We start from the raw sequence: 115,343 nt of genomic DNA on the forward strand, positions 1-115,343 counted from the left end.
TTTAAAAAATTAAAATGGCCGACAGTAAAAAATACAATGTTGAAGTTCGTGTTTGGATTGAGGAAGCTGAAGGCGCATTTCTTGGCATTGGCAAAATCTGGCTTCTTGAAAACATCAAGAAAACGGGATCGATTACCAATGCTGCAAAAGAAATGAAAATGGCATATCGTCAAGCTTGGCAATTGGTCGAAGAAATGAATCAGCGTGCCGAAAGTCCATTAGTTGAAAAACTTCTTGGAGGAAAAGGTGGCGGAGGTGCGCGATTAACAGAAGCTGGAGAAACAGCTATTGCTGTTTTTTATGAAGTTGAAAAACGTATTAAAGAGTTTGCTCAAAAAGAAACTCAGAATTTGAAGTTTTAAAAACAAATATTTAACCACATAGAAACATAGCTTTAGCAATCGTAAAAAGGCGTTTCACTTAATTCAAATACACATAGCAAATCTATGTTTTAGAATCTAGTTTCTTTTTTTACAATCTTTTGAGGATAAAAAAACCTATGTTTCTATGTGTTTAAAAAAATAACCAACCAAACCGACTTTTTTTTTAACCATCAGTATTCATTTTAAAACATACTGAATTTAACAGCCAAAACCCATGAACCAAAAACTGTATTTATTCTTTGTTTTTATAAGCCTGAAAAGTTTTTCTCAAGTCCAAAATTCGAAAACACAAGACAGCATTAAAAAAGAAGAACTAAATGAAATCGTGATTACAGCATCTCGTCGTTCTGAAAAATTAATGCATTCGCCAATTAGTATTGAGCAATTGAAATCGGCGGAAGCCAAAGCAATGGGATCGCCAAGTATTTACGAAGCACTAGAAAATGTAAAAGGCGTTCAAATTATTACGCCAAGTTTGGGTTTTAAAGTCATTAATACAAGAGGTTTTGCCAATTCTACCAATGTAAGATTTGCTCAATTGGTAGACGGAATCGACAATCAGGCTCCGCATTTGGGCGCTCCAATTGCAAACGCTTTGGGCGCAAATGATTTGGATATTGATAAAATCGAAATCATCCCCGGAACTGCAGCCGCTTTGTATGGAATGAATGCGATTAATGGTTTAGCCAATATTCAGACCAAAAATCCTTCTGAATATCAGGGAATCGCCATTCAACAATTAACTGGCGTAAATCATGTAGGGAATATTGATCGGTTTTCACCGAAAGTATATTCGCAGTTTAATTTAAGATTGGCTAAAGCTTTCAATGAAAAATTAGCGTTTAAAATCAATGCATCAACTACAGGCGGAACAGACTGGGTTGCAGATGACAGAACTGATTTGGCTCCAAATGCTAATGCTTCGACAGGTTTATTTGGTGCAGATAATCCAGCGTATGATGAAGTAAACGGCTACGGAAACGAATCCGCCAATCGAAAAACGTTGAATTTAAATGGCAAAAATTATGTTGTTGCCAGAACAGGTTATCGCGAAACGGATATTTCAGACTACGAAATCAAAAATTACAAAGCTGATTTCGGATTGTATTTTAGACCAAAAAAAGATCACGAACTTTCTCTGACTTACAAAACAGCTTTAATCAATACTATTTATCAGCGTTCCAACCGATTTAGATTAGACAATTATACTTTAAATCAATTTTCTGCCGATTATCATACTCCCGTTTTTCAGGTAAAAGCTTATGCAACAACCGAAAATACTGGCGATTCATACAACATGCGTTCGCTGGCAGAAAATATGGATCGCGCTTATAAATCGGATGATAGATGGTTTGCCGATTACAGCACAGCTTATAAAAATGCTTTTACAGGCGGAGCAAGCGTTGCTGACGCACACAGGATTGCCAGAACGCAATCTGATGCAGGAAGATTTTTGCCCGGAACGGAAACTTACGAACAAAAGAAAAACGAATTGATTAATATTAATAATTGGGATATTGGTGCCGCTCTGAGAGTTAAATCGACTTTGGTTCATGGCGAAGGATTGATAAATTGGGATAAAACTTTTGTTTCTTTTTTCGAAAAAATTGATGCGAAACTTTTGAGCGGTGTCGATTACAGAAATTACATTATTGTTCCCGACGGAAACTATTTTATTAATCCCGTTCATGCTGACGAAAATCTGACGTATCAAAAAACTGGTGCTTTCACGCAATTAACCAAAGATTTTTTCTCAGATAAATTAAGATTGGGTGCAACTATTAGAATGGACAAAGCGGATTATTTTGAAGCGAAATTTACGCCTCAGTTCACAGCAGTTTATTCACCAAAAGAAAGTTTAAACTTTAGAGCTTCGTATCAAAACGGGTATCGTTTTCCGAGTATTTTTGAAGGGTTTTCGAATGTAAATTCAGGCGGCGTAAAACGTGTGGGCGGACTTCGAATTATGTCTGACGGAATTTTCGAAAACTCTTATACCAAAGCTTCAATTGATAAATTTCAGGCGCAGGTAAATACAGATGTTAACACAAATGGCTTGACTCAAGTGCAGGCTATCGAAAAAAATAAAAATACGATTCAAAAAAATCCATACACCTATTTAGAACCCGAATTTGTCAAATCGTTTGAAGTTGGTTTTAGAGGAATAACTTTAAATAGAAACCTTTTTATTGATGCCGATTTCTATTATAACTCTTATAAAAATTTCATCGCACAAGTTGAAGCCAGCATTCCGAATACAACAGATCCAAACTTGATTCCGACTGCTTTATATTCAAAAAACACTCAAAATCGCTACAGACTTTGGACCAATTCTAAAAGTAAAATTTACAATTATGGCGGAAGTTTAGGTTTGAAATACCGTTTTGACAACACTTTTAGTGCACTTACCAATTTAACTTATACCAAATTGGATAGAACCGATGATAAAGATGGCTTGGAAGACGGTTTCAATACACCCGAATTTAATGTAAACGGAACTTTGATTGCCCAAAATATCTGGAAAAATCTCGGAGCGAGTGTTACTGCACGTTATCAAAATAATTTTGATTATGTTTCTTTTCTAGTCAGCGGAACCGTTCCTGCATATTGGACAATGGACGCTCAGGTAAATTATGCTTTCAAAAAAGGAATTTCGGCAAAATTGGGCGAAACAAATATTCTTAACAAACCCTACACTTCAATTCTCGGCGGACCATCAATTGGCGGATTATATTATTTGTCACTTGTTTGGGAAAGCAGTAAAATTTAAATCACAACTCTTATGAAAACACAAAATTACATTCTCGTTCTTTTTATTGCATTTTCATGCTCCATGTGCAATTCATCTAAAAAAGAAGAAAAAATTTCAACTGAAAAAACTTCTGAAACTAAAAAACATGAACATGGAACGCTTACGGCAGAAGACAGCTTGAAATTAGTCAATCGTCAAATTGACGTAAAAGGCGAGGTTGAATTTCCGCTACAATTAACAGTCGATTCTCTTAAAAAAATGAAAGTTGTTACCCTTGACAATTTTAAAATTACTGGAAAAAATGGAGAAGTAAAAAGAGTAATTAAAGCTTGTAAAGGCGTTCTTTTGAAAGATATTCTCGAAAAAGCCAAAATCAAGCAGGAAGATCATAAAGACCGAAACTTCTATATCGTAGCAAGAGCTTCAGATGATTACAAAGCTACTTTTTCATGGGCAGAACTTTTCAATAATCCGACGGGAGAAAATGCTTATATCCTTTTTGAAGAAAATGGAAAACCAGTTAAAAACGGAGAGATAATTGCGATTTGCAGCAATGATTTCAGAACTGGACCACGCCACGTATATTGGTTAAAAAGCATTGAAGTTTATAAGGTTAAGTAAAGGCTCTGAGATTCTGAGTTACTAAGATTTTTAACCGCAAAGCACGCTAAGTTTTTAACCAAAAGATATATTTACAAACGCAAAGTTCGCAAGGCTTCATCAATACAAAGCTTTGCGAACTTTGCGTTGTTATAAAGTCAAATATTAAAAAATCTTAGCGTGCTTTGCGGTTAAACACAAATTTATTCAAGATTTAAATTGTACTTTTAAGTATAAAAGTTTGTTATTAACTTTAAATAAAGAAATTCTTTATTATTTTTACCACATAATTTAAGCAAACTATGAGTTCTAACTTTGATAAATTTCAAAAACGCAGGTTAATTTCCTCTTATTTTTCGGTAGTATTAAGTGTATTCTTGGTTTTATTCCTTTTGGGAGTACTAGGATTATTCATTATTAATTCTAAACAGCTGGCGGACGATTTTAAAGAAAAAATCGCTATGACGGTTTTCTTTAAAAACGAAGCAAACGACAGTGTTATCAAAGCATTTAATACAGAACTTAAAAGAGCTCCTTTTGCGAGATCTTTTGTTTATGTAACCAAAGAAAAAGCGGCAAAAGACCATACTGACATCATTGGAGAAGACTTTTTAACCTTTTTGGGAGAAAATCCATTATTGAATTCATACGATATTCACTTAAAAGCAGATTACGTAGAAAGAGACAGCATCGTTAAGATCGAAAGTAACTTCCGCAAAAATACTATGATTTCAGATATTGTTTACGACAAACAATTGGTAAATCTGGTAAATGACAACATCAGAAAAGTAAGTATGTGGATTTTGATTATCAGCGGTTTCTTGACTGTAATTGCTGTTTTATTAATCAACAGTTCGCTACGTTTATCTATACATTCAAATCGTTTTATTATCAAAACCATGCAAATGGTTGGAGCGACAAAAGCGTTTATCCGTAAACCTTTTGTAATGCGAAGTGTAAAACTTGGAATGCTGGGCGCAGGTTTGGCCATTATTGCTTTAATAGCATTGTTGCTTTACGTAGATACTAATTTCCCTGGTTTAGGAATTCTAGAAGACAAAGCTTTAACTGGTTTAGTCTTGGTTGCCGTTTTCGGATTAGGAGTTTTAATTACTTGGGTTAGCACGCATTTTGCAACACAACGTTTCTTGAATTTAAGAACCGACGATCTTTATTAATTTTTGATTGCAGATTTTAGATTGCAGATTTTAGATTTAAAAAAAATGCCTTCGACTTCGCTCAGGCTGACAAACATATAAAAATGAAAAACAACAATAATAAAGAAGAACAACAAGTTCAAAAACAAGAATTCCTTTTTGACAGCATCAATTATAAAATTTTATTGATTGGTATTGCTGTAATTGCGCTAGGATTTATTTTAATGTCTGGCGGAGGAAGTAAAGATCCAAATGTTTTTAACGAAGATATTTTTAACTTTAGACGTATTCGTTTAGCACCGACAACTGTTTTAATCGGTTTCGGAATCACGATTTATTCTATATTCAAAAAATCTAAATAATAAAGATTTATAGATTTCCAATTGAAACGCCCTTCGACTTCGCTCAGGGTGACAATCTGAAATCTAAAATCTGAAATCTAAAATTCTAAATGAATACACTACAAGCTATTGTTCTTGCTATTATTGAAGGAATTACAGAGTTTTTGCCTGTTTCTTCTACAGGTCACATGATTATTGCCTCTTCTTTTTTTGGAATCGCTCATGACGATTTCACTAAACTTTTTACTATTGTAATTCAGCTTGGCGCAATACTTTCTGTTGTTATTTTATACTTCAAACGTTTCTTTCAAACTTTTGATTTTTACTTTAAACTTCTTGTTGCTTTTATTCCAGCAGTTGTTTTAGGATTATTATTAAGCGATTTTATTGATGGCTTATTAGAAAATCCGGTAACTGTCGCAATTTCACTTTTAATCGGTGGAATTATTTTATTGAAAGTTGACGAATGGTTTAACAATCCAAATACAGCTGAAACCTCTCAAGAAATCAGTTATTTACAAGCTTTCAAAATCGGATTGTTTCAATGTATTGCTATGATTCCTGGAGTTTCTCGAAGCGGAGCTAGTATCGTTGGGGGAATGTCTCAAAAATTATCAAGAACTACAGCTGCAGAATTTTCATTTTTCTTAGCCGTTCCTACTATGTTGGGAGCAACAGCCAAAAAATGCTACGATTATTACAAAGCTGGTTTTGAATTATCTCACGACCAAGTAAACATGTTGGTTATTGGGAATATTGTTGCTTTTGCTGTAGCGCTTTTAGCGATTAAAACTTTCATCGGATTTTTGACTAAAAACGGATTCAAAGTTTTTGGTTACTATCGAATTATTGCCGGAATCATTTTATTATTGATTCACTTTTTTATTCATCCGCTTACGATTATATAATGACACCTGAAGAATATCTAGAAGGACAGGTTTTATTGATAGATAAACCTTTAAAATGGAGCTCATTTCAAGCTGTCAATAAATTAAAATACCTTTTAATTAATAAAGTTGGACTTCCAAAAAAGTTCAAAATTGGTCACGCAGGAACTTTAGATCCTTTAGCAACTGGACTTTTATTAATCTGTACAGGAAAATTCACTAAAAGAATTTCAGAACTTCAAGGTCAGGCAAAAGAATATACGGGTACGTTTTATATAGGTGCCACTACTCCATCTTATGATTTGGAAACCGAAATCGATCAGACTTTTCCAACCGATCATATCGATGAAGCTTTGATTCATGAAACGGTAAAACAATTTTTAGGCGAAATCGATCAGAAACCGCCTATTTTCTCGGCTATTAAAAAAGACGGCGTTCGTTTGTACGAACACGCTCGTGCTGGAGAATCTATCGAAATCGAAAGCAGAAAAACTACGATTCACGAATTTGAAATTACAAGAATTGCATTGCCTGAAATAGATTTTAGAGTAGTTTGCTCTAAAGGAACTTACATTCGCTCTCTGGCTTATGATTTTGGAAAAGCAATGAATTCAGGTTCGCATTTAACTGTTTTACGCCGAACTAAAATTGGCGATTATGATGTGAAAAATGCTATTGATATTACTTTATTTGAGGAAGAACTCCTGAAAAAATAAAACTGTAAATGAAGAGAATTTTACTGACTATTGCATTTATTACTTTTTTTAATTCATTTATACATAGTCAGGCAACTAAATTCACATACGCACAATTTGACTTTGCTGTTTCTATAACTGGAAACCCTAATAACACAAACGATTCATATTCAGAATCAGAATCAACATCCTCAAATGCTTTTCTTGTCCCAAATGGTTTAGGTTCAAAAATCGGTTATGGAGTTCACTACAAAAAATGGCTAACATTAGGTATTCACAGTGGTATTGACTGGAAGTGGGATGACAAACTTGTTGCTGTTCCAGTGTTTTTAAATCTTGGTTTAAGCCCAAAAGTAGGACCCGAAACGCGAATTATGCTACAGGTTGGTTACGGAAAAGGGTTTGCCATAGGACGTGGCAATTTGAATGGAGAATACAAAAAATTAAAACTCGGAATTGGCTCAGATGATTTTATTCTTTTTGCAGAAATCTGTGATTATGATTTTCCACTTCACAATGAAAAAAGTATTGGCATGATTTCTTTTGGAATAACTCTTCAAGATTTCTTTTATTACACATCAGAAGCAAACTAAATATTTGGTGCAAAAAAAAGCACATTACAATTTGAAAAGTAATGTGCCAAGCTCCTAAAAATAAGTAAAATTATTTCATACTTATTTCTGTTTAATAGTGAGGCACATTCTTCCCTCCAAATAGAAATTTAGAAAAGAAATCATAAAACCTTTCGAATAACTTTTTCATAATAGTGTATTTTAATTGTTGGACAATAAATAAAACACCAATAAAAAGAGTAAATCTAAAAGTTATAATAGAAGTGGGTTACTTTCACTAAGTTACAAAAATCTATTGAAGTCAAAAAGACTTTAAGATAATTTTATTAACTAAATCATCTGCTTATCAACACATTAATCCGATTAAAGGCGATTATATTTGATGTTTTCCATAATTTCAACCAATTCATCCTGAACTGAAATTCCTTTATCTGCTAAATACCATAACTGCAAATCGGTTTTAATTTTTTCATCAATAGCGCCAACTTCTCTTTTATGTTTGGCCATTAACTCGGTCGCTCCTTTTGGTCTTGGTCCCCAATCTGCACGTACGATTCCGGCTTCTTTACAAATAACGATTACTTTAGGAATTGCTCTTCCGCCATTGGTCAGATAATGGCTCATCAAATCGTCATTTTCATCGCGAAATGCAATTCTTAAATCGATTTTCTTATGAGAAACTAAAGCCATTTTATTTAAAATTGGAAGAATCTGGGCTGCATCTCCGCACCAACCTTCTGAAAGAACCAGCCAAATATAATGATTGTCTAAATTTTGAAGTTTCTCTGCAATCGAATCTGAAATAGTAATCGTTTTGTCTAGCCTATTCATTCTGGCTTCATTCAATTTGGAATAATTGGTAAGACTTTCAGATTGTTCATTTCCTGTAGATTTTCCTTCAGTCAATAAGTCGGTTACTATTTTTCTATATTCAACATAAGAATGACTATTGAATAATGCTTTGGCTACGATGCTTTTCATATTTTTTTTATTTTTAGGTTACAATAAAAATACGAAATTTAGGAAGACGTAGAAAATGACATTTGTCACATTTCAAATTAAGTAACTGTATGGCCTTTTTAAACCTAAAATTGTAACACGAATTAATTTTTTGCAAACATTATTTTTAAAAATCAGAATATGTCTATATTTGCACAAATTAACGCAACACACACATGAAATATAAAAGAATTCTTCTTAAACTTAGCGGCGAGGCCTTAATGGGTGATTTACAATACGGTATAGACCCGAAAAGATTAGCCGAATATGCAGATGAAATTAAGCAGATTCACGCAAAAGGGGTAGAAATTGCTATTGTTATTGGAGGAGGAAATATTTTTAGAGGCGTTGCCGGAGCAAGCTCAGGAATGGACAGAGTGCAAGGAGATTATATGGGAATGCTTGCAACTGTTATTAACGGAATGGCTTTGCAGGGCGCTCTTGAAGATAAAGGAATGAAAACGCGTTTGCAGACCGCCTTGAAAATGGAATCTATTGCAGAACCTTATATTAAAAGAAGAGCAGATCGTCACCTTGAAAAAGGCAGAATTGTAATTTTTGGTGCCGGAACTGGAAATCCATATTTTACAACTGATACAGCTGCTGTTTTAAGAGGTATCGAAATCAATGCTGATGTTATCCTTAAAGGTACTCGTGTTGATGGTGTTTACGATTCTGATCCAGAAAAAAATGCTTCTGCAGTAAAATTTGATTTTATCTCATTTGATGATGTAATCAAAAAAGGATTAAATGTAATGGACACAACTGCATTTACATTAAGCCAAGAAAACAAACTTCCAATCGTTGTTTTTGATATGAATAAAATCGGAAACCTATTGAAAATTTGCGAAGGCGAAAACATTGGAACTGTAGTAAATATATAGTCATCAGTAACAGTTTTACAGTCGCGCAAGACTTTAACTGAAAACTGAGAATGAAAACTGAAAACAAAAAAAAAATGACTGAAGAAATAGACTTTATTTTAGAAAGTACTGAAGAATCAATGAACGGTACTATTGCACACTTAGAGAAAGAATTTCTTAATATTCGTGCAGGGAAAGCTTCTCCAGCTATGCTTGGAGGTGTTTTTGTAGATTATTACGGATCTGCAACTCCGCTTTCTCAAGTATCTAAAATCAGTGTTCCAGATGCTAGAACAATTACATTACAGCCATTTGAAAAAAATATGCTGCAAGCAATTGAAAAAGCAATCTTGATCGCTAACATTGGTTTCAACCCAATGAATAATGGAGATATGATAATCATTAGCGTACCGCCATTAACAGAAGAGCGTCGTCGCGATTTAGCGAAACAAGCAAAATCTGAAGCGGAAGATGCTAAAATTGGTATTCGTAACTCTCGTAAAGATGCTAATACTGATATCAAAAAATTAGAAAAGGAAGGAACTTCTGAAGACATCTGCAAATCTGCCGAGGAAGAAGTACAGAACTTAACAAACGCTTACATCAAAAAAATTGATGAGTTATTGGCTGTAAAAGAAGCCGAAATCATGAAGGTGTAATCTTGAGATTGAGATAAAATAAAAAATCCGTTTGGTTTATTGTACCAGACGGATTTTTTTATTGCTATTTTTGCATACGAAAATTATTTTTTTTTCGTTTTTGAAACTATATCATTCTGTATGAAGCTATTTTGTTTTTTGACTTTGTTTTTTACGCTTACTCTTCAAGCGCAAATTCAAATAAACGGAATCGTAACCGATTCAAACAACAAACCTCTTCCGTTTGCCACCATTACCACCTCAGAAAGCAATAACACTATTACAGATGTTGATGGAAAATTTATTTTTAAAATCAGCAGTTCTGCTACATCACTTTCAATTTCTTATGTAGGTTTTCAAACTAAGACTATTGCATTAATCAATAACAAAACCTTTTATTCGGTAGCGCTTTTACAGCAGACAGACGATCTAAAAGAAGTTGTTGTTTCTAATGAAAACCCTGCTCTTACCATAATTAGAAAAGTTATTGCCAATAAAGCGACAAACGATCCGCAGAAAAAACTCAATAATTTTGAGTATAAAACCTATAACAAACTTATTGTTACTGCTAATCCCGATTCGATTGATGGACGTATCGATACTTCGGCCGCATATAAAGATTTAAGCAAAAAAGTTATCAATATCGATTCTTCCGATTATAAGTTTAAAGAAATTGTAAGCAAACAGCATTTGTTTCAGACCGAGAAAGTTTCTCAATATCAGTTTGGAGATCACAAGCTAAAAGAAACCGTTTTGGGAACCAAAATTGCAGGTTTCAAACAGCCTATTTATGAAGTGCTGGCTTTCAATCTTCAATCTATTTCGATTTATGATTCTAAGTACGAATTATTCGAAACCAAATACGAAAATCCGATTTCGAAAAATGCGTCTTCTAACTACAATTACAAACTCTTAGACACTGTTAGCATCAGAGGTCGGGACGCGTATATGATCTATTTTAAAAATAAATCAAAACACAGAACCTCTGGATTAGAAGGGGTTTTATATATCGATAAAGAAAATTACGCTGTCGCGAAAGCTGTAATGCGCATAAAGGGCGTTTTGGATATTAGTGGAATCCACGAATTTGAATATATTCCGAAAGAGAAAATATGGTTTCAAAGCAACACCACTTTTAAAATCGTAAAAGGTAAAAATGATGATGATATTCGAATTTTGGGAGGTACAATTCAATTTGACGGAGATGTTGAAGAGAATTTCGAAACCAGAAAAAAAGTGGCTTCAGATTTTACCTATCTCCTTTCTGAAAGCAATAGTTTCGATATTCGTGTAAACACCGACAGTCCAATAAAAAACCCTTCGCTTTATATCGAAATTAAAGATGATGCAGCCAAAAAACCTGAAAGTTTCTGGGAAGCCTACCGAAAGGAAAATCTTGATTTAAAAAGCCAAAAAACTTATTTGCTATTAGATAGCCTTTCAATTCGAAATCGAATCGAAAAACGCTTAGGAATTGGCCGAAAAATCATTAATGGCTTCTACCCGATTGGCCCTGTCGATTTAGATTTGAAAAAAATCATAAGTTATAACAATTACGAAGGTTTTCGTCTTGGTGTAGGCGGAATTACAAACGATCGTTTATCTAAAAACTTCCGTCTAGAAGGCTACGGCGCTTATGGAACAAAAGATGGTGTTTTTAAATACAGTGTTGGAGGCGGAGTTTTATTAGACAAATACACCAATACTTGGTTTAATGGTTATTATACTGATGATGTGCGAGAAATTGCAAGTACCGTTTTTTCTGTTGATAAACGTGTTTTTAAAATTTACGATCCGCGTCCGATAAACATTAGTACATTCTATGAGTATATAGGATGGCGCGCCAATGTTCAAACCAAATTTATTCCGAAAACCGAAGCCGTTTTGGAACTATCGCGAAATTATATCGAGCCAAAATTTGATTATCTTTTTAATCTAAACGGGAATTTATATTCGAATTATATCATGACTACAGCAATGCTTTCTATTGTGTGGGCCCCTTTCAGCAATTATATGCAGACTCCAACAGGAAGAACTGAAAGCGATAAAAAGTTTCCAAGATTTACTTTTCAATACACACAGTCATTACCGAATGTTTTTGATAATGATTTTACTTTTAGCAAAATAGATTTTAAAGCCGAATACGAAAAACAGTATTTAAACCGCCAAAAAACAAGTTTGCTTTTACAGGCTGGTTATGCAATGGGAGATGTTCCTATTACACATTTATACAACACATCTCCGAATAACTTAACGAAGGAAACCGTTATTCAGCGTATCACTTTTGCCGGAAGAAATGCTTTTGAAACCATGTATTTTAACGAGTTCTTCTCAAGCCAATATTTGATGTTTCAAATTAAGCACGGTTTTGACCGAATTAGAATTATGAGAAAAGTTCGCCCATCGTTGGTTTTAGTTACTAGAATGGCATGGGGAAGTATGGAAAATCCAGAACAGCATGTTGGTCCAGAATATAAAACTTTGGATAAAGGTTATTTTGAATCAGGAATCGAATTGAACAGAATCTTTAAAGGTTTTGGTTTAGGCGGATTCTATAGATATGGACCAAATCAGTTATTAAAGTTTGAAGACAATATCGCGGTTAAGATTTCTTATGTTCTTGATTTGGGACTATAAAAAGTTAAATTCCAAATCTTTTTTAAATTCCAACTTACATTCTTTGAACATAAAAACTTTGTCAAGGTTTGACAAAGTTCTGCGCCCTCTAAAAAATCCCAAACTCCAATAGTCGATTGGAATTTGGGATTTTGTTTATTTAAATTCCCTACTTTGGAATTTTTAAATTGGAATTTTAAAACTATTTAAGGTTTAAGAATTAAAACCGATGGCGAATTATTCAGCCAAATACTTTGAGATTCTATTAGTTTTTTCCAGCTATCTAAACTGATAATCATTAAATTTTGGCTTTCTAAAAATTCTTTTTTTAGCGTTCTATCATTCATTATCATGATATGATTTGGCGCAATCTGCTCGATAGAACGAATTGTTTCCTGAATTTCTCTCGTGTTTTTCACTTCTCCACCAGCATCTAAAACGGTAATCTGAGAACCGTTATTATTGATTAGCTTTTTAGCATAATCAATTAAAAAAGCATCTTCTTTACTAAAAACGGGCATAAAAATCTGGTTTACTTCTTCTAGATTCTTATCGATAAAAATACCAACTGGCATTTTCGCTTTAGTAATAATATGTCGTGTTCTCTCATCGAACGGATTGTTTTCAAACAAACCTTCTTTTCCTGTGAACTTATCGATCAAACGATCTGGATTTACAATTCTGGTTGTGAATCCGAGAATTTTCCCCAATAAAGTTCCATCAAAAATAGATTGTCCTAAACCAACCAATAATAAATCATATTCTCCATGGTTTGCCGTATCAATAATATCTGAATCAATATCACTCGAAACTTTAAACAAGCTCTCTAAATTTTGATCTAACAATTGCGATTCTTCCACCACTGGCCCGATCATTTTACGTTCATGTTCTTTAACATCAAAAGAATGTATTTCTGTACTTAAAGAAATATGCATTGCAGTTACAACCGAATTATCCGTTTGCTTTTTAACAAGGCTGTTGGCAATTTTGAGTAATTTTTTCCCTTTTTCTGGAGTAGCAAACGAAAGTAAAATCTTGTACTTACTTTTAGTGCCAATTTCCTCTGGAACTGCTGTGATTTTATCTTTAAAAATGAATCCAATAAAATCTAAAGCCGGGCCCGTCATAAAAGTAGTCACCAATGCCATAATTACCATCATAGTAAAGATTTCTGTTGATAGTACCCCTAGATCGTAACCAATGTTTAAAACAACCAGCTCCATTAAACCTCTTGTATTCATCAGGGCTCCAATGGCTAAACTGTCTTTCCAGTTCTGTCCCATAAATTTCGCTGCCAAAGCACTCCCAAAGAATTTACCAACTACAGCAACCAAAATGATCAAACCGGTAAGTTTCCATAATTCAGGATCATTCAACAATCCGATTTGTGTACGCAAACCTGTGAACACGAAAAACAATGGCAATAAAACAATGATGGCAACATCTTCAACTTTTTCGATAAATATGTTTCTAAACTTATTGTTTTCTGGCATAATCGCTCCAGCCAAAAAAGCACCGAACAAAGCATGAATTCCAATTAACTCAGACGCATAAGCCGAAATTAAAAGTGTTATAAAGAAAATGGCAACAACTGGTTTATTTAAACTTTCTCTCGTTGCATTTAAATCTCCTACTCTTTTTAAGAACGGACGAACGATTTTTAGCATGATAATTACATACAAAATCGCCATTCCGATTACATAAAGTGAACTCGAAAGCGAACCCGCTTTTACAATCGCAATAACAACTGCCAAAATACACCAAGCCGTAATATCGTCTGCAGCCGCGCAAGTAATAGCAATCGTTCCTAATCTTGTTTTCTGCATGCCACGCTCTTGAACTATTCTAGCCAAAACCGGGAAAGCTGTAATACTCATGGCAATTCCCATAAATAAACCGAAAGAAGAAAACTCAACTCCCAATGGAGCATAGGTTTCATAAATAAAAAATGCCAATGATAAACCTAAAGCAAACGGAATTACAATACTGGCGTGACTGATTACAACTGCATCATGCGCTTTGTTTTTTAGCACTTTTAAATCCAGTTCCATTCCGATAACAAACATAAAAAGGATTAAACCGATTTGGCTTAAAAACTGTAGATTACCTAAAGATTCTTTTGGAAATAAAGCTGCCGAAAACTCTGGAAAATACATTCCGACCAAAGATGGCCCTAACACAATTCCCGCAATCATTTCACCAATTACCGACGGCTGTCCTATTTTTCTAAAAAACCATCCAAACAAACGAGCAACTAAAATGATGGTTACGATTTGTGCTAATAAAATAGCCAAAGGATGCTGTAGATTTTCGACCATCGAATGAAGAAAGTCTTTCCAATGATTGCTTTCAACACTTTTCTTTACAATATTGCGCCCAACTTCCAATGAAGCTCCTTTTGAAATTACCCAATATATTAGCGCTGTAAAACCACCAATAACTGTTATGTAGAATAGAGAGTTCTTAACGTTATTCATAAACTCGTTCTTTAGATTTAATTAACGCAAATATCAGCACTGTGAATTTAGTGAAAAAGTAATTCACTTGTTAATTTCAATCACATGTAACAAGTCAGGAAAAAATTGTAATAAGTTTTAGAAATGATAGTCAGCCTAACAGAAATAAATTTATTGCAAATGGCTATAATTTCACCTTTTTCAAAAAATCAGCTCTATAGGTTTCGCTTAAGATTAGCGTCGTGTTTTTGCCGTTTTCTTCAACATGGTGCAGCACAATTTCGTTATGATTAAAAAACTTAATTGCTTTTACCGCCACGATTTCTTTTTTATTAACTCGACAGAAATCAGCATCTGGCAATTCGTTTAAAAGGGTATCGAATTTTACATTTTTCAAATTCAAAAAACTTCCATCGGTAAGCAGTACCGTTTTGTCTCGACTATCACTTGCGGCCGTTTTTATGTACTGAATTTTATTAAAATACAACAGCGTTTTCCCTTTGTCTGTATTCAGCTGAATGAATTTTTTATCTGAATTTGATTTTTCAAAACGCTCCAAAGCTTTTGCGACTGCTTTTTGCAAACGTTCCAATTTTACAGGCTTTGTAATATAATCTACGGCATCGATATTAAATGCCTCGGCCGCATATTCTTTATACGCCGTACAAAAAATCACCAATTTATCTTGCAGTTTTTCAGCCAGATGCAACCCATCAATTCCGGGCATTTCGATATCCGAAATTAACAGATCAAAATCAAGATTCGAAAAATCAGACAGGAGTTTCTCTGGATCATTACATGTTTTTACGATCTCCAATTCCGGAATTTGTTCGCAAAGCATTTTTAGGTAAGTCAATCCTGGAAGTTCATCGTCCAGAAGCAAGCATTTCAGTTTTGTATTCAAGTAAATCAATTTTTAGATGGGCAATATAAACATCGTTTTCTATAAACCTATCGAGTTTAAAATTATTCTTATAAATAATGCGAAGACGGTGTTCGAGCGTTGTATGGCCAAAACCGCTTCGTTCTTTTTTCAGTACTTTTTTATCTGATATTTTATTCGAAACCGTCATAAAAAAAGCATTGTTTTTAAATTCAAAAACTACCGAAATAAAAGCATCTGCACTTTGAAGATCGGCATGTTTGAATGCATTTTCAATTAGATCAATCGAAATTAAAGGCGCTAACAAAGGCTGATCGTACAATTTGTCTTCTTGATTGATATTGGTTTTAACCTTAAGCTCAAAAAGCGGACTAATTTTGATTTTGTTGATTTCGATTAAATTCAATGCAAAATCTATTTCTTCTTTGGCCGTTACAAATTTCTTTTTGCTTTCGTACAAAATATAATCCAGAACATTGGCCAATTTATCCAGAGCAAAATAAGTTTGATAAGCATGCGACTGAATTGAATTTAAGATATTCTTAAACAAATGCGGATTTAGTTTGGATTCTAAATTCTCCAACTGCAAATCGTTTACCTTAGATTCTAAAGCATAAAAACTTTTTTCAGCATCTTCTTTTGCTTTTTTGGTTTGCATTAATTGATAAATCATAAAGCAAATAATAACAATTAAAAGCAAAAGAATGGTTAGAAAAATGAAAGTTGTAGTATTATTTTGTTGCATTGTTGCTGATCTATTTTTTAGTGCAAAATTACAATAACAGTATTTTTTACTGTAAAACGAATTGCAAATATGGCAAAAGCTAACGACTAATTTGTAAAAAGCATGTAAATTATCCCATTTTTAAAAATCTTGCATTTTGTGTTAACATAAAGTAAAATAGAATCGAATATTTATGATTTCGAGCACTTTTCACTACATTTGCATCCATTTTTAAAGATTTTATGAAAAACGCTATCCAAGTTGGATTTTGGGAAAAGTTAGCCCGAATCATACTTAAAAACCGAATTACGATTCTGGTTATACTTTCTGCTTTAACTATTTTCTTTGGTTATCAGTGGAAGAATCTTTCTATGACTTATACCGAAGCTAACCTGCTTCCAAAAGATCATATTGCAAATAAAGATTATCAAAAATTCCTTGATAAGTTTGGTGAAGAAGGAAACCTAATCGTTATTGGTTTCAAAGATTCTAAATTCTTTACACCAAAAAATTATGCGGCTTGGACCGAATTAATGAACGGTTTAAAAAAAGCCAAAGAAGTTGATTTAGTAATTTCTTTAAATGACCTAAAGAAACTTGAAAAAGATACCGTAAACCAAAAATTTGTTCTAGCGCCATTTATTGACGAAAGTAAAATCTTGGATGCTAATTATTTAAAAAGCGTACAATATGATTTGTTTCACAATCTGCCTTTTTACGAAGGCTTGTTGTTTAACAAAGAAAGCGGAAGCGTTCGTTCTGCCATTTACATGAATAAAGCGCTGGTAAATACAGCCGAAAGAAAGGTTTTTATCTTAAAAGATTTAGTTCCGAAAATCGATAAATTCGAAAAAGAAACTGGAATCGATCTTAAAGTTTCAGGAATGCCGTACATCCGTACGATCAATGCGGACAATATGAAAGGCGAAATTGGACTTTTCATTGGAGCGTCTTTATTGACCGTTTCTTTAATTTTCTTTTTCTTTTTCCGTTCGTTCAGAGCAACTTTTATTTCTATTTGCATTTTAATTGTCGGTGTAACTTGGTCTTTTGGAACGCTTGGATTATTTGGTTATAAAATCACGATTTTAACAGCAATTATTCCACCATTGATTATCGTAATCGGAATTACCAACTGTATTTTCCTGATTAACAAATACCAGCAAGAAATTAAGCTGCATAACAATCAGGCAAAAGCTTTACAGCGTGTGATTTCAAAAATTGGATCTTCGACTTTGATGACCAATTTAACCGCTGCAATTGGTTTTGCAACCTTGATGATTACTGGAAACGAACTTCTTTTTGAGTTCGGATTGGTCACTTCTATCAACGTACTTTCTGTTTATACGCTGACACTTTTTATCGTGCCGATTATTTACAGTTTTATGCCGTTGCCAAAAGCAAAACACTTATATCATTTAGACAAAACTTATATTTCGACGCTTTTAAACACAGTTACAACTATTGTAAAAGGTAAAAAAACAATTGTTTATTGCATTTACGCTGTTCTATTTATTGTGAGTTTGAATGGGGTTAGACAAATGAAAGTTTCGGGAAGTTTGATTGGCGAAATGCCCAAAACAGCCTCTTTCTTTAAAGATATTTTATTTTACGAAAAAGAATTCAACGGTGTAATGCCTCTGGAAATCATGATTGACACCAAAAAGAAAAAGGGTGTTATGAAACCGGCGACAATTCGTAAAATGGATGAATTACAAAATACCATTTCTGAAATTCCTGAACTGGCAAAACCAGTTTCTGTTGTAAACTTGGTTAAATATGCAAAACAGGCTTTTTATAACGGAAATCCTGAATATTACCAATTGCCAACTTCTCAGGAACAGACTTTTATTTTGGGTTATGCTAAAAATGCAACCAAAAACAGTAAAGAAAACCTAATGAAAGCCTATGTTGATTCGACTGGACAATATGCCAGAATCACTACTTTCATGAAAGATATTGGAACAGATGAAATGGCAAAAGTAGAAGGAAAACTACGCAAAAAAATTGATGAAATTTTCCCTAAAGACCGATACGAAGTTACGATTACAGGAAAAGCTTTAGTATTCCAAAAAGGAACAACTTATTTAGCGCACAACTTAATCGAGTCGTTATTGTTTGCGATTTTGACTATTGCAATCTTGATGCTGTATTTATTCCGTTCGTTCAAAATGGTAGCAGCTTCTTTGATTACAAATATTTTACCGCTTTGCATTACCTCTGGATTAATGGGTTATTTCGGAATTCCGTTAAAACCTTCAACGATTCTGGTATTTAGTATCGCTTTCGGAATCTCGGTTGATAATGCGATTCAGTTTATGGCGAAATACAAACATGATCTACTTCAAAATAAAGGAAAAGTAAAAAAATCTGTTTTCAGCGCCTTGAGAGAAACAGGAGTAAGTACTTTCTATACTTCTGTGGTTTTGATTTTAGGTTTTGCGACTTTCACACTATCAAGCTTCAGCGGAACAATTGCTTTAGGAGGATTAATTTCTTGTACTTTGGTTTTTGCGATGTTTGCTAATTTAGTTGTATTGCCTTCATTGGTTTTAACTTTTGAGAAGAAGAAAACTAAGAAAGAGGAATTGGAGGGATTGGAGAAGTAAAACACTAATTTCACTAATTGGCACGAATTAAAAATAAATGGAGAGAATAGAAATTTATTCAAGTAGAAAAAAGACGTCTTTATTGTTAATTATTGGTGCACTGTTCACTGCTTTAGGTTTCGAATTATTTATTAATGCTGAACATTATCTTTCCTATAAATTTAAAAGTCTAATGTTTATAAAAGGAATAGGAATTATTTTGATCCTATTTTGTGGCTTAGGTGTTTACATAGCTATTAGGCAATTAATAAAAAACAAACTTTTTCTTATTATTGATAAAAGTGGAATCAATGTTAATCCGGAAAAGAATTCATCAGAATTTATAAAATGGAACAATATTGAAGGATTTTCAGAACTAAAAATTCAAAGCCAAAAAATGGTTCTTATTAAAATTAATAATCCCGATTATTGGATTGAAAATAAAAAGAATCTAATACTGAAAAAATTAACGCAATTTAATTTTACCAATTACGGTTCGCCATTTTGCCTTTCAGCAGTTTCAATGCAAATAAATCATGCTGAACTTATGAAAGTATTAAATCAAAATTTGAAGAAATACAAGAATTAAACTAGGAAGTCAAACATAGTTTGTCATTCCGAGGAACGAGGAATCTCAGCAAGAAACTCCGCTCCAAGGATCGCTAATCTTTGTAGAGCTACTTACGGAGATTCCTCGTTCCTCGAAATGACAAAAGCAAGAGAAATTGATTCTTTTGAAACCAAATGCCCTAGCCCCGATCGAAGCGGCATCCTTTCTATTTTTCCTTTAAAAATAGAAAGATATAGCGAAGAGCGGGAAACAGCTTCAAAAATTAATTATTATCGATTATATTTGCAGTTGTTCAAAACGAATATTATTTAATATCAATTATATATAAAAATGAAACACACAAAAGTTAGAGACTTATTAAACAGTACGACGACGTTACAGGAAGTGAATGCAAAAGGTTGGGTGAGAACTTTTAGAAATAATCAGTTCATCGCTTTAAATGACGGTTCTACCATTAATAATATTCAATGTGTTGTTGATTTTGAAAATACACCAGAAGAAACTTTAAAAAGAATCACTACTGGAGCTGCGGTTTCTGTAATTGGAACTTTGGTTGAAAGTAAAGGTGCTGGTCAGAAATATGAAATTCAGGTGAACAAACTTGAAATCCTTGGAGATTCTGATGCGGAGAAATTCCCAATGCAGCCTAAAAAACACTCTTTAGAATTTTTACGTGAAAACGCTCACTTGCGTGTACGTACAAATGCTTTTGGTGCGATTATGCGTGTGCGTTCGGTATTGTCTTATGCTGTTCACAGCTATTTCCAGCAAAAAGGTTTTGTTTACGTAAACACACCAATCATTACTGGAGCTGATGCTGAAGGTGCTGGAGAAATGTTCCAAGTTACTTCTTTGCCTTTGGATAATCTTCCAAAAAATGAAGAGGGAAACATTGATTTCAAAAAAGATTTCTTCGGAAAACATACCAACTTGACGGTTTCTGGACAATTAGAAGGTGAAACGTTCGCAATGGCTTTGGGTCAGATTTATACTTTTGGACCAACTTTTAGAGCAGAAAATTCAAATACTTCTCGTCACTTGGCAGAATTCTGGATGATCGAACCAGAAGTTGCCTTCAACGACCTTGATGACAACATGGATTTGGCTGAAGATTTTATTCAGTATGTAATTAAATATGCTTTAGATAACTGTAAAGATGATTTAGCATTTTTAGAAGGAAGACTTCTTGAAGAAGAAAAATCTAAACCACAGGCAGAAAGAAGCGAAATGCCTTTATTAGAGAAATTAAACTTTGTTTTAGAAAACAACTTCAAACGTGTTTCTTACACTGAGGCAATTGACATTTTAAGAGATTCAACTCCAAATAAAAAGAAGAAATTCCAATATTTAATCAACGAATGGGGAGCTGATTTACAGTCAGAACACGAGCGTTTCTTGGTTGAAAAACACTTTAAATGTCCAGTAATTTTATACGATTACCCAGCAAACATTAAAGCGTTTTACATGCGTCTAAACGACAACACTGAACCAGGAAGAGAAACAGTTCGTGCTATGGATATCCTTTTCCCTGGAATTGGAGAAATCGTTGGTGGTTCTGAAAGAGAAGAGCGTTACGATGTTTTGGTTGAGAAAATGGAAAAACTTGGAATTGATAAAGAAGAATTATACTGGTATTTAGACACTAGAAGATTCGGATCGGCAACTCACGCAGGTTTTGGTTTAGGTTTTGAGCGTTTGGTATTGTTTGTAACTGGAATGACAAACATTAGAGACGTAATTCCTTTCCCAAGAACTCCTGGAAGCGCGGAGTTTTAATCGATTTAGTTTAAAAAAGTTTCAGGTTTCATGTTTCAAGTTATTTGGAGCGTGAACTAAAATAATAATATTTGTTTCAGGTTTCAAGTTTCAAGTTGCGGCACGTTCTCAACCTGAAACTTGAAACTTGAAACTTTTAACAAAATCAAATGCTAAAGCAATTTTTAAATTTAAAATTATCCCAAAAATTATCTCCACAGCAAATTCAGCTGATGAAGTTAATTCAATTGCCTACGCAAGCTTTTGAACAGCGTTTATTAGAAGAAATGAACGAAAATCCGGCTCTTGAAGCTGGAAAAGAAGACGATTACGAAGCTGATGAATACGCTAATGAAGACTACGACGATTATGATGATGCAGAATCTGACAGAATCGAAGCAGACGACATTAACATTGACGAATATCTAAGCGACGACGATATGCCTGATTACAAAACTCAGGTAAACAATTACAGTGACGACGAAGAACGCGAAACGCCTTTTGCAGCTCCAATTAGTTTTCATCAAGACTTAATCAATCAGTTGAATACTTTTATTTTGAATGATGAAGAGCGCGAAATCGCTGAATTCCTTGTTGGAAGTATTGATGATATGGGTTATATCCGTAGAAGTATTCCGGATATTGTAGACGATATGGCTTTTACTCAGGGAATTTATACTGATGAAGCAATGGTCGAAAAAATGATGACAGTGATTCATGAGCTTGAACCTTCGGGAGTTGGCGCGCGTGATTTACAAGAATGTTTATTGCTTCAGCTAAAACATAAAACTCCAACTGAATATGTTGATTTAGCAATTGACATTATCGAAAATCAGTTTGATGCTTTTACGAAGAAACATTACGATAAATTATTACAGAAATACAGCATTTCTAACGAACAGCTTAAAAAAGCAATTCACGAAATTGAACGTTTGAACCCAAAACCAGGCGGTTCTTTTACCGGAAACAATAAAGTTACAGAAAATATTGTTCCAGATTTTGCCATAAGAATTGTAGATGGCGAATTAGAACTGACCCTAAACGGAAGAAATGCTCCTTCTTTGCACGTTTCTAAAGATTATCAGGAAATGATGCAGACATACAAAGAATCCCGTGATAAATCGACTGCACAGAAAGATGCCGTTCAGTTTATCAAACAAAAACTGGATTCTGCTAAATGGTTTATCGATGCCATCAGACAACGTCAGGAAACTCTTTTTGTAACCATGAATGCCATTATGCATTATCAGGAAGAATATTTCTTAGACGGCGATGAAACGAAACTAAAACCAATGATCTTAAAAGATATTGCAGATATGGTTGGTTTGGATATTTCGACAATTTCGCGTGTGGCGAACAGCAAATATGTAGAAACGCCATATGGAACGAAACTTATTAAAGAATTTTTCTCTGAAGCCATGAAAAATGATCAAGGAGAAGACGTTTCGACTTTAGAAATCAAAAAAATTCTTCAAAACACAATTGAGGAAGAAGATAAGAGAAAACCGCTTCCAGACGATCAACTGGCAGAAATCTTAAAAGAAAAAGGGTATCCGATTGCGAGAAGAACTATTGCAAAATACCGTGAACAGTTGGATATTCCAGTGGCGAGAATGAGAAAGAAGATTTAATTTTTTCTTTTTTACCATATAAGAAATATAAGTTCATTTAAATAGCAAACCCGACAGATTTTTAAAATCTGTCGGGTTTTATTTTTATCAATTAGTTAGAATAAATAATATTCCGTAGGAATATCTCGTCGGTAGAAAAAAATATTTGCGGAATTTAGGTTGTGTCCTGTAGGGAGAATTATTCTAACGATTGAATATTTTGAATCGCAATCAGACGTTCCTACGTAACGTGTATCTGGTGAATCAAATTAAAAACATCTACCAACCAAACATTCCTACGGAATGAATAAATATATTTTTAAAACAACAAACCCAACAGGTTTCAAAAAACCTGTCGGGTTTAACGACATCTACGAAGATGTTAAATTATTTATACTCGTCTGGCAATATTTTTACATCAAACAAAAAAGATCTCTTTTTATCAGAGTAACTATAGACCAAAGTATAATCGTTTTCTCTAAAAACCTGCAGTCCAGGATTTGCTTTCGCAGTGCTTAAAAGACTTTTTCTAATTTCTTCCTGAATTACACCGATCTCTGCAGTTTCTTTAACCACCTTTATCAAGGTTAAATTATATTGAACTGTTCTTTCTTGAGGCAAAGTGACACTGTCTAAACGAATTCCTTCTTGAATATTTAGCGGACAGCTTTTATTGTATTTCACAACTAGTTCTTTAACTTCAGCATTTACTTCATCTTCCTTTTCGCCAAGATAAAATTGAAAATAAGCTACAAAAGCAACTGCAATTCCAATTAATAATAACAATAAACCAGTCGATTTTCTCATATTTTATATTGTTTTGTTAAGGCTTGTACAAGGAAAACAGATCTATTTTTCCTGATTTTTTTTCATGGCGTTAAAATACGCTGCACGGCTAAGTGGCTCATATTCTTCTGTTTCACCCAACATTACCAATTTATCATTAGCCGTTTTTCTAAAACTATAATTTGCTAAGTTACCAGTTCTCGTGCAAACAGCATGAACTTTCGTTACATATTCTGCAGTTGCCATAAGTCCTGGCATTGGTCCAAACGGATTTCCTTTAAAATCCATATCCAATCCAGCCACAATTACACGAATTCCTTGATTTGCCAAATCGTTACAAACGGTAATAATTTCGTCATCAAAAAACTGAGCTTCATCAATACCGATCACATCGCATCCTTGGGCCAAAATTAAAATATTAGCCGCCGCAGGAACTGGCGTAGAACGAATTTCGTTGGCATCATGCGACACAACCATTTCGTCATGATATCGGGTATCAATAGCGGGTTTAAAAATTTCGACTCTTTGTTTGGCAAATTGGGCGCGCTTTAATCTTCGGATCAGCTCTTCGGTTTTACCCGAAAACATTGATCCACAAATAACTTCAATCCAACCAAATTGTTCTTTGTGATTTACTGTATTTTCGAGAAACATTTTGTATTTTTCTACCTTTAAAAATGAATAGTTTTTATTACTTTGTACTGGCAATAAATTGATGTAAAAATGTACTGTTTTACATTTTTTCAAAAGTAGAAAATTTTTATCAAACCTTAAATTCGCGACAGCGTATTAACAGAAATAAAAAATTATCTTTTGAATTTCCTTGAGAATAGAAACATTCAGACATCAAATACACTAAAATACCTTATTCACTATAATTTTCAACAGTTATGAAAAAAAAATTGGAAGCTGATTTAATTAGCATTGCACATCGAATTTTAAAACTTAAAAATAAATCCGATATCAATCAATTGTACCTTGAAACTCAGAAATTATACGAAAAATTAGCGGTATTAAAATTTGTAGAAGAGAATTTCGATGCTGCAAAACCAACAATCGGGCAAAGCGATATTACTTCTGAATTGGAAACTATTTTCGAAAAAGAAGATGCAGTTCCAACAATAATTGAACTTGAAGCTCCTGCTGAAGAAAAAGTTATTGCGCTAGAGGAATCTTATGAACCTGAAATTTCGGAAGAAGAACCAGTAGAAATTACCGAAGCCATTGAATCAGTGGTTGAAGTTGAAGAACCTGTAATTGAAGAAACTGTTGAACCAATTGCTGCCGAAATTGAAGAAGCAGTTATTGAAGAGCCAATTGTCGAAGAAATTGTTGAGCCAATTGCTGAAAAAGTAGAAGAAACTGAAAAACCTATCGATGATCTTTCTTTTACGACTGTTAATGAGTTAAAGCCTATTCCTGATTTCAAACCTGCTTTTGAATTAGAAACCGAGCCGATTAAGGAAGAAATCAAAGAAGAAATCAAAGAAGAAATTAAAGAAGAAATTAAAGAAGAGCCAAAAGCAGAAACTCCTGCACAGCCAACTATTCAATTTGAAGATTTTGGCATTAATTACGCCGATGCACAATTTGTAAAAGTGGAAAGCTTTGAAACTGTTCCGTCAACGCAAGCTCCTTCAATCAGTGATTTTAAGGAACCTAAAAAAGTGGAAACGGCTATACTTGAAACTCCTGCACAGCTAAAATCGGTAAGTTTGAACGAAAAACTGGCAAGAGGTTTTCATATTGATTTGAATGACAGAATTGCTTTTACTAAAAATCTTTTCGGAAACAGCACAGAAGATTACAGCCGTGTTTTAAATCAGCTTTTAACTTTTGATTCCTATGCAGAAGCAAACGAGTTTATCGAAAACATGGTAAAACCAGATTATAACAACTGGGAAGGAAAAGACGATTACGCAGAGCGTTTTATGGGAATTATCGAGAAAAAATTCTCTTAAAGACATTTCGCATCTCACATTTTACATTTCACGAATAAACAATTATGTCAAAATTATATATCGTTCCAACGCCAATTGGCAATCTTGAAGACATGACTTTTAGAGCCATTCGGGTTTTAAAAGAAGTCGATTTGATTTTGGCGGAAGATACCCGTACAAGCGGAAAACTCCTGAAGCATTTTGAAATTGGCACGCACATGCACAGCCATCATATGCACAACGAACACAAAACTACCGAAAACTTAATTGCACGTTTGAAAGCTGGCGAAACTATCGCTTTGATTTCAGACGCTGGAACTCCCGCCATTTCAGATCCTGGGTTTTTATTGACACGCGCTTGCGTAGAAAATAAAATCGAAGTAGAATGTCTTCCTGGAGCAACAGCTTTTGTTCCTGCATTGGTAAACAGCGGACTTCCAAATGATAAATTTGTTTTTGAAGGTTTCCTACCTGATAAAAAAGGACGTCAGACTCGTTTTTTGGCTTTAGCCGAAGAAACTCGAACGATGATCTTATACGTTTCTCCGCATAAACTCGTTAAAACTTTAGCCGAATTTGTACAATATTTTGGAGAAGACCGACAAGTTTGTGTTTCGAGAGAATTATCAAAATTACACGAAGAAAATGTACGCGGAACTGCAAAAGAAGTTTTAGCGCATTTTGAAAAAACAGCACCACGCGGCGAAATTGTAGTTGTCGTTGCTGGAAAAACAATAGAAAAAGAAGCGAAGAAAAGTAAATATTCTAAGGACGAAGAAGAATAAAAAATAATGTTAGTTCAATTCCATTTGTCAGTTCGAGCGGAGTCGAGATGCACGTTTGGTTCTCGACTCCGCTCGATGTGACAAATATGAACCAAAAAATATAAATAAAGAATAAATCATGAGCATTCAAGCCTTTTTAGAAAAAGTAAAACAAACTCCAACACAAATCACATTTCCTGAAACGATTGCAGTAATCGAAGAAAATTACAACTTTACTCCAACCGCTTTTCAAAACGGAACACAACATAATGCAGCTGGCGAAAATTCAGGTTCTTGCAAATTGTTTTCTTTCGCGAAATTGCAGAATCTAAGTAAAGAAGAAACATTAGCGTGTTTTGGAGCATTTTATTTTGAAGAAGTTTTAGGCGATCCAAACGGAACAAATCACCAAAACATTAGAAATTTCATCAATTTAGGTTGGGACGGAATTCAATTTGAAGGAAATGCTTTGGAATTGAAATAAAAATATTTTTAAATTCTTAATTATCTATGAAGGAAAAATTAAAAGAAATTGCGGTTATACTCTTTCTGTTTATAATTGGAATTCCTTTGTTTATATTATTTCTTCCCTTAATTATAGTCTTTTCGGTTTTTGAATTCTTTCAAAAAAAACGGTTCAAAAAAAGATATAGTAATTATTTAGTATCGATTGAAGGAAAGAAATTCTTCTGTTATAATAATCGAAAAAATAATCATCATTATATAGAAAAAAATATTATTCCAAATCTTAAAGATGATATTGAACTGGTTTTTCTTGAAGGTAGAAGCATTAAAAATGAATACAATCGAGAATATATTTCTCATATGCTATTTAATGTTTCCGATCAAAAAGGATTTCCTTATTTAATCAAAATCTGTAACGGAAAAGCAGTGGACGAATCAATAAATAATCAATTTCACAACTTAAAAAGTCAAAATAAAAATCCTGAAGATTTGGTAATCTTAATAAACAATAGCTTCGACAATCTAAAATCAACAATCTAAAATCTAAAATCGACAATGCGTTGGACCTTAAAACCAAAACCTTCTGAAGAAAAAGTCAAACATTTGGCACAAGCCTTAAATGTAGAAGATTTTGTAGCAACGCTTTTGATTCAGCGTGGCATTGAAACTTTTGATGAGGCGAAGAATTTCTTTCGTCCTTCTTTAGAACATTTACATGATCCGTATTTGATGAAGGATATGGATAAAGCTGTTGCCCGAATTGAACAAGCCATTCAGAACGAAGAAAACATCTTAGTTTTTGGCGATTACGACGTTGACGGAACAACAGCCGTTTCTTTGGTTTCTTCGTATCTAAAATCGCATTATCCCAACATTGCCACTTACATTCCCGATCGCTATGCCGAAGGTTATGGCGTTTCTTATAAAGGAATTGATTACGCAGATGACAATGGAATTTCTTTAATTATCGCTCTAGACTGCGGAATCAAATCGATTGATCATATCGCCTACGCGAAAGCAAAAAACATTGACTTTATTGTTTGCGATCACCACCGCCCCGGAGAATTTCTTCCAGATGCCATTGCTGTTCTAGATCCAAAAAGAGAAGACTGTTCTTATCCTTACGATGAATTGTGCGGTTGCGGAGTTGGTTTTAAATTGATTCAGGCTTTAGGACAAAATCGAAATGAAACGATTGAAGATTTAGTTCCTTATCTAGATTTAGTAGCTACAGCAATTGCTGCAGATATTGTTCCTATTACGGGAGAAAATCGTGTTTTAGCACATTTCGGATTGAAAGTTATTAATAGCGAACCAAGACCCGGAATTAAAGCTTTAACACATCAGGTAAAAAAGAAAGTTCTCGATATTACCGATGTTGTTTTTATTATTTCACCAAGAATTAACGCTGCCGGAAGAATCAAACACGGAAATCACGCTGTTGAATTGTTAACTGAATTCAATTTTGAACAAGCACAACAATTTGCTTCGGAAATTGAGCAATACAACGCAGATCGAAAAGATTTAGATAAAAAAATCACCAAAGAAGCTTTTCAGCAGATTATAGAAAACAACGAAGAAAAACGTTTTTCAACAGTCGTTTTTCAAGAAGACTGGCACAAAGGCGTAATCGGAATTGTAGCTTCAAGATTGATTGAAACGTATTATCGCCCGACGTTGGTTTTTACTAAAAGCGGCGACAAATATGCAGCCTCTGCCCGATCTGTAAAAGGTTTTGATGTTTATAATGCTTTAGACGCCTGCGCCGAACATCTGGAACAATTTGGAGGCCACATGTACGCTGCAGGAATGACTTTAAAAGCAGAAAACTATCAAACTTTTAAAGATGCTTTTGAAAAACAGGTTTCTGAAACTATTTTACCCGAAATGCTTACTCCAGAAATTGAGATCGATGCCGAAATCAATTTCTCCGATATAACACCCAAATTAATTCGAATTCTAAAACAATTCGAACCTTTCGGCCCTCAGAATATGACGCCTGTTTTTATGACTGAAAATGCTTTTGATACAGGTTACGCTAAAACTTTAGGTGCAGAAGAAGAACATTTAAGGCTTTTTGCCAAACAAAACAACTCAGACGGAATCGCCGCAATTGGTTTCGGATTAGGAAAAAAACTAAATATTGTAAAAAATCAAAATCCGTTTCAGTTGGCATATTGCATTGCCGAAAACGAATGGAACGGAACTGTTTCAACACAGCTTATGCTGAAAGACATTAGAACAAATGGAAGAAATTAAATCCAACAAACCCGATCCTTATCAGGCGCTTCGATATAAAGAATTCAACGTATTTTTATTATTGCGTTTTGCAATGGTTTTTGCCTGGTCTATGCAATTTATTGTTATTGAATGGGAAGTGTATAGTTTAACCAAAAACCCGCTTTCTTTAGGAATTATTGGTTTAATGGAAATTATTCCTGCCGTTTCAATGTCTTTGTTTGCAGGACACATTGTTGACCAAAGAGAAAAGAAAGGCTTATTGGTGAAGTGTATTTTAGGATTTTCAGTAATTAGTTTTGGACTTTTCTTATTGACTTGGCCAAAAGTTGTTGGAGGCTGGTCTACACATGTTATTTTGTATTCGATTTACGCTTTAGTATTTTTTGGCGGAATCGTTCGTTCTTTTATGGGACCAACAATTTTCTCTCTTCTTTCATTAATCATTCCTAAAAAAGTATATCCAAATGCGGCAACTTGGAGTAGTTCGGTTTGGCAGATTGGAGCCGTTATGGGACCTGCACTAGCGGGATTCTCTATCAATTGGATTGGTGTTCACTGGTCCATGTGTTTGGTTTTTGGATTTTCAATTCTATCATTAATCGCCTTATCGCAAATCAGTCAAAAACCTATTGTAAACCCAAAAATGGGAGAATCTATAAAAGATAGTCTTATGGAAGGCTTGACATTTGTATTCAGAAACAAAATTGTTCTTGGCGCATTATCACTCGATATGATTGCGGTCCTTTTTGGAGGTGCCGTTGCATTATTGCCTGTGTTTGCACAAGACATCTTGAAAGTGGGTTCTGAAGGTTTCGGAATTTTAAGAGCCGCTCCTGCTGTAGGTGCTTTTATCACGATGCTTATTTCGGCTTATGTGCCGTTGTATGAAAATGCAGGAAAAAAACTTTTAATTGCCATTTTTGTTTTTGGTTTATCCATCATCTTGTTTGGATTATCGACTTATTTCTGGCTTTCTGTTTTCGCTTTATTTTTAAGCGGATTGGCTGATGGAATTTCAGTGGTAATCCGTCAGACTATTCTACAGCTTAAAACTCCAGATCACATGCGCGGACGTGTGGGTGCCGTAAACTCGATTTTTGTTGGATCTTCAAATGAATTAGGTGCTTTTGAAAGTGGTGCAACTGCCAAATTGATGGGGGCAGTTACCTCTGTTGTTTTTGGAGGAAGTGTTACACTCTTAACTGTAGTTTTTACTGCATTGAAATCACCTACATTTAGAAATTTAGATTTGAAAAAAGATATGGATGAACACCATAAATTGGAGTAAATGAAATCCTTTTTAGTCTCTTTCTTTTTAATCTTTTCCCTTTTCTCCAAAGGGCAAAATCTTTATATCAAAACCTACGGAAACGAAAAGAATAAAACCATCATTTTTATTCATGGAGGGCCAAGTGGCAATGCTACTTTATTTGAAGGAACAACAGCTCAAAAACTGGCCGATCAAGGTTTTTATGTTATTGCTTACGATCGAAGAGGCGAAGGAAGATCTGCAGACCCAAATGCGAAATTCACGTACGAAGAAGCTTTTCAGGATTTAAATTCGATTTATAAAAAATACCATTTAAAAAAAGCAATTCTTTTAGGACATAGTTTTGGCGGTTTAGTTGCAACACTTTATACCAATAAATACCCTAAAAATGTAAGCGCTTTGGTTTTGGCTGGCGCTTTATTTTCTCAACAGGAAACCTACGATCACATATTAAATACGCTGAAGAAAAAATACAGCAACGATTCTGAACAATTAAAGCGAATCGATGTTGTAGAAAACTTAGATAAAAATTCAGCCGAATATAGAAAAGGATGTTTTGAACTTGCTGGTGAAAATGGCTTTTTTAAAATGCCAAATCCGACAGCAGAATCTAAAAAGCTTTATTCTGATTATGAAGCTGGAGAATTTTATAAAACGAATATTCGAAATAAAAATGCTCCACTTCTTTTTTATCAAAATGAAAAACAAAATAACATCGATACGCGCGCGATTTTAAAGAAAATCAAATCTGCTGGAGTTCCTATTTATGGAATCTATGGAAAAGATGACGGTATTTTTTCATCGGCACAAATTAATTCTCTTAAGGCAATTACTGGAGAAAATCACTTTGCTTTCCTTAATAATTGCTCGCATTATTTATTTGTTGACCAACAGGCAGCATTTATTTCTAAGCTAAAAAATTGGCTGAAATAATCTTATTATGAGATAGGATTTCATAAAAAAGAAAAACCACAAACACTACATAAATAACTAAAAATCAAATAGTCATATTGGTTTTTTAGCTTTTTTTTATGCTTTTCTTAGTCAAGTATTAATACAAAGAGTGCGTATCTTTGTGGCCTAAAAAAATTGCCATGAAAGATATCGAACAGATATACCGAAACGATTTTGGAATTTCATTTTATTGGAAAGAAGGCAACGAAATTATATCAGATAAAATCCAACTGCTTTTTAAACAAATGGGATTTTATTTTTCGGTTCAAGAATTAAATGAATTTCACAATTTAATTGAAGACTGCGTAACAGACCATAATGATTATGATACACGTGGTGTAGAACGCGCCTTCGATAAATTTTTATTGAAGACTCCTTATGTTGCGTTGGATTTAGAAATATCTCCAATTGAATTAAATTCTATAAAAGACTTAGTTGATGGTTCTTTATTTCGACTTAATCTTAATAAATACATTTACGGTTCGGGTATGAACTAAAGTTTTCTCAACAAATATTCTTTTTCAAACTTTTATGATTTTTTTATTTAGAATTAATATAAATAATATTTATATTTGTTGAAATAAAAGGATTTACGATGAGAGAAATTGAGCAGATATATCATAACAACTTTGGAATAGCTTTTTACTGGAAAGATCACAATACTACGATTTCCGACAAAGTGCAATTGGTTTTTAAAGAAACTGGCTTTTATTTTACAGTTCAGGAATTAAATCATTTTTGCGATTTGATTGAAGATAGCATGATAGAAAATGCTTGTTGCGAAGCATGCGAAATGAAATATTCTTGTCATAAGTTTTTATTGAAAACACCTTGCAATTCTATAGATTTAGCTGTAAACATGACCGAATTAAAATCGATTAAAGATTTGGTTGAAGGTTCTTTGTTCAAAATCGAATTAGATGAATATGTCTACGGAGTTGGCATGAATTAAGAAGCATTCTAAATATTTTAACAGCATTTTTTCATTATTGAAATATATTTTGATTCAATTCAAAAAAAAGTATATTTACAGCAATGAAAAAAGCTGTATTTCGACTAACTCTAATACTTCTGGCAATTCTCATTGTCGGTTGCAATAACAAATCTGAAGAATATATTGATCCGCGCGGAACCGATTATGCGGGTTCAGAAAGCTGTATACAATGTCATAAAGTAGAATCTGAAATGGCATTCAAAAGTTCGCACTTTAAAGCAACCTCTCCAGCTATTTTAGGAAACGTTTCAGGCGATTTCGATTCTAAAAATCACACCTTCATTTACGATAAAGACACCAAACTAGTCATGGAAAAACGTGGCGACAGTTTGTACCAAGTTGTTTATAAAAACGGTAAAGAAACGGCTAAATATAAATTCGAAATTGTATTTGGAACCAAACACGCGCAGACTTCTGTTTACTGGAAAGACAATAATACGTATGAGCTGCCAGTTTCTTTTTATCATTCTATAAACAATTGGGCAACAAGTCCAGGTTTTCCTGCAGACAAACCGTATTTTGACCGTATGGTAGTAAAAGATTGCTATTCATGTCACGCCTCAAATGCCAGCAGTCGAAGCGTGAATCAAAATTCTGAAGAAAGAAATATGATGTCTATGGATGTTGAAGATATCATCAGAAAAGAAACAATTGTTTACGGAATTGACTGTGAACGCTGCCATGGTCCTGCGAAAAAGCATGTTGAATTTCATCTAAAAAACCCAAACGTAAAAGTTGCCAATAGTATTACGAGTTTTAAAACTCTAAACAGACAGCAAAAGTTAGATGCGTGCGCATTATGCCATGCCGGAAATGACGGAATGAAACTAAAATCTCGTTTTGAGTTTAAACCTGGAGATAATTTATCAGAATACTTTCGTGAGACTAAAAGCATTAATGACACAGCAAATTTTGATGTTCATGGCAATCAATATCGATTGATGGCGCAGAGTAAATGTTTTATAAAAAGTGATAAAATGGATTGCATTACCTGCCATAATCCGCATGAAAATGCTTCTAAAAACTTGGCTTCCTACTCTAAAATCTGTATGAGCTGTCATCAAGGCTTAAAGCACAAAGAAAGTACTTTAAAAACAATGCCAGAGAAATTATTAGCGAGCAATTGTGTAGAATGCCACATGCCGAAAAAAGCATCTGGAGCAATTAAATTTCAGCTTTCAAACAGCAAACAGCTTTCAGAATATATTTTACGAACACATAAAATCGGAATTTATCCGAATAAGAAGTAATTATTTTTCGAATTTTTTAAGCTCGAATTTTTCGCCGTCAAAAACACCGTAAGTAAAATACCCGATCCAATCGCCAAGATTAACATATTCGGAGTTTTCTCCAACTGGAATAATCATGGGTAAATGGCGGTGTCCGAAAATGAAATAATTATAATGTTTGGTTTCTAGTTTTCGTTTGGCATACAAAACCAGCCATTCGTTTTCTTCTCCTAAAAACTTCACGTCTTCGTCACCAGAAATAAGTTTATTTTTGACCGACAAGTATTGCGCCAAACTTACGCCAACATCTGGATGCAACCAACGGAAAAGCCATTTTGAAAACGGATTCGTAAATACCTTTTTCATTCTTTTATAACCTTTATCACCAGGACCTTTTCCGTCTCCATGACCAATTAAAAAGGTTTTTCCGTTAAAGGTAAATTCTTTATTATCGTGATAAACCGGAATATTCAATTCGGTTTCAAAATAATCATTCATCCAAAGGTCATGATTACCGACAAAAAAATAAATCGGAATGCCGCTGTCGCGAATTTCAGCCAGTTTGCCCAAAATTCGAACAAAACCTTTTGGAACAACTGTTTTATATTCAAACCAAAAATCAAATAAATCTCCCAATAGAAAAATTGCTTCTGCATCTTCTTTAACCTCATCAAGCCAAGCCACGAATTTCTTTTCACGCGGCAAACTCAATTCTGGGGTTGGCGCACCAAAATGCTGATCTGAAGCAAAATATATTTTTTTCATTTAGAGTTTTAGATTACTAGACTTCTTAGAATTTTAGACTTTTGTCTCTCTGAGCGAAGTCGAAGAGTTTGGAATTTAAAAAAATTGGAGTTTTAGATATTATCCGATGCGTACCATTCTGCAAAAGACGATTCTGTTTCCTGAAGTTTTAATGAGAAAAGAGAAATTCCTTCTGGAAGTCTTGCCACGATTCTCTCTGCAAAATCGACCACCATATTTTCGCTTGTTGGCTGATAATCTACCAAAATAACGTGATGTCCACGGTTTTTCAATTCATTTGCCAATTCGATATGTGGAGTTGTCTGATTAAAAACAGTTGCATGATCAAATTGATCGACGATTTCTTCTTTTACAATTTTCTTTAGATCAGAAAAGTCAATCACCATTCCGTACTTCACATTCGATCGATCTGTAATTGGCGAACCAATAACGGTTACCGATAATTTATAACTGTGTCCGTGAACGTTCTTGCATTTTCCGTCGTAACCGTACAAAGCGTGACCGGTTTCGAAACTAAATTGTTTTGTAATTCTGATATTACTCATCGATTTTTAATTTTAAGCTTGCAAATTTACAAATTAATTGCCGTTTTTAGCTCTTTTTTTAGCACGAGTATACATCCACAAAGCAATTCCGCCCAAAACTAGAAACGGAATGAAAGATCCAATGACAACGCCAATTTGATAACCGCTGTCTGGAGCATCTTTAATTTTCTCTGCAATGTCAACTTTTTGCATTAACGAAATAATAGTCATGTTCAATAATTTATATAGTGAAAATTTGATTTTAAAATATTTTTCAAAGCTATGCCCCTATTTTTCTAAAATCAATGACTTATATCATACCTATTTTTTAAACTGCAACAAAGCGTTTTTAGTAAAATCAGACAAAACGAGTTTACCTGTAATGGCAGCACGTTCAAACAAAAGAGATTCCCATTGTTCTGTTCCTTCCCAAATAATCTTTTTCATTTCGTACAAAGCTTCAGGATTATATGAACTTAGCTTTTTCGCAAAACTTTCTACCTCAGCATCCAAATTTTCGGGTTCGCTCAAAACCGAAAAAAGTCCTTTTTCAAAAGCCCAATCTGCCGATTTCCATTCATGAGCTGCTAATGTCATTTGTGTCATTGCTGTTTTTCCTATTTTTCTAGAAACCGCTGGTTCAATTACAAATGGTCCAATTCCGATTGCTAATTCTGATAGTTTAATATCACTTTGAAAAGTTGCAAATACATAATCGCAGGCCGAAATAATTCCGACACCGCCTCCAACAGCTTTTCCTTGTACGCGTCCAATTATAATTTTGTTGCAATTTCGCATCGCATTCAGCAAATGAGCAAAACCTGAAAAGAATTCAATTCCTTGTTCTTCATTTTCAACTTTTAAAAGTTCATCAAAAGAAGCTCCTGAACAAAACGTTTTTTCTCCTTCGCTTTTTAAAATAATAACCGAAACTTCTTCATTTCGACTTAAAGAATTAATTTCAGCTGTAAGTCTATTTAATAATTCACGCGGAAAAGAATTACTTGCAGGATGACCAAATTGCACAGTTGCAATATTATTTTGAAAAGAAGTTTCTAAGCTTCCATTTGTATTTTCTAGGCTCATAAAAATTACATTTAAAGGTAAAGTTACGCTTTTGAAAAATAATTCTTTTGAAACTTCTGGAAATTTGTTTTTTGAGAATTAATTGACTTTATTTGTTAGCACTTTGGGGGATTAGCTCATTTGGCTAGAATATCCCCATTAGGAATCGGGAGGGTGACAGTTCAAATCTAGTATTCTTCACAAATAAACGGGGGATTAGCTCATTTGGCTAGAGTACTTGCCTGGCAGGCAAGGGGTGACCGGTTCGAATCCGGTATTCTCCACAAATAATTTAAAAATACCCAAGCAGATACTGATTCTGTTTGGGTATTTTTTTTAGTACACATTTTATGTTTTATATCTACATCATATATTCAAAAACCTTAGACAAATACTATGTTGGTTCCTGCCAAAATATTGAACAGCGTTTAAAAGATCATTTAAATAGCAGAAGTAAATTCACAAAAGTTGTCAAAGATTGGGTATTAAAATATTCAGAAACATTTGCTACCAGAAGTGAAGCTTATCAAAGAGAATTACAAATAAAAAAAATGAAAAGTCGGAAATACATTGAAACCCTAATAGAAACAAAAGGCTAGAGTATCCCGATGCATCGGGAAGGTGACCGGTTCGAATCCGGTATTCTCCACAAATAAAAACCCCTTGTAAATTTAATTTTACAAGGGGTTCATTTTTAGATTTTCTAATTTATTTCTCATTCGCAGCATCATCTGCATCAACTCTATCTTTCTCAGCTTTTTTAAAATCGTTGTTCAGCAAATTTTCCAATTTCTTTTTCTCCCACTGATTTTTTCTGATTGTTAGCACAACAAGAATAACTACCAATATTGCTACAATCGCTATTATGTTCCAATTGACATCCATAATTAAATTTTTAATTAAAAGTAAATAATTAAAAATATCTTTCATGTTATCAAACAGTTAAGTGTTTTATTTTTTAATAGAACCTATTTTGATGCAATTATATTCTTTGAAAGATATTTCTTTAAAAAACTGTTTTCTATTTTTGCATGAGACAAAATTCAAAACACGCTATTTTTAATAGTTTATCAAACATTTCCAAATGGAGCAAACCTTAAAACACAAAATATTCTCATTCATAAAGAAACCTCTTATAATTGCAGTTTTACTTTTCGTTTTTACTTTAATTGAAATATATTGGGCAATGGGAAGCTTTTCTGATAAAATATCAAGTGGCTGTTTAGATTGTTCTTTTTTTGACGATGCTTATTTAATGACTTTATTTTCTACTGTTTTCTTATCCATAGTTTTTCTGGCTCTTTCATTTATTAAAAACAGTAATCTAAAAATTATACTTCAATTACTAATCTTAATTACTGTTTGGTTTTTCTGGAATTACACCATTTTTGTAGATCGAGAATCTGCTTGGAGCACTTATCTATTTAAAGAAGAAATAAGGTATACTTTTAAATTTTCCTTCCTTCCTATTTCAATTTTATCTATTGTTACAGTATTTACTTTAAACTATATCTCAAGAAAATTATGAGTTCTGGCAAAAAAATACTTTTACGAATCTATTTCATTATCTGGGCACTTTTTTTGCTGGACTGCCTTTTATATTACTTTAAAGAAATTAGTCTTCGCGGTTATTATAGCGATGTAGTTTTATCATGGCTCTGGCTGATAAGCAACTTTGTAATAATTATTGTTTTTTGGAAAAAACTCTTGGCAAAACTTCTTTTGGCAGCAATAATTGTAACATTTGCTATTAGCATTATTGCTATGATGCTTCCTTTTTTCGCCTTATTGCTTTCAAGCACATCTTTAGGTTTGTATCAAAATAAAGATCTAAATGAAAATTACAGAGCGCAAATTGTGGGTTACAGTGCGATGGGCCATCCGTGGCTGGAAGTAATTGAGAAGAAAGGATTATTCGAAAAACGAATTATCAAATGCACCGACTCTCAACTTATGAATGATAATTTGAACATCAAAATCAGAACGGCAAAAGATATCATTTTTAGAAGTGAAAATACCACGACAATAACGCTCACTTTATTTTACGGAGGACCAAACAAAACCGTTACTTTTGATAAAAACACAGGAAAAATTACTGCAGTAAAAAACAATTAATTTTATAATTACTTAAAAAACTAACTATATGCGTCACTTAAAATTTCTATTTCTTGCATTTTTGCTAATACTTTCTTTTAAAGGCATTTGCCAAGACAAAATTTCACAACAAGTACTCGAACGTTTAAAAGCACAGCAAACCTCTTGGAACAATGGCGATCTCGAAGGTTACCTCGACTTTTATGCTCCCGTAGATTCTGTTCGAATGATTTACAGTGCTGGTGTGGTATACGGAAAAAACAATATTGCCGATTTCTTCAAAAAACACTGGCCGAAAGAGAGAATGGGGAAATTAACTATGACCGATTTTGTTGTTGAACCACTTTCTAAAAAAGATGCTTTTGTAAGCGCAAAATTTAATGTCGAAGCTCCAAATGGCAAAAACAGTTCTGGTAACTTTTCAGGAATAATGCGAAAAATAAATGGCGTTTGGTACTTGTATGTTGACCATTCTGGATAAAATAATAAAGCCGCTCAGTTGAGCGGCTTTATTATTTATTCTTTTTGCATGGGCTGTATAATCAGTTTTCCTTTCATTACTGTTACCGCAACAGGTTCATCTATTAAAAATCCAGCTTCTTTGAGCCAATTACCGCACAAACGTATCTGCGGTACAATTACAGGCTGAGTTTTATACATGCCTATAGAGCGCGAAAGCCTATAAAATGCATAAGTTTTCATTCGCCTAATTGATAATACTTTTGAGGTTTTTTCGATTTTAGAAGTTGTAGTTCCTACCTCTTTACTGCTTGTTTTTTCTGTGTAAGTCATTTCAGAAATTTTTTAGCCGGCCAAAAAAATACGGTTTCAGCCTTTCCCGTTGACTTACACCTTTAGAGGGCAGTGGGCGCATTAACGCACCACACGGGGGTACCGAAACCGCGTATTTATTAGGGCAGATAAAAAATCCGCCTTATTGTGGCAAAGTAATCGCCCTATAAAAGATGTAAGTCGCAACAAATGTAACGAAAAAGCTTCCTTTTATTTGTAAGAAAAAAGATAAAAATAAGTTTTAAAACTTATCCAAGCGTTAAACTTTTGATTTTCAAATTCAAACAAATTAAAGTACTTTCGTACATAGCGAAATCCAAAATCAAATTTAAATAATGACAACAAGATCGTTTTTTTTATCAACCACTTTTTTAATTCTATTATCTGCCTGCAATAAAAAAGAAAATACCACAACAACTGCACTTCCTGAAGTGACAGAACACGCAGAAACTGAAACCGATACTCTTCAAACCGAAGATGCTACAAGAAAAGAAAGCATCAATTTATTTACAATTACTCCAAAAGACAGCAGCGATGTTGCTTTTGTTTCTCTTTCGGATATTTATCCTGTAAACGACGAAAAAGATACTCTTGCTTTACCAAACATCCAAAAAATAGGAAAGTACAATGCTGTGTATTTCACTTTTGATAAAAACTACAGAAAAAGATTTTTGTCTAAAACAAACATATCAGAAACCGATTCTGTTTTCATAATCGATTATGCTAAAAACAAACACGTTTCTTTTGCTGTAAAAAACCTAAAAACTGCCGCAATGTTAAATGGTTATTCTTCTGAAGAAGATTGGCCCTACCAAAATTATGATTTTATGATTGGGTTTGAAATCAGCAAAAAATATTTAAGCGGATTCAGCGAGTATTATAGAGATGCTTTGGTATATGTAGGTAAAGAAAATCCGTTTTCGAAGGAACGTTTGAAGCCTATTACCTGGAAAACAATTGCAAAAAAGGATTATCCAAACAAAGCATTGAAAAACAACGACCGTACTTTGCTAAAGAACACAGTAACAGGCAATACGTATTTTTACAAAACAGAAAGCTATGAGTATTTTTTACAGGACTACCTAGATAGTAATAAAATAATTTATGGCAGACGTCTTTTGGTTGTTTATTCTAAAACGAAAAATATTATAATCGAAAAACTTTTCAGCCAAAGCGAAGGCACATCTCCTGCTCCACTAAATTATGAAAATGGAGAAGATTCTATTGACCAATGGACAGGGAAACTTTTTAAAAATAAACCTGAAGTTGTTTTTGGTTTCGAATATATGTCTTTTGGTTGCCCAAATATTTCAATTATTGACAAATCTAATGAGGAGATTTTTCTGCAATGCGATAATCGTCATTAATAATCATTTGCAACAACATCAATTCTAAGACAACCATGGAACAAATAAAAACACGCATCGCCGAGTGTGAACTTGAATACGATGAAATAAAAGAGTCGTCTCCAGCTTCAGACGAAGAAATACAAGAATTGACTTCTTATTTTTCTCTGCCTTTACCCGAAGAATTAATAAACTTTTATAAAACCATTGGCGGTATCGAATCTGATGAAATTTTTTGTATTTCTTCTGCTGAAAATCTAACCCGATACATGAAGCAAAGAGCCGATTTTGCCCATAATTCTACAGGTATTATCGATATGATTATTGCTTATTGGGGAAATGACAGACCAGAACTTCAGAAATACAAATTGCTTACTCCAGAAGAAACTGAAAAAATAAATTCAAACTTTCAATGTATTGGCTGGATGACATCTGAAGAAGATATAGAGGAGAGCAGCGAATATGTTATTTTTGATCGAAACGGAAACTTTACCAACATTTATTGTGATCAGGATAATATTAAAGCTACTACAGATCAATTACTGGATTTTTTAGAATCTGGTCTTCCCGAAAGATCTCTGGAAAATGTTTTGGAAGAATTATTTGAACGTGCCGAAGGAAATTTGAGCCGTTGGGATTAAAAGCCAATCTATTCATTATAACAAAAAGCCATTTCTGGAAACAGAAGTGGCTTTTTGTTCTAGTTTACATTATGCCCTATTGTGTCATAAATAAAACTTTTAAGATCCAAATTCTATATTTAGGCATCCAATATTTGCATTTCAAATCATCACCTTTCTGCTTAAAATTCATCAAATGTAATTACAAAAGAGAAAAACATGCCACAATCATTATACAAAGTATATGTGCATCTAGTCTTTAGCACAAAAAAGCGTTATCCATTTATTGATGACAATCTGAAAGAAAAATTATGGGCCTATCTTGGAGGGATTTGCAAAGGTTTGGAATGCAACCCTATTCAAATAGGAGGACATGATGACCATGTTCATATTTTATGTCTGCTGTCTAAAAAATTACGCAAATGAAATTGGTTGAAGAAGTAAAAAAACAATCATCAAAATGGGTAAAAACAGTAGATTCGCGTTATGCAAACTTTTACTGGCAGGACGGTTATGGTATTTTTTCTGTTAATCCTTCTCAATTAGATATAGTGATAAAGTACATTAAAAACCAAGAAGAACATCATAGAAAAAAGACATTCAAAAAAGAACTTTTAGCCTTTCTAAACAAATATAATGTTGAATATGACGAACGTTATCTTTGGGATTAGACTTTCGCCCTTTCAGGGCTAACTCTCTATATTCATATCAGGTTGGGTTGGGCCTATTGTTAATAGTTAATAGCGCGTTGCGCTATTCTATTGGTTTCGCTCTTTCAGAGCTATTTTTAGTTATAGGCTGAAAGCCTAAAAGACATCAAAATAGTGCAACGCACTATTTCATAGCACTACCCCACATAACTATCTCATAGCGCTATGAGATATCGTTATCTCAATAAAAACCCCATCCTTATCGAACCATAAAAATATCCCGAATTAGTATCAATTCCAGGATCATTCAATTCTCTTCCTCGATAAAGAAAACAATACGAAATATTGAAATTGTTGTGTCGGTATTTTAAACCCGCTTCGGCATTAAAACGAAGTGGCTCCAACTCAAAAGTAATCGGACTTGTGTCATTAAACATGCTTCCTTCGATTGTAGCATCATAAAACTGATAGTTGACACTTGGCGCTGCGTAGAAATAAAATTCTCTAATGTTTGGTTGAGTTTGTGTACTTATCGAAGCATCGTGCATATTAGAGTCATAAATTGGCAATAATTTTTTAAATCCGAATCTTGCCATAAATCCTGTTGAAACTCCTGAGAATATAGTTCCCAGATTGCCTTCTGACTGCCAATGGAGATCTATAAAATCATTATGTTTTGAAGGAAACATTTTTTTAGAATAAATAGCGTGAGCCTGAACCCCTAAAGCATTATGAATCTGATTTTCCCAGCCATATACTTTTTTGTAGCCAATTATTTTATGAAAACCTTCCTGTAATTCCTCACCCAAAGCATTCGGGCCAAGAAAACCAATTTGAAAATCGGTCTTTAAAACCGATTCGCTCTGATAAAAAAAGCTTTTTCCTACTTCAGCAAAAAGATAACCTGCAAAAGGACGATCGTTTACCGTAACGGCTTCTTTGTTTAAAAATCTTGGATTGTAAAGATATTGCCCAATTCTAAATTCGGTAATTTCTTTATTGATTTTTGGATTGTCATTTTTTGATAAAAAACGATAAAAAAGCTCTAGACCATTGGTATAATACATATCATATTTAGACGATGTATATAAATCGTTATCAGATATAAAGCCTATTTCTGCAGTTTTTCCTTGTCCAAAAGTGAGCGTTACGGTCAATATTAGAAAAGCAACAAGCGATTTTTTACTTCTTCTTTTCTTCTTTTCCATTATAATTGATTTTTCCGACGTAACGCATCTCACGTACAATTCGTTCTTTTCTTCTATTGATATAACTTGAAGATCCTGTAGCTTTAAATTTTCTTGGATTTGGAAGAATCGCTGCAATTCCTGCTGCCTGCATTGGCGTTAAACTCGAAGCATCTCTGCGGTACCAATGTTCTGTTGCTGCGTAAGCACCATAAACTCCATCTCCCATTTCGATACTGTTCAAATAAACTTCCATGATGCGTTCTTTGCCCCAAATAATTTCAATTAAAATTGTAAAATACGCTTCTAAACCTTTACGGAAATAACTTTTTCCTTGCCATAAAAAGACATTTTTGGCCGTTTGCTGCGAAATGGTGCTTCCGCCCCGAATTCGGCGTCCGCGTTCGTTGCTTTTATACGCTTTTTGCAATGCTTTAAAATCGAAACCATTGTGAGTTAAAAAAGTTCCGTCTTCACTGGCAATAACTGCTTTTTGCAAATTCATTGAGATTTTTTCAATCGGTTCCCAGTCGTGGTCAAAGTAAACTTCTTTTCCTCCCATTTTATTTTCGATTGCACGAATCAGCATTAATGGCGTAAACGGCACAGGAACATATTTAAAAAACACAACCGACCCTATTGAAATTCCAAAAAACCATAAAGCGGCTTTGATAAAAAACCATTTTACTTTTTCTCCAAAAGAACGATTCGATTTTTTTGAAGAAGCTGTCTTTGGTTTTGGTTTGTTTGTAGTTGTTTTTGGTGCCGGTTTTTTGGTTACTTTCATTCTATTAAATCTGCTAATTCTGTTCCTATTAAACTTCCTATCGCCACTCCCATTCCGCCTAAACGCACTCCACAGAATACATTCTCAGAAAGTTGGGATACGACAGGATTCTTACTATTTCCGATTCCCATGATACCGCTCCATCGGTGCGCAATCTGAAAATCCTGATTTGGTAAAATTACATTTTTCAGTAAATCTTCCAATCTATTTTGAATAATTTTCGTCTGTCCACATTCAGTAGTTGTTTCTCCTTCAAAATCAAGATTTCTTCCTCCGCCTAATAGAATACGGTCATTAATATTTCTGAAATAATAATAACCTCGGTCTAAATGAAACGTTCCTTTGATGTCTAAATTGCGAATGGGCTCTGTAATAAGCACTTGCGCTCTCGCCGGTTTTACAGCACCTTTTGTTAGTTCGCCAGCAAAGCCGTTGGTCGCAAAAAGCAGTTTTTGGGTTTTAAAACTAAAATCGTTTACTACAACTTCAACCTGATTTCCTGCATCGATATACGATTTTACCGTTTGCTGATTTAAAATTAAAATATCTGCTGCAATAGCTTGCTTCAGCAATTCTTGCATCATATTTCCAGTATCGATCTGTCCTTCAAATGGATTAAAAATTAAATACTCGTTACTATTTCCAAATCCAAAACGGTCTACTTCTTTCGAAAAAACATCAGCTTTAAAAAGTGGCTTTAGAATTTCATTGATAAACGGAATTTTCGAAATACATTCATTAAACCCAAATTCATCTTCTTTCAAAAATAATTCATATCCTCCGTGAGGTTTAAAATCGATTGCCATGTCTCCTAATCTTTTTCGGAGCAATTGCAAACCTTTCCATCGTTTTTCTATAAGTGCCACGACATCTTCTTCTGAATTTGTTTTTAAGTCATCCATAATTTCAGACAGACTTCCGAAACAGGCAAAACCAGCATTTTTGGTACTTGCTCCTTGAGGCAGCATTCCGCGTTCAAGAACCAGAATTTTTGCAACAGGAAATCTTTCGCGCAAGCGTAACGCGGAATGTAAACCCACGATTCCGCTACCTACAATAGTATAATCTATATTCGTAAACCAATTTTTGAGTTCCCAATAGCTTAGTTCCATAAATTTTTTATTTTAAAAAATAAATTTCAAATTTTAAACTCCAAATTCCAATCTTGGGTTAAATTACAATTTTTTAAAATCCAAAACTAAATGAAATTCCAAATTCCAAAAACTTCATTAATTACAATTTTACTCGAACTGTAAGGCTGAGCGAAGTCGAAGCCACATCTCGATAAGCCCTTCGACTTCGCTCAGAATTACAAAATAGGAATTTCTTCACATTGGAATTTTAACATTTTTTGGGATTTGGATTTTAACAACTTGGCCTTTAAATGTTGTATTTTTAGCACCACAAAAAAAAGAATAATTTGATTATGAAAAAAGTAGTAGTAACAACCTTAATAATGATGAGTTTAAATGCTATCGGACAGAATGTAATGTCTCCGGAATTGTTATGGAAATTAGGACGAGTAACTCCACTCGGACTTTCGAAAGATGAAAAAAATATTGTTTACAAGGTTTCGACACCTTCTGTAGCCGATAACAAATCGACTTCTAAACTTTATATTATTCCAGTAAACGGAGGTAATGCGACTGAAATTAAAGACACTAAAGACGTTTTAAAAGACAAAAATATTTCTCCTGACGGAAAATTTGTTGTTTATAATGATGAAGTAAAAATCGACAAAGTTCTAGGTAAAGATTTCTACCCAAGTCTTGACAAATCTGATGCTCAAATCTATGATGGATTGGATTACCGTCATTGGGACACTTGGAACGAAGGAAAGTTTAATCACGTTTTTTATAAAGAAAACAAAGGCGGAGCAAAAGGAACCGACATCATGAAAGGTGAAACTTTTGATTCTCCGCAAAAGCCTTTTGGTGGTGACGAAGATTACATCTGGTCTCCAGACAGCAAAAGCATTTTTTATGTGAGCAAGAAAAAAGCAGGAACTGCTTACGCGATTTCTACCAACACAGATATTTATGAGTACAATTTAGAAACTCAAAAAACAACTAATAAAACCGACGGTAATTTAGGTTATGATACAGCGCCACAATTTTCACCAACAGGAAATTTGTCTTGGCTACAAATGAAACGCGACGGTTATGAGTCTGATAAAAACGATATTATTGTCGAGTTTAAGGGAATCAAAACTAATTTAACTGCAAACTGGGACGGAACTGTAGATAATTTTATCTGGAGTAAAGATGGAAAAACGGTATTTTTTGTGGCTCCGGTTGATGGAACTAAACAACTTTTCTCGGTTAATTTTCCTGGTTTAACTAAAATCGCGATCAATGTTCGTCAATTGACTAATGGAGATTTTGACGTAAATGATTTAGTTGGTTTTGCTGGCGATGAGATCATTGTTACAAGAACGGATATGAATCACGCAGGCGAGATTTATTCTTTCAACTTAAAGAAAAATACTTGGAAACAAATCTCAAATGTAAATACAGATACTTATAAAACTTTAGCATTAAGCAAAACAGAAAAACGTTACGTTACCACAACCGACGGTAAAAAGATGTTGGTTTGGGTGATTCTTCCTCCAAATTTTGATGCTTCAAAAAAATATCCAACTTTATTATTCTGCCAAGGAGGACCGCAAAGCCCGTTAACACAATCATATTCTTTCCGTTGGAATTTCTCTCTAATGGCTGCTAAAGGTTATGTAGTTGTTGCTCCAAACCGTCGTGGAATGCCAGGACACGGTGTTGAGTGGAACGAACAAATTAGTAAAGATTGGGGCGGACAAGTTATGGACGATTACCTTTCTGCAATCGATGATGTGGCAAAAGAAAGCTATGTTGACAAAAGCCGTTTAGGTTGCGTTGGAGCTAGTTATGGAGGATATTCTGTATTTTATTTAGCTGGAATTCACAAAAACCGTTTCAAAACATTTATTGCTCATGACGGAGTTTTCAACATCGTTTCTATGTTAGGAACTACTGAGGAAGTTTTCTTTAACAATTGGGATTTTGGTGGGCCATATTGGGAAAAAGATAATGCTGTAGCACAAAAGGCTTATACAACTTTTAATCCTGCAACTCTGGTTCAGAATTGGAACAAACCAATTTTGATTTTCCAAGGAGGAAAAGATTTCCGTGTGCCAATCGGGCAAGGACAGGAAGCTTTCCAAGCAGCTCAATTAAGAGGAATCAAAAGTAGATTTGTTTATTTCCCAGATGAAAATCACTGGGTTTTAAAACCTCAGAATGCTCAGGTTTGGCAAGGCGAATTCTTCAAATGGTTAGATGAAACTTTGTAATTCATAAAAAGAATATTTTGACAGCCGTAGATTTACACAATCTACGGCTGTTTTTCTTTGTAAACCTTACAATTATGTAACATATTGGGTAGATTTACGCTTCGTAAAACAGATTTTTTTAGATAAATTGCAATGTTTTAATAATACCCCATTCCCTCAAATCTTTCAAGCAAAATATGGAAACAAAAAGAAGCTACACCGCAATTAAAGTTTTATTCAGCTATGTTGCATTATTAGCTTTGGTTGTTACAGTTGGATGGTTTCTTTATTCTGAAAATGTAGTTTATAACAAACTGGAAGACAAGATTGCTTTAGAAAAAAACAAAATCATCAGAGTCAGCAGATTGTATTCTAATGTTTATAAAACCGAAAGTTTAGCAAGGCAAACAATTCAGAACAACTCCGAAAAAGATTTTAAAAATTATCTTATCGAAACCGATTCTCTTCGCAAACGTATCGATACTTTAAAACAAGTTGTTACTACCGAATATCAGAAAACACTTCTAGATAGCGTAACATATTTTTTGTCTGAAAAGACAGAAAACATTAAACAGTTAAGAGAAATCAAGAATAAAGCAGACGATGAAACTTCTGTAAATAATGCTATTGATGAAATCACGAAAATGGAGTTTAATTTGAGAAAACTCGAACTTCAGGATTTCACTAAAAACCCAAATCAGTTGGGGAGTTATCAGCGAAGTGTTTTACAGCAATATGTTGATTATTTAAATTCGAATATTCCAGACGACAGCACCAATACACTTAGCAAAAAAGCTTCCGATTCTATTTTGGCCAATTCTAAAAAGCTTTTGAGTTCTGTAAAAATAAAAGCCGAAAAGAAAAAAGAATCTTTAAATTTTGAAGAAAATAAACTGCTTCAGAATGAAATTGCAATTTCAGATCAGCTTAGAAAAATACTTCGAATTATTGAGCGAGAAATCATTATCAATTCGATCAAAAACAATTCATTAAAAGAAAAATCATTAAAAAGAGTCAACGAAATTGTAACGGCTTCGGCAGTTATCGGTTTATTGCTGACGGTTTTTTTCTCGATTCTAATTGTAAGCGATTATTCAAAATCTCAATTGTATAAAAAACAGCTCGAAATCGCGAATTTCAAAACCAAAAATCTGCTAAAAAGCCGTGAACAATTAATCTCGACAGTGAGTCACGATTTAAAAACGCCTTTGAGCACCATTGTTGGTTATTCTGAACTTTTAGGAAATTCAGACATCAATACGAAGCAATCCTATTTTATTAAAAACATTAAAAACTCGTCTGAATATATTACACAATTGGTTCAGGATTTACTCGATTTTTCGCAGATCGAAGCAGGGAAAATTTCTATAGAAAAAGTTCCATTTTCGTTGCCAGAAATCATTGAAGATGTTGCCAGAAATATTCAAACGGTTTACAAGCAAAAAGACATTGATCTTATTATAAATGTAGACGAACAATTTCAGAAACGTATTGTTGGCGATCCATTTCGTTTAAAACAAATCTTGACTAACATTATCGGAAATGCTTATAAATTTACTGAGGAAGGCCATATTCGAATTGCAGCTTACATAAATGACGATCAGTTTTTTACCATTTCAATTCAAGATACTGGAATTGGAATTGAAAAAGCAAATCAGAAATTGGTTTTTGAAGAATTTGCCCAAGCGAATGAAAACATTGAAAAGAAATATGGCGGAACTGGTTTAGGGTTATCAATTTGTCAGAAGATCATTTCTATTCTGGGCGGTAATTTAACTTTAGATAGTATTTTTGGAAAAGGAAGCACATTCATTATTAAACTGCCTTTATTATTCGATAATAGCCAAAACTTTACTGCAACCGAACTAAAACCTAAGACGGCAAAAAGCAGTAAAACACAAACTTTTATTGTTGTTGATGACGACATTAATCTTTTGAATCTAACAAGCGGGGTTTTAAAACAAGAACAACATAGGGTTTATTCTTTTACTAATCCAGCAAAAGCTTTAGCAACCATTCAAACCACGCCTTTTGATTTTGTTATTACTGATATTCAAATGCCGGAAATCGACGGATTTCTGTTTTTAGAAAAACTTCGTGAACTTCCGGATACCATTTTCAAAAATCAGCCTGTAATCGCATTGACTGGCCGCACCGATTTGGATCTTTCAGTTTATAAAAATGCTGGTTTTACTACCGTTATAAAGAAACCTTACTCGCCAAAAATTTTGCTCGAAACGATTCAGCATATTTTGGATCATGAAGAAATTCCTGTAACTGAATCTACGGAGAATACAAACGAAAATGCCTCTCAAATATATTCTTTAGAAACTTTGAAAGATTTTCTGGGTCAGGATGAATTGGCTTTGAAAGAAGTTCTAAAGTCTTTTATAGAAACATCGATCGAAAATTTAGGCTTTTTGAAAGTTGCGGTTCAAGAGCAAAATCATGAGGAAATAAAATCTATTGCGCATCGTATTGCTCCCATGTTCAAGCAAATTCAGGCAAATGAGATTGGCGAAATTTTAAAAAATTTAGAAAGAGAAGATTTAAATACAATCGATATAAAAGCAACGTACGCAGATTTATCTGAAAAAGTAGAAGTCCTTTTTAAGGAATTGAAACAGGAGATTTAATGGAGTAATAAAAAAAAGCAGTCTAATTCAGACTGCTTTTTTTTATTCAATATTATATTGTTTCAATTTATTGTAAAGTGTTTTTCTGGTAATCTTCAGCAGTTTTGCTGCTTCAGATTTATTATTTTGCGTTTTTGACAAGGCACTAATAATAGTTTCTTTTTCGTTTTCAGACAATGAGAAAACTTCGGCAGTTGCGGCAGGCTGATTTTGGATCTGAAAAAATTCTGCTGGAAGCACATCACTTTCGATAAAATCACCACGAGTTAAAAGAGTGGCACGTTTTACACAGTTTTGCAATTCTCGTAAATTTCCTGGCCAAGAGTAGTTCTGAAAAATAGAAACCACTTCTGGAGAAAACCCAATCACATCTTTATGCAATTGCTGATTGGCTTTTTCTAAGAAATAATCTGCAAAAACCATTAAATCTTCGCCTCGATCTTTTAAAGATGGTGACTGAATTGAAAATTCATTGATTCTATGGTATAAATCTTCTCTAAAATCGCCGTTTTTTACTGCCTCACGTAAATCTTCATTCGTTGCCGTAATAATGCGTATATCGACGTTTATTTCTTTATTGCTTCCTACCGGTTTAATTTTTCTTTCTTGAAGCGCTCTTAACAACTGGATTTGATTTTCGTACGAAAGATTTCCTATTTCATCCAAAAATAAAGTTCCGCCATTGGCAGCTTCAAAATATCCTTTTTTATCATTTATTGCTCCAGTAAAAGATCCTTTTAGATGTCCAAAAAATTCGCTTGCTGCCAGTTCTTTTGGAATCGCTCCGCAATCCACTGCAATAAAATTATTGTCTTTTCTTCTGCTTTGCTGATGAATACTTTTTGCAATGATTTCTTTTCCTGTACCGCTTTCACCAATTATTAAAACTGACATATCTGTCGGGCTTACTAATTGAATGTGATCTAGAAGTTTTTTGGATGCAACAGAAATTCCTTTCACGAATTCATTTTCTCCTGATGAAGACTGTTTTTTTACTGTCTTTTTTTCTTTTACAGGAGCTTGCTCTTCTTCCTCTTTTGGAGCTTGTAGTGCATTAGTAATTACAAGAAGAACTTCGTCTGGATTAAATGGTTTAGAAATATAATCTGCCGCTCCATTTTTTATGGCTTTAACAGCAGTGTTTACATCAGAATATCCTGTCATTAAAATAACTGGAATATGTGGGTGAGAATTTTTAAATTCAGACATAAGTCCGATACCATCAGAATCAGGCAAGCGAAGGTCGGTCAAAATCAAATCGAACGATTCGTTTTTAACTGCTTCACGCGCTTCTGTTGCTGAGAAAGTAGTGGTTACCTCATACGCTTTTTTGATTAGAAATTTCTCTAATAATTTACAGAACGCAATATCATCTTCTATCAGTAATATCTTCGGCATTTGTTTGTAGGGTCTTTTTGCTAAAATAATATTATTAAACTTGTTATTTCATAAAATTATGCAAAATATGTAAAAAAAAAGAGATTGCACAATGCAATCTCTTTTTCACCAAAAACATAAATCTAAATTCACCTAATTATATCTTCAACCAGTTACCATTGACATCTGAGTAAACAGTAGCCTTTTGGTCTCCAACTGATATTTCTAGTTTGTACTCTTTTTTGTCATTGACAAATGCTTTATCCAGTTTTGCACCTGGATAAGCTGTCTGCAAAGCTGTTTTCACAGGTGCAGGCACAGCATCTACTGTAACTTCTGTATATTCTGACTGAATAGCTACAGTTGCTTTAGTGCTTAGAGAAACAGGCAATACATTTGCATGCATTGACAGAGTTCCTAGAACCACTATTGCTGATAAGATTAGTTTTTTCATGATGCTGATTTTAATTATTTCTTAATGATATTTCCAGAAGCATCTGTAAAAATAGTATACTTCTTTTCTCCACTTGAAATCTCAAGTTTGTATTCATTTTTCTCGTTTTTATAAGCTTTTTCTAGCTTAGTATTCGGGAAAGATTTTTCAAGTGTAGACTTTACAGCGGCCGGAACGGCATCTATAGCTACTTCAGTAAATTCACTTTGAACGAATACTGATTGAGAAATCGAAACTGCTGGAAGAACCGCAGCATTTACTGTAAAACTTCCTAATACAATCGCTGCTGATAAGATTAACTTTTTCATAATATTTAGTGGTTTAATTATTTTTTAAGAATGTTACCAGAAGCGTCTGTATAAACGATCGATTTTTCACCTCGAACGGTTATCTCAATTTTGTACTCCTTTTTATCATTTACCCATGCTTTCTCAAGCACTACACCAGGATAAGCTTCATCTAAGCCTTTTTTTACGGCTGCGGGAACTCCATCTACTTCTTTGTATCCATCCTGATCATTTACTGTCTGCACCATTAAATTGGTTGCAACAGGGGTTTCTGCGTTCATCGACAAACTGCCTAAAACAATTGCTGCCGATAAGATTAACTTTTTCATAGTAATAGTTTTTAAGGGTTAGACTTAATTATTTTTTAATCCAAGTTCCATCTGCGTTAGCAAAAAGATTTCCTGATTTATCTCCAACAGTTACTTCAAGCTTGTATTCAGATTTTGTATTTTTAAATGCTTTAGAAAGCACAGCATCTGGATACGCTTTTTTAAGAGCATCTGTAATTGCTGCTGGAACTTCTTCCAATTTAATTTCTGTATAATCATCTTGGATAGAGATTGTTTTTACGATTGTATTTGAAATTGGCGAAGTTGAAGCAAATGATGTTAAACCTCCCAAAACGATTGCGGCTGATAAAAATAAATTTTTCATGATAGTTGTTTTTTAATATAGTTAATTTGATCTTAGTATTCTTGATCCGGATTTTCACAAGACTTCATTTTCAGATTATTGTGTAATCCAAGTTCCGTCTGCATTAGCAAATAAGTTTCCTACTTTGTCGCCAACAGTTACATCAAGTTTATACTGTGCTTTTTCGTTTTTATATGCTTTAGTAATTACTGCTTCTGGATATGCTTTTTTCAAAGACTCTTTAATCGCAGCTGGTAATTCTTCTAATTTGATTTCTGTATAATCGTCTGCGATAGATACTACTTTTACATTTGTATGAGTAATTGGAGTAGTTGAAGCAAATGAAGTTAAACTTCCTAAAACAATTGCGGCTGATAAAAATAAATTTTTCATAACGTATATATTTAAATTAATAGTTGTTTACGCTTTAAGTAATGAAATTATTATGCCGTAAAAGAAAAGAGCCATGCCAAAGATCGTAAAAACCTGTATTAAAAGACTTTACATCAAATATAACAAAAAAAGACAAAACGCGAAAGGTGTGTAAATGAGAAAAAAGGTGTGTAATAAGTAAACACTTTTAGTGTAACCTTTCGAAAGAAATTCCAAATTTTAAAATCACAAATTCCAAGATTGAGGAGTAGAAGTTCTAAAATTGGGAATTTATTCTGAAGCTTTAGGATTGGAATTTTATAAAAACTTTACAAAATAAAAAAGGCTTCCAAATTTGGAAGCCTTTATAATTATTCTGGACTATTCATTTTAAATGTATCCATAAATGCAGTTGTATAATCACCTGCAATATATTTTGGATCATCCATTAATTGTCTGTGGAAAGGTATTGTAGTTTTCACACCCTCGATTACGAATTCATCCAAAGCTCTACGCATTTTGCTGATAGCTTCTTCACGAGACTGCGCAGTTGTAATTAACTTAGCAATCATAGAATCGTAGTTTGGCGGAATGCTATATCCTGAATACACGTGAGTATCTAAACGAACTCCGTGTCCTCCTGGCATATGAAGTGTAGTAATTTTTCCTGGTGAAGGACGAAAATCGTTGTAAGGATCTTCAGCATTAATACGAACTTCGATAGCATGTAATTGTGGAAGGTAGTTTTTACCAGAAATTGGAATTCCAGCAGCAACCATAATTTGCTCACGGATCAAATCATAATCAATAACTTGTTCTGTGATTGGGTGCTCAACCTGAATACGAGTATTCATTTCCATGAAATAGAAGTTTCTGTGTTTGTCCACTAAAAACTCTACAGTTCCAGCTCCTTCATATTTAATGAATTCAGCAGCCTTTACAGCAGCTTCTCCCATTCTAGCACGAAGGTCGTCTGTCATGAAAGGCGAAGGTGTTTCTTCAGTTAGTTTTTGGTGACGACGTTGTACTGAACAGTCTCTTTCAGAAAGGTGACATGCTTTTCCATAAGAATCTCCAACAACTTGAATTTCGATATGACGTGGCTCTTCAATAAGTTTCTCCATGTACATTCCGTCATTTCCAAATGCCGCAGCAGCTTCTTGACGCGCACTTTCCCAAGCTTTTAAAAGCTCTTCTTCTTTCCAGATTGCACGCATTCCTTTTCCACCACCACCAGCAGTAGCTTTCATCATAACTGGGTAACCAATTTCTTTAGCTACTTTTTGTGCATGTTCGTAAGACTCTAACAATCCGTCTGAACCTGGTACACAAGGTACTCCTGCTGCTTTCATTGTAGCTTTAGCAGAAGCTTTATCTCCCATTCGGTCGATCATTTCTGGAGCAGCACCAATAAATTTAATTCCGTGCTCTTGACAGATTTTTGAGAATTTAGCATTCTCAGAAAGAAATCCATAACCTGGATGTATTGCGTCTGCATTTGTAATTTCTGCAGCAGCAATGATATTTGACATTTTCAAATACGATAAGTTACTCGGAGGAGGGCCAATACAAACCGCTTCATCAGCAAATTTAACATGTAAACTTTCTGCATCGGCTGTAGAGTAAACTGCAACAGTTTTGATTCCCATTTCCTTACATGTACGAATTACACGTAGTGCAATTTCTCCTCTATTCGCAATTAATATTTTTTTAAACATCTTATTTTAATTAGATAATTAGACAATTTGATAATTAGATAATTTTAGATGCCTGATGTATTAATTCTGCCAGATCAATCTAAAATCTAAAATCTAAAATCTAAATTTATTTATGATGGATCTACTAAGAATAAAGGTTGATCAAATTCTACTGGAGACATATCGTCAACAAGAATTTTTACAATTTTACCAGAAACTTCAGATTCGATTTCGTTGAATAATTTCATTGCTTCAATTACACAAAGAACATCACCTTTAGAAACAGTGCTTCCAACTTCTGTGAAAACTGGTTTATCTGGAGATGGTTTTCTATAGAATGTACCAATGATTGGAGATTTTATAGTAATATATTTAGAATCGTTAGCAGCTGGTGCTTCTGGAGTTACACTTACAACTGTTGGAGCCGTAACTTGTGGAACTGCCGCTTGAGGTAAAGCTGCCTGAGCAGGTAATTGCTGTACGTAAGTTGCTTCAGTTACATTTGTTTCTAAAGTTGTTCTGATCGTGATTTTTACATCATCCATTTCTAACTTCACTTCTGCAACGCCCGAATTTGCAACAAATTTGATTAGGTTTTGAATTTCTTTTAAATCCATAATGATTCGTTTTTAGTTTTAATTTATTTTTTATCGTAAGCCCATTTTAAATAGATAGATCCCCAAGTGAATCCACCACCAAAAGCGGCAAAGATAATGTTATCTCCCTTTTTAAGCTTATTTTCAAAATCAGCCAATACTAATGGTAAAGTTCCAGAAGTAGTATTTCCGTATTTCTCGATATTTACTAGAACTTTAGAATCTTCCAATTCTAATCTCCCAGCAGTAGCATCAATAATACGTTTATTAGCTTGGTGTGGCACTAACCAGTCAACATCTTGATTTGTCAAATTATTTCTTTGTAAAATCAATTCACTGGCATCTGCCATATTAGTTACAGCATATTTGAAAACAGTTTTACCGTCTTGCATAATATTGTGCTGTCTGTTTTTTACAGTATCTTCAGAAGGCGGAATCAAAGAACCTCCTGCTGGTATTTTAAGGAAGTCACGCCCTACACCATCACTTCTTAAATATTCATCCTGTAAACCTAAACCTTCATAATTTGGTTCGAAAAGAACTGCTCCAGCTCCATCTCCAAAAATAATACAAGTTGCTCTATCAGTATAATCTACAATAGATGACATTTTATCGGCACCAATTAAAAGTACTTTTTTGTAACGTCCAGACTGAACATATGCTGCAGCTGTAGACATTCCGTATAAGAAACTTGAACATGCCGCTTGCAAATCGTATGCAAATGCATTTGTTGCTCCAATTTCTGTTGCAACAAATACTCCTGTAGAAGCGACCATCATATCTGGTGTCGCAGTTGCCATTATAATCATATCAATCTCAAGCGGATCAATATTTGCTTTTGCAATTAAATCCTTTGCTGCTTGTATAGCAAGGTAAGATGTACCTTTATCAGCATCTTTAAGAATTCTTCTTTCTTTAATTCCTGTTCGAGCGGTAATCCACTCATCATTGGTATCAACCATTGTTTCTAATACTTGGTTCGAAAGAACGAAGTCAGGAACATAAGCTCCAACAGCGGTAATGGCGGCTGTGATTGTATTCATTATATTCTATTATTTATTTTCAAATTATGATTAATTTGAAAAATTTTTAAAAGACCCGAAAATTACAAAAAAAAACGTAACGAATTTGTCTATATTTTCCTAAAAAACGAAAATTATAATCAACAAAAAAAACTCTCACTATGTGAGAGTTCTAGTATAATTTACAAAAACGTATTAAGCAACCGCTTCAGATTTATCGATAACAACTTGCCCTCTGTAGTACATTTTACCTTCATGCCAGTAAGCTCTGTGGTACAAATGCGCCTCACCTGTAATAGGACATGTAGCGATTTGAGCTACAGTAGCTTTGTAATGTGTTCTTCTCTTATCTCTTCTTGTTTTCGAGGTTTTTCTCTTAGGATGTGCCATTTTACTATATTATTTATCCGTTAATAGTTTCTTTAATTTTTCCCAACGCGGGTCAATATCTTCTTCTTTGTTACTCTCTTCCTTTTGTTCTTTTACACTCAACTCATTCAGTTTCATCAAAGCCTCTGTTTGTAGACTTCCGTCTTTAACACCTGGATGAATTCTTTTGTGAGGTACAGAAAGCGCGATCATTTCATAAATATATTGCGCTACATCTACCTCATGTTCACCATGTGGCAAAATCAACAATTCTTCATTATCATCATTAAATTCGTCTCCAAAGCGAACAATTAACTTCATTTTTCCTTTTATAGGTAAATCAAAATCTTCGCCTGTTAGATCACAAGGCACATTTACTGCTCCTTTGTGTTTGAATTCTAACTCTAACATGGTACTTTTCTTTTCGAAAAGTAAATTAACTTTAATATCCGAACTTTGAAACTCATCGTATTCAAAATTCTTAAAGAACTCGTTATTTATTTGATACTCAAAATGGTGTTTTCCTAGTTTTAATCCTACGAAAGGAATTAAAAATTCTTTTGTTTTGCTCATTTCAACATCAATTTGATCCATTCAGTTCTAAAACTAGATATCTGAATTGGGGTGCAAAGATATAAAATTATTACAAATCTAATAATCTTATTGACCTTTTTTTGTTTATAACTGTTTTTCTTTTATTTTAAGAGGTTTTTGGCTAATCTCCTCATACTGATTACGCGAGCGAAAAATATCAATCGCAAGATAGACTGCTTCTTTAAAAGAATTGTAATCTGCCATATCTTTTCCAGCAATATCATAAGCTGTACCATGGTCCGGAGAGGTTCTAACCTTATTTAAACCTGCTGTATAATTCACGCCTTTTCCAAAAGACAATGTCTTAAACGGAATTAATCCTTGATCGTGATACATTGCTACGATAGCATCATATTTTTCATATTGACTGCTTCCAAAAAAACCATCTGCAGGAAATGGACCAAAAACCATTGTTCCCGAATCGAAGATTTTCTTTAAAGTTGGCTTCAAAATCAAATCATCTTCTTTTCCAATCACACCGCCATCACCAGCATGTGGATTTAGTCCTAAAACTGCAATTTTTGGTTTCACTATACTAAAATCCTGAATCAAAGATTTTCTAATAGTTTCTATTTTTTTAATTATCAATTCTTCTGTCAAATGAGAAGCGACTTCGTTTAAGGGCACATGATCTGTAATTAAGCCTACTCGTAAATTATCTTGAACCATCATCATTAGCGCATCGCCTTCTAATTCCTGATTCAAATAATCGGTATGCCCAGGAAATTTAAAATCCTCAGACTGTATATTATATTTATTAATTGGAGCTGTTACCAGAACATCTATTTCACCATCTTTCAAAGCTTTTGTTGCTGCCGCAAAAGATTTAATTGCATATTCTCCTATTTTAGGATCATTTACTCCAAAGTTAATATCAACTCCTTCTCTCCAAAGATTCAGAACATTTACTTTACCCGGAATGATTTGATCTAATTTATCAACTCCATGAAATTGAATCGTCGACGTAAAGTTTTTTCTAACGAATGAAAGAATTTTAGCATTTGCAAAAATAACCGGCGTACACAATTCCAACATACGAGAATCTTCGAATGTTTTCAGTATAACTTCGCTTCCAATACCGTTTAAATCTCCAACTGAAATTCCAACAATTATATTTTCTGCTTTTTTATTCATGAGCTCAGTTTATTTATTACTAATTTTGATGTGCAAATTTAGTAAAATAAAACCACAATGTTCACAGGAATTATAGAAACACTCGGAAGGATTCACGAAATTCAAAAAGATCAAAACAATCTTCATATAACAGTTGACTCATCAATAACCCACGAATTAAAAATAGACCAAAGCGTTTCGCACAACGGAATATGTCTTACAGTAGTAGCTATTAAAGATTCTCTTTACACCGTAACGGCAATCGACGAAACTATTCTAAAAACCAATATTGGCGATTGGAGAACTGGCGACATTGTAAATCTGGAAAGAGGAATGAAACTTGGCGACCGCTTAGACGGACATATTGTACAAGGCCACGTAGATCAAACTGGAACCTGTGTTAGAATTGAAGAAGCAAACGGAAGTTGGAATTATACTTTTGAATACGATAAAAACCTAAACAATATCACAATCGAAAAAGGTTCGATTACAGTAAATGGAGTCAGCCTGACGGTTGTAAATTCTAAAACGAATGAATTTAGCGTTTCAATTATTCCTTATACTTATGAACACACTAATTTTAAAGATTTCAAAGTCGGAACAAAAATCAACCTTGAATTTGATGTAGTTGGAAAATACATCTCTAGACTTTACTCAATAAACAAGTAACGTTTAGATTTTCCATAAAAAAAGCTTCAATTAAATTGAAGCTTTTTTTATTTGATTTCTATATATTACAGTAGCACCTAAAGCTAAACCACCTATTAGCAAAAAAATAACATGTTGATCTATTGGAAAATCTGCCCCATCATTACAACTAGGCGAACCTGGATCCTCACAAGCAGAAGCAGACATAGTCTTCGCACTTTTGGCTGTACTTCCAGAAGTTTCTGGAACTGGCGGATGCGCAGACCCTGCAGACATTAACAAAACATTTAAAAATAAGGCAATTACTAAAAATGGGGCTTTTAGATTTTTCATAAATTCAAGCTATTGCAAACAGCAATTCTAGATAATTATTGACAAATATTCTTTAATAGAAATTTCGCACAAACGCTTTTCTATCTCCAAAATCTTGGACAAAAGTATAAGTTTTTTAAACAAAACCAACTTTTAAAACCAAAAATCCAGAACAAATTTTAACATTTTTCTTAAAAACACTTCTAATCCTTTTCAGAAAACGTTCTAGAAGAACAACGTTCATTTTCAACATTATTCATAACATTCAAAAGTCTATAAGAATTTACCTATCTTAAAAAAGTATTTTTTTCTCAAAAAATGTCTTTCATCGAATATACGTCAAAAAAAGAAGTTTGGATTCAATTTTAATTACATTCAAGAGAATGTTCTCAAATTAATATATTTGTAAAATCAAAGTACGTATACATCTCAATTCCAAAAGATTTACAAATTCAAATTCAAATCTATTTTTAATTTTAACTAATCAAATGAAAAACCCATATACAGTCGGAAGTTTATACGCAGGTGTCGGCGGTATTTGTTTAGGTTTTGAAAATGCAGGTTTTAAATTAGAGTGGGCAAATGAATTTGACAAAAAAGCCTGTGTTACATACAGAAACAATTTCGAGCACACACTTATTGAAGGAGATGTAATGCAGCTCAACGTAAAAGATCTCAATAAAATTGACATTCTTACAGCTGGATTTCCATGCCAACCCTTTTCTCTAGCTGGCCACAGAAAAGGCTTTAAAGACAGTAGAGGAAATCATTTTTTTAAAATATTAGATTTTATTGACGAAATGCGTCCTAAAGTAGTGTTTCTTGAAAATGTCAAAAACCTAAAAGGTCACGATAAAGGAAACACAATGAAAGTAATTCAGCGCGAAATCAAAAAACGGGACTACACTTTTGACAGCGCTATCTTGAACACTAGAGATTTTGGAAATATTCCGCATAATCGAGAGCGAATTTTCATGGTTGCTTTTGACAAAAAATTTGTAAAAAAAGGGTTTAGATTTAATTTCCCAGAGAAAGAAATATTAACAAAAAAGGTAACCGACTTAATTACAAAAGAAAAAGTCGATAAAAAATTCTATTACACCGAAGACAAATACATGTACAACATGCTAAAGGAAGCCGTTGTGAGAGAAGACAGAATTTATCAATTTAGGAGGCAGTATGTGCGAGAAAACAAAAAAGAAGTTTGCCCTACTTTAACTGCAAACATGGGAACCGGCGGCCACAATGTTCCAATCATTACAACTGAATTTGGCTTTAGAAAATTAACCCCAAGAGAATGTTTTCGTTTTCAAGGATTTCCAGATCATTACAAATTACCCAAAATTTCAAATTCCAGTCTTTACAAACAAGCTGGAAATTCTGTAAGCATGCCTGTTATAGAAAGGCTCGCTTCTGAAATATTCAAATGCATTGAGAAAGCTGAAGCTAGACAGCTAAAAGCTGAAAAAGTTTAAATACTTAAAAGCATAATTGTTCCTTCAATTTTTGCCAGACAAACTTCCAGATTTTTTTCAATCTCTTTACTCCAGAATCTTAAAATCGTCCAATTTTCAGAAATAAGAAAAGCATTAACTTCTTCGTCACGCTGTATGTTTCTTTCAATTTTCGGAATCCAATATTCTTGATTTGATTTAATTCTTAGCTGTTGCGTTTCCCAATCTTTTCCATGAAAAAATTCACTATCAACAAAAATGGCAATTTTATATTTAGCAAAAGTAAGATCAGGCCTTCCAAATACTTTCTTATTGTTTTTTCGGTATCTGTGACCCAATTTCCATAATGCTTTAGCAAGCCTTACTTCGCCTTTTGTAGCAGTGCTTTTTATCGCCTGCATAGTTTTCCTCCTTTGTTCGGGAGTTAATCTATCCATCTGAAGATTAAATTTGTTTTGGACGGATAAAGTTAAGGCATTTTACAGAAATAGATGTTTAAATAATATGAGCCAAAATTTCAATTTTCACACTTCAAAAAAAAAACAAAAACAAAAAAGCCTTTACATTTCTGCAAAAGCCTCTATACTTTTCTTATTTTAAAATACTGATTCAAAATTTTCCAGAAACCCATTAAAACGAAAAACACCCCAATAAAGACCAAAAATGACGGATGAACAAAATAGCCGTTCACCCCAGCAATCTCAGCTTCATTCGGATTAGTTGGATCGTACAAAACCTTAACCCGAGTTCCTTCAATGTAACCAGGAAGAGAAGTGCCCTTATTAGACGTGAACTCTATTTGTTTACCTGAATTTGTAACAAATGAAACGTAGGGATAATAGAGCGATCCATTTTTATTTCCAGCAAGAGGTATGGATTTTATAACTGTACCATAAACACTATTTGACTTTTCAATAAAACTTGATTTCTGCTGAAAAAGATAAAAAGCCCCAGATAATAGTACAAAACCGGGTATAAAAAAAATATATATGACAGCAAGAATTTGTCTTTTATTCATCGTTTTCAAATTAAACCTTAGCAAAAGTGAATATTTATTTTATTTTGACATATTTAATAATACCAATCAGCGCGTAAGTAAAATTATATCGCTAATATTTTATAACCTAATTTATCTTTTTTTACTTCGATAAAGTTTTAAAATTTTTATTCGCTGTAATAAAATCACAGGCAAGAACATCGTTTCTATGATATTTTTCACCTTTTCTGTTAATATAAATTAGCTCATTGTTTAAATTACCAAAATATATAACATCGGATATTTGAAAGAATAAAAAAATGGAATAGAATGTAGTTTTTTTTAACCTATTAACCAGACTTGAAGGTCGTCAAATCCTCGTCACAAAAAACAAAAAAGCCTCTACATTTCTGTAAAGGCTTCTGTTCTAAAAAAAGTGGTCCCACCTGGGCTCGAACCAGGGACCACCTGATTATGAGTCAGGTGCTCTAACCAGCTGAGCTATAGGACCGGTTTAGAGGATGCAATATTACTACTATTTTTCATTCACTCCAAATATTTTAAGACATCATTTTAATTTAATTTTAAATCTTTCTCCGAATCTCAAAAACGAAATTGATTTTCAACATCTTATTCAAAAATTAAAATGACATTTTTTTATTTAATTTCTTGGCAAAGCTCCACTAAAACGCCATTTGTATTCTTCGGATGCAAAAAAACAACCAATTTATTGTCTGCTCCTTTCTTGGGAACTTCATTAATCAAGACAAAACCTTCGTTTTTTAAACGTGCAATTTCGGCTTCGATATCATCAACATCAAAAGCGATATGATGAATTCCTTCTCCTTTTTTCTCCAAGAATTTAGCAATAGGACTTTCGGGATTTGTTGCTACTAAAAGTTCGATTTTATTATTTCCCGTCTGAAAAAAGGACGTTAACACCCCTTCGCTTTCTACTGCTTCCATTTTATAAGACGGAACACCAAGCATTTTTTCAAACAAAACATTAGCATCGTCCATATTTTTTACCGCAATCCCAATATGTTCTATTTTATTTAGCATCTTTTCGAAATTATTGATTTACATATGTTCTAAAATAACCGCATTCAGCAATTACATCCTGATAGTATTTCGTATCCGAATAGTCTTTTCTTAAAGCTTTGAACGAGTTCCAAGCGATAAAATTAACTTTATCATCTTGAATTTCCCAATAGCTGTTTATCTTATTGTATTTTTTATTGTAATAATCATTTCGTTCGCATTTCGAAATCAGATACAAACATTTTGCTTTTTGTTCTTTATTCGAAGCTGCCTCAAAAGCTTTCTGATAATACATTTTAGAAACTGAATTATTCGTAATCATTTCTTTCATCGAATCTCTAAATGAATATGGGCCCGACCCGTACCCCACAATGCTCATTTCGTAAAAAGTTCTTCCGTTTCCAAAATGAGAAATATTATAAAACGCATTTCCTAATAAAAGGCTGTTGGTGTAAACATCTTCTTTCTGAGCCAATTTATCCTGCATTTCTTTTATTGTAGTCAAGAAATCCATAAAAGTATATTTTCTTTTCTGATACGCCGCGTGCTCGCAATCGTGGCAATCTTTTATATTTCCGTTAAACGGATTTCCTAAGAATTTATAATATTGAACAGAATCTGTTTGCTGCATAAAAGTAATTGCTTCAGGAATTTTGTTTTTGAAAGTAGACTGAATTGCTTGAAAATTATTAATATCCTTCAGTTTTAAACTATAAATTCCTGCGCCAATTTTCTCGATTTCAGATTTATTCGATTTTTCCAAAAAGCTTTTTATTCCCAGCAAATTCTTTTCATTGTCATAATATGCATTTCCATCATTCCAATAGCTATAGCGTGATTCTCCGTAAATCTCGGCCATAACCAAATTGCCTTGTTCTTTATACAAACGCGATAAATAGCTTCTGCTCCATGAAGAAGCATTTTGATAACGAAACGTATCTCCTTTATAATTTTTAGGAAGTTCTGTGTATAACCAATTTAAATCAGCTAAAATTGTTTTCTCATTTTTATCTGTCAGCTTATCAATCTTGCTTAAATTATTTACAAAACGCAATAAACGAAGCTGCATTCCCGCCAATTCTGTTTTCGGAAGTGTTTTTTCAGCTTTGCTGTAATTTTTATCTGCATTGGCATAATCGCCTTTTAGCGTTTGAAGATATCCAAGTGAAATATCCCATAAATAAGGCTTGTCGGTATTTCCTGCAGCAGAAATTTTTGCAATTAAATCGACAGCGCTATTATCCACTTTCGTCTTATTTTCTGTTTTATTTTCAGCAACAGTTTGTGGTTTTGGTTTCTGATTTTCTCCTTGCCCATCCGTCTGAAACGAATTATTTATTTTTTGCTCTAGCGAATTAACCAATCTTGTTCCCAGATAATTTAAATGTTCGCTTTTAGGATCCAACTCGTAGATTTTTTCAATAGCCTGTTTTTCGTCTTTATAATATCCGTGAATTGCCCAAAGCGCCGCTTTTTCTTTATTATCTTTTGCCAACGCCAAAGCCTTAGTCCAATCAGATTCGTTTTTTGGCTTGAAGCTATACGCTGTAACCACTCTTAATTCTGGACATTTATCAAAAACCTGAGCATATAAATAGTTCGAAGTCGCGTATTTTTTTTGTTTATAATTAATTCCGGCAACATACGCTAAAGCGCGATAATACAAAGTATTTCTGGCAACAGAACTTTCTGTTTTATTAAAAAAATCAATTGCTTTTTGCTTGTCGTTACTATAAAAACGTGCTTTCATGGTTAAGAACCAATATCTGTTTTTCAAAAACGGATCTGATAAAGTATTGTATACATTTTCTATCGACTGAATCATTTTGGCATCATTGAAAGTTTTTGCCACAACGGGATCGTAGCTCCAATAATCGTCTCCAATAGAAACCGTTTCTATTTTTTGAGCCAAATACAGAAACTCAACAAAGTTTTTTACTTTCTCATCTTTCAGATTAAGCTTTTTGGCCCATTTTTGCGTGCTTTTATTTTCTTTTTTCGTTTTATAATAAACATGCAAACCTTCAATTTCTTCTTTATTTTTGATGGTATTTTTATCATCAGAATAATATCTAGGCTTTTCATCACCAATCAAAAAATAATTGACAGTTGTGGTATCAACTTTTCCTTTTAAATAATCTGCCCAATCTGATTTTATATTTTTATTAAAACGAGAATTATGCTGGGTATCAAAACCAATTCCGTAAAAAATACCACCCGATAAAAACAAAGGCGAATACGATTTGTCGGCAAAAGTTTCTGGGGTAAAATTTGAATTATAAGATCCTAAATAATCCCAATCTCCGTCTGCACAGGCATATATAATTCCGAATGCAGAAAGCAAAACGGCACTAGAAGCAAGAAATAATCTGCTTAAAAGTATTTTTTTCATAAGTGTTTAAATTGAATTCGTCTAAATCGTAAAATATAATTTCTTTTGGCTTTTCTACGAGATTATCTTGCAAATCTTCTGCCATTTCTTTTAAATCTTTTGGTTTTATTTCTTCTATTTTCAAGAGATCGTTTTCTTCATAAAAAACACCATTTTTATAATTGGAATGTTTTACCCTGAAAAAAATCGGAGTTGTTTTTTCAAAATTGGAATTTTTTTCTAGTTCTCTACTATTCATTTTAGAACGAAGTCCGATCACTTTATTATTTCTAATATGAACTCCCCAAGAATAAATTGGAAAGGCAAAATCTAAATGAAGCGGATATCTTTTTAAACTTTTAAGATATCGGTCTGCCACTTTCTTATCGTAAATAGAATTTAGAGAATCGGGCGCAATTGATCCCATATTGTAATACATCAAAACTCCAGAATCGACATTTGGAATTTTTGTTTTTTTGAAATATTTCACCTGATGCAATCGAATGGTCGCTGAAAGTTTCTTCTGCGAAAGCTTTTTAAAAACTTCTATAAATTTCAGATAATTCTCTTTACTTTTTAAGGTCCAATCGCAATCAATTTGAATTTCTTGACAAGCAATTTTATTTTTAGAATTGATTTGTTCGATAAAATCAAAGGTTTTTTGTGCCAAATCCTTCACATCAAGATTAGGTTGGAGCATTACTTTGTTCTGAATAAAAACAACGGGAACAATAGCATATTCTTTTGGATTTTCTTCAAAACGAACAGGACTGATAGGAATCGGAAAATTGGATTCTGGATGAATTCCAATGTCAAAATATCGTACATAAAGTTTCTGAACATTGTTTTCTTTCAATGCTTCTTTTTCTGTTTCAGAAAACTTGAAGATTGTTTTCCAGTAATAAAAGGAGATTACGGGCTTTTCACTTTTAGTGCATGACAGCATTAAAAAGAGAAACAAAACTGGGAAAAATCGTTTGAACAAAACTTAGGAAAATTACATTTTAATTCAAAAGTAAGAAATTATAGCATTTTAAACACTAAAAAATTTGAAGATTTCCAAAAGTCGCAAATCCTAATAAATGGATAAAAAATTTCAATTAAAGCAAATATAATCGTTATTTTGTGCAATCAAATTGAAAAACCGTTATGTTGAAAGACACCTTAAAATACATTGCATTTGTAATTCTAATATCCATGATAAGCTGCGCCAAAAGAGGCAGCATTACCGGCGGTTTAAAAGATACGTTACCTCCTGTTTTGGTATCTAGTTTTCCTAAAAACTTTACAACCGATTTTAAAGGAAATACTATTACTTTAAATTTTGATGAATATATCAAACTCAAAAACACTAAGAAACAGCTGATTATTTCCCCTCCTTTAAAAAATGAGCCATTAATCACGCCTCAGAATGTTAGCAAATTTATAAAGATTGAGCTTCGAGACACTTTACAGCCCAACACAACTTATAGTTTAAATTTTGGGCAAGCCATTCAGGATAACAACGAAGGAAATGCTTTAAATCAGTTCAAGTATATTTTCTCAACAGGATCGCACATTGATTCACTTAAATTAAACGGAAAAATCAAAGATTCGTACGGAAAGTATGTTGACAATTTCGTTTCTGTAATGTTATATGAAGTAAATGATAAATTTAAAGATTCTACCATTTACAAAGAGTTTCCGCGCTACATTACGAACACTTTGGACAGTATGCGAACTTTTCAGTTTGAAAATTTAAGAGAAGGAAAATATCTTTTGGTAGCCTTAAAAGATAAAGGTTCAAATAATAAATTTAATCCGAAAGATGATAAAATCGGATTTTTGAAAAGCTATATCACAATTCCAACGGACACGGTTTATGAGGTGGAGCTATTTAAAGAAACGTTGCCATTAAAAGCCTTCAAACCTATTCAGGCTTCAGGAAACCGTTTGTTTCTTCCTTATGAAGGAAAACAGGATTTCAAAAATTCAAAACCAAAAATTACACTTAAAAATGGTGACGAAGTTCTTGAAACTATCGTAACGCAGTTTCCTAAAAAAGATTCGCTTCAAGTTTGGTACAAACCAATAAAAGCCGATTCGCTATCAATGGAAGTTGAAAAAGGAGATTATAAAAAAAGATTTTCGTTCAAGATTAAAGCCTTGAAAAAAGATACTCTAAATATTAAAGCGGTACAAAACGGCCAAATTAATTTTAGAGAACGTTTTACTTTGGAAACCGAAACTCCATTGGTAAAATTTGACAAATCTAAAATCGCTTTGGTTAATAAAGATTCTGTTGCTGTTCCTTATACAACAGAATATGATGAATTTGAACAGAAATTATATTTCGATTTCAAAAAAGAGCCTTTGGACAAATATAGTTTCACTTTCTTACCAGGTGCTTTGACCGATTTTTATGAAAAGACAAATGATACTTTATCTTATAAACTCAGCACTAAAGAACATGCCGATTACGGAAATCTGATATTGACTCTTAAAAATGTCAAACGTTTTCCTATAATTGTTGAATTGACCAATAAAAAAGGAGATGTAGTGTTGGCCGATGGATATTCTGAGGGTGCAACTACTTTAGAATTCAACCTATTGCAACCTGATGTTTTTACTGTACGCATTATTTATGACGACAATAAAAACAAACAATACGACACTGGTAATTTCTTAGAAAAGAAATACGCAGAAGAAGTATTTTATAATCAAGAAGAATTTGATGTCCGAGCCAATTGGGATCGGAACGAAACAATCGACTTGAGCATTCCTTTTAATCCAGAAGTGGAGAAGAAAGAAGACGATAAAAAGAAAAAAGAAGCAGAAAAGAAACGAAAAGCTTTTTAAAACTTAATTTCAAACTGATCTCTATCGCTTAAAAAGTCTAATTTTTTACGCGTTTCATACATGGTGTTTTTGTCTAATTCTACGACAAAGACACCATTTTTTTCTTGTGGCTCTAAAATATAATTGCCCAAAAAATCTATTGCTTGAGAATGACCAATATGTTCGTAATCGTGGGCATCATTACCAATTCTATTTACCCCAACCACATACGAAAGATTTTCTATGGCACGCGCTTTTAGCAAAGCATCCCAAGCATTGGTGCGAACTTTTGGCCAATTGGCGACATACAAAATAAGGTCGTAGTTTTCTACATTACGTACAAAAACCGGAAATCTCAAATCGTAACAAACCTGCAGAAATATTTTCCAATCTAGATAATCTATAATTACCTTTTTATTTCCGCAGCTGTACACTTTGTCTTCACCGGCGAGAGAAAAAGAATGCCTTTTATCGTAATACTGAAATTCGCCTGACGAAAAAACAAAAAACATCCTATTATAAAACTTTTCGTTTTCTGTGATGACAACACTTCCTGTTACGGCAGCATTTTTTTGTTTTGCTTTCAATTTCATCCATTCAATCGTTTCTCCTTGCATCGTTTCGGCAACCTCAGAAGCATTCATTGTAAATCCGGTCGAAAACATTTCAGGAAGGACAATGAGATTGACTTCCGATTGAATTTCATCAATTTTCAAATCAAAATTTTCTCTGTTTTTACTGGCATCTTGCCAAAAAAGATCGGTTTGGATTAAAGCAATTTTCATCTTATCAATTTTTATATAAAGGTAGAAAACATAAGCTTATCCATCCTTTATCTCTCAATAATTTTAACATTGCAATTGCAAAAAAAACGCAGTTTTTGCAAAAAAAATGCGACATGTGGAATTATTTTATATATTTGGAATTCCAACCACAATTATAACTAACTAAAAACCAACCACCAATCATGAGCATTCTCATACTCACTGCATGCATTATTTTCTTGATTTTACAGATTGCTTGGTTCAAAATTAATCCGTTTATCGCGTTTATCATTACCTCCCTTTTGGCTGCACTTTTTCTTGGTTTGCCAATAGAAACGATTTCTCCAGTTTTGCAAAAAGGTCTTGGCGAAATGCTCGGATCTATTACTTTAATTATTGTTTTTGGAACATGTATCGGAAAATTGGCCGTTTCGTCTGGAGCCGCAAATGTAATCGCCAAAACAGTTATGAATTGGACGGGAAGAAAATACGTTCGTTTGGGCTTAATGATTACTGGATTTATAATCGGAATTCCGCTTTTTTATAGCGTTGGATTTGTACTTTTAGTTCCGCTGATTTTTTCTGTTGCGCATCAATTTAAATTATCAAAAGTATATTTAGGGATTCCAATGCTGGCTTCACTTTCTGTGGCACATGGTTTTCTTCCGCCTCATCCTTCACCAATGGCATTGAGCAGTATTTTAAAAGCAGATATCGGTTTGGTTTTAATTTACGGAATCATAGTCGCCATTCCGACCATTTTAATTGCAGGATTATGGTTTTCAACTCGTTTTAAAAACATCAAAACCGAATCGGATCATGAAATTTTAAATGTCGAAGAAATAACCAATCAAGGGAAATTGCCAAGTTTTGGATTGAGTTTATTCTCTGCCTTATTTCCCGTTTTCGGATTAACGATTACTTCTCTATTACCTTTAATTTCAGATAATGAAAAACTAATCGCTATCTGCAAAATTATTGGAGACCCGAGTATCATTATGCTTTTGTCACTTCTTTTATGCACTTACACATTAGGAATTAAAATGAATAGAAGCATGTCATCTGTTATGGACGATTATACACAAGCGATAAAAGATGTTGCTTTAATTGTCCTAATTGTTGGTGGTGCGGGCTGTTTAAAAGAAGTTATGATTGTAAGTGGCGTAAACGAAACTATTGTTACAACTTTAAACCAAGTCAATATTCATCCGTTTTTATTAGCCTGGATGATGGCCGCCATCATTCGTATTTGTGTTGGTTCTGCAACTGCCGCAGGTTTAATGACTGCGAGCGTTTTGTTACCTTTACTACAATCAAACGATCTAGACCCCAATCTCTTTGTACTTTCTGTCGGTGCTGGAAGTTTAATGTGTTCGCATGTAAACGATCCGAGTTTCTGGATGTTCAAAGAATATTTCAACATTAGCCTAAAAGACACTTTTAAATCCTGGACCGTAATGGAATCTTTGGTTTCTGTTTTAGGAATTGTATTTATATTTATTTTAAACGCTTTAATACATTAAAATCATGAGTTTAAATCCGCAAGAAAAATTCGAAAGCCTAGGTTTGTCTCTTCCTCCTGCTCCACAGCCTTTAGGAATTTACAAACCCTATTTAGTAGACGGCAAATACCTGTATCTTTCAGGACATGGACCTGTACAAGACGATAAATCTTTAATCATCGGACGCATTGGAGAAGATATGGATATTGAAGCAGGAAAATTAGCAGCAAGACAAGTTGGACTAACTATGCTTTCTACAATCGCAACCAATTTTGGAAGCTTAAGCAAAGTAAAAAGAGTGATCAAAGTTCTCGGAATGGTGAATTGCACTTCTGATTTCTTAAAACATCCGTATGTAATTAATGGATGCAGCGAATTATTTGCAGAAGTTTGGGGGCAAGAAAACGGAATCGGAGTAAGAAGCGCAGTCGGATTTGGTTCGCTTCCTGATAATATTCCTGTCGAAGTTGAAGCTCTTTTTGAATTGCACTAATTTTTTCCTAACACATTATTTTAAACACATAGAAACATAGGTTTTTATTATTTGAATTTTTAAAGATTGAAATAAATGAGACAAGTCATTTTCTTATTAATGGAAAGTGAAACGCCTTAAACAGCCTCCAAAATCTATGTTTCTATGTGCTTAAATAAAACTCAATGTTTTACAACTAGCTAAAAACCAAGAACCATGCAAAAGAACTGGTGGGAAATAAAATCCGAAACTCTTATCGACACTCCGTTTTTAGCAGTTTACGAAGATCGAGTACGTCAAAATATCGAAAAGTTGATTTCTTATGTGAAAGGCGACACGCAAAGATTGCGTCCGCATATAAAAACACATAAAAATGCCGAAGTTTTAGAGCTTTTTAAAATTTACAACATTAAGAAAATAAAATGCGCTACAATTTCGGAAGCAGAGCTTGCTGCAAATCAGCAAATTGAAGACATTCTTTTAGCGTATCAGCCTGTTGGATTAAAAGCGGAAAGATGGATTTCATTAATTAAAAAATTCCCTGAAACTCATTTTTCAACTATTGTAGACAATCTGAAAACAGCTTCAGATTTAAATGAAATTGCCAAAAGAAATAATCTGGTTCTTTCCGTTTATTTGGATTTAAATACAGGAATGAACCGAACTGGTTTTTCGATTTCAGAAAATTGGACAGGGTTAATTGATTCCATTTTACAATTAAAAAACATTCAATTTGAAGGAATCCATATTTATGACGGCCATATAAAAGGAACTGTTGAAGAAAGAAATTCAGAAGCTTCTAAGTCTTTTGAACAGATTATTAATAAAGCAGAAAACTTTAAAATTGTCGCTGGCGGTTCTAATACTTTTCCGTTTTATGCAGCGCAGGAAAATGTAGAATGCAGTCCGGGAACTTTTGTTTTTTGGGATTCGAATTATCAAATTCATTTATCCGAACAAGATTTCAAACCTGCTTTAGTAATCGTTGGAACTATTATTTCTAAACCGACTAAAAACACATTTTGCGTAGATATTGGCTATAAAGCCGTTTCATCTGAAAATCCGATTGACAAAAGATTGACCATTCTAAATGATGAAAATTTGATTCCAACCGCACATTCAGAAGAACATTTGATTCTTGAAAATAAAGGCCAAAACGAATATGAAATTGGCGATATTATTTATGCTGGACCTTATCATGTCTGCCCTACTGTAGCTTTGTACGATAATCTTCAGGCAGTAAACAAAAAACAGCAAATTTACGCGCAATGGCCAGTTGGCGCCCGAGGCCGAAAAAATACTATTTAAATTTTAAATCCTATGTTTATACTAGATGCCCACTTAGATCTCAGCATGAATGCGATGGAATGGAATCGAGATCTGAGAAACGATGTTCCGACTTTACGAAACTTAGAAAAAGGAATGACCGATAAACCAGATCGCGAACGCGCCACGGTTTCTTTTCCTGATCTAAGAAAAGGAAATATCGGAATTGTGGTCGCCACTCAAATTGCACGATTTGTAAAACCTGACAGCATAATTCCGGGGTGGAATTCTCCAGAACAAGCTTGGGCACAAACACAAGGTCAACTTGCGTGGTATAAAAGCATGGAAGAAGCAGGAGAAATGACGCAGATTACAGACAAAAAATCGCTTTTAAATCATTTTAATGTATGGAATGATGGAACTCCAAACGACAAAAAACCAATTGGATATATATTAAGTTTGGAAGGAGCCGATTCTATTATTAATGTTTCTTATCTCGAAAAAGCTTATCATTACGGATTGAGAGCTGTTGGTCCTGCACATTATGGTCCAGGCCGATATGCAAACGGAACGGATGCAACTGGAAAAATGAATCAGAACGGAATTGATTTGTTGAAAGAAATGGAGCGTTTAAATATTATTCTCGATGCAACGCATTTGTGCGACGATGCTTTTTGGCAGGCCTTGAATCATTTTAACGGCGCAGTTTGGGCAAGCCACAACAATTGCAGGGCTTTAGTTGATCATAATAGGCAATATAGCGATGAAATGATCCAAGCTTTAGTTTCAAGAGGAGCCGTTATTGGCGGTGCTTTAGATGCTTGGATGATGGTTCCAAATTGGGAAAGAGGAATTTCTGATCCTAAAAAAATGAATTGCAGCTTAGAAACTGCTTTTCAGCACATGGATCATATTTGCCAGCTTGCGGGAAATGCAAATCATATTGGAATTGGTTCTGATTTAGATGGCGCTTTTGGAACAGAACAGTGCCCGTATGATTTAGATACGATTGCTGATTTACAAAAATTGGTTCTGATATTTAAAAATCACGGTTATTCTGATGAAGATATAAAAAAGATCTTTCATCAAAATTGGATTGATTTTTTAGTGAAACATTGGGATTAGATCACAATCAGACTTGGAACGGCGCTTTTGTATTTCTGTAATTTTTCGTGATTGGGTTCTTCTTCGGTAATTACATAATTCACTTCAGATAAATTAGCAATTTTCATTTTAAGAACTGTATTTAATTTTTCTGTAATAGTCAAAACTGCCGTTTTTTTAGAAGCCTGAATCATTGCTTTTTTTACCTGAACGGTTTCCCAATCAGAATCAGAATAACCGCCGTCTACGTCTAAAGCATTTGTTCCTAAAACCAAAAGATCTGCTTTTATGTTGGCCAATTGATGAAAAGCTTCTCCGCTCACACACATCTGACTATAAGAAGAAATGCTTCCGCCAATCATGATCGTTTTAATATTAGGTTTGTCTAAAAGCTGAACCGCAGTTAAAGCCGTAATCGTAAAAACAGTTAAATTAAGATCGTTTGGAATTAATCGGATGAACTCTCGAATGGTAGTTCCGCCATCAACAATTAAAACCATTCCGTCATGAAGAAGGCCAACCGCTTTTTGTGCAATAACTTGTTTAGCTTCGACAGCATAAGTCTGGTTTGATGAAGAATAGTGATATCCTTTTGTCATGGCGCCGCCTTTTACTTTAATTAAAAGTGCGTCAGCGTCAAGTTCATTAATATCACGACGAACAGTATCTTCGGAAACACCAAGTTTAGCCGAAAGAGTTTCAAAACTCACACGCGTGTGCAAATTGATCTCTTTTAGAATATGATTTTTACGTTCTTCTTTACTGTAATTTAAAACTTCATTTTCAGTGCTCATGCCGATTGTTTTTTTCTAATTACAAAAATAAACATTTCATCAAATAATTCATCGAAACCAAAAGCCGTATTGGCAATAAAAATTTTCAATAAATTAGTTTAAAAGCATTTTAATGTTTTTAAAACTGTTTTTAATAAAAATCTAAAGTTTTTCTCCTATGAAAAAATTCCTTTTTTTATTTTTTGTTCTTTCTTTTTTAAACGGAAAAGCACAAAACTCCCAACAAAACATTTCTATTATCCCCGCTCCAAATTTGTACAAATTGACTGGAGATAGCATTCGGATAAATGGAAAAGTACAGATTAATTTTAAAAATAAAAATTATAGTGAAAAGGAATTAAAATCGGCTAAAATTTTAGAATCAGTATTGAATGCGAAAGCCAATTCGAAAAAATCGAATCTTAAAATTGAATTTGATTCAAGCAAAAATCTTTCGTCAAAAGAAGGATACAAAATTGAAATTACTCCGAATAAAATTACAATTACTGGTCAAGAAGAAGGACTTTTTTATGCCGTTCAATCTTTATTGCAGCTCCTTCCAAACAAAATTTATACTGAAATAAAATTGCCATGCGTAATTATCGAAGATCAACCGCGATATTCTTACCGAGGCTTGCATTTAGACGTCTGCCGTCATTTCTTCACTGTTACTGTTATAAAAGATTTTATTGCACAAATGGCCAGTTATAAATTAAATAATTTTCATTGGCATTTAACCGACGATCAAGGTTGGAGAATTGAGATTAAAAAATATCCAAAACTAACTGAAATCGGATCGAAAAGAAATCAGACATTAGTCGGAAATAAATTCGAAAGAACTCCTTTTTTCTTTGACGGAAATCCGTATGGAGGATTTTATACGCAAGAAGAAATCAAAGAAGTTGTAAAATTTGCCGAAGAGAATTATGTGAATGTAATTCCAGAAATCGAAATGCCAGGGCATGCGTCGGCGGCGGTTACTGCTTATCCAAATTTGGCTTGCTTTCCAGATCGAAATTATAAAGTGGTAGAATCTTGGGGAGTTTTTGAAGATGTTTTTTGTGCAGGAAAAGACGAAACTTTTACTTTTTTAGAGGATGTTTTAACAGAAGTTATGGCTTTGTTTCCAAGTAAAAACATTCATGTGGGAGGAGACGAATGTCCAAAAACAAGATGGAAAGTTTGTCCAAATTGTCAAAAACGAATCAAAGATCTAGGTTTGAAAGACGAGCATGAACTGCAGAGTTATTTCATCAAAAGAATTGAAAAATTCTTGAATGCAAATGGAAGACAGATTTTTGGTTGGGATGAAATTCTCGAAGGCGGACTCGCACCTAACGCAGCTGTTATGTCTTGGAGAGGAGAATCAGGCGGAATTCATGCAGCAAAACTGAAACATCCGGTTGTAATGACTCCAGAAGGAACGGTTTATTTTGATTACAATCAAGGTTATTCGCCAAACGAACCGCTTACCGTAGGCAGATTGAGCACTTTGGATAAAGTGTACAATTACAATCCAACTCCTGTTGATAGTTTATCTGTTGAAGAACAAAAATATATTATCGGAGTTCAAGCCAATCTTTGGTCTGAATATTTAACTAACCCAGCAAAATTGAATTATATGCTTTATCCGCGTGTTTTGGCTTTAGCAGAAATTGCTTGGACAGAACCTCAAAACAAAAATTACGATCATTTTCTTCAAAATCAACTGCCTTATCATTTAGAAAAATTGGAATTGCAAAATAGATTGTATAAAGTTCCAACTCCTTTTGGTGCTGATGAATCAGCTTTAATTGCATCAAAATATATTTTAGATTTAAAACCAACCATCAAAAACGGAAAGATATTTTATACGATTGATGATTATAATCCTGATGAAACAGCCAATTTGCATCAAAACCCTGTCGCCATAAATATTCCGAAAGGAGAATATCGAATCATCAAAACGATTCAAATTAGCGAAAGCGGTAAAAGAAGTTCTATCAATAAAATCATTGTTCGAAATCCAGATTTAAAACCTGCTTTGAAAATTCAACCTAAAAAGAATGGTTTGAAATATGAATATTTTACTGGGAATTTTTCGCAGGTTCAAGATTTAGAACTTTCAAAACCTGTTTCTTCAGGAATTTTAGATGGCAAAATAAGTGCTGAAAAATGGAAAACGAAATTAGAGCGTTATATCGGTTTAAAATTCAACGGATATATCTTTATTCCAGAAACAGGAAATTATACTTTTTCGACACTTTCAGACGACGGATCGAAGCTTTTTATAGATGATGAGCTCATTGTAAATAATGACAACATTCATTGGGCAAATGAAGCTTATGGCGCTGTTAAACTAGAAAAAGGTTTTCACAAGCTCAACATTAGTTATTTTGACTTAACTGGAGGCACAATTTTAAATTGTTTCATTCAGAAAGAAGGTCAAAAGAAAGAAGAAATAAGCGCTTCGCAATTGTATTATGAATAGAAACAAAAAAACGCTTCCGTCGTAACGGAAGCGTTTTTAAAATATACTAAATTGCGTATTATCCTTTCAAGCTTGCTGCTAAATACTCACGGTTCATACGTGCGATATTTTCAAGCGAAATTCCTTTTGGACATTCTATTTCACAAGCTCCTGTATTTGTACAGTTACCGAAACCTTCTAAATCCATTTGGTGAACCATGTGTAAAACACGATCCGTTGCTTCAACTTTACCTTGTGGCAATAATGCATATTGAGAAACTTTTGCAGAAACGAATAACATTGCTGAAGAGTTTTTACAAGTCGCAACACAAGCTCCACAACCAATACAAGCGGCAGCATCAAATGATTTATCTGCATCGTCTTTGTTAACCGGAATAGTATTCGCGTCGATTGTATTTCCTGAAGTATTTACAGAGATAAATCCTCCTGCGTGTTGAATTCTGTCAAAAGAACTTCTATCAACCACTAAATCTTTAATTACAGGGAAAGCTTTTGCTCTAAATGGCTCGATAAAAATTGTATCTCCATCTTTAAACATACGCATGTGTAATTGACAAGTTGTAACACCTCTGTCTGGTCCGTGCGCTTCTCCGTTGATGAATAAAGAACACATTCCGCAGATTCCCTCACGACAATCGTGGTCAAATGCTACTGGTTCTTCTCCTTTGTTAATTAGACCTTCGTTAAGAACATCTAACATTTCAAGGAAAGACATGTCCGGCTCGATTCCGTCAATAGGATATTCTACAATCCCTCCTTTATCTTGAGCGTTTTTTTGACGCCATATTTTTAATGTAAGTTTCATTTTGTATAAGTATTAAGTATTAAGAAAAAAGTATTAAGACTTTTCTAAATACTATTTATAGCTTCTTTGAACTAATTTAATGTTTTCGTAGTTAAGAGGTTCTTTGTGTAATACTGCATCACTTGGTTTTCCTTTGTATTCCCAAGCTGCAACATATGCAAAGTTTTCGTCATCACGAAGTGCTTCTCCTTCTTCTGTTTGGTATTCCTCACGGAAGTGACCTCCACAAGATTCGTTACGGTGTAAAGCATCTTTCGCGAACAATTCTCCTAATTCTAAGAAATCGGCAACACGAGTTGCTTTTTCTAATTCCTGATTAAATTCGTAAGCGCTTCCTGGCACTTTTACATCTTTATAAAACTCTTCACGTAAAGCAGCAATTTCTTCGATAGCTTCAGTTAAACCTTTAGCGTTACGAGCCATACCTACTTTATTCCACATAATTTTTCCAAGTTTTTTATGGAAATAATCTACAGAATGTTTACCGTTGTTATTGATAAATTTATTGATTTGATCTACAACCGCTTTTTCAGCTTCAACGAATTCTGGCAAGTCTGTAGAAATTTCTCCCATTTTAATATCTGGAGCTAAATAATCTCCGATAGTATATGGCAATACGAAATATCCATCAGCTAAACCTTGCATTAAAGCAGAAGCTCCAAGTCTGTTTGCTCCGTGGTCAGAGAAGTTAGACTCTCCAATAGAGAAACATCCAGGAATTGTCGTCATTAAGTTATAATCAACCCAAGTTCCACCCATTGTGTAGTGAACTGCTGGGTAAATCATCATTGGTGTTGTATAAGGATCTTCGTCGACGATTTTGTAATACATCTGGAATAAGTTTCCGTATTTACTTTTCACGATTGCAGCTCCTAATTTAGTTACCAAAGCAGCATCTTTATCATCTAAACCTTTTACATAAGCATCTTCAGTTCCGTAACGTTTGATAGCTGCTGCGAAATCTAAGTAAACTGCTTCTCCAGTTTTGTTAACTCCAAAACCAGCATCACATCTCTCTTTAGCCGCACGAGATGCAACGTCACGAGGTACTAAGTTACCAAAAGCTGGATATCTTCTTTCTAAGAAATAATCTCTTTCGTCTTCAGATAAATCTGTTGCTTTTTTCTTTCCTTCACGGATAGCTTTTGCATCCTCAAGGTTTTTTGGTACCCAAATACGACCATCATTACGTAAAGACTCAGACATCAAAGTCAATTTAGACTGATGATCTCCAGAAACCGGAATACATGTTGGGTGAATTTGTGTGTAGCAAGGATTTGCGAAAAATGCTCCTTTTTTATGAATTTTCCAAGCTGCTGTTGCATTACTTCCCATAGCATTTGTTGAAAGGAAAAATACGTTTCCGTATCCTCCAGAACCAACTACTACCGCGTGAGCAGAATGTCTTTCTATTTTTCCTGTAATTAAGTCACGAGCGATAATACCTCTCGCTTTTCCGTTCACGATTACAATGTCAAGCATTTCGTGACGGTTGTACATTTTAATTTTTCCACGACCAATTTGACGGTTCATTGCAGAATAAGCTCCTAACAATAATTGTTGTCCAGTTTGTCCTTGTGCATAAAATGTACGAGAAACCAAAGTTCCTCCAAAAGAACGGTTATCTAAAAGTCCGCCATATTCACGAGCCAATGGCACCCCTTGAGCCACACATTGGTCAATAATATTACCAGAAACTTCAGCCAAACGATAAACGTTTGCCTCACGAGCACGGTAATCACCACCTTTTACAGTATCGTAAAACAATCTGTAAATCGAGTCACCGTCACCTTTATAGTTTTTTGCTGCGTTGATACCTCCTTGTGCTGCAATAGAGTGCGCACGACGTGGAGAATCTTGGAAACAAAATGCTTTTACGTTATATCCTAACTCTGCTAAAGTAGCCGCAGCCGAACCTCCAGCTAAACCTGTACCAACTACAATAATATCTAAATTACGTTTGTTAGCAGGGTTTACTAAATTAATATGATCTTTATAATTTGTCCATTTGTCCGCTATAGGACCATTTGGAATTTTTGAATCTAATGCCATTATAATTGATATTAATTATTGAAATGATGAAATAAAGCGATAATTACAAAAAGCGCTGGAACTACAACTGCGAACCAGTAACCTACTTTTGATAAAAATCTAGAGTACTTGTTGTGCATCCCTACAGATTGAAGAGAAGATGCAAACCCATGCCACAAGTGGAATCCTAAAAGGATAAATGACACACAGTACAATGCCGTACGAATTGGGTCATGAAATTTGTGAACTAACTCACCATAATACCTCGTAGCATCTGGTGCCGTACCAGCTATATATTTATAGCTAACTTCAGGAAACCAGAAATCATAAAAGTGCAATCCTAAGAAAGCCAAAATAACCAATCCAGAAATAATCATATTTCTAGAACTCCAAGAAGCGTTTGCAGCTCCGTTGTATTTAGCGTACGCAATTGGTCGTGCCGCGCTATTTTGAGCGGTAAGAATAAATCCCATTACAAAATGGAAAATTACTCCGAATGCCAAAACTGGCTGCATTACATATTGTATCAGCGGATTGTATCCCATAAAGTGAGAAGCTTCGTTAAAAACATCTTCACTCAAAATAGAAATAAAATTTAAGGAAACATGCAGCGCTAAAAACGTGATTAAGAATATTCCCGAAAGAGCCATAGCTACTTTCTTTAAGATGGAAGCATTCAATAGTGCAGATTGTGCCATAAGTGTTAAGTAGTTTGTTTTAAAAAATTAGACAAAAATAACTCAATTACAAAAGAACTACAACCATTTCGCTGTTATTTATAATGATTTTAAAATAGCGCAATTCTACGTATTTTTACGTACAAAATTAAAACTGATAAAAAATAATTCACTATAGAAAACCTCAAATCATTGTTTTGTAAAACAGAATCAAGGATTTCGACTCTAAGTAGATTACCAAAAATTTATGATATTATTATTTTATTGGAAGTTTTGATTTGTTTTCTTCAAAAGTGTAGGGTCATCAAAATTTTATCAAAGTAAAAAATTGTCATTCCACAACATAGTTTTACCTTTAGCGGCTCAAAAAAATAAGAATGAAAACAGGAATTGATGCTATTTCATTTGACGTAGCAAACATACATTTACCCATAAAAACTTTGGCTGTTGCCAGAAATATTGAACCCGATAAACTAGAAAAAGGTCTTGGTCTAATAAAAATGACTTTCCCAGACGCACATCAGGATGCGGTTGTTTTTGGAGCAAATGCTTTAACAAAACTTATCATTGATAATAAAATTGACTTAAAAGAAATCAGTCGAATCTATGTTGGTACCGAAAGCGGCATTGACAGTTCTAAACCCATTGCTTCTTATCTAATTAGTTTAATGGAGCAGAAATTTGGTGAAGATTCATTATCAGAATGCGATGTTGTGGATTTTACTTTTGCTTGTATTGGCGGTGTAGACGCTTTGCAAAACTGTCTTGATTTTGTAAAATTAAATCCAAATAAAAAAGCAATTGTAGTTACGTCTGATTTTGCAAAATACGATTTAAATTCTGGAGGGGAATACACACAAGGTGCTGGAGCGGTGGCAATGCTGATTACTGCAGATCCGAAAATTATTGCTTTTGATGATAATTGGGCAACAAGCACAAAAGGTGTTTTCGACTTCTTTAAACCATATAGAACAATTTCTAAAGAAGAAATCACTAAAAACGCCAACAACGATTCTTGGTTTGATAATTTAGAAGCTGAAATTGAAATTCATAAAGATCAGCCAGTTTTTGACGGACAATATTCGAATCAATGTTATATGGATCGTACGCGAAATGCTTACTTTTCATTCAAAAAATTAAAAAACACTACTGAAACTTTATACAATACTTGGCATAGTATCGTGATGCACTTGCCCTATTCTTTCCAAGGAAGAAGAATGTTATCTGAAATCTACGCTTTAGACAGTGCCGAAAAAATTATTGCCGATGATATTGCGCCAGCAGATTATCAGACAAAAATTAAAGAAGTAGCAAAATCGGATGATTACAGAAGTTTTGTAACTGAGAAATTACAACCTGCAGAATTGGCTTCTTCTTTAATAGGAAACCTTTACACAGGATCTATTTTCATGGGATTGTTGTCGACTTTGGCTCATTTTTATGACACAAACAAAGAAGTTGCCGGAACCAAATTCGGTTTCTTAGCTTACGGAAGCGGATCGAAATCGAAAGTTTTTGAAGGAACTATCCAGCAAGAATGGAAATCGGCTTTGGAAAATGTAAAGCTTTTTGAAAATTTAGCTGAAAGCATTGAAATTGATTTCAATACTTACGAAAGTCTTCATAAAAAAGAACAAAAACAGAGTGTAAGAACTCCTAAAAACGAATGGGTTTTAGATAGAATCGAAAAAGAGATCCCTGTTTTGATTGGAGCGAGATATTATAAATGGGTGGATTAAATTCCAATATTTGAAATTCCAAATTCCAAATAAAAACCGAAGCACTTGCTTCGGTTTTTTGTTTTTATACCATACCGTTTGTCATCCTGAGCGAAGTCGAAGGACACGTTAGTAGCTCTACAAAGATTGATTTTCGTTGCGGAGTTACTTGCGAAGATTTCTCCTTCGTCGAAATGACAAGATTGCGCAAAAAAACTTTGTCAAAGTTTAAAACTTTGACAAAGGTCACGGCTAAAATTTAAACCGATTAATTATTTAAATTCCAACAAGAAATTCTCTAATTATCACATTGACATATTTTCTAATTAAAAAATCAATCTTTTTTATGCTGTTCAGTATAATTTTGATTTCCTTTAATTCTAGTATCTTCCGTATGCATTCCGTTTGCCATTCCTAGCATAAAAGCTGTTATTATAATTATAAATTTCCTTTTTATCCAATGAAGAAGCGGTCGCTTAGATTGCTCCAAGCGAGAATTTTTATTTTGTTTATACATTTTGAAAATGATAAATGATTAGACATTATTGAATCATCTATGCTCAGAAATAAATTTCTTAAGCGCTGTATAAACTTTTAGCGAAGTCTTTTGAAGTGATTATTTCATTTATAAAAACAGATTGATTTATAAATGAAGTTAGCTTTTGATAAAGCAGGTTTTGAAGTTTCAGCAATTCCTTGATTTGGAAAGTAAAGACATTTTCGGTTTTAAGAAAATTCAAAACAATTGAAAATCTTGTTTTTTCAGAAGAAACAGCTTGTCCGAATTTATATAAACGAGAATTCTTAAGATTTAATTCTCTTCTTAAAACTACAAACGAAGACTGATAATATTCTGCCGATTTAGATTGAGAATATAAAGTACCATCGCCCGCAATCACGACAAAAGTCAGAAAGAGTGCGATTAAGTATTTTATATGTTTTTTCAATTTACTTTTATCAATTTATAAATTACTTGCTTACTTCAATAATCAAAAATATTACTGTTTTGCAATATCGATTTTTGTTTTTAACAAATCATATAATTTCTTTGTATCATTATTGACCGTTGACCATTCTCCTACTGATTCGTATTCACACATTAAAGTGGTTCGTCTATCTCTTATTTTTACCAAAACATATCCTGCATAACAAGTTGCCATTACATCAGTAAAAACAGGCTTAGATATTATTCGGTGTGCGTATTTGTAAACACTATCTCGTTCTGAAACAGTCATTACAAATATTTTCTTTTGAATCGTATCTAATTTATAAGCGGATGAATAGCCCTTACGCTTCACTTTTTCGTAAATCGCCTCATCAAAAGTTGCTGTATCACTTTTTTTATAAATAACTATTTTTTGATTTTTAGTCTGAATTTCAATATCGTCCCACTGCAAATCCTTATTCTCTTCTTTTTTATTTGAATTACAAGAAAGCATTCCTATTAAAGGCAACATAAAAAAGACAGCAATTGAACGTTTATTCATAATTTTCATAAAATAAAGACAATATACAAATCCTATGTTTAATATTTAGTCTTTCACAATAACTTTTTCTTCTCAAAAAGCAAAAATCCCAATCCGAAAACAAAAACCAGACAACTCAAAAACATATAAATTCCATCTTTCAAAACAAAAAATGAAAATCCAATTGATGCTGAACTCAAAATAATCATTAAAACAATAACAAAATGTGTTTTAATAAAACGCAAAGCATGCATCGTTAAACCAATAAAAAGTAATGAAGGCCCAATTGCAATAAAAGGATAGAAAATTTCTGGTGAATTACTTATTTGATGGCTTAGTGCTTCTTTTGCAATTTCATTATTTCCGTAACTCGACATTACAAAATCAATTGTACAAAGTCCAATGTGTGCGACAACTCCAAAAGCTGTTACAATTGAAGCAAAAAAACTCAAAGTGAATTTCGGAAAAACGTCATTAAATGACAATAACAAACAAGAGCCGATTAAATTAAACCAATGTGCGAGATCAATTGGTTTTTGAAAATTGGGTAAAATTTTAGCAAAGAATAAATAACTGATCAGGAAAAATAATAGTCCAAGCAGGCAAAGATGTTTTGTTTTCATAATTTATTTTTAAAATTGATGAAGCAAAACTAAAATGAAAATTCACCTGAAAGCCTTATTCTACTGACTTAGGTACGAAATGCATTGTTTTAGGTACAAAATTACAATGCCAATAAAACATCTCTATAATTTCTCGAAACCGGAAGTTCTATTTGAGTTAAAATAATTGTATTTGCATTTCTCCAAGATTTAAAATGCGACGGATTTATTAAATGCGAACGATGAATTTGCACTAAAAAATCAAAATCGTCCTGAACTTTTTTGAGCGAAGATCGAATAAGTTTCGAATGAAGTTTCTCATTTTCCAGATAAAAAATCTCAACATAATTCTGCGCATTCGAAATACAGACTAAATCGGATTTATTGATTTTTAGAATGTCTAATCTGTTTTCGCCTTTAAATATTAAAACATCATCTTTTATTAGAATGAGTTTGATTAAATATCTTCGTGCGAGAATAATCACAGGAGTTATGATTAGAGCGACTTTTATAAAGATTACAGAAAAGAATTCTAAAAAAGTATATCCGCCATTTAAAATTGGGCTTTTATAAAAGGCAAAAACTCCAATTAAATACAATCCATGAAACAGAAAAATGGCTATTATTTCTAAACTAATATTCCACTTCCCTATTCTTTTGTAAAAGTTTTTTTGAATAACAGCTAAAAGACAATAACATAAAAAAGCCATAACACTAAACCCAAAACTGATTAAAAACCACGCTCTGAAATTTATAGTTCCGTCGTCAAAGGGCCTTATAATGAAAGCAAAAACAAAAAGCCATAAACTTATTAGAATGGCAATTACTAAATGATGCTTTATTGATGGATTTAGTTTATACATTCTACTGTTTTTTTTTCACAATCTTGTCATTTCGACCGAAGGGAGAAATCTTCGCAAGTAACTCCGTTCCAACAAGCCAATCTTTGTCGAGCTTCTCGCGAAGATTTCTCCCTTCGGTCGAAATGACAAACTAGACTGATAATTCTATAAATTATTTATAAATCGTAAACTTATTATGACTCAAACTAAAACCAAGATTCTCATAAATCGCTACATTCTCAACTCGCTTTTTATTTGTCGTTACTTCAATACTTTTTAAATTATGCTGTTCTGAATAATTTAAAATTTCATTTATCAATAATCGTCCAACGCCTTGTCCGCGATATTTTTTATGAATGAAAAACTCCTGAATCTCACCAACCAATCCGCAATGATGCAGCAGATTTTGGGTGTGAAAACTAATAAAACCTAAACCTACATTTTCATTTTCAGCAATGAGATACAGATTTTTTGGGTTTGAAATATTTTCATTGAAGATCATTTCGAAAACTTCAAAATCTAAAACTTCATTTTCGAGTTCGCAGATTGCTTTGTAAACGAAGTCTAGGTCGCCGTTTTGTATTTTTCTGATTTTACATTCAAGCTTTTCCATTCAACTTATGAGTTAATTAGATTTTATTCTTCAAATCAATCTGTTCAAACATATTTTTCCAACCATACCAAGCGCAAGTTCTGTCAAAATATTCTTTTTTTTGATTTTCAAATTTAATTATATAGTGATCTTTTGTCGTACAACCTCCTGATTGCAATAGATTTAACTCGCATTCCATTTTAACAATCGCATCTACTTCTTTTTGGCTGAGTTTTTTTTCGATTCCTCTACTGATAAAATAATATTTTTCTTCTTCTTTTCTTATTTCAACAATAGTTGCCATAGAATGAAAACATCCCAAACTCTCAAAACATAATTCCACTTTCTGATTGTCCTTTAAATTCTTAACAAACGATTCGTTAATAAAATCAGTATATTTTGAATAATCGGGATGAATTGAAACCTGATAAACTCTACTTTCGGTTATTTCAATTGTTTTCTGCATCTGCTGATTTAGAAAATTTTCATATACGAATCTGTAAGTTCCATTTGACAAACTATCAATTACGAGTTCTTTTTCAATGTAAGGTTTTTTAAATCTCCCATATTTCTTAAATAGTTTTTCATCTTTATAAACTGAAATCCAATATATTCTGGGAAGTTCTTTATTTGTTTTATCTTCAAACTCAACTTTTAATTTTATAGATGCAAAAGAATCTTTTTTGCAACTCACAAAAATTATTAAAATCAACAAAAGTAGTGCTGTTTTAAATTTCATCTTTGAATTAAAGTTGTTATTAATTAATTTTTATTCCTGTTTCTAGGCTCAATAAGCCATTCAATAGTAATAACTTTTGAACATTTATCTTTTACATCACTTCCCGCCCAATCAATTAAAATTGCGGCACCATCTTTTTTAATTTGATCTTTAACAAAATCAAATGTTTTTATAGATCCAACAGGACCTTCTCCACTTAAATCAAAAACTATATTTTTTGTTTTCGTAAAAACTGAATATAAAGAAAGTAACTTCTTTTGACTATAATCAAGGTTTTTTACTTTGTCATTTTTAGAAATACCATTTTCTTCAAAGATTTTTGGCTCTGAGTCTTCATTCAAATTTGTATTTCTTTTTAAGTATCTACTTACTGTTATAGAACTAAAAATACGTTCAAATCTTGACTCTTTAAAATTCTCTGCAAAAGTTAAGGGCTTTACTACCTTTACATTTTCATGTTGTATTTTTCCTGTAAAAATATCTGTTAACTCAGCTTTCATTTCATAAAAGTAAGCTGTTCCGTATATGTGAATGAGAAGCAGTTCTCCTTTTCTAAGTTCAAAAGGCGGTATAAAATACTCGCTAGTTTTTATCCCTTTACTTTCAATTAATAGCTCTTTCATTTCTCAAGTCGTTCAAATTTCTGTTTGTATTTTTGAATATATTTACCCCACTCCTCTTGATTTTTATAAACCGAAAAAGCATAATCAACGGTTTCTTTACTGAAATGATTTCCAAAAATATTATCTAAATATTTAATTCCAGAATCGATTACTAGTTTTAAAACCTGCAATTTATCAATTCCGTTTTGTTTGCAGGCTTTATCCAGCCATAATCCTTTTCCAATTTTCACATATTCTATTAGAAGATCTTCTGTTATAAATTGAGCAGGAACATCATTAATATCGGGTTCATGTTTTCCGTTTTTGAAAACCAATAGAACCAATTCTCCCGAATAATATGCTGACGGAATTAATCTCAGCATTGTACCGCTTTGAGCTGCTCTAAAACAAAATTCTTTTGTAATAAATTCATCAGGAATTACCTGAATCGCAAAACCATCTTTACTGACTAATTTTTCGCAAAGCTCAGAAGTTATCAAATCCTGACCAATGAAAGGCAAAGCATGAAATGTAATATTTAAAGCCAAATTGCAAAGTTCTTCAGTTTTAAATTGCTTCGGAACGAGTTTAAGATCTCTGTAATTTGCCAAAACGCGATCACGCCAATATTCATAAGTTTTAGCGGGCGGATTATTTTGTTTTAAAACCCATTCTCCTCTTGCCAAATCACGTTCCAATTCTTCAAAAGTTTCAATTAACTGATTATCGAGTAATTTTCGGAGTTCATTTGAAATAATTTCTTCGTCAGTTTCATCGTCATATTCGCATTCATTTTTAGGATCAATTTCATCTCTATCATTATAATAAAACAAATCATTTTTTCTTTCTGCAAATACTGTATTATGATCTGTAACGATAAAAACTGGAGAATTTATAGAACCCGAACAATTAAAACTTCCATGATTATAATACGTCATCACGACTTCTTGTGCTGTAACATTTCCTTTTACTTCAACATTCGCCCCACCAAGCAAAAGACTTTGACAATTTACGCTTCCGCTAATGAAAACATACGGGCCATAATCGCCTTCGGCATTAATAATTGAACCATTTACAGAGAAATTTCCATTTATAAAAATGCCTTCAATTCTTATTTCTTCGATCTTTTTAGTTGGAAGATTTAGCAAATTGGTTAACCATTTTTTCTCTTTATCTTCATAAAGATCTATATAAAAATTCCCTTCAAAATTGACATCTTCATCTGCAGTAAGAAAAAAATCTTCATTTTCCCATTCGTCAAAATAATCGAATTTTTCATCCTCAACTAAAAAAGGATATTTGATTTTAATTTCGACTATAGTAATTAATTTAAAATTGGAAGTCTGCATTTTATGGTAGTATTCGAAGTTGATTTTTTGAATATCAAGATTACACAATTCTAAATTCAAAACCAATTGGACAGTTAGAAAATATGTATTTGTCTTTTAAAGAAAATTAAAAATCTTTATTAAAATTGGTTGAAGCTGAAAACAGAAAACAATTCTTTGGAGAAGGAATAGACCTTATGATTTAAAAAAAAAATCGAAGTTTTGAAATTTCAAAGCTTCGGTTTTTTCTTTTTTTCACTAAATCCGAGAAATATTAAACCTTTTAATTTATTCAATGACATAAATTAATTTAGAAGTGCCAGCATCATGTTCTGCAACAGCTAAATAAAAAGGCTTTTTCAAATTTAATTTTTCGAATACATTTTCTTCATCTGCCCTTTTAAACAATTTATTCATTTCTACTAATGCTGTAGCTTCAAATAGTTTATAAATATTATTTACATCTATAAAATCATCAAAATTATCTTCCTCTCCTTGTATGTTTTCAGTTAAGTGATATAAAGTTGGAGAAATAAAAGCTGGCAGACAAGAGATATTATCCAAATATTCCATCTGATCCTCATCGATTTCAAATTCAGATAATTTCCGATCTGAATCATCAAAATCAATGGCAAAAGCTTCTAATTCTCCGCCATACAAACCACCATGTTCAAAATAAATCATATTGAAACTTTTTTCAATATCCTTATTGTATTTCTCTACAAGCCAGTATTTTTCAATATTTATCTCTAGTTCCTCAATCATCAAATTTTCATGTTCTTCTCTATTCTGGTTTTTCCATAAATTATAAAATGAATTATAGGCTTCATTTTCCGAATCTTGTAAATCGGTTACAATAATTTCTTTTGCCTCTTTTTCAATTTCCAGAAAATTGTTTAAAATCAAATCATTAACTTTTTCCATGTATCATTTTAAATTATAGTAGAATACCAATATACAAAATACCAGAATCTATAAAATGCTTTTTCTTTTAAAAACCACATATCTCTCGATAGCCATTGGAATGAATGGGAGTAGGTAAGATTTTTCAATCTTTGTAGAATTTCGAATGTGATCTCTTCTTCGTCGAGATGACAAAACTAGGAGTATACAAATCTTTGTAGAGTTACTTGCGGAGATTTCTCCTTTCGTCGAAATGACAAGATTGGGTAAATACTTTGCGACTTCGCGTCTTTGCGAGCAAAAATCTCCTGCGCACTTTGCGCAAACCTTAGCGTTCTTTGCGGTTAAAAAACTTCATGCCTTAGCGCCTTTGTGGCAAAAACAATAAATAAGAAAACTTTAATAAATCTGCTATACGTCACTAATTCAAAAATTAGTAATTTTGAAATTCGAAGTTCAAAAACGAAATAATTATGAAATATCATCAAATAAACAGCGCTCTTTTTGTAAAAAATCGCAGAAAGTTCATGGCTGAAATGAAACCTAATTCTGTTGCAGTATTCAACTCAAACGACATTTACCCAGTTAGTGCCGATAGTACTTTACCGTTTGCGCAACATAGAGATATTTTTTATCTGAGCGGTGTAGATCAAGAAGAAAGCGTTTTGCTTTTGTTTCCAGATGCGCCTTATGAAAGTCAGAGAGAAATTCTTTTCTTGAGAGAAACAAACGATCATATCGCAGTTTGGGAAGGTGAAAAACTGACTAAAGAACGTGCTTTTCAGGTTTCTGGAGTTAGAACAGTTTATTGGTTACAGGATTTTCATAAAGTTTTGAACGAAATGATGACGTATGCCGATACGATGTACATCAATACAAACGAACATTATCGCGCAACTGTTGAAACAGAAACTCGTGAAGCTCGTTTCGTAAAATGGTGGAAAGAGCGTTATCCAGCACACAATGTTGCAAAAAGCAACCCAATTTTACAAAGACTTCGTTCTGTAAAGGAAAGCGAAGAAATCGATTTGATTCAGCACGCTTGTGATATCACAGAAAAAGGTTTCCGCAGATTATTGGGATTCGTAAAACCAAATGTTACAGAATATGAAATCGAAGCCGAATTAGCTCACGAATTCATCAGAAACCGTTCTAAAGGTTTTGCTTACACGCCAATTATTGCTTCTGGAAACAATGCGAATGTTTTGCATTATATCGAAAACAATCAGCAATGTAAAGACGGAGATTTGATTTTGTTGGATGTTGCGGCTGAATATGCAAATTACTCAAGCGACATGACGAGAACAATTCCAGTTTCTGGACGTTTTACAGATCGTCAGAAAGCGGTTTATAATGCTGTTTTGAGAGTTAAAAACGAAGCGACAAAAATGCTTACACCTGGAACACTTTGGAAACAATATCATGTTGAAGTAGGTAAAATCATGACTTCTGAATTATTAGGTTTAGGTTTATTGGACAAAGCCGATGTTCAGAATGAAAATCCACAATGGCCTGCTTACAAAAAATATTTCATGCACGGAACGTCTCACCACTTAGGACTTGACACGCACGATTACGGATTGCTTCACGAACCAATGAAAGCAAATATGGTCTTTACGGTTGAGCCAGGAATTTATATTCCAGCAGAAAAATTCGGAATCCGTTTAGAAGATAACGTTGTGGTTCAGGAAAAAGGAGAACCTTTCAACTTAATGCGTAACATTCCTGTTGAAGCAGATGAGATTGAAACTTTGATGAACTCATAAATAAAAAGAAAGCCCTTAATAAAATATTAAGGGCTTTTTTTATTATCTAAATCGGTTAATTATCCGATTTTTGAGATTTGTACATCCAGTTGGAATTTACCATCGGCTTCATTTCCATTGATTAGATCAAAAAGCTCTAACGCTCTTCTTGCATTTTTCTCTTCTTCTCTTTGTTCTGCTACATACCACATCATGAAATCTTCTGTAGCGTAGTCATTTTCAGCTCTACATTTTGCGATTACTTTATTGATCGCCTGAGTAACTGCAATTTCGTTTTGCAAAGCAATTTCGAATACTTCTTTAAAAGAAGCAAATTCTTGCTGCACTTCTGGAACCGATGGCGTAATTGCAATCCCTCCCATATCTGTAATGAATTTGAAAATTTTCAGAAAATGCTCTCTTTCTTCTTCGGCTTGCTTATACAAATACGATGCTGTATTGGCATAACCATTTCTATCCAACCATGCAGCCATAGCTAAATATTTGTTAGAAGCGTCACTTTCTAATTTTGCTTGTAAATTCAATATATTTTCTACACCTTCAACTAATGAAGTACGTGTTCTTAGTAAATCTTTCATAACCTTTAATTTTTATACGTGTAAAATTACAAAAATTAAAGAAGCCGATCGTAACCCCTTGAAAATTTGGATTTAATCTAAGTAAGAATCTAAATAAGCTCGACGTTTACCATATTGCAAAGCATAGAATGCAGGTTTAGGGTAAATTTTGTTCCGTTTAATAAATCTCTTAACTGCACTATTTCGCAGATAGTAAGATTTCTAGAAAAATTTCTTTTGGTAGTTTCAATCAGCTGTGCATCTGATTGATCAGATAAGTCATAAAGCATGTTAAGAATATCAACACTATTAACCTTTCTTTGAAAAATCAAAAAATCCTGAATTTTATAACTTGACATAGTATCAACAAAATTAATAACTATACTATTGGTCAAATCACATTGGTAACTGTATCCTTTTTCGGTCTCAAATAATATTTTGGTGGTCAAATCGCTAACTAATGACATTCTGATAAAATTATAACGATGCAAAAATATAGAATTTAAAGCAAATAAACACGTAATTAAGACTAATTTAAAATAACAAAATCATTTAAAGTTCTTAAAAACAGTAGAAGTACGATAAACACTGTAACATTCGACAGCATTTTTTGTCTAATTTTAAAAACAAATACCTAAGAAATAATGCAAACACACGAAATAGATTATCAGATTTTTGGAGAAGAAATGCAGTATGTGGAAATAGAATTGGATCCACAAGAAATTGTAATTGCCGAAGCAGGCAGTTTTATGATGATGGAAAACAATATCCAGATGGAAACTATATTTGGAGACGGTTCTCAACAACAAGGTTCGGGTTTGTTTGGCAAACTTTTAAATGCAGGCAAAAGAGTTCTTACTGGCGAAAGCTTGTTTATGACGGCGTTTTTAAATCAGGGCCACACCAAAAGTAAAGTTTCATTTGCATCACCATATCCTGGAAAAATTCTCCCAATAGATTTAACCCAATTTCAAGGTAAATTTATCTGTCAAAAAAGTTCTTTTTTATGCGCTGCCAAAGGCGTTTCTGTCGGAATTGAATTTTCTCAGAAACTAGGTCGCGGCTTATTTGGCGGTGAAGGTTTTATCATGCAGAAAATTGAAGGAGACGGAATGGCATTTGTGCATTCTGGAGGAACAATGGCTAAAAAAGAGTTAGCTCCTGGCGAAGTCTTAAAAGTAGATACTGGATGCATTATTGGTTTTACCAAAGATGTAGATTATGATATTGAATTTATTGGCGGCATTAAGAATTCTATTTTTGGTGGCGAAGGATTATTCTATGCCACTTTAAAAGGTCCAGGAACAGTCTTTATACAATCGTTACCATTCTCAAGATTGGCTGACCGTATTATTGCTTCGGCGCCACGATCTGGTGGAAATAGCCGTGATGAAGGAAGTCTTCTTGGTGGACTAGGAAATCTTTTGGATGGCGATAACCGATTTTAATTTTAGAATGGCTTTCAGAAATGAAGGCCATTTTCATTATCACAAATGCTATTTTATCATAAATAATTTTATAACTCTTTTAAAGATTTCCCAATTAAATCAAGACATCATGATATTTTACTTCAGCTTTCTTAACTTTGTGCTTTCACAAAAAAAATCTTCATTTTGAAAACGATTTTATACAAGAATACTAAAATATCATACTCAGATTCTGGAATTGGAAACACAATAGTTTTACTTCACGGCTTTCTTGAAAACAAAAAAATGTGGTTAGAATATAATAATCTGTTTTCAGAAAAATATCGCGTTGTAGCAATCGACTTATTAGGTCATGGTGAATCTGATTGTTTAGGATATGTCCATAAAATGGAAGACAATGCAGGCGTTGTAAATGAAGTTTTAGAGCATTTGAATATTGAAAAAGCTACAATTGTCGGGCATTCAATGGGAGGTTATGTTGGTTTGGCTTTCGCCGAATTATACCCAGAAAAAATTCAGAAATTAGTTTTACTAAACTCCACTTCAAAAGAAGACAGCGCGGAGAAAAAATTAAACAGAACCCGAGCCATTAAAGCTGTAAAACAAAATTATGTCAATTTTGTAAGTTTAGCGATTGCAAATTTATTCAGCGAAAACAACAGAATTCGATTAGCAGAAGAAATCGAAAAAGTAAAAACGGAAGCTTTAAAAACACCTTTACAAGGAATTATCGCTTCTCAGGAAGGCATGAAAATTAGAAAAGACCGAGAAGAACTGGTTCGCAAAAATTTATTTCCGATTTTATTGATATTAGGAAAAAAAGATCCTGTTTTAAATTACGAAGAAAGTCTTTCACAAATCGAAGATACGACAGCAGAATTGGTTTCTTTTGAAGACGGGCATATGAGCCAGATTGAAAACAAAGAAGCTCTAAAAACTATTTTATTAGATTTCTTCGAATAAAAATCAAAACAATCAGGATCAAAAAAGGCCATTTCTAACCTAGGGTTGAAATAGCCTTTTTCTCATTCTTGGGGGCAAAATATCGTTATAACTTTGAAGTAATGTCTTTCTTGTATTTAGATAAAGTCGCTCTTGTTAAACCAAGATTTGCTTTAGTAGAATCTACAGCTAAGTAGATAAAATATCTTCCATCTTCAGAAACATCAATAATATGAATCTGATCTGTAAGGGTAATTAAAATATCATTAATTTTTTGATTTAATCCTAAAGCTCTAAGTGCATTTAATTTAGCTTTTACGACTTCTAAATTATAAGCTGAAGCCAATTCTGGATCAAAATCAGATTTTACTGTTAGAGAGCAATAAGACATTCCTGTTTCAACTTCTGTAACCGTAACAGCGATGAATCCGTTAACATTCTCTTTTAAATCGTTTTGAAAATTTTGCAAAAAATCTGACATGTGTATTAAATTTTTGGTTTTAAATTAGTTGTTAAAAATAGAATCCATTTTTCTTAGCAATAGACCCATTTTGCTTAAATCTTTAGAAAGCAACGCGATGCAATTATCATCTTGATTTTTGCTTGCTACAACAATTCCGTCGTTATTTTTTATCATAACTTGTTTAAGATCTCCATTATTAACGTCTTCAGACATTTCTAGGCACATCTTTAAAATCATTCCGATCATTGCTGCAACATTCCCGTCGTATTCTAAATTAACAGACTCATTCAAGATTCCATCAATATTAAAACTTAGTCCAGACTCTGCGCCAGTCTCTTCTACTAGTGTTTGTAAATCAATCATTTTCTTATTTGTCATGTTTTTGGAAGCGCCAAAGATATTTTAATATTGGCAATTGCGCGATAAACACTTGTTAAAAAAAGATGTAGTATAACGTACTGACGCACTTTTATTTATCACTTAATTAATCCTATTTTTTTGCAAAAAATCTGCAAAAAAAATTAACATAAAAAGCAAATAACACTAAAAACGTAACATTTTACTTAACAAAACTCATTTCTAAAATTAACATTTATAGATTGTTGCATTTGACAAAAGTTTTTCTATAGCTTTGCAAAAAAATTTAATAAAATGAAAACTGTTGACGAATTACGCTTTGACTTAAATGTAAAACTGGAGAAGTTTAGAAGATTTCGTATTGAAAACGGACACATTAACAACTCGACTTCTGAAGAAAAATCTAAAAAAGGTTTTTTCAAAAAAATATTCAGCTAAAAGCATCTAAAAAATTGCCGAATCTATCAGATAACCTTTCTGCATAAGTTCGGCTTTTTCATTGATTATCTGCAACTTACCATTATTCATTATTCTTAAATCTGTTGCAATTTCTATAACACTTCTATAATTGTGATCTGTAACAATTATTCCCTTTTCTTGAGAATTTTCTTTAATTAATAAAGCTACAATTTCTATCATTTTAGGAGACAAACCACTAAACGGCTCATCTAATAATACAAATTTTGACTGATTAGAAAGTATTAATTTAACTTGAAGATATCGCAATTCTCCAAAAGACAAATCCCTAATTTTTTGATTTAAAAGAGATTTTAAAAAATCATCTTCACAAACAAAGTGGGCTTTTTGTTTATCGACAGATAACAAAATGGTTTGCAAAACCGAAAAATGATTTGGAATAAATTGGTTTTGATGTAGATAACCAATTTCATTTAACAAAGTAGAGGCGTTATTTTTTGAAATTCCGTTAACAAAAATACTTTTATCCAAAGCTGGCACTATTCCAAATATAATTTTCAACAAGGTAGATTTTCCAGAACCATTCCTGCCAAACAAGCCTATTACTTGACCTGTTTCCAACTTCAAATAAATATCCGAAAGCAATAATTTATTATTAAAGCTTTTTTGAATTCCGCTGACTTCAAGAATATGTTTTTTCAAGATATTTTTTGAATTAAAATCCAAATCGCCGCACACAGAAATACAAAACCAAAATTTAGCAAAAGACTACAAAACACAAGCCTTCTTTTTGAAAGACCATTGTTCCTATAAAACAAATATTCGTTTTGGCGATATATTTCTTTAAATCCAATGCTTGAAGCAAAACCTAGTGTAGCTATCATCAATAAAAAATGATTAAATCCTCCAAAAAGAAATGCAATGGCAGAAACGGCTAAATTCACCATCAAAGTCGTCTTATAAAATTCAAATATGTTTCTAAATTTCCTGATAAGATGTTCTAGATTTTTTCCTCAAAAGGAATATTAATATCCAAAATCTCCGCTAGCAAATTAGCAATTTCTTCCAAATAAGAATTCAAGATTTGAGGTGACACTATAACATCTAGATCCTTTTCTTCTTTAAAGCCAAAAGGTAAAAAACCCGATTTCAAGTTTTTAAAGGATATAATTCCAACTTCTATCGGAAGTCCGCCTGCTTCTTTCTCAAACATGAATGCATAAGCCAAAACCTGAATGATTTTGTCGTTTTTAAGCTCTTGTGTTAATCCATTCCAAGATTTCAATATAACATTAGACTTTTCTACTTTTCCGGTCTTATAATCGATAATTCGGATTTTCCCATCTCGACGTTCAATTCGATCGACATTTCCTTTAATTAAAACAGGAAACGGCAATTTTGGATGAACAAACTCGCGTTCAAAAGTCTGCTCTAAAGCAATTATCTGAATCGCTTCATTGTTTTTTACCGATTCTAATTCCATTCTCAAGAAATTAGCCACATTTCGTTTTGCGACTTCAAAAGCCAAAAGATTTCTCCCTTTCTTGATTTCACCTTCTTTATAAACTAGCTTAAACTGCTTGAGCACTTCATCATCCAGTAATTTAAAACAATTTAAAAGATCATTCTCAGAAATAAATTTCCCAATAAAAGGCTCATAAAGCGTTTTTAATGTTTCGTGAATAATTGTTCCTAAAGTATTCAAAGCAATATTTTCTTCCACTTCTTCCACTTCACGAATTCTCAAAATCTTCTGAAAATAAAACTCAATCGGATTCCGAATATAACTAGTCAACGCTGAGGGCGAAAAACCATTAACAGCAATCTCCTTCAATCGCTCCATTACCAATTCAGACTTAGCAACAGAAATAGGCTCGTAAGCTGTATTGGGAAGATCAGGATTATAAATATCAAAAGTAATATTATGCTGTAGTTTCTTCTCGACTTCTAGTTGCGTAATAAAACGACTTCGTTCTCCAGCATCTAATCCGTCATTTTCAGTATTATAAATCAAATAAATATTTTTCGCCCTTTGTAATAGATGATAAAAATGATAGGTATAAATCGCATCTTTTTCCTTAAAAGTTGGAAGGCCAAGTTCTCTTTTTACATCATAAGGAATAAATGAATTCTGCGATTTTCCAGCCGGGAATTTACCTTCATTCATAGAAGTTATAATGACAGTATCGAAGTCCAAAACACGACTTTCCAAAACCCCCATGATCTGTAAACCTCGTAAGGGCTCACCCTCAAAAGATACTTCCGCTAAATCTATAATCTGTTTGTAAATCGAATGCAGTGTATCGATATTATCGATATGATGATGTTTTGAATAATAATTTATAAGCTTATTGATTACTTTAAAAACGCCATAAACAAAAGCTTTCGCAATTTTTTCTTCTTCATTATCATTGCTAAAATGATCTTTAATCGCGATCAATAAAGCCGAAATGTTTTTTAAAACCGTAACAGAACCTTTTTCCCATTTTTCAAATAACAAATTAAAAAAACTTGAAGACTCAGGATGAAGTTCTAAAATTTTCTGATGCGTAATAAAAGTATAATTATTCTCTTTTATAATTCGTACCAATCTATGTGCATTCGCATACGGCTCCACCAAAGGATGCGTCAAAATATCAAGCACGTCTTTATAATAAAAAACATAACTGCCTCCTTTTCGAGAAAGCGCATTGGTGTGCATTTTAAATAATTTGGCGACAAATATCTGAGACGGATTATTTTTCCCAGAATATCCCATCGTAATATTTAATGCCCCAACAGATGAAGGAAGCGAGTATAGAACAGGAACCAATAAGTTTTCCTCACCTAGCACCACTGCAACTTTATCTAGTGAAGCATCTGGGTTTTGATCTATTAAATTTTCAATAATACTTCCAGCCAATTTTGCTTGGCCAATTGTTTTTGGAGTTCCTATTATTTGAATGTTTTTTGACTGTGAAAAATCATCAACAATCCATTCAAAAACATTTGATTTATAATGTTTCCAACTTTCTTTAAATCGTCTTAAAAAAAGTCCTGCATCATGATATGGATCATTTAGAAAAGCCTGATCGGCATCCCAATAAATTCTAGCTTGATCTAAAGCTAGTAAATGCTGTACTATTTTTTCTTCGGCAGCATTCAAAGCATTGAAACCGGCAAAAATAAATGTACGGTTTCCAATAGTATTTGAAAAATGATTAAGATTATTTACCGCTTCTCTGTAAATCAAACCTTGATATCCAATTGACTTAAAAAGCAAATGATTGTACAACGACTCGTAGTACAACGGAAGTAACTTCCAGAAATCTATGTAGTTTTCAAGAAGCTTTGTTTTTTGATCTACTTCTAGTCCCCATCTTTTTATATCTTCAATATCTTTCAGATAAGACAGAATATGCGAAGGATCCAGAAGATATCTGTCAATTTCATTAAAGTCCTGTAGAAGCGTTTTTGCCCAGTTTGCAAACAGCTCAAAAGATTGTTGTTGTTTTTGTTCTGTAATAGATAAATAAACTTCATAAAATTCAAACAAAAGCTCAATCGAATCAACCGAACGAATTGAAGCTACATCTTGAACAAAATCTTCTATACTTGTAATCTCTGGAGCAATGATAGTTCTTGAAGTCTCTTTTTTAAGAGCTTCGATCAAAAAAACTTTTGCCCTTTTATTAGGAAGTATTATTGTTATTTCAGAAAGTTTGCCTGCAAAGTCCTGAATTACAATAGAGGCAATTTTTTGAAGAAAAGAAGTATTTACCATAGGATAAAAATAAAAAAAGCCATTCAATTAAGAATGGCTTTTCCTGTTTATTTAGAAAACTAATTATAGTTTACCTTGGTATTTAGAACCAATGTGTCTAATTTCAGTTCTTCTGTTTTGTGCTTTACCTGCAGCAGTTTTGTTACTTGCAACTGGTTGGCTAGCTCCAAATCCTTTAGACTCTAAGTTCTCTGGGTTTACACCTCTTTGAACTAATGCATCTAACACAGCTTTAGCTCTGTCTTCAGAAAGTTTTTGGTTGATTTTAGCAGAACCTGTACTATCTGTGTGTCCTTCGATAGAGAATTTCGCGTTTGGATAGTTTTTAAGGATTTCTTTAATTGCATCTAATCTAGCTTGAGTTTCTTTATCTCCAGTTTTGAAAGTAGCTTTTCCTGAGTTGAAGTATACCGCTCTAGCTTGAACTTTAAGATCTTCTAACGCCTCAGAAGTTACTTCTGGACATCCTCTGTTACTAGCAGGACCATAAACTGTTGGACAGTCATCATCTTTATCAGCAACACCATCTTTATCAGCATCTAAGAATGGGCAACCACCGTTTTCTTTAGGACCAGCAACTGTAGGACATTTATCGTCTTTATCAGCGATTCCGTCTCCGTCAGTATCAGGACAACCTTTTAAAGCAGCTAAACCAGCAACATCTGGACAAGCGTCATCTTTATCAGCAATTCCGTCTCCGTCAGTATCAGGACATCCGTTTAATGCAGCTAAACCAAATACATCTGGACAAGCATCAGAAGCGTCAACGATTCCGTCACCGTCAGTATCAGGACATCCGTTGAATTGTTTCAAACCAGCAACATCTGGACAAGCATCGTCTTTGTCATAAATTCCGTCTCCGTCAGTATCTTTACCTCCGAATTTGAAAATTAAACCTGCAGTGTGTTGGAAGTGAGATGGAGTATCAATTTCTCCATTGTAGTCATTTCTTCCTGGATTATCTCCAGAACCTGAAGCAACAGCCCATTTGTATCTTGTAGCAAGCTCAAGACCAATAGCATCTGTAAACCAGAAAGTGATTCCAGCTCCTGGGTTAACAGTTCCAAAACTGTCATCTCCTAAGAAAGTATAACCTCCACCAACAGATAACGAAGGATCAATCACTTTAGATTTGATTAATTCTTGGAAGCTGTATTTGATAGTAGCATCAATTCCGTAGTACATTAAGTCACCAGGATTAGTTACAACGTTACCTCTTCCATCATGTCCTGGAGCAGTTGGTCTAAAATAAACAGCTTTATCAATTTTGTTTACAGATCCTTGTAAACCAACTGAGAAACCGTGTCCAACATATCTATTTACTCCAATGTAAGATAGAGAAGGAAGAATATTCCAATTGTCTTTTACAGCGAATGGCTGAGAGAAGTGCTGATCAAAAAATCCGCTACCAGCTCCTGAACTTGTTCTAGTATCCACAGCATTAACCCCGAAAGAGATCGCCCATGGATTGTTACTGTCTTGCGCGTGAGAACTTAAACCCATCGCCATCAATACAGCAACTAAAAGTTTGTTAAGATGTTTCATACTTAATTTTTTTAATTACAATTTAGTTAATTACAAGCAAAAGTAACACCAAATTTTTTAAATACAAAATGAAATGTTAAAAAAAACCTACAAAAATTTGACCAAAGTGGTAATTATATAACTTTTAACATTTTACCGACAACTGTGAAGGCATTTATAGCTTTATCCAGGTGTTCTTTTTCATGCGCCGCAGACAACTGTACTCGTATTCTAGCCTTATCTTTTGGAACCACCGGAAAGAAAAACCCAATAACATAAATCCCTTGTTTCAAAAGTTCATTTGCCATCGTTTGAGACAATTTTGCATCATACAACATAACAGGCACAATTGCAGAATCTCCATCAATAATGTCAAAACCTGCTTTTTTCATACCTTCTTTAAAATAGTTGGTATTCCATTCTAGCTTATCACGAAGTGCAGTGTCTTTTTCTAACAACTCAAATACCTTTATAGAAGCCCCAACAATTGCAGGTGCCAATGAATTTGAAAACAAATAAGGTCTAGATCTCTGACGCAATAATTCGATTATTTCTTTTTTCGCAGTAGTATATCCTCCCATTGCTCCTCCTAAGGCTTTACCCAGAGTTCCCGTAATAATATCTACTCTTCTCATTACTCCCTTTGCCTCAAGAGTTCCTTTTCCTGTTGCTCCAATAAAACCAGCCGCGTGACATTCGTCTACCATAACCATTGCATCATATTTATCAGCAAGGTCACAGATTTTATCTAATGGCGCTACAAGACCGTCCATAGAGAAAACTCCATCAGTAACAATTAATTTAAAACGAGCTCCTGCTTCATTTGCTTTTATTAATTGCTGCTCCAAATCTTCCATATTATTGTTTTCATAGCGATAACGAGCCGCTTTACATAAACGAACACCATCTATAATAGAAGCATGATTTAAGCTGTCTGAAATAATTGCATCGTTTTCTCCTAACAAAGGTTCGAATACTCCTCCATTTGCATCAAAGGCTGCCGCATACAATATGGTATCTTCTGTACCATAAAAATCAGCAATCTTTTTCTCTAATGTTTTATGAATATCTTGTGTTCCGCAAATGAAACGAACAGAAGACATTCCGAAACCATGCGTATCCATTGCATCTTTAGCAGCCTGTACAACTTCTGGATGAGAAGAAAGTCCTAAATAATTATTAGCACAAAAATTCAACACTGTTTCGCCTGTCGAAATTGTGATTTCTGCACCTTGAGGAGACGTAATAATACGTTCCTTTTTAAAAATTCCATTTTCCTCAATTGTCTGCAATTCCTTTTGCAGATGTTCTTTTATTTTACCGTACATTTTATATTTATTTAAAACGTTAAAAATTAACAGCTTAACAAAAATAAAGCTTCGTTTTTCTTTAACATCTGATTAATTTTTTCACAAATTTACCACTTCAATTTCGGTTCCTATATACACTAATGCCTTTTTTAGAACCGTATATCCTAAATCTTCAATTGCATCTTGATACTCCTGAATTTGCTGCTGATATTTTGCATTAACAGCTCCAGTTTTATAATCCAATAAATAGGCTTGTTTATTTTCCAAAAACACAACTCTATCTGGCTTTAAAATCCTTCCTTCTTTTTGCACAATGGTCTGTTCATTCAGAACCCTATCTTTTCCATCAAAACAAATATTCAATTCGGGATGATTGACAATTTCTTTTAGGGTTTTCAAAACCTGATCTACTTGGTCGTACGTTATCAAACCATTTTCGATAGATTTTGTTACGGCCAAATCAACATCTGATTTATCTTTCACATAAGCCAGAATCTCATGAACAATATTTCCATATGAAATAGCTTCCTGCTGATGCGTCCCCCACATCAAAGCTTCACGCTGCGCGATTTTAATATTTTTCGGATTTAAAACCTCTCTCACAACAGGAATAGACTTGACTGTATCTACCGTTATTGTATTTTTTGACAATCTGGTTTTATTCCCAAACTCGTAATTCAATTTTTCTTCCTCATAAATCCCTTGATTAATCAAGAATTTAATAAAAAAAGAAGCCATGTTATTCGGATATTCGCCATCGCTTTTAGCTTTTAGCGATTGAGAAATTACATATAACTGTTCTTCAGCACGAGTTAGCGCAACATATAGCACATTTATATTATCTAAAAGCTCTTCTTGTTTTTTCAAATTGAAAACTGCCGAAGCGCTTTCGCCAAAACCCTCAACAGCACTGCTATTATCAACCAAAGCTTTTGGAACTCCCAAATCAATTTCCTCCGTATCTAGCCACAACTTATCTTTTGGTTTTCTATTATAATCTTCATCCGCAAAAGGCATAATTACAACCGGAAACTCTAATCCTTTAGATTTATGAATGGTCATAATACGGACAGCATTATTTCCTTCTGGAGACGGGATACTAAATTTCTCGGAATTTTTATCCCAGAAAATCAAAAAATCTGCAACACCAGATTGATTTCGAATATCTCTTTCTAAAACAATATCTAGAAAAAACTGCACATAAGCATTTCCTTCCGACGGAAGAATAAATTTAGAAATGATGATTTCTACCGCTTCATACAAAGATTTCTTTCGCACATCTTCAAACGAAAAAGAAACATCAAAAGTCATAAGCCATTCTTCAAATTCTTTTTCAAACCTATGACTCATTCCCAAAGCGATGAAATCATGCACAGGCATTGACAAATCTTTTGTCGACGAAAGAAAATGCAAAAAGTTGGCTTTCGACTCTAAATTGGCACTATTGTTTAAATATCTCAAAAGATGAACTATCAAACGAACTTCTGATGCATTTTGAATCATTAAAGTTTCCGAAGAAAGAAGCGGAACGCCTTGCTCCGTCAAATAATTTGCAACCGCAATTCCTTGATCTCTTTTTCTGGTCAGAATTACAATATCTTTATATTCAAAACCCTGTTTAACAACTTCTCGAATTGTATTTAAAGTTGCCAAAACATACAAATCAGATTTCTCTACCACTTCTTCTTCATCTACAGATTCATTTTTCTCAGCAATCGGAAGAAAAGAAATATTTACATAACCGCCTTTTTTTGAATTCGTATTTTGAAAACTGTGATTTTCATATAAATCCTTATAATCTTCATTTGTAAATTCAGTCGAAATCAATTTAAAGAAAGCATTATTGAATTCAATAACTTCACTATAACTTCTATAGTTGGTATCTAAATGCTTCACTACTTTTTCATGATGAAAAAAAGCCACCTCTTCTTTACTTAATTCAATAAATTGCTCTGCTTTTCCTCCGCGCCAGCGATAAATAGATTGTTTTGGATCTCCAACAATCATCAAAGTTCCTTTATTTCCGTAATCATCTAGACCAGAAAGCGAATTATCAATAAGCGGAATCAAGTTCTGCCATTGCATTTCTGAAGTATCCTGAAACTCATCGATAAAGAAATTACGATAACGCTCACCCAAACGTTCGTAAATAAAAGGTGCTGGCTGATTCTGAATTTCGCGATGAATGATCGCATTGAATTCTGAAATCGACAAGACATTTTGTTCTGACTGAATTTTTGCAAGCTCGTTACTCACAGTATTCAGCAAAGAAAGTGGTGTTATATTTTTTAAAAAAGCTTTATAAAAATCTCTTTTTTCAAAGTTTTGATAAACCTCTTTTAATATTTGAAGCAATTCTGGAATAATATTTTCAATTAACGCTCGGTCTTTTGCCGTTTTGTTAATCGCAATATCATCAAACTCATGAAAGGTTTTATTTTTTGGATTGAATTTTCCATCTCGAATACTTTGCAAATGATTTGGAAAAGTCCCTCTCGAAAATGATTTTGGATCAATTCCGTTTTTATCAATCAATTCAATTGCTTTCGTTGCAAGACCTTCATTTACATCTTCTAGCTCTTTACAAAGCACTTGCATCTTCTTTTTAATCTCAACAAACTCTTCAATAGTTTTATCTTGAAAATGCAGAATTTCATTTCTATTGTTCTCATTTAAAACCAATCTTCCTGTATCGAGAATTTCTCGAGAAACATCCCAACTTTTGTCATCATCGGTTTTTTCCATTGTAAAATCAATGAGCAGTTTGGTCAATGTTTCGTCTTCTCCAGCTTGTGCGATAATAGCATCAACAGCTTCAACCAATAAATTTTCGGTATCCAAAGTAACTTCAAAAGTCATCGGAAGATTCAAATCATGAGCAAAAGCACGAATAACTTTATGGGTAAATTTATCAATTGTAGAAATATCAAAAGCGGCATAATTATGAATTAAGTGCTTAATGATTTGCTGCGATTTGGTTTTAATTTTAATAATCGAAAGTCCAGTATCGCGCGATAAGTCCTCCATCAAATCGGCGGCTTTTGGAGACGGGTTGTCTTTTGCAAATTCAGACAGACTCCCAACAATACGGCTTTTCATTTCATGAACCGCTTTGTTGGTAAAAGTAATGGCTAAAATATTTCGGTACGCATCGTTTTTTGGAGAAGAAAGAATAATCTTTAAATATTCTTTTACCAAAGTATACGTCTTTCCTGATCCCGCAGAAGCATCATAAATGGAAAAAGACGGACTTTGCATAAGTTTAGTTTTAGTATTGTAAAAATAGCACAATTAAATATTAAATCCCAATAATGAAAAATTCCAAATTCTAATTTTTGAAGCACTAATTGCAAACAAATATTAGAATTTGGAATTTTTTATGTTGTATTTTTAAAAATAATTAGTGTTTTGGGAAAGCTCTTTTGTTAAAAACTAACAGTATACCTACACCTGTAGAAATTGCCACATCGGCTACATTAAAAATCGCATTAAAGAAAGCAAAGTGTTTTCCGCCAAATATTGGAAGCCAACTTGGAAGCTCTCCTTCCCAAATTGGAAAGTAAAACATATCTACAACCAGACCGTGAAACCATGTTCCGTATGGAACTGGAGAAAAAATAGTCGCTAAGTTATGTGTACTATCATCAAAAATAACCCCGTAGAAAACAGAATCAATAATATTTCCTGCTGCTCCAGCAAAGATTAATGCAATAGCTGCTATTAAATAATTCGAATGACGCTTTTTTACTGAATCAGAAAGCCACCAGCCAATTCCAACAACTGCAAAGATTCTAAATACGGTCAAAATTAATTTTCCATACTCTCCAGGAATTTTTGTTCCCCAAGCCATTCCTTCATTTTCAATGAAATGAATTCTAAACCAATCAGCAATCACAAATTCTTCGCCTAAAACGAAATTTGTTTTGACATAAATTTTAGAAAGCTGATCAACAATTAAAACTAAGAATATAAGGAAATACGCTTTTCGTAATGACATTTTATAATTTTTTGATGCGCAAAAATAACAATTTAATCAAAAAAAACGCTCCCAAAGGAGCGTTAATTGTTTTGTAACAAACTAAACAAGTTTATCTGCTAATCTAAACCGAGTAAAGTTTACTTTTTTACGGCAGCTTTTGCTGGTGTCTTTGGACTGTCGGAAAAAAATTCTGAAATGGACTTGAATATCCCTTTGCTTTCTTTTCCGGCCGCCAATTTCTTAGCTTCTCCCTTTTTTACATCAGCTTTAAACTTAACACGCAGTTTTTCAAATTCTTTCATTCTGCGCTCTACATCAGAGTTTACTTCTTTGAATTTCAATACTTTAGCCATAATGTAAGTTTTTTGTAGTAAATAATTTAAATTATTACTGATTTGGTACTACAATGATACATAATTTAATTTATATTTGTTAATAAAAATTAACACTTGTTTAGGATAACTTGAATTAATTTTTAAAAACGAATACCAACACAAACTGAATTTAACATTCCTCCCAAAATCCTACAAAAAATGAATGAAATCACAACCACACTAAATGACTTTCTTGTCAGCACAAAATCTACTGCTGCATTAATTTTAAATGGAAAAGGAAAACTTATCACTTCCTTAAATCTTGATTACGGCGACAGTATTGCCGCAATGAGTGCAGCTATTTTATCTATGAGCGAAAAATTCTTAATTGATTTGGAAAAAGGCTCTCTAAAACAATTATATCTAAAAAGTGCCGAAGGCGTTATTGTTGGAAACAAAATAAGCGGCTCTAACTTTATCGTTGCTTTCTCTAAAGAAGGAAGCAATCTAGCATTATTGATGCGCTCTACAGAAGAAGTTTCTGCAGAATTAAGCAAAAATTCCCTATTGAAATAATATAAATTCTATTAACAAATTAACCCAAATGAACTATGAGCAATGATTTTTTAAACGTGTTTTTGAACGAAATGAAAAGCAACGTAAACGGCTTTATCGCTGTAGCAGTAACAGAAATTGAATCTGGATTAAGCTTTGGAAATTTAACTATCGATCCAAGTTTTGATCCTGAACTTGCAGCAGCTTATAACTTAGAAGTTGTAAAAGCTAAATTGAGCGCTGTAAAAGCACTAAACCTAAACCAGGACATCGAAGATATTTTGATTACTCTTTCTAATCAAATTCATATTATCGATATTTCTCCAAACAAAAAATTCATGATTTATCTTGCTGCTGATGCTTCAAAAGCTAATTTAGGCATGACAAGAGCTATTTTAAGAAAACACAAAGCTGATGTTGAAAAAAATCTAGCATAACTTCTTAAAATACAATACACTGAAAAAACCGTCTTTATAAAGGCGGTTTTTTTTATTTGAATAGCAAACAAAAAACCAAAAAGAGTCAAACCAAATAGTTCTTACAAAAACCAATACCCTCTCTTTAAAATTATTTTGATTAATTATAAATAATTTCTTTCAAAGCACAAACCTAGCAATGAACTCTCTTATAGCTAAATGTTAAACAAAAAAAGCGCCCCTTAAAGGAGCGCTTTTTCTCTTACGTAGTTCTACGCAATTTTATCTTTGCAAGTTTTTAGCTTCGATACTCATTGTTGCATGAGGAACGATTTTAAGCCTTTCTTTGCTAATTAATTTACCTGTTACTTTGCAGATACCGTAAGTTTTATTTTCCACACGGAATAAAGCATTTTTTAAGTCACGAATGAATTTCTCTTGTCTGATAGCCAACTGAGAGTTTGCTTCTTTTGACATGGTCTCACTTCCTTCTTCAAAAGCTTTAAAAGTTGGAGAAGTATCGTCGGTACCGTTATTCAAATCGTTCATATAGGCACTTTTGATCAAATCAAGATCTTCTTGTGCTTTTTTAATTTTTGCTTGGATTATTTCTTTGAACTCTGCTAAATCTGCATCAGAGTATCTTGTAATTTCATCTATCATTTTCTACTATTTTGAAATTAATATAATGGTTCTAATATCATCAAACTCAATTTCTGTGCCGTTTTCTAACGTGTCAGCAAAAACCAGTTCGTCTGTTAATGTTTCAGACTTAATATAGTCTTCGTTTTTTGAAACTGCATCTTCTAAAATACCGTTTCTTTTTATTTGTACTTTAATCTTATCCGTAACCTCAAATCCTGAATCTTTACGAATGTTTTGTATTCTATTTACTAACTCTCTAGCGATACCTTCATTTTTTAATTCTTCGGTAAGAGTAATATCAAGCGCAACTGTTATTCCGTTTGAATTAGCAACTAACCATCCTTCGATATCTTGTGATGTTATTTCCACATCTTCTAATGATAAAGTTACACTATTTCCTGCAATAACAATATCTAGCGTTCCTTGCTTGTCCAGCTGATTGATCTGATCTGCAGAAAAACCTTGTATCTCCTTAGAAATCAAGCCCATGTCTTTACCAAAACGTGGCCCAAGAGCTTTAAAATTAGGCTTAATTTGCTTAACCAAAATACCTGAAGCATCGTCTAAAAGTTCGATTTCTTTAACGTTTACTTCGGCTTTTACAAGATCAGAAATTGCTTCAATTTCAGCACGCTGATTCTCGTCAAGTACTGGAATCATTACCTTTTGCAGAGGCTGACGAACTTTAATCATCTCTTTTTTACGTAGTGACAACACCAAAGAAGAGATCGTTTGCGCCTTCTGCATTTTGCTTTCCAACGTTTTATTAACAAAGTTTTCGACAAATTTTGGAAATTCAGCCAAGTGAACACTAGCAAAATCCTCGGTTCCCGTCGAAGTTGTTAAATCACGGTATAATTTATCCATAAAAAATGGAGCTACTGGAGCGCTCAATTTACTGATTGTAAGCAAACAAGTATAAAGCGTTTGGTAAGCTGCAATTTTATCTTTTGCATATTCTCCTTTCCAGAAACGACGACGGCATAAGCGAACGTACCAGTTACTTAAGTTTTCCTGAACGAAGTCAGAAATTGCTCTTGTCGCTTTTGTTGGCTCATAATCTTCATAGCATTCATCAACAAATTTGATTAACGAATGTAATTCAGAAATAATCCATTGATCGATTTCTGGTCTTTCGTTTAACGGAATTTCGGCTTCTTCATATTTAAATCCGTCGATGTTTGCATATAACGAGAAGAATGAATAGGTATTGTAAAGTGTTCCGAAGAATTTACGTTTAACCTCAGCAATTCCTTCAAGGTCAAACTTCAAGTTATCCCACGGATTTGCATTCATAATCATATACCAGCGTGTAGCATCTGGACCGTTTTCTGCAATGGTTTTAAATGGGTCTATAGTATTTCCTTTACTCTTAGACATTTTAATTCCATTCTTATCCAAAACCAAACCGTTTGAAACTACGTTTTTGTAGGCTATTTTATCAAAAACCAAAGTTCCGATTGCATGCAAAGTATAAAACCATCCGCGAGTCTGGTCTACTCCTTCTGCAATGAAATTTGCTGGAAAATCTTTGTTGCCATCAATTTTTTCTTTGTTTTCAAAAGGATAATGCCATTGTGCATAAGGCATTGCTCCAGAATCGAACCAAACGTCGATTAGATCACTTTCGCGCTTCATTGGTTTTCCAGAAGCTGAAACTAAAGTAAGCCCATCAACAACATTTTTATGCAAATCGATTAAATCATAATTTGACTCAGACATGTTTCCGATTTCAAATCCTTTAAACGGGTTTTCTTTTTGAAAACCTGCTTCGATTGATTTTTCGATTGCATTGTACAATTCTTCAACAGAACCGATAATAACTTCTTCTGTTTTATCTTCTGTTCTCCAAATTGGCAACGGAATTCCCCAATATCTAGAACGAGATAAGTTCCAATCGTTGGCATTTTTAAGCCAATTTCCAAAACGTCCTTCACCAGTAGATTTAGGTTTCCAATTGATAGTTTCGTTCAGGTCGAACATTCTATCTTTTACATCGGTTACTTTGATGAACCATGAATCTAGAGGATAGTATAATAACGGCTCGTCTGTTCTCCAGCTGTGTGGATAACTGTGCACGTATTTTTCAACTTTAAAAGCTTTGTTTTCTTCTTTTAAACGAATAGCGATTTCAACATCTACAGATTTCTCTGGAGCTTGTCCCGAATCGTAATATTCGTTTTTAACGTATTTACCAGCCAAATCACCTACATGAGAAGTGAATCTTCCTTGTAAATCTACTAATGGAACTGGAGTTCCGTTTTCGTCTAAAACCAACATTGGCGGAACTTCTGGTTTTGCTTCTTTTGCTACTTTAGCATCATCTGCACCAAAAGTCGGAGCTGTATGCACAATTCCTGTTCCATCTTCAGTTGTAACAAAATCACCTGCGATTACTCTAAATGCGTTTTCAGCATTTTCATAAGGCAATACATAAGGCAATAATTGCTCATAACGGATTTCCACTAAATCTGCTCCTTTTGCTTCTGCTAAAATTTTGTACGGCAATTTTTTGTCACCGTTTTTCACATTGTCAAAATCAGCGTCGTCTTCACTTAAGAAAAACCCTTTTCCGAATTGTTTCCCAACTAAGTTTTTAGCCAAAACAACATTGATTGACTCAAAAGTATATTGATTGAATGTTTTCACTAAAACATAATCAATTTTTGGCCCAACTGTCAAAGCTGTATTTGATGGAAGTGTCCAAGGAGTAGTCGTCCAAGCTAAAATGTGGATATCTCCAAAACCTTGCAAAAATGAAGGTAATGTTTCTGGCAATGTTTTAAACTGAGCTACAATTGTAGTATCAGTAACATCACGGTAAGCTCCTGGTTGGTTTACTTCGTGAGAAGACAATCCCGTTCCTGCTTTTGGAGAATAAGGCTGAATTGTGTATCCTTTGTACAACAAACCTTTATCATAGATTTGCTTCAAAAGCCACCAAACCGATTCCATATATTTTGGTTTATAAGTCACATACGGATCTTCCATATCAACCCAATACCCCATTTTTTCGGTCAAATCATTCCATACGTCTGTATAACGCATAACGGTTTTTTTACACGCTTCGTTATATTCTTCAATCGAAATGGTTTTACCAATATCTTCTTTTGTAATTCCTAATTCTTTTTCGGTACCCAATTCAACAGGTAAACCGTGAGTATCCCATCCAGCTTTTCTTTTTACCTGAAAACCTTTTTGAGTTTTATATCTGCAAAAAATATCTTTAATCGCACGTGCCATTACGTGGTGAATACCAGGCAATCCGTTTGCTGAAGGCGGACCTTCAAAAAATACGAAAGGCTCAGCACCTTCGCGAGTTGTTACACTCTTTTCAAATATATTTTCTTTCTTCCAAAAATCAAGAACTTCAGACGCTACAGTTGGCAAGTCAAGTCCTTTGTATTCAGTAAATTTTGTACTCATTTTATCCTTTTCTTAAACGAGGTGCGAAAGTAGTAAATTTAAGTCAGAAGTAGAATATCTAAAGCCAAAAGTTGGCACTTTTAAGACAATTTTTAAGAGTAAAAAAGAAATCATTATCAAAATAAGAAATTAAGATCGCTTTTTTCAACATTTCTTAATTCAAATACACTTTTCTAAAAGATTAACAGCATTGCAATGTACTGTCATGAATTTTTGTTAAATTTTAACATATTGAAACCTATTATTAGGAATTGTAAGATTAATAATTGTAGTTTTATACCCAACTTTAAAAAATGTGTATGAGAACAAAATTACTTATCTTATGCTTACTTACAGTAAGTTTTGCAAAAAGCCAGAATCTTCTACAAAACGGTAGTTTTGAACAATTTACCGCTAATGCTCCTGATTCATGGACTTTTATTTACGGAGCTACATCAAAAGAAGAAACAATTAAAAATGGTGGATCTTCAAGCTTAAAGGGTTTACCAGTATCAGACTTAGAAAATGGTCTGATGCCAACTTTACAATTCAAACAAGAGTTTACTTTATCAGATCTTGACGAATACACTTTAAAATTTGACTATTATATTCCAAATGATGTTCCTTCTTTCATGAACATTAGCAATCTATCTTATGAAATCATAAAAGTAACTTCAGGAGGAGCCTCTTTTATTGCTCAACCCGATTTTCTTACTAGAGAATTTGGCGTTTGGAAGACAGTAACTTTTGACTTTAAAATAACAGCATTTTTAGCACCAACAACATCGGTAACAATGGCTGCTTTTTTTACAGCTGGATGTCAATTTGATGGTCCTGCAATCTATTTTGACAATGTGATAGTAGCAAAAAAAGGCACTTTAGGAACTGTTGATTTTGATAAAAAAACCAACCCGATAGCATCTATGTCTAAAGATGAAATAAAATTAAGCAGTGATTTTAAAAATTCTTCTTATGTAATTTACTCTATCGATGGTAAAGCAGTAAAAAGAGTAAACAATAACTCATCTGAAACTATTGCAATTTCTGGATTACCAAACGGAGTTTATTTATTAAAATTAAACGACTTAGGCACTTCAGTTAAGTTCATCAAATAATAGACTTAAGCAACCTAAAACAAAAAAGGATCGAGTTAAACTTGATCCTTTTTTGTTTTTATACAATTTAAAGAAAGTATACTCTCACGAAAAAATCTCTTTTAAAATATCCAAAGATTTGGGCCTTTTAAAACCTTCCAAGTGCAGACTGTAATAATCGATTAGAATTTTTAGGAGAATCTGCCTTTCTAAAACATGAAAGACTTTTTGATCGTTATCGAATTTTAATTCCAATAACTTTTTAAACAAGTTGGTCTCGTGTTCTGAAAGCAAATTTCCATTTTGAAAAAGTGTAAAGACACCTTCATTCATTTCAAAAAAAGGCAAATCAATTTCAGAAATATCAGGATAAAAACCGAGATATTTTGTGATTTCTAAAAGGAGAATTAAATGAAAATTAGAAATCTCATCATGATGATCCAGCCAAGTCAGCGCAGCTTCTAAAAAAAGGAAAAGCTGTTCGTTTTTCTCTTCTTCTTGAATAGAATAATGAAGCATTTCGGACAAAAACATCACCATGGTACTTTTGACAATATCAGTATGAATAGTCTGAAACGGAACAGCGCTTTTTATTTCTTTAAAATTCTCTAAAGTTCCTTTATTCTTATGCACAGCTTCAATTTCTAAAATAGAAAATGGCTGAAAATAAGCAATTTTCTGACTTGCTTTCCTACTCGAAAAAGCGTCACGCACAAAATACGATTTCAGTCCGCTAGAAAGTGTAAAGCATTTTACAATCAAGCTTTTCTCCTGAAATTTTAAAGACGAAATTACTATGGCTTTTGTTTTGACGAGCACAAATTTTTGTTTTTTTTGTTTCAATTTTCAGGTATCAAGTTTATCAAATTGACGATAAACTGAACACTAAAAAAGACTAAATACTGAATACTGATCTTATCGTATAATCATTACTTTCTTAACTTTAGTTTCTCCTCCATCTTCTGCCGAGATAAAAACCATGTAAACACCAGATGCTACTTTATACTTCCCAAAAGCAGTTGTGTCCCATTCGATTGTTCCGCCAGAAGAAGTCACTTCATAAACTAAATTCCCTTCTATATCTGTGATTTTCACATTAGCCTTGTCAATTAATCCAGCCACTTTAACGGTTCCCGAATAATTCGGACGTACAGGATTTGGATAAACATATACATTGCTTAAATCGTCATTTGCTCCAGTTGCAATTCCGCCAAACGAAACCAATCCTTTGTCGGTTGCAATAAAGACCTCTCCCGTTTTAGCATTTATCTTAACATCATTTATATAATTACTTGGCAAAGGCGAATTGTTTATTGTAAAATGATATTTTGTTTCCTGACCATTTGGCGAAACCATAAATATTCCAGAATCTGCCGTTCCAATCCATTTATTATTTGCGCCATCGACTGCTATCGAAGTTACAAACTGTTCGTATAACAACTCCTGAGCCAAATCGTCTTCGGTTATAATAATTGAATTTGCTTTTAACTGACTATCTGTTTGAAAACTAGAAACATTAGAGAGAACTCTCAAACCCTTTGTTGTTCCTATCCAAAGCTGATTTTTTGTATCTAAAGCTATTGCTCTAACATCGGCAATTGGCAGATTACCAGCATCAGTTCCAAAAGTCATTTTTTTGAAGGTATTTGTAGCTTCATTAAACCCTACAACTCCACTTTTATAAGTTCCAATCCATTTTACATTGTTGCGATCTACCACTATACTTGAATAGTTATCTTCTCCCACATCGTCTGATATCGAAGTCATCGAATAACTGCCCCATTGTCCATTTGTTTTTAAAACCTTCAATCCATTATTGATTCTGCTATTGGTCACCCAAAGATTTCCAGATTTATCAAAAGCCGTTGCATTGATTCGGACATCTACATAATCTGGCGATGTTGTTTTAAGCGACTCTAAACCACTATTTTTTTCATTATATAAATGAGTTGGAATATCGCTTTCAATTTTCAATAATCCAGAGAAAAAAGAACCAGCATAAACCTGTTTTTCATTATTAGGATTTATATAAATTCTCGTTATTGATTTGGCATCATAAACATCAGAATATGGAATGTTTAACCATCCCGAAGCATTAAATCGACTAATTCCATAACTATCCAAAGGGTACGGATTATACACCGCATCATAATCTCCATAAACTGCCCACAAAACATTTGAACCAGCATCTATAGAAAAAATATCATTACGCACAGGACCGCTAGGCGTACTGTTTTCAAAAGCTGTGGCATTATTTAAAGTAGAAGCAAATAGTCCTTTTTCTTTTGTTCCAATAAAAATCTGATTTCCAACTGCAGTTGCACAGCTAAAATTCAGGGTATTATCTAAAACTTGAGAATTTGTAATTTGTCGACTCAACGTCATTTGATTATTATAAACATATACTGTATTGGCAGTCGTAACAAATAAATTATGGTTTTTCGCTCGCGTATCAACAGACGCTTGAGGCAGTTGCAAAAAGCCCACAAAGGTATTGGTATTAAATCTATGAATATACCCTGTACTATTTATTGCAATAAGCTCTGAATCTAAAGCCTCAACACTCGACCAATCTCCGCCATTGACTACTGACCATTGGCTATAATCTATAAGATTAGCATTTGTAATGTCTGCTTTTCTAATACCGCTTGATGTTGCCGCAAAAATAAATCCGTTAAACATTGTGGTTTGCTTTACGCTTATTTCTGCTCCATTATCTCCAATAAAATAAGTGTCGCCAAATTGAGATGTTTTAAGATTAAATTGAACAATTCCAAAATCGCAAGAAACATATATCAATCCATTATTTTCCATAAAATGATTGATTTTTTTAGTATTTGCTGGCAATTGCTTATTGATTATATCTACAACTTTTAGAATACTTCCGTCTACTTCGTTAATCAAGATCATCAAACCATTTTCATAACCTATGATTGTTTTTTTAGAAGCTTCGCTGTAATAAACTGCCGAAATGGTCTGGCCGGAAAGTCCATCAACAGTCGTCGTCGTTTTAAGAACATTTGTTGTTGTATTTTTTGAAAACAGTGCGTTTTCGGAAGCCGCAAAAACAGTTGTTCCAGATTCTGAAATGTCTTTTACTTCATTAAATGAAAAATATCCCTGCCAAGACAATTTGCTCTGCGCTTCGCAAAACTGAATTAGAAGTAAAAACAAACCGCAGAAAAATACTTTTTTCATCATATAATGTATTCGAATAGACAAATATAATACAATCGGGTTTTTATTTAATTTTTAGCACAAATAAAATACCCCCGATATCTTATTAGGATAACGAGGGTAATTCTAAATATTGCAATTAAATCTTAAACTACACCTTGTGCAAGCATAGCATCGGCAACTTTTACAAATCCGGCAATATTAGCTCCTTTTACGTAGTTAACATATCCGTCTTCTTCTGCACCGTATTTTTTACATTGGTTATGAATTCCGATCATGATTTCTTTCAATCTCAAGTCTACTTCTTCACTAGTCCAGTTTAAACGAATTGAGTTCTGAGTCATTTCTAATCCTGAAGCAGCAACTCCACCAGCATTTGCAGCTTTTCCTGGCGCGAATAATACTTTACTATCTAAGAAAAGTTTAATAGCATCTAAAGTAGAAGGCATATTGGCAGCTTCCGTAACACATAAAACGCCATTATCTATTAATTTCTTAGCATCGTCGCCATTCAATTCATTTTGAGTAGCACATGGAATAGCAATATCTACTTTTACTTCCCAAGGGCTTTTTCCTTTGTGGAAAATAGCATTTGGATATTTCTCTAAATATCTTTCTGCTCTATTATCTCCAGTAGCTCTCATCTCAACCATATGTTCGATTTTTTCTCCAGAGATACCTTCTTCATCATAAATATAACCATCAGGTCCAGAAATAGTAACTACTTTACCTCCTAGTTCATTTACTTTTAAAGCAACACCCCAAGCCACATTTCCGAATCCAGAAATAGCAACTCTTTTTCCTTTAATTTCGTGACCAATTGTACGAAGCATTTGATCTGTAAAATAAACTACACCATATCCTGTAGCTTCTGGTCTGATTAATGAACCTCCGTAAGCCAAACCTTTTCCAGTTAAAACTCCTGTAAATTCATTTC

Annotated in this window: 116 protein-coding genes and 2 tRNA genes (1 of these 118 only partly in view); 53 read left to right on the top strand and 65 right to left on the bottom strand. The window is 33.4% G+C overall.

The window, feature by feature from the left end; translation table 11 throughout:
• Nucleotides 1-14: 14 nt before the first annotated feature.
• The 8 genes from SOM12_RS15835 (at nt 15) to SOM12_RS15870 (ending at nt 7,408) form a co-directional block, all read left to right on the top strand.
• Nucleotides 15-362 carry a winged helix-turn-helix domain-containing protein gene (locus SOM12_RS15835; protein ID WP_320494179.1) on the top strand — a complete coding sequence of 116 codons (348 nt, stop codon included), beginning with the start codon at nt 15-17 and terminating at the stop codon, nt 360-362.
• Between the two features lie 235 nt (nt 363-597).
• A complete protein-coding gene (locus SOM12_RS15840; RefSeq protein ID WP_320494180.1) occupies nt 598-3,153 on the top strand; it encodes a TonB-dependent receptor in 2,556 nt (851 codons plus the stop codon).
• Between the two features lie 12 nt (nt 3,154-3,165).
• Nucleotides 3,166-3,756 carry a hypothetical protein gene (locus SOM12_RS15845; RefSeq protein ID WP_320494181.1) on the top strand — a complete coding sequence of 197 codons (591 nt, stop codon included), beginning with the start codon at nt 3,166-3,168 and terminating at the stop codon, nt 3,754-3,756.
• Nucleotides 3,757-4,037: 281 nt separating this feature from the next.
• A complete protein-coding gene (locus SOM12_RS15850) occupies nt 4,038-4,913 on the top strand; it encodes a cell division protein FtsX (RefSeq protein ID WP_095928297.1) in 876 nt (291 codons plus the stop codon).
• Between the two features lie 83 nt (nt 4,914-4,996).
• Nucleotides 4,997-5,254, top strand: coding sequence for a DUF3098 domain-containing protein (locus SOM12_RS15855; protein WP_095928298.1), 258 nt, complete (start codon nt 4,997-4,999; stop codon nt 5,252-5,254).
• 89 nt (nt 5,255-5,343) lie between these two features.
• The gene (locus tag SOM12_RS15860; RefSeq protein WP_095928299.1) at nt 5,344-6,141 is read left to right on the top strand and encodes an undecaprenyl-diphosphate phosphatase; all 798 of its coding nucleotides are present in this window, start codon (nt 5,344-5,346) and stop codon (nt 6,139-6,141) included.
• Nucleotides 6,141-6,836: a tRNA pseudouridine(55) synthase TruB gene (truB, locus tag SOM12_RS15865; protein WP_320494184.1), complete on the top strand. Its 696-nt coding sequence runs from the start codon at nt 6,141-6,143 to the stop codon at nt 6,834-6,836. Before SOM12_RS15860 ends, truB begins: the two co-directional genes overlap by 1 nt.
• Nucleotides 6,837-6,844: 8 nt before the next feature.
• On the top strand, nt 6,845-7,408 hold the full coding sequence (locus SOM12_RS15870) for a hypothetical protein (protein ID WP_320494185.1): 564 nt from the start codon (nt 6,845-6,847) through the stop codon (nt 7,406-7,408).
• A 342-nt stretch (nt 7,409-7,750) separates the two neighbouring features.
• Here SOM12_RS15870 and SOM12_RS15875 read toward each other — a convergent pair whose 3' ends face one another.
• Nucleotides 7,751-8,368 (bottom strand): thioredoxin family protein, encoded by a 618-nt coding sequence (locus SOM12_RS15875; protein WP_320494186.1) that lies wholly within the window; start codon nt 8,366-8,368, stop codon nt 7,751-7,753.
• A 194-nt stretch (nt 8,369-8,562) separates the two neighbouring features.
• Between SOM12_RS15875 and pyrH the strand changes: the two genes are divergently transcribed.
• The 3 genes from pyrH to SOM12_RS15890 all read left to right on the top strand — a co-directional run bounded on the left by pyrH (nt 8,563) and on the right by SOM12_RS15890 (nt 12,524).
• On the top strand, nt 8,563-9,270 hold the full coding sequence (gene pyrH / locus SOM12_RS15880) for a UMP kinase (RefSeq protein WP_320494187.1): 708 nt from the start codon (nt 8,563-8,565) through the stop codon (nt 9,268-9,270).
• 74 nt (nt 9,271-9,344) lie between these two features.
• The gene (frr, locus tag SOM12_RS15885) at nt 9,345-9,908 is read left to right on the top strand and encodes a ribosome recycling factor (RefSeq protein ID WP_320494188.1); all 564 of its coding nucleotides are present in this window, start codon (nt 9,345-9,347) and stop codon (nt 9,906-9,908) included.
• Between the two features lie 120 nt (nt 9,909-10,028).
• Entirely contained in the window at nt 10,029-12,524 is a 2,496-nt protein-coding gene (locus tag SOM12_RS15890) for a DUF5686 family protein (RefSeq protein ID WP_320494189.1), read from the top strand.
• 185 nt (nt 12,525-12,709) lie between these two features.
• Here SOM12_RS15890 and SOM12_RS15895 read toward each other — a convergent pair whose 3' ends face one another.
• From SOM12_RS15895 to SOM12_RS15905, 3 genes are all read right to left on the bottom strand, one after another.
• The gene (locus SOM12_RS15895; RefSeq protein ID WP_095928309.1) at nt 12,710-14,980 is read right to left on the bottom strand and encodes a cation:proton antiporter; all 2,271 of its coding nucleotides are present in this window, start codon (nt 14,978-14,980) and stop codon (nt 12,710-12,712) included.
• 163 nt (nt 14,981-15,143) lie between these two features.
• Nucleotides 15,144-15,863, bottom strand: coding sequence for a LytR/AlgR family response regulator transcription factor (locus tag SOM12_RS15900; RefSeq protein WP_095928310.1), 720 nt, complete (start codon nt 15,861-15,863; stop codon nt 15,144-15,146).
• Complete coding sequence (locus SOM12_RS15905) at nt 15,826-16,587, bottom strand: sensor histidine kinase (protein WP_095928311.1); 762 nt, start codon at nt 16,585-16,587, stop codon at nt 15,826-15,828. The genes SOM12_RS15900 and SOM12_RS15905 overlap by 38 nt, the downstream gene beginning before the upstream one ends.
• A 221-nt stretch (nt 16,588-16,808) precedes the next feature.
• On the opposite strand from SOM12_RS15905, the gene SOM12_RS15910 reads away from it, so the two are divergent.
• From SOM12_RS15910 to rpoN, 5 genes are all read left to right on the top strand, one after another.
• Complete coding sequence (locus SOM12_RS15910) at nt 16,809-19,175, top strand: efflux RND transporter permease subunit (protein ID WP_320494190.1); 2,367 nt, start codon at nt 16,809-16,811, stop codon at nt 19,173-19,175.
• A 37-nt stretch (nt 19,176-19,212) separates the two neighbouring features.
• Nucleotides 19,213-19,743 (top strand): STM3941 family protein, encoded by a 531-nt coding sequence (locus tag SOM12_RS15915; RefSeq protein ID WP_320494191.1) that lies wholly within the window; start codon nt 19,213-19,215, stop codon nt 19,741-19,743.
• Nucleotides 19,744-19,860: 117 nt separating this feature from the next.
• A complete protein-coding gene (locus SOM12_RS15920; protein ID WP_320494192.1) occupies nt 19,861-20,037 on the top strand; it encodes a hypothetical protein in 177 nt (58 codons plus the stop codon).
• Nucleotides 20,038-20,055: 18 nt separating this feature from the next.
• On the top strand, nt 20,056-21,501 hold the full coding sequence (asnS, locus tag SOM12_RS15925; RefSeq protein WP_095928314.1) for an asparagine--tRNA ligase: 1,446 nt from the start codon (nt 20,056-20,058) through the stop codon (nt 21,499-21,501).
• A gap of 149 nt (nt 21,502-21,650) precedes the next feature.
• Nucleotides 21,651-23,111, top strand: coding sequence for an RNA polymerase factor sigma-54 (gene rpoN, locus SOM12_RS15930; RefSeq protein ID WP_095928315.1), 1,461 nt, complete (start codon nt 21,651-21,653; stop codon nt 23,109-23,111).
• A gap of 366 nt (nt 23,112-23,477) precedes the next feature.
• Here the strand turns inward: rpoN and SOM12_RS15935 are convergent, their stop codons facing one another.
• Nucleotides 23,478-23,897, bottom strand: a complete 420-nt coding sequence (locus SOM12_RS15935; RefSeq protein ID WP_320494193.1) for a hypothetical protein — start codon at nt 23,895-23,897, stop codon at nt 23,478-23,480.
• Nucleotides 23,898-23,939: 42 nt separating this feature from the next.
• Complete coding sequence (locus tag SOM12_RS15940; RefSeq protein ID WP_095928508.1) at nt 23,940-24,530, bottom strand: thymidine kinase; 591 nt, start codon at nt 24,528-24,530, stop codon at nt 23,940-23,942.
• A 236-nt stretch (nt 24,531-24,766) separates the two neighbouring features.
• Here SOM12_RS15940 and SOM12_RS15945 point away from each other — a divergent pair, with 236 nt between their 5' ends.
• From SOM12_RS15945 to SOM12_RS15990, 10 genes are all read left to right on the top strand, one after another.
• On the top strand, nt 24,767-25,837 hold the full coding sequence (locus SOM12_RS15945; RefSeq protein ID WP_320494195.1) for a hypothetical protein: 1,071 nt from the start codon (nt 24,767-24,769) through the stop codon (nt 25,835-25,837).
• A 44-nt stretch (nt 25,838-25,881) separates the two neighbouring features.
• Nucleotides 25,882-26,601 carry a 16S rRNA (cytidine(1402)-2'-O)-methyltransferase gene (gene rsmI / locus SOM12_RS15950; protein WP_250834968.1) on the top strand — a complete coding sequence of 240 codons (720 nt, stop codon included), beginning with the start codon at nt 25,882-25,884 and terminating at the stop codon, nt 26,599-26,601.
• 118 nt (nt 26,602-26,719) lie between these two features.
• Nucleotides 26,720-27,064, top strand: coding sequence for a HopJ type III effector protein (locus SOM12_RS15955; RefSeq protein WP_213259964.1), 345 nt, complete (start codon nt 26,720-26,722; stop codon nt 27,062-27,064).
• Nucleotides 27,065-27,090: 26 nt separating this feature from the next.
• Nucleotides 27,091-27,585: a hypothetical protein gene (locus tag SOM12_RS15960; protein WP_320494199.1), complete on the top strand. Its 495-nt coding sequence runs from the start codon at nt 27,091-27,093 to the stop codon at nt 27,583-27,585.
• A 15-nt stretch (nt 27,586-27,600) separates the two neighbouring features.
• A complete protein-coding gene (gene recJ, locus SOM12_RS15965) occupies nt 27,601-29,304 on the top strand; it encodes a single-stranded-DNA-specific exonuclease RecJ (RefSeq protein ID WP_320494200.1) in 1,704 nt (567 codons plus the stop codon).
• Nucleotides 29,291-30,574, top strand: coding sequence for an MFS transporter (locus SOM12_RS15970; RefSeq protein WP_320494201.1), 1,284 nt, complete (start codon nt 29,291-29,293; stop codon nt 30,572-30,574). The genes recJ and SOM12_RS15970 overlap by 14 nt, the downstream gene beginning before the upstream one ends.
• Nucleotides 30,575-31,489 carry an alpha/beta hydrolase gene (locus SOM12_RS15975; RefSeq protein ID WP_320494202.1) on the top strand — a complete coding sequence of 305 codons (915 nt, stop codon included), beginning with the start codon at nt 30,575-30,577 and terminating at the stop codon, nt 31,487-31,489. It begins immediately after the preceding gene.
• Nucleotides 31,490-31,650: 161 nt separating this feature from the next.
• Nucleotides 31,651-32,007, top strand: coding sequence for a hypothetical protein (locus SOM12_RS15980; RefSeq protein ID WP_320494203.1), 357 nt, complete (start codon nt 31,651-31,653; stop codon nt 32,005-32,007).
• 98 nt (nt 32,008-32,105) lie between these two features.
• Complete coding sequence (locus SOM12_RS15985) at nt 32,106-32,462, top strand: hypothetical protein (RefSeq protein WP_111425144.1); 357 nt, start codon at nt 32,106-32,108, stop codon at nt 32,460-32,462.
• An 83-nt stretch (nt 32,463-32,545) separates the two neighbouring features.
• The gene (locus SOM12_RS15990) at nt 32,546-33,754 is read left to right on the top strand and encodes a cytochrome c3 family protein (RefSeq protein ID WP_320494207.1); all 1,209 of its coding nucleotides are present in this window, start codon (nt 32,546-32,548) and stop codon (nt 33,752-33,754) included.
• On the opposite strand, the gene SOM12_RS15995 is transcribed toward SOM12_RS15990, so the two are convergent.
• The 4 genes from SOM12_RS15995 to SOM12_RS16010 form a co-directional block, all read right to left on the bottom strand.
• Complete coding sequence (locus tag SOM12_RS15995; protein ID WP_095928326.1) at nt 33,755-34,498, bottom strand: UDP-2,3-diacylglucosamine diphosphatase; 744 nt, start codon at nt 34,496-34,498, stop codon at nt 33,755-33,757.
• A 92-nt stretch (nt 34,499-34,590) separates the two neighbouring features.
• Nucleotides 34,591-35,043, bottom strand: coding sequence for a 6-carboxytetrahydropterin synthase (locus SOM12_RS16000; protein WP_320494209.1), 453 nt, complete (start codon nt 35,041-35,043; stop codon nt 34,591-34,593).
• Between the two features lie 33 nt (nt 35,044-35,076).
• Nucleotides 35,077-35,253: a hypothetical protein gene (locus tag SOM12_RS16005; protein WP_008465178.1), complete on the bottom strand. Its 177-nt coding sequence runs from the start codon at nt 35,251-35,253 to the stop codon at nt 35,077-35,079.
• A 90-nt stretch (nt 35,254-35,343) separates the two neighbouring features.
• Nucleotides 35,344-36,108 (bottom strand): enoyl-CoA hydratase/isomerase family protein, encoded by a 765-nt coding sequence (locus tag SOM12_RS16010; protein WP_320494212.1) that lies wholly within the window; start codon nt 36,106-36,108, stop codon nt 35,344-35,346.
• 189 nt (nt 36,109-36,297) lie between these two features.
• Between SOM12_RS16010 and SOM12_RS16015 the strand changes: the two genes are divergently transcribed.
• Together SOM12_RS16015 and SOM12_RS16020 are read left to right on the top strand one after the other, a co-directional pair.
• Nucleotides 36,298-36,371 (top strand) — tRNA-Ala (locus SOM12_RS16015).
• 66 nt (nt 36,372-36,437) lie between these two features.
• Nucleotides 36,438-36,686, top strand: a complete 249-nt coding sequence (locus SOM12_RS16020) for a GIY-YIG nuclease family protein (protein ID WP_095928329.1) — start codon at nt 36,438-36,440, stop codon at nt 36,684-36,686.
• Nucleotides 36,687-36,795: 109 nt separating this feature from the next.
• Here the strand turns inward: SOM12_RS16020 and SOM12_RS16025 are convergent, their stop codons facing one another.
• On the bottom strand, nt 36,796-37,017 hold the full coding sequence (locus SOM12_RS16025) for a hypothetical protein (protein WP_320494214.1): 222 nt from the start codon (nt 37,015-37,017) through the stop codon (nt 36,796-36,798).
• Nucleotides 37,018-37,171: 154 nt separating this feature from the next.
• Here SOM12_RS16025 and SOM12_RS16030 point away from each other — a divergent pair, with 154 nt between their 5' ends.
• The 3 genes from SOM12_RS16030 to SOM12_RS16040 are packed head-to-tail and all read left to right on the top strand — an operon-like array spanning nt 37,172 to nt 38,662.
• Nucleotides 37,172-37,615: a hypothetical protein gene (locus tag SOM12_RS16030; RefSeq protein ID WP_320494215.1), complete on the top strand. Its 444-nt coding sequence runs from the start codon at nt 37,172-37,174 to the stop codon at nt 37,613-37,615.
• Entirely contained in the window at nt 37,612-38,202 is a 591-nt protein-coding gene (locus SOM12_RS16035) for a hypothetical protein (protein ID WP_320494216.1), read from the top strand. Before SOM12_RS16030 ends, SOM12_RS16035 begins: the two co-directional genes overlap by 4 nt.
• 28 nt (nt 38,203-38,230) lie before the next feature.
• On the top strand, nt 38,231-38,662 hold the full coding sequence (locus SOM12_RS16040) for a nuclear transport factor 2 family protein (protein ID WP_320494217.1): 432 nt from the start codon (nt 38,231-38,233) through the stop codon (nt 38,660-38,662).
• 35 nt (nt 38,663-38,697) lie between these two features.
• Here SOM12_RS16040 and SOM12_RS16045 read toward each other — a convergent pair whose 3' ends face one another.
• Nucleotides 38,698-38,973 (bottom strand): SymE family type I addiction module toxin, encoded by a 276-nt coding sequence (locus SOM12_RS16045; RefSeq protein ID WP_320494218.1) that lies wholly within the window; start codon nt 38,971-38,973, stop codon nt 38,698-38,700.
• A 335-nt stretch (nt 38,974-39,308) separates the two neighbouring features.
• On the opposite strand from SOM12_RS16045, the gene SOM12_RS16050 reads away from it, so the two are divergent.
• The 4 genes from SOM12_RS16050 to SOM12_RS16060 all read left to right on the top strand — a co-directional run bounded on the left by SOM12_RS16050 (nt 39,309) and on the right by SOM12_RS16060 (nt 41,610).
• Entirely contained in the window at nt 39,309-40,340 is a 1,032-nt protein-coding gene (locus SOM12_RS16050) for an oxidoreductase (protein ID WP_320494219.1), read from the top strand.
• Nucleotides 40,341-40,375: 35 nt separating this feature from the next.
• A complete protein-coding gene (locus SOM12_RS16055; RefSeq protein ID WP_320494221.1) occupies nt 40,376-40,960 on the top strand; it encodes an SMI1/KNR4 family protein in 585 nt (194 codons plus the stop codon).
• Between the two features lie 198 nt (nt 40,961-41,158).
• Nucleotides 41,159-41,365, top strand: coding sequence for a transposase (locus tag SOM12_RS24150; RefSeq protein WP_414655675.1), 207 nt, complete (start codon nt 41,159-41,161; stop codon nt 41,363-41,365).
• Nucleotides 41,362-41,610, top strand: coding sequence for a transposase (locus tag SOM12_RS16060; protein WP_320494223.1), 249 nt, complete (start codon nt 41,362-41,364; stop codon nt 41,608-41,610). The genes SOM12_RS24150 and SOM12_RS16060 overlap by 4 nt, the downstream gene beginning before the upstream one ends.
• A 215-nt stretch (nt 41,611-41,825) precedes the next feature.
• On the opposite strand, the gene SOM12_RS16065 is transcribed toward SOM12_RS16060, so the two are convergent.
• From SOM12_RS16065 to SOM12_RS16075, 3 genes are read right to left on the bottom strand one after another with little or no spacing between them, the layout of a single operon-like run.
• Nucleotides 41,826-42,797, bottom strand: a complete 972-nt coding sequence (locus SOM12_RS16065) for a lipid A deacylase LpxR family protein (RefSeq protein ID WP_095928338.1) — start codon at nt 42,795-42,797, stop codon at nt 41,826-41,828.
• Nucleotides 42,772-43,563, bottom strand: coding sequence for a monofunctional biosynthetic peptidoglycan transglycosylase (mtgA, locus tag SOM12_RS16070; protein WP_320494225.1), 792 nt, complete (start codon nt 43,561-43,563; stop codon nt 42,772-42,774). The genes SOM12_RS16065 and mtgA overlap by 26 nt, the downstream gene beginning before the upstream one ends.
• Nucleotides 43,560-44,675, bottom strand: a complete 1,116-nt coding sequence (locus SOM12_RS16075; protein WP_320494227.1) for an NAD(P)/FAD-dependent oxidoreductase — start codon at nt 44,673-44,675, stop codon at nt 43,560-43,562. Before SOM12_RS16075 ends, mtgA begins: the two co-directional genes overlap by 4 nt.
• A 314-nt stretch (nt 44,676-44,989) precedes the next feature.
• Between SOM12_RS16075 and SOM12_RS16080 the strand changes: the two genes are divergently transcribed.
• Both SOM12_RS16080 and SOM12_RS16085 read left to right on the top strand, forming a co-directional pair.
• Entirely contained in the window at nt 44,990-46,891 is a 1,902-nt protein-coding gene (locus SOM12_RS16080; protein ID WP_320494228.1) for a S9 family peptidase, read from the top strand.
• Nucleotides 46,892-47,067: 176 nt separating this feature from the next.
• The gene (locus SOM12_RS16085; RefSeq protein ID WP_320494230.1) at nt 47,068-49,506 is read left to right on the top strand and encodes a hybrid sensor histidine kinase/response regulator; all 2,439 of its coding nucleotides are present in this window, start codon (nt 47,068-47,070) and stop codon (nt 49,504-49,506) included.
• A 42-nt stretch (nt 49,507-49,548) separates the two neighbouring features.
• On the opposite strand, the gene SOM12_RS16090 is transcribed toward SOM12_RS16085, so the two are convergent.
• The 12 genes from SOM12_RS16090 to pdxA all read right to left on the bottom strand — a co-directional run bounded on the left by SOM12_RS16090 (nt 49,549) and on the right by pdxA (nt 58,041).
• Nucleotides 49,549-50,904: a sigma-54 dependent transcriptional regulator gene (locus tag SOM12_RS16090; RefSeq protein WP_320494232.1), complete on the bottom strand. Its 1,356-nt coding sequence runs from the start codon at nt 50,902-50,904 to the stop codon at nt 49,549-49,551.
• Nucleotides 50,905-51,040: 136 nt separating this feature from the next.
• A complete protein-coding gene (locus SOM12_RS16095; RefSeq protein ID WP_095928344.1) occupies nt 51,041-51,337 on the bottom strand; it encodes a hypothetical protein in 297 nt (98 codons plus the stop codon).
• 14 nt (nt 51,338-51,351) lie between these two features.
• Entirely contained in the window at nt 51,352-51,645 is a 294-nt protein-coding gene (locus SOM12_RS16100; protein WP_320494234.1) for a PepSY-like domain-containing protein, read from the bottom strand.
• 17 nt (nt 51,646-51,662) lie between these two features.
• Nucleotides 51,663-51,953: a hypothetical protein gene (locus SOM12_RS16105; protein ID WP_248728510.1), complete on the bottom strand. Its 291-nt coding sequence runs from the start codon at nt 51,951-51,953 to the stop codon at nt 51,663-51,665.
• Between the two features lie 28 nt (nt 51,954-51,981).
• Nucleotides 51,982-52,278 (bottom strand): hypothetical protein, encoded by a 297-nt coding sequence (locus SOM12_RS16110; protein ID WP_248728511.1) that lies wholly within the window; start codon nt 52,276-52,278, stop codon nt 51,982-51,984.
• Nucleotides 52,279-52,353: 75 nt separating this feature from the next.
• A complete protein-coding gene (locus SOM12_RS16115; RefSeq protein WP_095928348.1) occupies nt 52,354-52,650 on the bottom strand; it encodes a hypothetical protein in 297 nt (98 codons plus the stop codon).
• Nucleotides 52,651-53,000: 350 nt separating this feature from the next.
• Nucleotides 53,001-54,347 carry an acetyl-CoA carboxylase biotin carboxylase subunit gene (gene accC / locus SOM12_RS16120; protein WP_095928349.1) on the bottom strand — a complete coding sequence of 449 codons (1,347 nt, stop codon included), beginning with the start codon at nt 54,345-54,347 and terminating at the stop codon, nt 53,001-53,003.
• Nucleotides 54,348-54,457: 110 nt separating this feature from the next.
• Nucleotides 54,458-54,943, bottom strand: coding sequence for an acetyl-CoA carboxylase biotin carboxyl carrier protein (gene accB / locus SOM12_RS16125; RefSeq protein ID WP_095928350.1), 486 nt, complete (start codon nt 54,941-54,943; stop codon nt 54,458-54,460).
• Between the two features lie 23 nt (nt 54,944-54,966).
• Complete coding sequence (locus tag SOM12_RS16130; RefSeq protein ID WP_095928351.1) at nt 54,967-55,965, bottom strand: beta-ketoacyl-ACP synthase III; 999 nt, start codon at nt 55,963-55,965, stop codon at nt 54,967-54,969.
• A 174-nt stretch (nt 55,966-56,139) separates the two neighbouring features.
• Complete coding sequence (rpmF, locus tag SOM12_RS16135) at nt 56,140-56,334, bottom strand: 50S ribosomal protein L32 (RefSeq protein WP_008465217.1); 195 nt, start codon at nt 56,332-56,334, stop codon at nt 56,140-56,142.
• A 9-nt stretch (nt 56,335-56,343) separates the two neighbouring features.
• A complete protein-coding gene (locus SOM12_RS16140) occupies nt 56,344-56,886 on the bottom strand; it encodes a YceD family protein (RefSeq protein WP_320494251.1) in 543 nt (180 codons plus the stop codon).
• Between the two features lie 105 nt (nt 56,887-56,991).
• The gene (pdxA, locus tag SOM12_RS16145; protein ID WP_320494252.1) at nt 56,992-58,041 is read right to left on the bottom strand and encodes a 4-hydroxythreonine-4-phosphate dehydrogenase PdxA; all 1,050 of its coding nucleotides are present in this window, start codon (nt 58,039-58,041) and stop codon (nt 56,992-56,994) included.
• A gap of 57 nt (nt 58,042-58,098) precedes the next feature.
• On the opposite strand from pdxA, the gene SOM12_RS16150 reads away from it, so the two are divergent.
• Nucleotides 58,099-58,689 (top strand): riboflavin synthase, encoded by a 591-nt coding sequence (locus tag SOM12_RS16150; RefSeq protein WP_095928354.1) that lies wholly within the window; start codon nt 58,099-58,101, stop codon nt 58,687-58,689.
• A 30-nt stretch (nt 58,690-58,719) separates the two neighbouring features.
• On the opposite strand, the gene SOM12_RS16155 is transcribed toward SOM12_RS16150, so the two are convergent.
• The gene (locus tag SOM12_RS16155) at nt 58,720-58,944 is read right to left on the bottom strand and encodes a hypothetical protein (protein ID WP_320494253.1); all 225 of its coding nucleotides are present in this window, start codon (nt 58,942-58,944) and stop codon (nt 58,720-58,722) included.
• A 524-nt stretch (nt 58,945-59,468) separates the two neighbouring features.
• Here SOM12_RS16155 and dcm point away from each other — a divergent pair.
• Nucleotides 59,469-60,455, top strand: a complete 987-nt coding sequence (gene dcm / locus SOM12_RS16160) for a DNA (cytosine-5-)-methyltransferase (RefSeq protein WP_320494254.1) — start codon at nt 59,469-59,471, stop codon at nt 60,453-60,455.
• Here the strand turns inward: dcm and SOM12_RS16165 are convergent.
• The 6 genes from SOM12_RS16165 to SOM12_RS16190 form a co-directional block, all read right to left on the bottom strand.
• The gene (locus SOM12_RS16165) at nt 60,452-60,871 is read right to left on the bottom strand and encodes a very short patch repair endonuclease (protein ID WP_095928357.1); all 420 of its coding nucleotides are present in this window, start codon (nt 60,869-60,871) and stop codon (nt 60,452-60,454) included. The genes dcm and SOM12_RS16165 overlap by 4 nt on opposite strands.
• 143 nt (nt 60,872-61,014) lie before the next feature.
• Nucleotides 61,015-61,452, bottom strand: a complete 438-nt coding sequence (locus SOM12_RS16170; protein WP_320494255.1) for a DUF3592 domain-containing protein — start codon at nt 61,450-61,452, stop codon at nt 61,015-61,017.
• 395 nt (nt 61,453-61,847) lie between these two features.
• Nucleotides 61,848-61,921 (bottom strand) — tRNA-Ile (locus SOM12_RS16175).
• 146 nt (nt 61,922-62,067) lie between these two features.
• The gene (gene mce / locus SOM12_RS16180; protein ID WP_320494256.1) at nt 62,068-62,472 is read right to left on the bottom strand and encodes a methylmalonyl-CoA epimerase; all 405 of its coding nucleotides are present in this window, start codon (nt 62,470-62,472) and stop codon (nt 62,068-62,070) included.
• A 10-nt stretch (nt 62,473-62,482) separates the two neighbouring features.
• Nucleotides 62,483-64,843, bottom strand: a complete 2,361-nt coding sequence (locus SOM12_RS16185) for a hypothetical protein (protein WP_320494257.1) — start codon at nt 64,841-64,843, stop codon at nt 62,483-62,485.
• A complete protein-coding gene (locus SOM12_RS16190; protein ID WP_320494258.1) occupies nt 64,803-65,768 on the bottom strand; it encodes a hypothetical protein in 966 nt (321 codons plus the stop codon). The genes SOM12_RS16185 and SOM12_RS16190 overlap by 41 nt, the downstream gene beginning before the upstream one ends.
• Nucleotides 65,769-65,971: 203 nt before the next feature.
• Between SOM12_RS16190 and SOM12_RS16195 the strand changes: the two genes are divergently transcribed.
• Nucleotides 65,972-67,660, top strand: a complete 1,689-nt coding sequence (locus SOM12_RS16195) for an Ig-like domain-containing protein (RefSeq protein ID WP_320494259.1) — start codon at nt 65,972-65,974, stop codon at nt 67,658-67,660.
• Here the strand turns inward: SOM12_RS16195 and SOM12_RS16200 are convergent.
• Entirely contained in the window at nt 67,657-68,424 is a 768-nt protein-coding gene (locus tag SOM12_RS16200) for a nitrilase family protein (protein WP_320494260.1), read from the bottom strand. The two genes, SOM12_RS16195 and SOM12_RS16200, sit on opposite strands and share 4 nt — an antisense overlap.
• Before the next feature lie 182 nt (nt 68,425-68,606).
• Here SOM12_RS16200 and SOM12_RS16205 point away from each other — a divergent pair, with 182 nt between their 5' ends.
• The 4 genes from SOM12_RS16205 to SOM12_RS16220 all read left to right on the top strand — a co-directional run bounded on the left by SOM12_RS16205 (nt 68,607) and on the right by SOM12_RS16220 (nt 72,768).
• Nucleotides 68,607-69,926 (top strand): gluconate:H+ symporter, encoded by a 1,320-nt coding sequence (locus tag SOM12_RS16205; RefSeq protein ID WP_320494261.1) that lies wholly within the window; start codon nt 68,607-68,609, stop codon nt 69,924-69,926.
• A 4-nt stretch (nt 69,927-69,930) separates the two neighbouring features.
• Entirely contained in the window at nt 69,931-70,398 is a 468-nt protein-coding gene (locus tag SOM12_RS16210; protein ID WP_320494262.1) for a RidA family protein, read from the top strand.
• A gap of 195 nt (nt 70,399-70,593) precedes the next feature.
• Entirely contained in the window at nt 70,594-71,685 is a 1,092-nt protein-coding gene (locus tag SOM12_RS16215) for a D-TA family PLP-dependent enzyme (RefSeq protein WP_095928365.1), read from the top strand.
• 12 nt (nt 71,686-71,697) lie between these two features.
• Entirely contained in the window at nt 71,698-72,768 is a 1,071-nt protein-coding gene (locus tag SOM12_RS16220; RefSeq protein WP_320494263.1) for a dipeptidase, read from the top strand.
• Here the strand turns inward: SOM12_RS16220 and SOM12_RS16225 are convergent.
• On the bottom strand, nt 72,765-73,541 hold the full coding sequence (locus SOM12_RS16225; RefSeq protein ID WP_095928367.1) for a DeoR/GlpR family DNA-binding transcription regulator: 777 nt from the start codon (nt 73,539-73,541) through the stop codon (nt 72,765-72,767). The two genes, SOM12_RS16220 and SOM12_RS16225, sit on opposite strands and share 4 nt — an antisense overlap.
• Before the next feature lie 157 nt (nt 73,542-73,698).
• On the opposite strand from SOM12_RS16225, the gene SOM12_RS16230 reads away from it, so the two are divergent.
• A complete protein-coding gene (locus SOM12_RS16230) occupies nt 73,699-75,990 on the top strand; it encodes a family 20 glycosylhydrolase (RefSeq protein ID WP_320494264.1) in 2,292 nt (763 codons plus the stop codon).
• A 58-nt stretch (nt 75,991-76,048) separates the two neighbouring features.
• Here SOM12_RS16230 and SOM12_RS16235 read toward each other — a convergent pair whose 3' ends face one another.
• The 3 genes from SOM12_RS16235 to SOM12_RS16245 are packed head-to-tail and all read right to left on the bottom strand — an operon-like array spanning nt 76,049 to nt 79,524.
• Nucleotides 76,049-76,795 (bottom strand): succinate dehydrogenase/fumarate reductase iron-sulfur subunit, encoded by a 747-nt coding sequence (locus SOM12_RS16235; protein ID WP_095928369.1) that lies wholly within the window; start codon nt 76,793-76,795, stop codon nt 76,049-76,051.
• Nucleotides 76,796-76,846: 51 nt separating this feature from the next.
• Nucleotides 76,847-78,847, bottom strand: a complete 2,001-nt coding sequence (locus tag SOM12_RS16240; protein WP_095928370.1) for a fumarate reductase/succinate dehydrogenase flavoprotein subunit — start codon at nt 78,845-78,847, stop codon at nt 76,847-76,849.
• An 11-nt stretch (nt 78,848-78,858) separates the two neighbouring features.
• Nucleotides 78,859-79,524 (bottom strand): succinate dehydrogenase cytochrome b subunit, encoded by a 666-nt coding sequence (locus SOM12_RS16245; protein ID WP_248728545.1) that lies wholly within the window; start codon nt 79,522-79,524, stop codon nt 78,859-78,861.
• 356 nt (nt 79,525-79,880) lie between these two features.
• Here SOM12_RS16245 and SOM12_RS16250 point away from each other — a divergent pair, with 356 nt between their 5' ends.
• Complete coding sequence (locus tag SOM12_RS16250; protein WP_320494265.1) at nt 79,881-81,242, top strand: hydroxymethylglutaryl-CoA synthase family protein; 1,362 nt, start codon at nt 79,881-79,883, stop codon at nt 81,240-81,242.
• A 554-nt stretch (nt 81,243-81,796) separates the two neighbouring features.
• Here the strand turns inward: SOM12_RS16250 and SOM12_RS16255 are convergent.
• The 9 genes from SOM12_RS16255 to SOM12_RS16295 form a co-directional block, all read right to left on the bottom strand.
• On the bottom strand, nt 81,797-82,168 hold the full coding sequence (locus tag SOM12_RS16255) for a hypothetical protein (protein ID WP_320494266.1): 372 nt from the start codon (nt 82,166-82,168) through the stop codon (nt 81,797-81,799).
• Between the two features lie 51 nt (nt 82,169-82,219).
• Complete coding sequence (locus SOM12_RS16260; RefSeq protein WP_320494267.1) at nt 82,220-82,708, bottom strand: hypothetical protein; 489 nt, start codon at nt 82,706-82,708, stop codon at nt 82,220-82,222.
• A 53-nt stretch (nt 82,709-82,761) separates the two neighbouring features.
• Nucleotides 82,762-83,310, bottom strand: a complete 549-nt coding sequence (locus SOM12_RS16265; RefSeq protein ID WP_320494268.1) for a hypothetical protein — start codon at nt 83,308-83,310, stop codon at nt 82,762-82,764.
• Between the two features lie 101 nt (nt 83,311-83,411).
• On the bottom strand, nt 83,412-84,152 hold the full coding sequence (locus SOM12_RS16270; RefSeq protein ID WP_320494269.1) for a LytTR family DNA-binding domain-containing protein: 741 nt from the start codon (nt 84,150-84,152) through the stop codon (nt 83,412-83,414).
• Nucleotides 84,153-84,303: 151 nt separating this feature from the next.
• Nucleotides 84,304-84,744: a GNAT family N-acetyltransferase gene (locus tag SOM12_RS16275; RefSeq protein WP_095928378.1), complete on the bottom strand. Its 441-nt coding sequence runs from the start codon at nt 84,742-84,744 to the stop codon at nt 84,304-84,306.
• 16 nt (nt 84,745-84,760) lie between these two features.
• The gene (locus SOM12_RS16280; RefSeq protein WP_320494270.1) at nt 84,761-85,462 is read right to left on the bottom strand and encodes a hypothetical protein; all 702 of its coding nucleotides are present in this window, start codon (nt 85,460-85,462) and stop codon (nt 84,761-84,763) included.
• A 23-nt stretch (nt 85,463-85,485) separates the two neighbouring features.
• A complete protein-coding gene (locus SOM12_RS16285) occupies nt 85,486-86,085 on the bottom strand; it encodes a hypothetical protein (protein ID WP_095928381.1) in 600 nt (199 codons plus the stop codon).
• Nucleotides 86,082-87,473 carry a polymer-forming cytoskeletal protein gene (locus SOM12_RS16290; protein WP_320494271.1) on the bottom strand — a complete coding sequence of 464 codons (1,392 nt, stop codon included), beginning with the start codon at nt 87,471-87,473 and terminating at the stop codon, nt 86,082-86,084. Before SOM12_RS16290 ends, SOM12_RS16285 begins: the two co-directional genes overlap by 4 nt.
• A 207-nt stretch (nt 87,474-87,680) precedes the next feature.
• On the bottom strand, nt 87,681-88,316 hold the full coding sequence (locus SOM12_RS16295) for a hypothetical protein (RefSeq protein ID WP_320494272.1): 636 nt from the start codon (nt 88,314-88,316) through the stop codon (nt 87,681-87,683).
• Between the two features lie 452 nt (nt 88,317-88,768).
• On the opposite strand from SOM12_RS16295, the gene SOM12_RS16300 reads away from it, so the two are divergent.
• A complete protein-coding gene (locus tag SOM12_RS16300; RefSeq protein WP_320494273.1) occupies nt 88,769-90,061 on the top strand; it encodes an aminopeptidase P family protein in 1,293 nt (430 codons plus the stop codon).
• A gap of 59 nt (nt 90,062-90,120) precedes the next feature.
• Here SOM12_RS16300 and SOM12_RS16305 read toward each other — a convergent pair whose 3' ends face one another.
• A complete protein-coding gene (locus SOM12_RS16305) occupies nt 90,121-90,639 on the bottom strand; it encodes a ferritin (RefSeq protein ID WP_095928386.1) in 519 nt (172 codons plus the stop codon).
• Between the two features lie 89 nt (nt 90,640-90,728).
• The gene (locus tag SOM12_RS16310; protein WP_320494274.1) at nt 90,729-91,085 is read right to left on the bottom strand and encodes a hypothetical protein; all 357 of its coding nucleotides are present in this window, start codon (nt 91,083-91,085) and stop codon (nt 90,729-90,731) included.
• A 177-nt stretch (nt 91,086-91,262) separates the two neighbouring features.
• On the opposite strand from SOM12_RS16310, the gene SOM12_RS16315 reads away from it, so the two are divergent.
• Together SOM12_RS16315 and SOM12_RS16320 are read left to right on the top strand one after the other, a co-directional pair.
• Nucleotides 91,263-92,066: a TIGR00266 family protein gene (locus tag SOM12_RS16315; RefSeq protein WP_320494275.1), complete on the top strand. Its 804-nt coding sequence runs from the start codon at nt 91,263-91,265 to the stop codon at nt 92,064-92,066.
• A gap of 165 nt (nt 92,067-92,231) precedes the next feature.
• Nucleotides 92,232-93,008, top strand: coding sequence for an alpha/beta fold hydrolase (locus SOM12_RS16320; RefSeq protein ID WP_320494276.1), 777 nt, complete (start codon nt 92,232-92,234; stop codon nt 93,006-93,008).
• Nucleotides 93,009-93,093: 85 nt separating this feature from the next.
• Here the strand turns inward: SOM12_RS16320 and SOM12_RS16325 are convergent, their stop codons facing one another.
• Complete coding sequence (locus SOM12_RS16325) at nt 93,094-93,468, bottom strand: hypothetical protein (RefSeq protein ID WP_320494277.1); 375 nt, start codon at nt 93,466-93,468, stop codon at nt 93,094-93,096.
• 24 nt (nt 93,469-93,492) lie between these two features.
• Nucleotides 93,493-93,828: a hypothetical protein gene (locus SOM12_RS16330; RefSeq protein ID WP_250834922.1), complete on the bottom strand. Its 336-nt coding sequence runs from the start codon at nt 93,826-93,828 to the stop codon at nt 93,493-93,495.
• 273 nt (nt 93,829-94,101) lie between these two features.
• Here SOM12_RS16330 and SOM12_RS16335 point away from each other — a divergent pair, with 273 nt between their 5' ends.
• The gene (locus SOM12_RS16335; protein WP_172426846.1) at nt 94,102-94,245 is read left to right on the top strand and encodes a hypothetical protein; all 144 of its coding nucleotides are present in this window, start codon (nt 94,102-94,104) and stop codon (nt 94,243-94,245) included.
• Nucleotides 94,246-94,251: 6 nt separating this feature from the next.
• On the opposite strand, the gene SOM12_RS16340 is transcribed toward SOM12_RS16335, so the two are convergent.
• From SOM12_RS16340 to SOM12_RS16375, 8 genes are all read right to left on the bottom strand, one after another.
• Nucleotides 94,252-94,926, bottom strand: coding sequence for an ATP-binding cassette domain-containing protein (locus tag SOM12_RS16340; protein WP_095928512.1), 675 nt, complete (start codon nt 94,924-94,926; stop codon nt 94,252-94,254).
• On the bottom strand, nt 94,923-95,171 hold the full coding sequence (locus SOM12_RS16345) for a hypothetical protein (protein WP_320494278.1): 249 nt from the start codon (nt 95,169-95,171) through the stop codon (nt 94,923-94,925). Before SOM12_RS16345 ends, SOM12_RS16340 begins: the two co-directional genes overlap by 4 nt.
• Before the next feature lie 53 nt (nt 95,172-95,224).
• Entirely contained in the window at nt 95,225-97,987 is a 2,763-nt protein-coding gene (locus SOM12_RS16350) for a PD-(D/E)XK nuclease family protein (RefSeq protein WP_320494279.1), read from the bottom strand.
• Nucleotides 97,988-98,050: 63 nt separating this feature from the next.
• On the bottom strand, nt 98,051-99,532 hold the full coding sequence (locus SOM12_RS16355) for an OmpA family protein (RefSeq protein ID WP_320494280.1): 1,482 nt from the start codon (nt 99,530-99,532) through the stop codon (nt 98,051-98,053).
• Nucleotides 99,533-99,645: 113 nt separating this feature from the next.
• Nucleotides 99,646-100,839 carry a glycine C-acetyltransferase gene (kbl, locus tag SOM12_RS16360; RefSeq protein ID WP_320494281.1) on the bottom strand — a complete coding sequence of 398 codons (1,194 nt, stop codon included), beginning with the start codon at nt 100,837-100,839 and terminating at the stop codon, nt 99,646-99,648.
• An 81-nt stretch (nt 100,840-100,920) separates the two neighbouring features.
• Nucleotides 100,921-104,079, bottom strand: a complete 3,159-nt coding sequence (locus SOM12_RS16365) for a UvrD-helicase domain-containing protein (RefSeq protein ID WP_320494282.1) — start codon at nt 104,077-104,079, stop codon at nt 100,921-100,923.
• A 142-nt stretch (nt 104,080-104,221) separates the two neighbouring features.
• Nucleotides 104,222-104,818, bottom strand: a complete 597-nt coding sequence (locus tag SOM12_RS16370; RefSeq protein WP_095928395.1) for a lipoprotein signal peptidase — start codon at nt 104,816-104,818, stop codon at nt 104,222-104,224.
• 119 nt (nt 104,819-104,937) lie between these two features.
• Entirely contained in the window at nt 104,938-105,153 is a 216-nt protein-coding gene (locus tag SOM12_RS16375) for a hypothetical protein (protein WP_095928396.1), read from the bottom strand.
• Nucleotides 105,154-105,333: 180 nt separating this feature from the next.
• Between SOM12_RS16375 and SOM12_RS16380 the strand changes: the two genes are divergently transcribed.
• Nucleotides 105,334-105,690, top strand: a complete 357-nt coding sequence (locus SOM12_RS16380) for a roadblock/LC7 domain-containing protein (protein ID WP_091494460.1) — start codon at nt 105,334-105,336, stop codon at nt 105,688-105,690.
• 35 nt (nt 105,691-105,725) lie between these two features.
• Nucleotides 105,726-106,106, top strand: a complete 381-nt coding sequence (locus tag SOM12_RS16385; RefSeq protein ID WP_111365661.1) for a hypothetical protein — start codon at nt 105,726-105,728, stop codon at nt 106,104-106,106.
• A 261-nt stretch (nt 106,107-106,367) separates the two neighbouring features.
• Here SOM12_RS16385 and SOM12_RS16390 read toward each other — a convergent pair whose 3' ends face one another.
• Complete coding sequence (locus SOM12_RS16390; RefSeq protein WP_012022792.1) at nt 106,368-106,748, bottom strand: TraR/DksA family transcriptional regulator; 381 nt, start codon at nt 106,746-106,748, stop codon at nt 106,368-106,370.
• Between the two features lie 6 nt (nt 106,749-106,754).
• Entirely contained in the window at nt 106,755-110,156 is a 3,402-nt protein-coding gene (ileS, locus tag SOM12_RS16395; protein ID WP_320494283.1) for an isoleucine--tRNA ligase, read from the bottom strand.
• Nucleotides 110,157-110,455: 299 nt separating this feature from the next.
• Here ileS and SOM12_RS16400 point away from each other — a divergent pair, with 299 nt between their 5' ends.
• Entirely contained in the window at nt 110,456-111,250 is a 795-nt protein-coding gene (locus tag SOM12_RS16400) for a T9SS type A sorting domain-containing protein (protein ID WP_320494284.1), read from the top strand.
• A gap of 84 nt (nt 111,251-111,334) precedes the next feature.
• Here the strand turns inward: SOM12_RS16400 and recO are convergent, their stop codons facing one another.
• From recO to gdhA, 3 genes are all read right to left on the bottom strand, one after another.
• Complete coding sequence (gene recO, locus SOM12_RS16405; RefSeq protein WP_320494285.1) at nt 111,335-112,048, bottom strand: DNA repair protein RecO; 714 nt, start codon at nt 112,046-112,048, stop codon at nt 111,335-111,337.
• 96 nt (nt 112,049-112,144) lie between these two features.
• Nucleotides 112,145-114,427 (bottom strand): T9SS type A sorting domain-containing protein, encoded by a 2,283-nt coding sequence (locus SOM12_RS16410; protein ID WP_320494327.1) that lies wholly within the window; start codon nt 114,425-114,427, stop codon nt 112,145-112,147.
• A gap of 125 nt (nt 114,428-114,552) precedes the next feature.
• Nucleotides 114,553-115,343: the 3' portion of an NADP-specific glutamate dehydrogenase gene (gene gdhA / locus SOM12_RS16415; RefSeq protein ID WP_095928401.1), read on the bottom strand. The gene runs 553 nt beyond the window's last position; only the last 791 of its 1,344 coding nucleotides appear in the window; its start codon lies off the right edge, out of view; its stop codon occupies nt 114,553-114,555.

It is taken from the genome of Flavobacterium sp. CFBP9031 (assembly GCF_034044945.1).
Taxonomy (GTDB): domain Bacteria; phylum Bacteroidota; class Bacteroidia; order Flavobacteriales; family Flavobacteriaceae; genus Flavobacterium.

Excerpts from the sequence above, each read along its gene's own strand:
- SOM12_RS15835 (WP_320494179.1), top strand. The coding sequence starts at position 15 with ATGGCCGACAGTAAAAAATACAATGTTGAAGTTCGTGTTTGGATTGAG.
- SOM12_RS15840 (WP_320494180.1), top strand. The coding sequence starts at position 598 with ATGAACCAAAAACTGTATTTATTCTTTGTTTTTATAAGCCTGAAAAGT.
- SOM12_RS15845 (WP_320494181.1), top strand. The coding sequence starts at position 3,166 with ATGAAAACACAAAATTACATTCTCGTTCTTTTTATTGCATTTTCATGC.
- SOM12_RS15850 (WP_095928297.1), top strand. The coding sequence starts at position 4,038 with ATGAGTTCTAACTTTGATAAATTTCAAAAACGCAGGTTAATTTCCTCT.
- SOM12_RS15855 (WP_095928298.1), top strand. The coding sequence starts at position 4,997 with ATGAAAAACAACAATAATAAAGAAGAACAACAAGTTCAAAAACAAGAA.
- SOM12_RS15860 (WP_095928299.1), top strand. The coding sequence starts at position 5,344 with ATGAATACACTACAAGCTATTGTTCTTGCTATTATTGAAGGAATTACA.
- truB (WP_320494184.1), top strand. The coding sequence starts at position 6,141 with ATGACACCTGAAGAATATCTAGAAGGACAGGTTTTATTGATAGATAAA.
- SOM12_RS15870 (WP_320494185.1), top strand. The coding sequence starts at position 6,845 with ATGAAGAGAATTTTACTGACTATTGCATTTATTACTTTTTTTAATTCA.
- SOM12_RS15875 (WP_320494186.1), bottom strand. The coding sequence starts at position 8,368 with ATGAAAAGCATCGTAGCCAAAGCATTATTCAATAGTCATTCTTATGTT.
- pyrH (WP_320494187.1), top strand. The coding sequence starts at position 8,563 with ATGAAATATAAAAGAATTCTTCTTAAACTTAGCGGCGAGGCCTTAATG.
- frr (WP_320494188.1), top strand. The coding sequence starts at position 9,345 with ATGACTGAAGAAATAGACTTTATTTTAGAAAGTACTGAAGAATCAATG.
- SOM12_RS15890 (WP_320494189.1), top strand. The coding sequence starts at position 10,029 with ATGAAGCTATTTTGTTTTTTGACTTTGTTTTTTACGCTTACTCTTCAA.
- SOM12_RS15895 (WP_095928309.1), bottom strand. The coding sequence starts at position 14,980 with ATGAATAACGTTAAGAACTCTCTATTCTACATAACAGTTATTGGTGGT.
- SOM12_RS15905 (WP_095928311.1), bottom strand. The coding sequence starts at position 16,587 with ATGCAACAAAATAATACTACAACTTTCATTTTTCTAACCATTCTTTTG.
- SOM12_RS15910 (WP_320494190.1), top strand. The coding sequence starts at position 16,809 with ATGAAAAACGCTATCCAAGTTGGATTTTGGGAAAAGTTAGCCCGAATC.
- SOM12_RS15915 (WP_320494191.1), top strand. The coding sequence starts at position 19,213 with ATGGAGAGAATAGAAATTTATTCAAGTAGAAAAAAGACGTCTTTATTG.
- SOM12_RS15920 (WP_320494192.1), top strand. The coding sequence starts at position 19,861 with ATGACAAAAGCAAGAGAAATTGATTCTTTTGAAACCAAATGCCCTAGC.
- asnS (WP_095928314.1), top strand. The coding sequence starts at position 20,056 with ATGAAACACACAAAAGTTAGAGACTTATTAAACAGTACGACGACGTTA.
- rpoN (WP_095928315.1), top strand. The coding sequence starts at position 21,651 with ATGCTAAAGCAATTTTTAAATTTAAAATTATCCCAAAAATTATCTCCA.
- SOM12_RS15935 (WP_320494193.1), bottom strand. The coding sequence starts at position 23,897 with ATGAGAAAATCGACTGGTTTATTGTTATTATTAATTGGAATTGCAGTT.
- SOM12_RS15940 (WP_095928508.1), bottom strand. The coding sequence starts at position 24,530 with ATGTTTCTCGAAAATACAGTAAATCACAAAGAACAATTTGGTTGGATT.
- SOM12_RS15945 (WP_320494195.1), top strand. The coding sequence starts at position 24,767 with ATGAAAAAAAAATTGGAAGCTGATTTAATTAGCATTGCACATCGAATT.
- rsmI (WP_250834968.1), top strand. The coding sequence starts at position 25,882 with ATGTCAAAATTATATATCGTTCCAACGCCAATTGGCAATCTTGAAGAC.
- SOM12_RS15955 (WP_213259964.1), top strand. The coding sequence starts at position 26,720 with ATGAGCATTCAAGCCTTTTTAGAAAAAGTAAAACAAACTCCAACACAA.
- SOM12_RS15960 (WP_320494199.1), top strand. The coding sequence starts at position 27,091 with ATGAAGGAAAAATTAAAAGAAATTGCGGTTATACTCTTTCTGTTTATA.
- recJ (WP_320494200.1), top strand. The coding sequence starts at position 27,601 with ATGCGTTGGACCTTAAAACCAAAACCTTCTGAAGAAAAAGTCAAACAT.
- SOM12_RS15970 (WP_320494201.1), top strand. The coding sequence starts at position 29,291 with ATGGAAGAAATTAAATCCAACAAACCCGATCCTTATCAGGCGCTTCGA.
- SOM12_RS15975 (WP_320494202.1), top strand. The coding sequence starts at position 30,575 with ATGAAATCCTTTTTAGTCTCTTTCTTTTTAATCTTTTCCCTTTTCTCC.
- SOM12_RS15980 (WP_320494203.1), top strand. The coding sequence starts at position 31,651 with ATGAAAGATATCGAACAGATATACCGAAACGATTTTGGAATTTCATTT.
- SOM12_RS15985 (WP_111425144.1), top strand. The coding sequence starts at position 32,106 with ATGAGAGAAATTGAGCAGATATATCATAACAACTTTGGAATAGCTTTT.
- SOM12_RS15990 (WP_320494207.1), top strand. The coding sequence starts at position 32,546 with ATGAAAAAAGCTGTATTTCGACTAACTCTAATACTTCTGGCAATTCTC.
- SOM12_RS15995 (WP_095928326.1), bottom strand. The coding sequence starts at position 34,498 with ATGAAAAAAATATATTTTGCTTCAGATCAGCATTTTGGTGCGCCAACC.
- SOM12_RS16000 (WP_320494209.1), bottom strand. The coding sequence starts at position 35,043 with ATGAGTAATATCAGAATTACAAAACAATTTAGTTTCGAAACCGGTCAC.
- SOM12_RS16005 (WP_008465178.1), bottom strand. The coding sequence starts at position 35,253 with ATGACTATTATTTCGTTAATGCAAAAAGTTGACATTGCAGAGAAAATT.
- SOM12_RS16010 (WP_320494212.1), bottom strand. The coding sequence starts at position 36,108 with ATGAGCCTAGAAAATACAAATGGAAGCTTAGAAACTTCTTTTCAAAAT.
- SOM12_RS16020 (WP_095928329.1), top strand. The coding sequence starts at position 36,438 with ATGTTTTATATCTACATCATATATTCAAAAACCTTAGACAAATACTAT.
- SOM12_RS16025 (WP_320494214.1), bottom strand. The coding sequence starts at position 37,017 with ATGAAAGATATTTTTAATTATTTACTTTTAATTAAAAATTTAATTATG.
- SOM12_RS16030 (WP_320494215.1), top strand. The coding sequence starts at position 37,172 with ATGGAGCAAACCTTAAAACACAAAATATTCTCATTCATAAAGAAACCT.
- SOM12_RS16035 (WP_320494216.1), top strand. The coding sequence starts at position 37,612 with ATGAGTTCTGGCAAAAAAATACTTTTACGAATCTATTTCATTATCTGG.
- SOM12_RS16040 (WP_320494217.1), top strand. The coding sequence starts at position 38,231 with ATGCGTCACTTAAAATTTCTATTTCTTGCATTTTTGCTAATACTTTCT.
- SOM12_RS16045 (WP_320494218.1), bottom strand. The coding sequence starts at position 38,973 with ATGACTTACACAGAAAAAACAAGCAGTAAAGAGGTAGGAACTACAACT.
- SOM12_RS16050 (WP_320494219.1), top strand. The coding sequence starts at position 39,309 with ATGACAACAAGATCGTTTTTTTTATCAACCACTTTTTTAATTCTATTA.
- SOM12_RS16055 (WP_320494221.1), top strand. The coding sequence starts at position 40,376 with ATGGAACAAATAAAAACACGCATCGCCGAGTGTGAACTTGAATACGAT.
- SOM12_RS24150 (WP_414655675.1), top strand. The coding sequence starts at position 41,159 with ATGCCACAATCATTATACAAAGTATATGTGCATCTAGTCTTTAGCACA.
- SOM12_RS16060 (WP_320494223.1), top strand. The coding sequence starts at position 41,362 with ATGAAATTGGTTGAAGAAGTAAAAAAACAATCATCAAAATGGGTAAAA.
- SOM12_RS16065 (WP_095928338.1), bottom strand. The coding sequence starts at position 42,797 with ATGGAAAAGAAGAAAAGAAGAAGTAAAAAATCGCTTGTTGCTTTTCTA.
- mtgA (WP_320494225.1), bottom strand. The coding sequence starts at position 43,563 with ATGAAAGTAACCAAAAAACCGGCACCAAAAACAACTACAAACAAACCA.
- SOM12_RS16075 (WP_320494227.1), bottom strand. The coding sequence starts at position 44,675 with ATGGAACTAAGCTATTGGGAACTCAAAAATTGGTTTACGAATATAGAT.
- SOM12_RS16080 (WP_320494228.1), top strand. The coding sequence starts at position 44,990 with ATGAAAAAAGTAGTAGTAACAACCTTAATAATGATGAGTTTAAATGCT.
- SOM12_RS16085 (WP_320494230.1), top strand. The coding sequence starts at position 47,068 with ATGGAAACAAAAAGAAGCTACACCGCAATTAAAGTTTTATTCAGCTAT.
- SOM12_RS16090 (WP_320494232.1), bottom strand. The coding sequence starts at position 50,904 with ATGCCGAAGATATTACTGATAGAAGATGATATTGCGTTCTGTAAATTA.
- SOM12_RS16095 (WP_095928344.1), bottom strand. The coding sequence starts at position 51,337 with ATGAAAAAACTAATCTTATCAGCAATAGTGGTTCTAGGAACTCTGTCA.
- SOM12_RS16100 (WP_320494234.1), bottom strand. The coding sequence starts at position 51,645 with ATGAAAAAGTTAATCTTATCAGCAGCGATTGTATTAGGAAGTTTTACA.
- SOM12_RS16105 (WP_248728510.1), bottom strand. The coding sequence starts at position 51,953 with ATGAAAAAGTTAATCTTATCGGCAGCAATTGTTTTAGGCAGTTTGTCG.
- SOM12_RS16110 (WP_248728511.1), bottom strand. The coding sequence starts at position 52,278 with ATGAAAAATTTATTTTTATCAGCCGCAATCGTTTTGGGAGGTTTAACA.
- SOM12_RS16115 (WP_095928348.1), bottom strand. The coding sequence starts at position 52,650 with ATGAAAAATTTATTTTTATCAGCCGCAATTGTTTTAGGAAGTTTAACT.
- accC (WP_095928349.1), bottom strand. The coding sequence starts at position 54,347 with ATGTTTAAAAAAATATTAATTGCGAATAGAGGAGAAATTGCACTACGT.
- accB (WP_095928350.1), bottom strand. The coding sequence starts at position 54,943 with ATGGATTTAAAAGAAATTCAAAACCTAATCAAATTTGTTGCAAATTCG.
- SOM12_RS16130 (WP_095928351.1), bottom strand. The coding sequence starts at position 55,965 with ATGAATACAATCACAGCCGCCATTACCGCTGTTGGAGCTTATGTTCCT.
- rpmF (WP_008465217.1), bottom strand. The coding sequence starts at position 56,334 with ATGGCACATCCTAAGAGAAAAACCTCGAAAACAAGAAGAGATAAGAGA.
- SOM12_RS16140 (WP_320494251.1), bottom strand. The coding sequence starts at position 56,886 with ATGAGCAAAACAAAAGAATTTTTAATTCCTTTCGTAGGATTAAAACTA.
- pdxA (WP_320494252.1), bottom strand. The coding sequence starts at position 58,041 with ATGAATAAAAAAGCAGAAAATATAATTGTTGGAATTTCAGTTGGAGAT.
- SOM12_RS16150 (WP_095928354.1), top strand. The coding sequence starts at position 58,099 with ATGTTCACAGGAATTATAGAAACACTCGGAAGGATTCACGAAATTCAA.
- SOM12_RS16155 (WP_320494253.1), bottom strand. The coding sequence starts at position 58,944 with ATGTCTGCAGGGTCTGCGCATCCGCCAGTTCCAGAAACTTCTGGAAGT.
- dcm (WP_320494254.1), top strand. The coding sequence starts at position 59,469 with ATGAAAAACCCATATACAGTCGGAAGTTTATACGCAGGTGTCGGCGGT.
- SOM12_RS16165 (WP_095928357.1), bottom strand. The coding sequence starts at position 60,871 with ATGGATAGATTAACTCCCGAACAAAGGAGGAAAACTATGCAGGCGATA.
- SOM12_RS16170 (WP_320494255.1), bottom strand. The coding sequence starts at position 61,452 with ATGAATAAAAGACAAATTCTTGCTGTCATATATATTTTTTTTATACCC.
- mce (WP_320494256.1), bottom strand. The coding sequence starts at position 62,472 with ATGCTAAATAAAATAGAACATATTGGGATTGCGGTAAAAAATATGGAC.
- SOM12_RS16185 (WP_320494257.1), bottom strand. The coding sequence starts at position 64,843 with ATGAAAAAAATACTTTTAAGCAGATTATTTCTTGCTTCTAGTGCCGTT.
- SOM12_RS16190 (WP_320494258.1), bottom strand. The coding sequence starts at position 65,768 with ATGCTGTCATGCACTAAAAGTGAAAAGCCCGTAATCTCCTTTTATTAC.
- SOM12_RS16195 (WP_320494259.1), top strand. The coding sequence starts at position 65,972 with ATGTTGAAAGACACCTTAAAATACATTGCATTTGTAATTCTAATATCC.
- SOM12_RS16200 (WP_320494260.1), bottom strand. The coding sequence starts at position 68,424 with ATGAAAATTGCTTTAATCCAAACCGATCTTTTTTGGCAAGATGCCAGT.
- SOM12_RS16205 (WP_320494261.1), top strand. The coding sequence starts at position 68,607 with ATGAGCATTCTCATACTCACTGCATGCATTATTTTCTTGATTTTACAG.
- SOM12_RS16210 (WP_320494262.1), top strand. The coding sequence starts at position 69,931 with ATGAGTTTAAATCCGCAAGAAAAATTCGAAAGCCTAGGTTTGTCTCTT.
- SOM12_RS16215 (WP_095928365.1), top strand. The coding sequence starts at position 70,594 with ATGCAAAAGAACTGGTGGGAAATAAAATCCGAAACTCTTATCGACACT.
- SOM12_RS16220 (WP_320494263.1), top strand. The coding sequence starts at position 71,698 with ATGTTTATACTAGATGCCCACTTAGATCTCAGCATGAATGCGATGGAA.
- SOM12_RS16225 (WP_095928367.1), bottom strand. The coding sequence starts at position 73,541 with ATGAGCACTGAAAATGAAGTTTTAAATTACAGTAAAGAAGAACGTAAA.
- SOM12_RS16230 (WP_320494264.1), top strand. The coding sequence starts at position 73,699 with ATGAAAAAATTCCTTTTTTTATTTTTTGTTCTTTCTTTTTTAAACGGA.
- SOM12_RS16235 (WP_095928369.1), bottom strand. The coding sequence starts at position 76,795 with ATGAAACTTACATTAAAAATATGGCGTCAAAAAAACGCTCAAGATAAA.
- SOM12_RS16240 (WP_095928370.1), bottom strand. The coding sequence starts at position 78,847 with ATGGCATTAGATTCAAAAATTCCAAATGGTCCTATAGCGGACAAATGG.
- SOM12_RS16245 (WP_248728545.1), bottom strand. The coding sequence starts at position 79,524 with ATGGCACAATCTGCACTATTGAATGCTTCCATCTTAAAGAAAGTAGCT.
- SOM12_RS16250 (WP_320494265.1), top strand. The coding sequence starts at position 79,881 with ATGAAAACAGGAATTGATGCTATTTCATTTGACGTAGCAAACATACAT.
- SOM12_RS16260 (WP_320494267.1), bottom strand. The coding sequence starts at position 82,708 with ATGAATAAACGTTCAATTGCTGTCTTTTTTATGTTGCCTTTAATAGGA.
- SOM12_RS16265 (WP_320494268.1), bottom strand. The coding sequence starts at position 83,310 with ATGAAAACAAAACATCTTTGCCTGCTTGGACTATTATTTTTCCTGATC.
- SOM12_RS16270 (WP_320494269.1), bottom strand. The coding sequence starts at position 84,152 with ATGTATAAACTAAATCCATCAATAAAGCATCATTTAGTAATTGCCATT.
- SOM12_RS16275 (WP_095928378.1), bottom strand. The coding sequence starts at position 84,744 with ATGGAAAAGCTTGAATGTAAAATCAGAAAAATACAAAACGGCGACCTA.
- SOM12_RS16280 (WP_320494270.1), bottom strand. The coding sequence starts at position 85,462 with ATGAAATTTAAAACAGCACTACTTTTGTTGATTTTAATAATTTTTGTG.
- SOM12_RS16285 (WP_095928381.1), bottom strand. The coding sequence starts at position 86,085 with ATGAAAGAGCTATTAATTGAAAGTAAAGGGATAAAAACTAGCGAGTAT.
- SOM12_RS16295 (WP_320494272.1), bottom strand. The coding sequence starts at position 88,316 with ATGGAAAAAGTTAATGATTTGATTTTAAACAATTTTCTGGAAATTGAA.
- SOM12_RS16300 (WP_320494273.1), top strand. The coding sequence starts at position 88,769 with ATGAAATATCATCAAATAAACAGCGCTCTTTTTGTAAAAAATCGCAGA.
- SOM12_RS16305 (WP_095928386.1), bottom strand. The coding sequence starts at position 90,639 with ATGAAAGATTTACTAAGAACACGTACTTCATTAGTTGAAGGTGTAGAA.
- SOM12_RS16310 (WP_320494274.1), bottom strand. The coding sequence starts at position 91,085 with ATGTCATTAGTTAGCGATTTGACCACCAAAATATTATTTGAGACCGAA.
- SOM12_RS16315 (WP_320494275.1), top strand. The coding sequence starts at position 91,263 with ATGCAAACACACGAAATAGATTATCAGATTTTTGGAGAAGAAATGCAG.
- SOM12_RS16325 (WP_320494277.1), bottom strand. The coding sequence starts at position 93,468 with ATGTCAGATTTTTTGCAAAATTTTCAAAACGATTTAAAAGAGAATGTT.
- SOM12_RS16330 (WP_250834922.1), bottom strand. The coding sequence starts at position 93,828 with ATGACAAATAAGAAAATGATTGATTTACAAACACTAGTAGAAGAGACT.
- SOM12_RS16335 (WP_172426846.1), top strand. The coding sequence starts at position 94,102 with ATGAAAACTGTTGACGAATTACGCTTTGACTTAAATGTAAAACTGGAG.
- SOM12_RS16345 (WP_320494278.1), bottom strand. The coding sequence starts at position 95,171 with ATGGTGAATTTAGCCGTTTCTGCCATTGCATTTCTTTTTGGAGGATTT.
- SOM12_RS16350 (WP_320494279.1), bottom strand. The coding sequence starts at position 97,987 with ATGGTAAATACTTCTTTTCTTCAAAAAATTGCCTCTATTGTAATTCAG.
- SOM12_RS16355 (WP_320494280.1), bottom strand. The coding sequence starts at position 99,532 with ATGAAACATCTTAACAAACTTTTAGTTGCTGTATTGATGGCGATGGGT.
- kbl (WP_320494281.1), bottom strand. The coding sequence starts at position 100,839 with ATGTACGGTAAAATAAAAGAACATCTGCAAAAGGAATTGCAGACAATT.
- SOM12_RS16365 (WP_320494282.1), bottom strand. The coding sequence starts at position 104,079 with ATGCAAAGTCCGTCTTTTTCCATTTATGATGCTTCTGCGGGATCAGGA.
- SOM12_RS16370 (WP_095928395.1), bottom strand. The coding sequence starts at position 104,818 with ATGTCATTACGAAAAGCGTATTTCCTTATATTCTTAGTTTTAATTGTT.
- SOM12_RS16375 (WP_095928396.1), bottom strand. The coding sequence starts at position 105,153 with ATGGCTAAAGTATTGAAATTCAAAGAAGTAAACTCTGATGTAGAGCGC.
- SOM12_RS16380 (WP_091494460.1), top strand. The coding sequence starts at position 105,334 with ATGAATGAAATCACAACCACACTAAATGACTTTCTTGTCAGCACAAAA.
- SOM12_RS16385 (WP_111365661.1), top strand. The coding sequence starts at position 105,726 with ATGAGCAATGATTTTTTAAACGTGTTTTTGAACGAAATGAAAAGCAAC.
- SOM12_RS16390 (WP_012022792.1), bottom strand. The coding sequence starts at position 106,748 with ATGATAGATGAAATTACAAGATACTCTGATGCAGATTTAGCAGAGTTC.
- ileS (WP_320494283.1), bottom strand. The coding sequence starts at position 110,156 with ATGAGTACAAAATTTACTGAATACAAAGGACTTGACTTGCCAACTGTA.
- SOM12_RS16400 (WP_320494284.1), top strand. The coding sequence starts at position 110,456 with ATGAGAACAAAATTACTTATCTTATGCTTACTTACAGTAAGTTTTGCA.
- SOM12_RS16410 (WP_320494327.1), bottom strand. The coding sequence starts at position 114,427 with ATGAAAAAAGTATTTTTCTGCGGTTTGTTTTTACTTCTAATTCAGTTT.